General features: G+C 69.1%; 97 protein-coding genes, 1 tRNA gene and 6 pseudogenes (1 of these 104 only partly in view). 75 read left to right on the top strand and 29 right to left on the bottom strand.

The window, feature by feature from the left end:
- Nucleotides 1-179 carry the 5' portion of an AMP-dependent synthetase/ligase gene (locus MTAB308_RS28230; RefSeq protein WP_077104203.1) on the bottom strand. It extends 1,624 nt beyond the left edge of the window, so only the first 179 of its 1,803 coding nucleotides appear in the window; it begins with the start codon at nt 177-179; its stop codon lies beyond the left edge, outside the window.
- 158 nt (nt 180-337) lie between these two features.
- On the opposite strand from MTAB308_RS28230, the gene MTAB308_RS28235 reads away from it, so the two are divergent.
- From MTAB308_RS28235 to MTAB308_RS28255, 5 genes are all read left to right on the top strand, one after another.
- Nucleotides 338-727, top strand: a complete 390-nt coding sequence (locus MTAB308_RS28235; protein WP_077104205.1) for a polyketide cyclase / dehydrase and lipid transport — start codon at nt 338-340, stop codon at nt 725-727.
- A gap of 104 nt (nt 728-831) precedes the next feature.
- Nucleotides 832-1,269 (top strand): SRPBCC family protein, encoded by a 438-nt coding sequence (locus MTAB308_RS28240; RefSeq protein ID WP_077104207.1) that lies wholly within the window; start codon nt 832-834, stop codon nt 1,267-1,269.
- Nucleotides 1,262-2,533 carry an ArsA family ATPase gene (locus MTAB308_RS28245; RefSeq protein ID WP_216823708.1) on the top strand — a complete coding sequence of 424 codons (1,272 nt, stop codon included), beginning with the start codon at nt 1,262-1,264 and terminating at the stop codon, nt 2,531-2,533. Before MTAB308_RS28240 ends, MTAB308_RS28245 begins: the two co-directional genes overlap by 8 nt.
- Complete coding sequence (locus tag MTAB308_RS28250; protein WP_077104211.1) at nt 2,530-2,919, top strand: hypothetical protein; 390 nt, start codon at nt 2,530-2,532, stop codon at nt 2,917-2,919. The genes MTAB308_RS28245 and MTAB308_RS28250 overlap by 4 nt, the downstream gene beginning before the upstream one ends.
- 85 nt (nt 2,920-3,004) lie before the next feature.
- Nucleotides 3,005-3,754 (top strand): lysophospholipid acyltransferase family protein, encoded by a 750-nt coding sequence (locus tag MTAB308_RS28255; protein WP_077104213.1) that lies wholly within the window; start codon nt 3,005-3,007, stop codon nt 3,752-3,754.
- A gap of 51 nt (nt 3,755-3,805) precedes the next feature.
- Here MTAB308_RS28255 and MTAB308_RS28260 read toward each other — a convergent pair whose 3' ends face one another.
- Nucleotides 3,806-5,098: a glycosyltransferase 87 family protein gene (locus tag MTAB308_RS28260; RefSeq protein ID WP_077104215.1), complete on the bottom strand. Its 1,293-nt coding sequence runs from the start codon at nt 5,096-5,098 to the stop codon at nt 3,806-3,808.
- A 90-nt stretch (nt 5,099-5,188) separates the two neighbouring features.
- On the opposite strand from MTAB308_RS28260, the gene MTAB308_RS28265 reads away from it, so the two are divergent.
- From MTAB308_RS28265 to MTAB308_RS28275, 3 genes are read left to right on the top strand one after another with little or no spacing between them, the layout of a single operon-like run.
- Nucleotides 5,189-6,073 (top strand): hypothetical protein, encoded by an 885-nt coding sequence (locus MTAB308_RS28265; RefSeq protein WP_077104218.1) that lies wholly within the window; start codon nt 5,189-5,191, stop codon nt 6,071-6,073.
- Between the two features lie 9 nt (nt 6,074-6,082).
- Complete coding sequence (locus tag MTAB308_RS28270; protein ID WP_077104220.1) at nt 6,083-6,643, top strand: polyadenylate-specific 3'-exoribonuclease AS; 561 nt, start codon at nt 6,083-6,085, stop codon at nt 6,641-6,643.
- A gap of 34 nt (nt 6,644-6,677) precedes the next feature.
- On the top strand, nt 6,678-8,066 hold the full coding sequence (locus tag MTAB308_RS28275) for a class II 3-deoxy-7-phosphoheptulonate synthase (protein ID WP_077104222.1): 1,389 nt from the start codon (nt 6,678-6,680) through the stop codon (nt 8,064-8,066).
- A gap of 82 nt (nt 8,067-8,148) precedes the next feature.
- Here the strand turns inward: MTAB308_RS28275 and MTAB308_RS28280 are convergent, their stop codons facing one another.
- Entirely contained in the window at nt 8,149-9,393 is a 1,245-nt protein-coding gene (locus MTAB308_RS28280; protein WP_173842237.1) for a protein kinase domain-containing protein, read from the bottom strand.
- A gap of 78 nt (nt 9,394-9,471) precedes the next feature.
- On the opposite strand from MTAB308_RS28280, the gene MTAB308_RS28285 reads away from it, so the two are divergent.
- Nucleotides 9,472-9,876, top strand: coding sequence for an Rv2175c family DNA-binding protein (locus MTAB308_RS28285; protein ID WP_077104226.1), 405 nt, complete (start codon nt 9,472-9,474; stop codon nt 9,874-9,876).
- Here the strand turns inward: MTAB308_RS28285 and MTAB308_RS28290 are convergent.
- Nucleotides 9,863-11,389: pseudogene (locus MTAB308_RS28290) on the bottom strand (alpha-(1->6)-mannopyranosyltransferase A); the annotation flags it as partial. The gene MTAB308_RS28285 and the pseudogene MTAB308_RS28290 sit on opposite strands and share 14 nt — an antisense overlap.
- A 12-nt stretch (nt 11,390-11,401) precedes the next feature.
- Nucleotides 11,402-12,461: pseudogene (idsA2, locus tag MTAB308_RS28295) on the bottom strand (bifunctional (2E,6E)-farnesyl/geranyl diphosphate synthase).
- 202 nt (nt 12,462-12,663) lie between these two features.
- Between idsA2 and MTAB308_RS28300 the strand changes: the two are divergent.
- Nucleotides 12,664-13,548, top strand: a complete 885-nt coding sequence (locus tag MTAB308_RS28300; RefSeq protein WP_077104230.1) for a mycobacterial-type methylenetetrahydrofolate reductase — start codon at nt 12,664-12,666, stop codon at nt 13,546-13,548.
- Between the two features lie 70 nt (nt 13,549-13,618).
- On the opposite strand, the gene lppM is transcribed toward MTAB308_RS28300, so the two are convergent.
- Entirely contained in the window at nt 13,619-14,266 is a 648-nt protein-coding gene (gene lppM / locus MTAB308_RS28305; protein WP_077104914.1) for a lipoprotein LppM, read from the bottom strand.
- Between the two features lie 95 nt (nt 14,267-14,361).
- Nucleotides 14,362-14,973, bottom strand: coding sequence for a GNAT family N-acetyltransferase (locus MTAB308_RS28310; protein ID WP_077104232.1), 612 nt, complete (start codon nt 14,971-14,973; stop codon nt 14,362-14,364).
- A 327-nt stretch (nt 14,974-15,300) separates the two neighbouring features.
- On the opposite strand from MTAB308_RS28310, the gene MTAB308_RS28315 reads away from it, so the two are divergent.
- The 20 genes from MTAB308_RS28315 to MTAB308_RS28420 all read left to right on the top strand — a co-directional run bounded on the left by MTAB308_RS28315 (nt 15,301) and on the right by MTAB308_RS28420 (nt 37,804).
- A complete protein-coding gene (locus MTAB308_RS28315; RefSeq protein ID WP_067922035.1) occupies nt 15,301-15,702 on the top strand; it encodes a DUF3040 domain-containing protein in 402 nt (133 codons plus the stop codon).
- Between the two features lie 385 nt (nt 15,703-16,087).
- Nucleotides 16,088-16,519, top strand: coding sequence for a division/cell wall cluster transcriptional repressor MraZ (gene mraZ, locus MTAB308_RS28320; protein ID WP_077104917.1), 432 nt, complete (start codon nt 16,088-16,090; stop codon nt 16,517-16,519).
- Nucleotides 16,494-17,669 carry a 16S rRNA (cytosine(1402)-N(4))-methyltransferase RsmH gene (gene rsmH / locus MTAB308_RS28325; RefSeq protein ID WP_108637425.1) on the top strand — a complete coding sequence of 392 codons (1,176 nt, stop codon included), beginning with the start codon at nt 16,494-16,496 and terminating at the stop codon, nt 17,667-17,669. The genes mraZ and rsmH overlap by 26 nt, the downstream gene beginning before the upstream one ends.
- Nucleotides 17,666-18,868, top strand: a complete 1,203-nt coding sequence (ftsL, locus tag MTAB308_RS28330; protein WP_077104236.1) for a cell division protein FtsL — start codon at nt 17,666-17,668, stop codon at nt 18,866-18,868. The genes rsmH and ftsL overlap by 4 nt, the downstream gene beginning before the upstream one ends.
- Nucleotides 18,865-20,940 carry a peptidoglycan D,D-transpeptidase FtsI family protein gene (locus tag MTAB308_RS28335; RefSeq protein ID WP_077104238.1) on the top strand — a complete coding sequence of 692 codons (2,076 nt, stop codon included), beginning with the start codon at nt 18,865-18,867 and terminating at the stop codon, nt 20,938-20,940. Before ftsL ends, MTAB308_RS28335 begins: the two co-directional genes overlap by 4 nt.
- A 269-nt stretch (nt 20,941-21,209) precedes the next feature.
- A complete protein-coding gene (locus MTAB308_RS28345; RefSeq protein WP_077104919.1) occupies nt 21,210-22,775 on the top strand; it encodes a UDP-N-acetylmuramoyl-L-alanyl-D-glutamate--2,6-diaminopimelate ligase in 1,566 nt (521 codons plus the stop codon).
- Nucleotides 22,772-24,316, top strand: coding sequence for a UDP-N-acetylmuramoyl-tripeptide--D-alanyl-D-alanine ligase (locus MTAB308_RS28350; RefSeq protein ID WP_077104240.1), 1,545 nt, complete (start codon nt 22,772-22,774; stop codon nt 24,314-24,316). Before MTAB308_RS28345 ends, MTAB308_RS28350 begins: the two co-directional genes overlap by 4 nt.
- Nucleotides 24,313-25,392, top strand: coding sequence for a phospho-N-acetylmuramoyl-pentapeptide-transferase (gene mraY, locus MTAB308_RS28355; protein ID WP_077104242.1), 1,080 nt, complete (start codon nt 24,313-24,315; stop codon nt 25,390-25,392). Before MTAB308_RS28350 ends, mraY begins: the two co-directional genes overlap by 4 nt.
- Nucleotide 25,393: 1 nt before the next feature.
- On the top strand, nt 25,394-26,851 hold the full coding sequence (murD, locus tag MTAB308_RS28360; protein ID WP_245831575.1) for a UDP-N-acetylmuramoyl-L-alanine--D-glutamate ligase: 1,458 nt from the start codon (nt 25,394-25,396) through the stop codon (nt 26,849-26,851).
- Between the two features lie 129 nt (nt 26,852-26,980).
- The gene (gene ftsW / locus MTAB308_RS28365) at nt 26,981-28,537 is read left to right on the top strand and encodes a putative lipid II flippase FtsW (protein WP_425436364.1); all 1,557 of its coding nucleotides are present in this window, start codon (nt 26,981-26,983) and stop codon (nt 28,535-28,537) included.
- Nucleotides 28,534-29,763 (top strand): undecaprenyldiphospho-muramoylpentapeptide beta-N-acetylglucosaminyltransferase, encoded by a 1,230-nt coding sequence (gene murG, locus MTAB308_RS28370; protein ID WP_077104244.1) that lies wholly within the window; start codon nt 28,534-28,536, stop codon nt 29,761-29,763. Before ftsW ends, murG begins: the two co-directional genes overlap by 4 nt.
- A 50-nt stretch (nt 29,764-29,813) precedes the next feature.
- Nucleotides 29,814-31,271 (top strand): UDP-N-acetylmuramate--L-alanine ligase, encoded by a 1,458-nt coding sequence (gene murC, locus MTAB308_RS28375; RefSeq protein WP_216823709.1) that lies wholly within the window; start codon nt 29,814-29,816, stop codon nt 31,269-31,271.
- Nucleotides 31,268-32,197: a cell division protein FtsQ gene (gene ftsQ, locus MTAB308_RS28380; protein WP_077104248.1), complete on the top strand. Its 930-nt coding sequence runs from the start codon at nt 31,268-31,270 to the stop codon at nt 32,195-32,197. Before murC ends, ftsQ begins: the two co-directional genes overlap by 4 nt.
- A gap of 237 nt (nt 32,198-32,434) precedes the next feature.
- The gene (gene ftsZ, locus MTAB308_RS28390) at nt 32,435-33,586 is read left to right on the top strand and encodes a cell division protein FtsZ (protein ID WP_077104250.1); all 1,152 of its coding nucleotides are present in this window, start codon (nt 32,435-32,437) and stop codon (nt 33,584-33,586) included.
- Nucleotides 33,587-33,677: 91 nt separating this feature from the next.
- Entirely contained in the window at nt 33,678-34,385 is a 708-nt protein-coding gene (pgeF, locus tag MTAB308_RS28395) for a peptidoglycan editing factor PgeF (RefSeq protein ID WP_077104252.1), read from the top strand.
- A 4-nt stretch (nt 34,386-34,389) separates the two neighbouring features.
- Nucleotides 34,390-35,172 (top strand): YggS family pyridoxal phosphate-dependent enzyme, encoded by a 783-nt coding sequence (locus MTAB308_RS28400; RefSeq protein ID WP_108637427.1) that lies wholly within the window; start codon nt 34,390-34,392, stop codon nt 35,170-35,172.
- Between the two features lie 66 nt (nt 35,173-35,238).
- Nucleotides 35,239-35,883 (top strand): cell division protein SepF, encoded by a 645-nt coding sequence (locus MTAB308_RS28405; RefSeq protein WP_077104257.1) that lies wholly within the window; start codon nt 35,239-35,241, stop codon nt 35,881-35,883.
- Between the two features lie 121 nt (nt 35,884-36,004).
- Complete coding sequence (locus tag MTAB308_RS28410; protein WP_044506515.1) at nt 36,005-36,295, top strand: YggT family protein; 291 nt, start codon at nt 36,005-36,007, stop codon at nt 36,293-36,295.
- 244 nt (nt 36,296-36,539) lie between these two features.
- A complete protein-coding gene (gene wag31, locus MTAB308_RS28415) occupies nt 36,540-37,352 on the top strand; it encodes a DivIVA-like cell division protein Wag31 (RefSeq protein WP_077104259.1) in 813 nt (270 codons plus the stop codon).
- A 95-nt stretch (nt 37,353-37,447) separates the two neighbouring features.
- The gene (locus tag MTAB308_RS28420) at nt 37,448-37,804 is read left to right on the top strand and encodes a hypothetical protein (RefSeq protein ID WP_077104261.1); all 357 of its coding nucleotides are present in this window, start codon (nt 37,448-37,450) and stop codon (nt 37,802-37,804) included.
- Here the strand turns inward: MTAB308_RS28420 and MTAB308_RS28425 are convergent.
- Nucleotides 37,801-38,502 (bottom strand): annotated as a pseudogene (locus MTAB308_RS28425) (phosphoribosyltransferase); the annotation flags it as partial. The gene MTAB308_RS28420 and the pseudogene MTAB308_RS28425 overlap by 4 nt on opposite strands.
- Nucleotides 38,503-38,619: 117 nt before the next feature.
- Here MTAB308_RS28425 and MTAB308_RS28430 point away from each other — a divergent pair.
- Both MTAB308_RS28430 and MTAB308_RS28435 read left to right on the top strand, forming a co-directional pair.
- Nucleotides 38,620-38,946: a PadR family transcriptional regulator gene (locus MTAB308_RS28430; RefSeq protein ID WP_077104265.1), complete on the top strand. Its 327-nt coding sequence runs from the start codon at nt 38,620-38,622 to the stop codon at nt 38,944-38,946.
- Nucleotides 38,943-39,323, top strand: a complete 381-nt coding sequence (locus MTAB308_RS28435; RefSeq protein ID WP_083746683.1) for a hypothetical protein — start codon at nt 38,943-38,945, stop codon at nt 39,321-39,323. The genes MTAB308_RS28430 and MTAB308_RS28435 overlap by 4 nt, the downstream gene beginning before the upstream one ends.
- A gap of 34 nt (nt 39,324-39,357) precedes the next feature.
- Here the strand turns inward: MTAB308_RS28435 and MTAB308_RS28440 are convergent.
- Nucleotides 39,358-39,443, bottom strand: a tRNA-Leu gene (locus tag MTAB308_RS28440).
- Nucleotides 39,444-39,561: 118 nt separating this feature from the next.
- Here MTAB308_RS28440 and MTAB308_RS28445 point away from each other — a divergent pair.
- Both MTAB308_RS28445 and MTAB308_RS28450 read left to right on the top strand, forming a co-directional pair.
- On the top strand, nt 39,562-40,914 hold the full coding sequence (locus tag MTAB308_RS28445; protein WP_077104927.1) for a M20/M25/M40 family metallo-hydrolase: 1,353 nt from the start codon (nt 39,562-39,564) through the stop codon (nt 40,912-40,914).
- A 45-nt stretch (nt 40,915-40,959) separates the two neighbouring features.
- Nucleotides 40,960-41,490, top strand: a complete 531-nt coding sequence (locus MTAB308_RS28450; RefSeq protein ID WP_077104267.1) for a YbhB/YbcL family Raf kinase inhibitor-like protein — start codon at nt 40,960-40,962, stop codon at nt 41,488-41,490.
- A gap of 36 nt (nt 41,491-41,526) precedes the next feature.
- Here the strand turns inward: MTAB308_RS28450 and MTAB308_RS28455 are convergent, their stop codons facing one another.
- From MTAB308_RS28455 to MTAB308_RS28480, 6 genes are all read right to left on the bottom strand, one after another.
- Entirely contained in the window at nt 41,527-42,330 is an 804-nt protein-coding gene (locus MTAB308_RS28455) for a Stf0 family sulfotransferase (RefSeq protein WP_077104269.1), read from the bottom strand.
- Between the two features lie 91 nt (nt 42,331-42,421).
- Entirely contained in the window at nt 42,422-44,080 is a 1,659-nt protein-coding gene (locus tag MTAB308_RS28460; RefSeq protein ID WP_077104271.1) for a PE family protein, read from the bottom strand.
- A gap of 96 nt (nt 44,081-44,176) precedes the next feature.
- Nucleotides 44,177-46,261 (bottom strand): PE family protein, encoded by a 2,085-nt coding sequence (locus tag MTAB308_RS29490; protein ID WP_077104273.1) that lies wholly within the window; start codon nt 46,259-46,261, stop codon nt 44,177-44,179.
- A gap of 182 nt (nt 46,262-46,443) precedes the next feature.
- Nucleotides 46,444-47,553: a quinone-dependent dihydroorotate dehydrogenase gene (locus MTAB308_RS28470; RefSeq protein ID WP_077104275.1), complete on the bottom strand. Its 1,110-nt coding sequence runs from the start codon at nt 47,551-47,553 to the stop codon at nt 46,444-46,446.
- Entirely contained in the window at nt 47,553-47,807 is a 255-nt protein-coding gene (locus tag MTAB308_RS28475) for a DUF5703 family protein (RefSeq protein ID WP_077104277.1), read from the bottom strand. The genes MTAB308_RS28470 and MTAB308_RS28475 overlap by 1 nt, the downstream gene beginning before the upstream one ends.
- The gene (locus MTAB308_RS28480) at nt 47,804-48,835 is read right to left on the bottom strand and encodes an NHL repeat-containing protein (RefSeq protein ID WP_077104279.1); all 1,032 of its coding nucleotides are present in this window, start codon (nt 48,833-48,835) and stop codon (nt 47,804-47,806) included. The genes MTAB308_RS28475 and MTAB308_RS28480 overlap by 4 nt, the downstream gene beginning before the upstream one ends.
- 155 nt (nt 48,836-48,990) lie before the next feature.
- On the opposite strand from MTAB308_RS28480, the gene MTAB308_RS28485 reads away from it, so the two are divergent.
- The 7 genes from MTAB308_RS28485 (at nt 48,991) to MTAB308_RS28515 (ending at nt 54,777) form a co-directional block, all read left to right on the top strand.
- Nucleotides 48,991-49,293 carry a hypothetical protein gene (locus MTAB308_RS28485; RefSeq protein ID WP_077104281.1) on the top strand — a complete coding sequence of 101 codons (303 nt, stop codon included), beginning with the start codon at nt 48,991-48,993 and terminating at the stop codon, nt 49,291-49,293.
- A gap of 194 nt (nt 49,294-49,487) precedes the next feature.
- On the top strand, nt 49,488-50,243 hold the full coding sequence (locus tag MTAB308_RS28490) for a histidine phosphatase family protein (protein ID WP_077104283.1): 756 nt from the start codon (nt 49,488-49,490) through the stop codon (nt 50,241-50,243).
- 73 nt (nt 50,244-50,316) lie between these two features.
- Entirely contained in the window at nt 50,317-50,904 is a 588-nt protein-coding gene (locus MTAB308_RS28495; RefSeq protein ID WP_077104285.1) for a DUF3090 domain-containing protein, read from the top strand.
- The gene (locus MTAB308_RS28500; protein WP_077104287.1) at nt 50,888-51,712 is read left to right on the top strand and encodes an SCO1664 family protein; all 825 of its coding nucleotides are present in this window, start codon (nt 50,888-50,890) and stop codon (nt 51,710-51,712) included. The genes MTAB308_RS28495 and MTAB308_RS28500 overlap by 17 nt, the downstream gene beginning before the upstream one ends.
- An 87-nt stretch (nt 51,713-51,799) precedes the next feature.
- Nucleotides 51,800-52,597 (top strand): 3'(2'),5'-bisphosphate nucleotidase CysQ, encoded by a 798-nt coding sequence (locus MTAB308_RS28505; RefSeq protein ID WP_077104289.1) that lies wholly within the window; start codon nt 51,800-51,802, stop codon nt 52,595-52,597.
- 26 nt (nt 52,598-52,623) lie between these two features.
- Nucleotides 52,624-53,859 (top strand): cysteine--1-D-myo-inosityl 2-amino-2-deoxy-alpha-D-glucopyranoside ligase, encoded by a 1,236-nt coding sequence (gene mshC / locus MTAB308_RS28510; protein WP_077104291.1) that lies wholly within the window; start codon nt 52,624-52,626, stop codon nt 53,857-53,859.
- Nucleotides 53,860-53,877: 18 nt separating this feature from the next.
- On the top strand, nt 53,878-54,777 hold the full coding sequence (locus MTAB308_RS28515) for an SDR family oxidoreductase (RefSeq protein ID WP_077104293.1): 900 nt from the start codon (nt 53,878-53,880) through the stop codon (nt 54,775-54,777).
- A gap of 8 nt (nt 54,778-54,785) precedes the next feature.
- Here the strand turns inward: MTAB308_RS28515 and MTAB308_RS28520 are convergent, their stop codons facing one another.
- Nucleotides 54,786-55,655: a PAC2 family protein gene (locus MTAB308_RS28520; RefSeq protein WP_173842289.1), complete on the bottom strand. Its 870-nt coding sequence runs from the start codon at nt 55,653-55,655 to the stop codon at nt 54,786-54,788.
- A 343-nt stretch (nt 55,656-55,998) separates the two neighbouring features.
- Here MTAB308_RS28520 and metH point away from each other — a divergent pair, with 343 nt between their 5' ends.
- The 5 genes from metH to MTAB308_RS28545 all read left to right on the top strand — a co-directional run bounded on the left by metH (nt 55,999) and on the right by MTAB308_RS28545 (nt 62,996).
- A complete protein-coding gene (metH, locus tag MTAB308_RS28525; RefSeq protein WP_077104295.1) occupies nt 55,999-59,772 on the top strand; it encodes a methionine synthase in 3,774 nt (1,257 codons plus the stop codon).
- Nucleotides 59,773-59,877: 105 nt separating this feature from the next.
- The gene (locus tag MTAB308_RS28530; protein WP_077104297.1) at nt 59,878-60,159 is read left to right on the top strand and encodes a phosphoribosyl-ATP diphosphatase; all 282 of its coding nucleotides are present in this window, start codon (nt 59,878-59,880) and stop codon (nt 60,157-60,159) included.
- Between the two features lie 2 nt (nt 60,160-60,161).
- Nucleotides 60,162-61,019 carry an ATP phosphoribosyltransferase gene (gene hisG, locus MTAB308_RS28535; protein WP_077104299.1) on the top strand — a complete coding sequence of 286 codons (858 nt, stop codon included), beginning with the start codon at nt 60,162-60,164 and terminating at the stop codon, nt 61,017-61,019.
- 97 nt (nt 61,020-61,116) lie between these two features.
- On the top strand, nt 61,117-61,626 hold the full coding sequence (locus MTAB308_RS28540; protein WP_077104301.1) for a DUF4126 domain-containing protein: 510 nt from the start codon (nt 61,117-61,119) through the stop codon (nt 61,624-61,626).
- A complete protein-coding gene (locus tag MTAB308_RS28545) occupies nt 61,623-62,996 on the top strand; it encodes an FAD-containing oxidoreductase (protein WP_077104304.1) in 1,374 nt (457 codons plus the stop codon). Before MTAB308_RS28540 ends, MTAB308_RS28545 begins: the two co-directional genes overlap by 4 nt.
- 159 nt (nt 62,997-63,155) lie before the next feature.
- Here MTAB308_RS28545 and MTAB308_RS30710 read toward each other — a convergent pair.
- Nucleotides 63,156-63,266: pseudogene (locus MTAB308_RS30710) on the bottom strand (thioesterase family protein); the annotation flags it as partial.
- A gap of 26 nt (nt 63,267-63,292) precedes the next feature.
- On the bottom strand, nt 63,293-64,171 hold the full coding sequence (locus tag MTAB308_RS28555; RefSeq protein WP_077104306.1) for a RecB family exonuclease: 879 nt from the start codon (nt 64,169-64,171) through the stop codon (nt 63,293-63,295).
- A 74-nt stretch (nt 64,172-64,245) separates the two neighbouring features.
- Between MTAB308_RS28555 and trmI the strand changes: the two genes are divergently transcribed.
- Nucleotides 64,246-65,088: a tRNA (adenine(58)-N(1))-methyltransferase TrmI gene (gene trmI / locus MTAB308_RS28560; protein WP_077104308.1), complete on the top strand. Its 843-nt coding sequence runs from the start codon at nt 64,246-64,248 to the stop codon at nt 65,086-65,088.
- Nucleotides 65,089-65,172: 84 nt separating this feature from the next.
- Here the strand turns inward: trmI and MTAB308_RS28565 are convergent, their stop codons facing one another.
- Together MTAB308_RS28565 and lppK are read right to left on the bottom strand one after the other, a co-directional pair.
- Nucleotides 65,173-65,466, bottom strand: coding sequence for a DUF503 domain-containing protein (locus MTAB308_RS28565; protein ID WP_077104310.1), 294 nt, complete (start codon nt 65,464-65,466; stop codon nt 65,173-65,175).
- A 123-nt stretch (nt 65,467-65,589) separates the two neighbouring features.
- Nucleotides 65,590-66,039: pseudogene (gene lppK / locus MTAB308_RS28570) on the bottom strand (lipoprotein LppK); the annotation flags it as partial.
- A 280-nt stretch (nt 66,040-66,319) separates the two neighbouring features.
- Between lppK and arc the strand changes: the two are divergent.
- Nucleotides 66,320-68,149 (top strand): proteasome ATPase, encoded by a 1,830-nt coding sequence (gene arc, locus MTAB308_RS28575; RefSeq protein WP_077104313.1) that lies wholly within the window; start codon nt 66,320-66,322, stop codon nt 68,147-68,149.
- A 34-nt stretch (nt 68,150-68,183) separates the two neighbouring features.
- Nucleotides 68,184-69,971 carry a hypothetical protein gene (locus tag MTAB308_RS28580; RefSeq protein WP_077104932.1) on the top strand — a complete coding sequence of 596 codons (1,788 nt, stop codon included), beginning with the start codon at nt 68,184-68,186 and terminating at the stop codon, nt 69,969-69,971.
- A 1-nt stretch (nt 69,972) separates the two neighbouring features.
- Here MTAB308_RS28580 and MTAB308_RS28585 read toward each other — a convergent pair whose 3' ends face one another.
- Complete coding sequence (locus MTAB308_RS28585; RefSeq protein ID WP_077104315.1) at nt 69,973-70,575, bottom strand: hypothetical protein; 603 nt, start codon at nt 70,573-70,575, stop codon at nt 69,973-69,975.
- Nucleotides 70,576-70,585: 10 nt separating this feature from the next.
- Entirely contained in the window at nt 70,586-71,782 is a 1,197-nt protein-coding gene (locus MTAB308_RS28590; RefSeq protein WP_083746684.1) for a hypothetical protein, read from the bottom strand.
- Between the two features lie 114 nt (nt 71,783-71,896).
- On the opposite strand from MTAB308_RS28590, the gene dop reads away from it, so the two are divergent.
- From dop to MTAB308_RS28645, 11 genes are all read left to right on the top strand, one after another.
- Nucleotides 71,897-73,405, top strand: coding sequence for a pup deamidase/depupylase (dop, locus tag MTAB308_RS28595; protein WP_077104319.1), 1,509 nt, complete (start codon nt 71,897-71,899; stop codon nt 73,403-73,405).
- 105 nt (nt 73,406-73,510) lie between these two features.
- Nucleotides 73,511-73,705, top strand: coding sequence for a ubiquitin-like protein Pup (locus tag MTAB308_RS28600; RefSeq protein ID WP_066913345.1), 195 nt, complete (start codon nt 73,511-73,513; stop codon nt 73,703-73,705).
- Nucleotides 73,702-74,589, top strand: a complete 888-nt coding sequence (prcB, locus tag MTAB308_RS28605; RefSeq protein WP_077104321.1) for a proteasome subunit beta — start codon at nt 73,702-73,704, stop codon at nt 74,587-74,589. Before MTAB308_RS28600 ends, prcB begins: the two co-directional genes overlap by 4 nt.
- Nucleotides 74,586-75,359, top strand: a complete 774-nt coding sequence (gene prcA, locus MTAB308_RS28610) for a proteasome subunit alpha (protein ID WP_077104323.1) — start codon at nt 74,586-74,588, stop codon at nt 75,357-75,359. The genes prcB and prcA overlap by 4 nt, the downstream gene beginning before the upstream one ends.
- Nucleotides 75,360-75,516: 157 nt before the next feature.
- Nucleotides 75,517-76,875: a Pup--protein ligase gene (gene pafA / locus MTAB308_RS28615; protein WP_096866143.1), complete on the top strand. Its 1,359-nt coding sequence runs from the start codon at nt 75,517-75,519 to the stop codon at nt 76,873-76,875.
- Between the two features lie 43 nt (nt 76,876-76,918).
- Complete coding sequence (locus MTAB308_RS28620) at nt 76,919-77,911, top strand: helix-turn-helix transcriptional regulator (protein WP_077104324.1); 993 nt, start codon at nt 76,919-76,921, stop codon at nt 77,909-77,911.
- Complete coding sequence (locus MTAB308_RS28625; RefSeq protein WP_077104326.1) at nt 77,908-78,879, top strand: helix-turn-helix transcriptional regulator; 972 nt, start codon at nt 77,908-77,910, stop codon at nt 78,877-78,879. Before MTAB308_RS28620 ends, MTAB308_RS28625 begins: the two co-directional genes overlap by 4 nt.
- 50 nt (nt 78,880-78,929) lie before the next feature.
- Nucleotides 78,930-79,184 carry a Sec-independent protein translocase subunit TatA gene (gene tatA / locus MTAB308_RS28630; protein WP_077104328.1) on the top strand — a complete coding sequence of 85 codons (255 nt, stop codon included), beginning with the start codon at nt 78,930-78,932 and terminating at the stop codon, nt 79,182-79,184.
- A 46-nt stretch (nt 79,185-79,230) separates the two neighbouring features.
- Entirely contained in the window at nt 79,231-80,220 is a 990-nt protein-coding gene (tatC, locus tag MTAB308_RS28635) for a twin-arginine translocase subunit TatC (RefSeq protein ID WP_108637429.1), read from the top strand.
- A gap of 87 nt (nt 80,221-80,307) precedes the next feature.
- Nucleotides 80,308-83,058 (top strand): DEAD/DEAH box helicase, encoded by a 2,751-nt coding sequence (locus MTAB308_RS28640; RefSeq protein ID WP_077104330.1) that lies wholly within the window; start codon nt 80,308-80,310, stop codon nt 83,056-83,058.
- Nucleotides 83,059-83,134: 76 nt separating this feature from the next.
- Complete coding sequence (locus tag MTAB308_RS28645) at nt 83,135-83,914, top strand: DUF4333 domain-containing protein (RefSeq protein WP_077104332.1); 780 nt, start codon at nt 83,135-83,137, stop codon at nt 83,912-83,914.
- A 3-nt stretch (nt 83,915-83,917) separates the two neighbouring features.
- Here the strand turns inward: MTAB308_RS28645 and MTAB308_RS28650 are convergent, their stop codons facing one another.
- Complete coding sequence (locus MTAB308_RS28650; protein ID WP_077104936.1) at nt 83,918-84,880, bottom strand: 5'-3' exonuclease; 963 nt, start codon at nt 84,878-84,880, stop codon at nt 83,918-83,920.
- 101 nt (nt 84,881-84,981) lie between these two features.
- Here MTAB308_RS28650 and MTAB308_RS28655 point away from each other — a divergent pair, with 101 nt between their 5' ends.
- From MTAB308_RS28655 to MTAB308_RS30530, 6 genes are all read left to right on the top strand, one after another.
- A complete protein-coding gene (locus MTAB308_RS28655; RefSeq protein WP_077104334.1) occupies nt 84,982-86,109 on the top strand; it encodes a M24 family metallopeptidase in 1,128 nt (375 codons plus the stop codon).
- Nucleotides 86,110-86,114: 5 nt separating this feature from the next.
- Nucleotides 86,115-88,409, top strand: coding sequence for an alpha/beta hydrolase-fold protein (locus tag MTAB308_RS28660; RefSeq protein WP_425436345.1), 2,295 nt, complete (start codon nt 86,115-86,117; stop codon nt 88,407-88,409).
- A gap of 38 nt (nt 88,410-88,447) precedes the next feature.
- Nucleotides 88,448-89,098, top strand: coding sequence for a hypothetical protein (locus tag MTAB308_RS29495; protein WP_216823699.1), 651 nt, complete (start codon nt 88,448-88,450; stop codon nt 89,096-89,098).
- A complete protein-coding gene (locus MTAB308_RS29150; protein WP_083746685.1) occupies nt 88,999-91,008 on the top strand; it encodes a hypothetical protein in 2,010 nt (669 codons plus the stop codon). The genes MTAB308_RS29495 and MTAB308_RS29150 overlap by 100 nt, the downstream gene beginning before the upstream one ends.
- Before the next feature lie 13 nt (nt 91,009-91,021).
- A complete protein-coding gene (locus tag MTAB308_RS28675; RefSeq protein WP_077104338.1) occupies nt 91,022-91,315 on the top strand; it encodes a hypothetical protein in 294 nt (97 codons plus the stop codon).
- 95 nt (nt 91,316-91,410) lie between these two features.
- Nucleotides 91,411-91,668 carry a hypothetical protein gene (locus MTAB308_RS30530; RefSeq protein WP_077104340.1) on the top strand — a complete coding sequence of 86 codons (258 nt, stop codon included), beginning with the start codon at nt 91,411-91,413 and terminating at the stop codon, nt 91,666-91,668.
- Between the two features lie 76 nt (nt 91,669-91,744).
- On the opposite strand, the gene MTAB308_RS28685 is transcribed toward MTAB308_RS30530, so the two are convergent.
- Nucleotides 91,745-92,155: a F420-dependent biliverdin reductase gene (locus tag MTAB308_RS28685; protein ID WP_066913250.1), complete on the bottom strand. Its 411-nt coding sequence runs from the start codon at nt 92,153-92,155 to the stop codon at nt 91,745-91,747.
- A gap of 35 nt (nt 92,156-92,190) precedes the next feature.
- On the opposite strand from MTAB308_RS28685, the gene dprE2 reads away from it, so the two are divergent.
- The 4 genes from dprE2 to MTAB308_RS28705 are packed head-to-tail and all read left to right on the top strand — an operon-like array spanning nt 92,191 to nt 95,595.
- A complete protein-coding gene (gene dprE2, locus MTAB308_RS28690) occupies nt 92,191-92,940 on the top strand; it encodes a decaprenylphospho-beta-D-erythro-pentofuranosid-2-ulose 2-reductase (RefSeq protein ID WP_077104342.1) in 750 nt (249 codons plus the stop codon).
- On the top strand, nt 92,937-94,109 hold the full coding sequence (gene cbiE, locus MTAB308_RS28695; protein WP_077104940.1) for a precorrin-6y C5,15-methyltransferase (decarboxylating) subunit CbiE: 1,173 nt from the start codon (nt 92,937-92,939) through the stop codon (nt 94,107-94,109). The genes dprE2 and cbiE overlap by 4 nt, the downstream gene beginning before the upstream one ends.
- On the top strand, nt 94,106-94,858 hold the full coding sequence (cobM, locus tag MTAB308_RS28700) for a precorrin-4 C(11)-methyltransferase (RefSeq protein WP_077104344.1): 753 nt from the start codon (nt 94,106-94,108) through the stop codon (nt 94,856-94,858). The genes cbiE and cobM overlap by 4 nt, the downstream gene beginning before the upstream one ends.
- A complete protein-coding gene (locus tag MTAB308_RS28705; protein WP_425436366.1) occupies nt 94,855-95,595 on the top strand; it encodes a cobalt-precorrin-6A reductase in 741 nt (246 codons plus the stop codon). Before cobM ends, MTAB308_RS28705 begins: the two co-directional genes overlap by 4 nt.
- Here MTAB308_RS28705 and sigC read toward each other — a convergent pair.
- Entirely contained in the window at nt 95,592-96,149 is a 558-nt protein-coding gene (sigC, locus tag MTAB308_RS30135) for an RNA polymerase sigma factor SigC (RefSeq protein ID WP_245831579.1), read from the bottom strand. The two genes, MTAB308_RS28705 and sigC, sit on opposite strands and share 4 nt — an antisense overlap.
- Nucleotides 96,150-96,332: 183 nt before the next feature.
- A pseudogene (locus tag MTAB308_RS30410) lies at nt 96,333-96,968 on the bottom strand (DUF2275 domain-containing protein); the annotation flags it as partial.
- A 138-nt stretch (nt 96,969-97,106) separates the two neighbouring features.
- Between MTAB308_RS30410 and MTAB308_RS28715 the strand changes: the two are divergent.
- From MTAB308_RS28715 to MTAB308_RS30415, 3 genes are all read left to right on the top strand, one after another.
- Nucleotides 97,107-98,273, top strand: coding sequence for a PPE family protein (locus MTAB308_RS28715; RefSeq protein WP_245831516.1), 1,167 nt, complete (start codon nt 97,107-97,109; stop codon nt 98,271-98,273).
- Between the two features lie 76 nt (nt 98,274-98,349).
- Entirely contained in the window at nt 98,350-98,628 is a 279-nt protein-coding gene (locus MTAB308_RS30145) for a PPW family C-terminal domain-containing PPE protein (protein WP_245831517.1), read from the top strand.
- A gap of 104 nt (nt 98,629-98,732) precedes the next feature.
- Nucleotides 98,733-99,578 (top strand): PE family protein, encoded by an 846-nt coding sequence (locus MTAB308_RS30415; protein ID WP_083746686.1) that lies wholly within the window; start codon nt 98,733-98,735, stop codon nt 99,576-99,578.
- Nucleotides 99,579-99,580: 2 nt separating this feature from the next.
- Here MTAB308_RS30415 and MTAB308_RS30420 read toward each other — a convergent pair whose 3' ends face one another.
- Both MTAB308_RS30420 and MTAB308_RS29155 read right to left on the bottom strand, forming a co-directional pair.
- Nucleotides 99,581-99,937, bottom strand: coding sequence for a hypothetical protein (locus MTAB308_RS30420; protein WP_077104350.1), 357 nt, complete (start codon nt 99,935-99,937; stop codon nt 99,581-99,583).
- 252 nt (nt 99,938-100,189) lie between these two features.
- Nucleotides 100,190-100,387, bottom strand: coding sequence for a hypothetical protein (locus MTAB308_RS29155; protein WP_157901035.1), 198 nt, complete (start codon nt 100,385-100,387; stop codon nt 100,190-100,192).
- A 257-nt stretch (nt 100,388-100,644) separates the two neighbouring features.
- Here MTAB308_RS29155 and MTAB308_RS28730 point away from each other — a divergent pair, with 257 nt between their 5' ends.
- Nucleotides 100,645-103,086, top strand: coding sequence for a glycosyltransferase (locus MTAB308_RS28730; RefSeq protein WP_245831518.1), 2,442 nt, complete (start codon nt 100,645-100,647; stop codon nt 103,084-103,086).
- 80 nt (nt 103,087-103,166) lie between these two features.
- Complete coding sequence (locus MTAB308_RS28735; protein WP_077104354.1) at nt 103,167-105,395, top strand: glycosyltransferase; 2,229 nt, start codon at nt 103,167-103,169, stop codon at nt 105,393-105,395.
- A 56-nt stretch (nt 105,396-105,451) separates the two neighbouring features.
- Here the strand turns inward: MTAB308_RS28735 and MTAB308_RS28740 are convergent, their stop codons facing one another.
- Nucleotides 105,452-106,540 (bottom strand): hypothetical protein, encoded by a 1,089-nt coding sequence (locus MTAB308_RS28740; RefSeq protein ID WP_077104356.1) that lies wholly within the window; start codon nt 106,538-106,540, stop codon nt 105,452-105,454.
- Nucleotides 106,541-107,314 lie beyond the last annotated feature (774 nt).

The following is a 107,314-nucleotide window of genomic DNA, read 5'->3' on the forward strand; positions in this document are numbered from 1 at the left end:
AGCGCCGCGGAGCGGACGTGGTCGGCCGCCTCAGCGCACGTGACGTCCGTCCACACGCCGTCGACCTGGCGTTGAAAGATGACGAAGCTCGGGTCGTCTCGCTCGTGGCCGAAGACCATGGCCGCGACGTTCTCGTGCTCGCCGACGGTGAAGCGGGCAGGGACACTGTACTCACGCACTGTGATGACCTCGATTGGACTCGTGTCGTTGCCTGGCCCTTGGTCGGGCCGGCTTGCTGTGGCCCAGCCTAATCCGCGCATTCGCGCAGCACGGTCGAGGTCGGCTCGGCCGCCACCGCGCTTGCGGGTTCCGTGCGGCGGTGTGTGAAGCTGGGAAGGTGAACAGCATCCAGATCGCCGACGAGACCTTCGTCGCCGCCGACGGCGCGCGGGTGGGCGCCGCGGTCGCCGATCCGTCGTCCTGGCGGCGGTGGTGGCCCGACCTGCGGCTGCAGGTGGTCGAGGATCGCGCCGAGAAGGGGATCCGCTGGACGGTCACCGGCGCGCTGACCGGCACCATGGAGATCTGGCTGGAACCGTCGCTGGACGGGGTGGTGCTGCACTACTTCCTGCACGCCGAGCCCAGCGGCGTGGCGGCCTGGCAGCTGGCAAAGTTGAACTTGGCGAAGATGACGCACCGCCGTCGGGTGGCGGGTAAGAAAATGGCGTTCGAGGTCAAAAGGACGGCGGAACGGTCGCGTCCGGTCGGCGTTTCTCCGGTAGTTTAGCCGGATCAAGGTGCGGCGGTAGGAGTACCGTTTCGGCCCGGAGGCCGGGGTAGTCCGGCGCATCGCGGGGCCTATCCGCTCGCGGGAGAGAGGGCAGCAGCCAGGTGGCGGAAAAGACGACGCAGACCATCCACATCGAAGCCGATCCGGGCACGGTGCTGGAGGTGATCGCCGATATCGATTCCTACCCGGAATGGATCTCGGAATATAAGGAAGCCGAGGTGCAGGAGAGGGGCGACGACGGCTACCCGAAGGTCGTGCGATTCGTGATGGACGCCGGCGTCATCAAAGACACCATGGTCATGTCCTATCAGTGGCCCAAAGACCGCAAGTCGCTGAGCTGGACCCTGGTCTCCAGCTCGCTGCTGCGTTCGCTCGAAGGATCTTATCGCTTGGAGCCCAAGGGATCTGGTACCGACGTCACCTATGAACTGTCGGTCGACCTTGCCATTCCCATGATCGGAATGCTCAAGCGCAAGGCCGAGCGCAGGCTGACCGACACCGCTTTGAAGGATCTGAAGAAACGAGTCGAGGCTGAGTGAGTCCAGCGACTTCCGGGCACCCACCCCGGCCCGGATCAGTCTTTTCGTCGGGAAGGGCGGGGTAGGAAAGTCAACCCTGGCCTCCGCCACAGCGGTCTGCGACGCGGGTTCGGGCCGGCGGGTTTTGGTCGTGTCCACCGACCAGGCGCACTCGCTCGGCGACGTGCTGGGGGTTCCGGTCCCGCCCAGCGGCGATGGCGAACCGGTTCGGGTGCTCGCCGATGACGCGGAGGCCGGCGGCGGTTTCCTCGACGCGCTGGCGCTGGACACCCTGGCGCTGCTGGAGGCCCGGTGGCAGGGCGTCGTCGACACGCTGGATCGGCGGTTTCCCGATTCGGAGCTGAGTACCATTGCGCCCGAAGAACTTTCGGCGTTGCCGGGTGTCCAGGAGGTGCTGGGGCTGCACGCCGTCGGCGAGCTCGCCGCCTCCGGGCGATGGGATCGCATCGTCGTCGATTGCGCCTCGACCGCGGACGCGTTGCGAATGTTGACCCTGCCGGCCACCTTTGGGCTCTACGTGGAACGCGCATGGCCCCGCCATCGCCGGCTGTCCGTCGCCGGGGACGACGCCCGCTCGGCCGCGATGGTGGAACTGCTGGAGCGCATCAGCGGCAGCGTCGACCGGCTGAGCACGTTGCTGACCGACGGCGAGCTGGTCACCGCGCACCTGGTGATGACGCCCGAGCGGGTGGTGGCCGCCGAGGCGGTGCGCACGCTGGGTTCCCTGTCGCTGATGGGCGTGCGGGTCGAGGAGCTGATCGTCAACCAGGTTCTGGCCGAGGACGAGTCCTACGAGTACCACAACCTGCCCGAGCATCCGGCGTTCTACTGGTACGCCGAACGCATCGCGGAGCAACGCGTCGTGCTCGAGGAGCTCGACGCCACCATCGGCGACGTGGCGCTGGTGCTGACCCCGCACCTGTCCGGCGAGCCGATCGGCCCCAAGGCGCTGGGCGCGCTGCTCGACGGCGCCCGCCGTCGTGGCGGCGCGGCGCCGCCGGGGCCGCTGCGCCCCGTCGTGGACCTCGAATCCGGGTCGGGGCTTGGGTCGATATACCGTATGCGGCTAACGTTGCCCCAGCTCGATCCCCCGGGACTGTCGTTGGGCCGAGTCGACGACGACCTGATCATCAGCGCCGGAGGGTTGCGGCGCCGGGTGCGGTTGGCGTCCGTGCTGCGGCGATGCACGGTGCTCGACGCGCACCTGCGGGGCAGCGAGCTGACAGTTCGCTTTCAACCTGACCCGGAGGTGTGGCCAAAGTGAGTGGGGCTCACCCCGATCTCGGTCCCGAGCTGCGCCGGCTTGCGCAGGTGATCCTCGACGGCATCGACCCCGCGGTGCGGACGGCCGCCGCGCTGACGGCGGGCTCGGGCGGTGAAGGGACCGGCAAATGCCAACAGGTGTGGTGCCCGGTGTGCGCGCTGGCCGCGTTGGCGACCGGCGACCAGCATCCGTTGCTCACCATCGTCGCCGACCACAGCATCGCGCTGCTGGAGGTCATCCGCGGCATCGTCGACGACATCGACCGGTCGGCCAAACCGCCGCCCGATGGGCCGCCCGAGGGCGGCGGCACCGAGCCCGATTCCAGCGCGCCCGCCGGCGATGCCAAGACGCGTTATCAGCCCATCCCCATCACCGTCGAGGAGTAACCCGCCGCGGCGAAGGTGGTCCCTGCCGCCGCGGGTCGGTACAGTTGGCGCAGAACACTGCGGGTGGCGGGCGAGAGGGAGGGCCATGTGGTACTGGCTATTCAAGTACGTCTTGCTGGGCCCGTTGCTCTCCTTGCTTGGTCGACCGAAAGTCGAAGGGCTGGAATACGTTCCGACTTCCGGCCCGGCGATCCTGGCGAGTAATCACCTGGCCGTCATGGACAGCTTCTTTCTGCCGCTGGTCGTCCGGCGCAGGATCACCTTCCTCGCGAAGTCCGAATATTTCACCGGCACCGGGATCAAGGGTTGGTTGAGCCGGTGGTTTTTCACCGCCGTGGGGCAGGTGCCGATCGACCGCAGCGACGCCGACGCCGCCCAGGCGGCCCTCAAAACCGCCGAGCAGGTGCTGGCCCACGGCAAGCTGCTGGGCATGTATCCCGAGGGCACGCGGTCGCCGGACGGCCGGCTGTACAAGGGGAAGACCGGGCTGGCGCGCCTGGCGCTACACACCGGCGTTCCGGTGATCCCGGTGGCGATGGTCGGTACCAACGTGGTCAACCCGCCGGGCACCACGATGCTGCGCTTCGGGCGCGTCACCGTCCGGTTCGGCAAGCCGATGGACTTCTCCCGCTTCGAGGGCATGGCCGGCAACCGCTTCATCGAGCGCGCCGTCACCGACGAGGTGATCTACGAGCTGATGCGCCTCTCCGGCCAGGAGTACGTCGACCTCTACGCCGCCAGCGTCAAGGAGCACGGCGCGGAAGCCGCGGAACTCGAGGCCGCGGGGAAACCGACCGATGAGGCCGCGCGGATCCCCGAGACCGCCGTCGGCTAGTGGCGATCGCGAGCGCGGCGTGGCCGGGCGCTGCGGGTCGCCACCATCGATTCAGCTGCGGGCGCCCACCGGCGTCGCCGTGGCGGTGGCCGGCTCGGACCGGCTTGTGCGCGCGGTGACTGTCAATCCCGCCACGACGATGACCGCCAGCGCCCACCACACGTAGGACGCCCCGGCGAGTTGGCGCCACCAGTTGGCGGTGGTCTCGTGGTGCTTGGGCAGCAGGTCGATCGGCGTCCACCGCATCAGCGCCACCCCGGCGACGCTCAGCACGCCCAGCGCGACGTTGCGGCGCCGCCAGGCGAGCACGCCGGTCACCAGCACCGTCGGCAGCGCCCAGACCCAGTGGTGGGACCACGACACCGGCGAGACGACCAACCCGAACAGCGCGACGCAGATCACCGCGAGGACGGGCTCGCCGGCGCCCAACACCCGCCGCATCGCCCAGATCGTCGCCGCCAGCACCAGCAGGCAGGCGATCACCCACAGCGGGAAGCGTTCGTGCTCGCCCAGCCCCAGCCGGGCCAGGGTGCCCGCGATGTTCTGGTCGGTGTTCAGGGCGGCCTCACCGATGCGGTCGGTGTGGTGGACGGTGTGCGTCCAGTATTCCCACGAGTCGCTCCACGCCAGCGCGAAGCCCAGCAGGGTCATCGCCGCGAACGACGCCAGCGCCGTCAGCGCCGCGCGGTTGTCGCGGCGCAGCAGAAAGTAGAGCAGAAACACCGCGGGCGTGAGCTTGAGCGCCATGCCCAGGCCCAGCAGCACCCCGCGCGGCCACGGCAGGCGGCTCGGCACGCAGTCGGCGATCACCAGGGTCATCAGCACGACGTTGATCTGGCCGAAGGCGAAGTTCGAGGTGATCGGTTCCAGCCAGATCGTCGCCGCGGCCGCGATCAGCACGGCCAACCACAGCCGCCGCAGCCACGCCGGGCCGGGGACCAGGGCCGACGTGGGCCACACGTCCAGGCCGGTCAGCACGATCGCCGTCGAGCCGATCAGCAGCACCAGCGTCAACACCGTGATCGCGACGCTGGCGGCCGGCATGTGCAGCCAGGAGAACGGGCAGAACACGATGGCCGCCAGCGGGGGATACGTGAACGGCAGGTTCAGCCCGATGGGTGTGTGGAACAACACATCGCCGCGGTAGAGCGGACGCCCGTCCAGCCAGGCCTGGCCGCCCATCTGATAGATGTCGATGTCGATGCGGTACGGCGTGTGCCCGAACAACCGGCCGGCCACGTAATACATCGCCGCGGCCGCCACCAGCCAAAGCAGACCCCACACCAACACGCCGGGGCCACGTTTGCCTAGGACGCCCGCGCCGGGGGCCCGCCATCTACTCATGTCGCAGAACAGCGTAATCGGTGCAACCGCGGGCCAGGTGTCGCAGCGCGGCTCCCGCCCTGTCGGCAACTGCAGGCGTAGGTTTCTAACGTGCTCCACTGGTTCGTGTTCGGGGTGGCCCACTGGTTCGCGCACGACATCATCGACCGCGGTCGGCTGCCCTTGCTGTGCTGCCTGATCGCCTTCATCCTGACCTTTTTCGTCACGCGAACGTGCGTGCGGCTTATCCGCCACCGCGCCAAGACCGGTCGGCCCACCCGATGGTGGCAACCGCGCAACGTCCACATCGGGGAAGTGCACATCCACCATGTGGCGTTCGGGGTGGTCCTGGTGATGCTCTCCGGGCTGATGTTGGTGACCCTGTCCATCAGCGGGCAGGAACCCGAATTCACCCTGGCCGCAACCCTTTTTGGCGTCGGAGCCGCGCTGGTCCTGGACGAGTACGCGTTGATCCTGCATCTGTCCGACGTGTACTGGGAAGAGGACGGCCGCACGTCGGTGGACGCCGTGTTCGCCGCGGTGGCGGTGGCCGGGCTTTTGATGATGGGCCTGCACCCGTTGATGTTCTTCCTTCCGTTCTGGCACGGCGCCGACGCGGTGGCGCTACGCGCCGGGGTGGCCGGTGAGCTGGTGTTCACGCTGCCGCTGGCCGTGGTGGTGCTGCTGAAGGGCAAGGTGTGGACCGGATTGCTGGGCATGTTCATCGTCGTGCTGCTGGTCATCGGCGCGGTCCGGCTGTCGCGCCCGCACGCCCCGTGGGCCCGGTGGCGGTACACCACCCAGCCGGACAAGATGCGACGCGCGCTGCAGCGGGAACGCAGGCTGCGCCGCCCGGTGGTTCGCGCCAAGCTGTGGGTGCAGTGCGCGATCGCGGGGACCCCGAGCCTGCCCGACGAGCGCCTTGTCGATGCCCAGCTCGACCACGACGTGCACGCGGCACCGCCGCCGACGGGGCCCATCCTGATCAGCCGATAGGCTGCGCCGGTGCGGTATTTCTATGACACCGAATTCATCGAGGACGGCCGCACCATCGAACTGATCTCGATCGGGGTCGTCGCCGAGGACGGCCGCGAGTACTACGCCGTGTCCACCGAATTCGATCCCGAGCGCGCCGGTAACTGGGTGCGCGCCAACGTGCTGCCCAAGCTGCCGCCGCCGTCGTCGCCGCTGTGGCGCTCGCGCAAGCAGATCCGGCTGGACCTGGAGGAGTTCTTAAACGTGGACGGCGGCGAGCCGATCGAGCTGTGGGCGTGGGTGGGGGCCTATGACCACGTCGCCCTGTGCCAGTTGTGGGGGGCCATGCCGGCGCTGCCGCCGGCGATACCGCGTTTCACCAGGGAATTGCGGCAGTTGTGGGAGGAGCGCGGGTCGCCCCGGATGCCCCCGCGGCCGCGGGACGCCCACGACGCCCTGGTCGACGCCCGCGACCAACTGCGCCGGTTCCGGCTGATCACGTCCGGTGGCGACGCGGGCCGCGAAGCAGCCCGCAGAGGAGGCGGACCAGCACACCCAGCCGGTGAGCGCCCAGAAGGGCGTTCGCCCTGATCAGCCGTTCCCGTACCCCAGTTACCATGGACCGATGAACTGGACCGTCGACATCCCGATCGACCAGCTGCCGCCGCTGCCGCCGCTGTCGACCGACCTGCGCGCGCGATTGGACGCCGCACTGGCCCGGCCGGCCGCCCAACAGCCCAGCTGGGACGGCGAACAGGCCGCGGCGATGCGCACGGTCCTCGAGAGCGTGCCGCCGGTGACGGTGCCGTCGGAGATCGTCCGGCTGCAGGAACAGCTGGCCCAGGTCGCCAGGGGCGAGGCCTTCCTCCTGCAGGGCGGCGACTGCGCGGAGACGTTCGTCGACAACACCGAACCCCACATCCGCGGCAACATTCGCACCTTGCTGCAGATGGCCGTCGTGCTGACCTACGGCTCGAGCATGCCGGTGGTCAAGGTGGCCCGCATCGCCGGCCAGTACGCCAAGCCCCGTTCGGCCGACGTCGACGCGCTGGGCCTGAAGTCCTACCGCGGCGACATGATCAACGGCTTCGCCCCGGACGCCGCGGTGCGCGAGCACGACCCGTCGCGGCTGGTGCGCGCCTACGCCAACGCCAGCGCCGCGATGAACCTGGTGCGGGCGCTGACCTCCTCGGGGCTGGCGTCGCTGCACCTGGTGCACGACTGGAACCGCGAATTCGTCCGGACCTCGCCGGCCGGCGCGCGGTACGAGGCGCTGGCCAACGAGATCGACCGGGGCCTGCGGTTCATGAGCGCCTGCGGGGTCGCCGACCGCAACCTGCAGACCGCCGAAATCTACGCCAGCCACGAGGCTTTGGTGCTCGACTACGAACGCGCCATGCTGCGCCTGTCCGACGTCGAGGGCGGGGAGCCGCAGCTGTACGACCTGTCTGCGCACACCGTGTGGATCGGCGAGCGCACCCGCCAGCTCGACGGCGCGCACGTCGCGTTCGCGGAGGTGATCGCCAACCCGATCGGCGTCAAGATCGGCCCGACGATGACCCCGGAGCTGGCCGTCGAATACGTGGAGCGGCTCGACCCGCACAACAAGCCCGGGCGGCTGACGTTGGTGAGCAGGCTGGGCAACAACAAGGTGCGAGACCTGCTGCCGCCGATCGTCGAGAAGGTACAGGCCGCCGGGCACCAGGTGATCTGGCAGTGCGACCCGATGCACGGCAACACCCACGAGTCGTCCAACGGCTACAAGACCCGGCACTTCGACCGCATCGTCGACGAGGTGCAGGGCTTCTTCGAGGTGCATCGCGCGCTGGGCACCCATCCGGGCGGCATCCACGTCGAGATCACCGGCGAGAACGTCACCGAGTGTTTGGGTGGGGCACAAGACATTTCGGACACCGACCTGGCCGGCCGCTACGAGACGGCCTGCGACCCGCGGCTAAACACCCAGCAGTCGCTGGAGTTGGCCTTCCTGGTCGCGGAGATGCTGCGCGACTAGCCCGCCTCGCCGCGAGCGTGCGTGTTTGTACGGCGACACGCCGCGCGGGCCGTGCAACCGCGCACCCTCGCGGGGAAGGAGCTCACAGCAGGCCGGTGAGGTTGCTCCCGATCGTCCAGGCCGCGGTCGCGACGAACCCGGTCAGTGCGAGCACGATCGCCACCCAGATGAGCACCATCCGCCGGGCGCGCTGACGCTCCCAGACGAACTCGCTCATCGCGATGCCGGCGAATTCGCCTGAGACCGGCTGGTATTGGTCGTCGGGCTCAGGCGCGGGTCCGCGGGCGGGCGGGCGCACCGGCTCGGCCCAGTCCTCGGGCCCGCGGGTCAGCTGCCGGGTCGGGTGGCGGACCGGCGCGGCGGCGGGCGGGCGTGAGGGTTGCGCGGCCGCCAGGCGCTCGCTCATCCGGAGATGGTGCAGCGCGGCGGACCGGTGCTGGGCGGAGTTGCGCGGCGCCGGCACTCGGAAGGCGGGCAGGGCGAGTTCTTCGGCGATGGCCTCCAGGTCCGCGCCCATCTCGACGGCGTCGGCGTATCGGTCGCCGGGGTCGCGGGCCGTCGCCCGTAGCACGAAGTCGTCGAATTGCGGTGGCACGCCGTCGATCGCGGCGCTAGGCGGCGGCACGTCGGCGTCCAAGCGTCGGTAGGCGACCGACAGCGCCGAGTCGCCGGTGAACGGCGCGCGCCCGCTCAGCAGCTCATAGGTGAGGATCCCGGCGGAGTAGACGTCGCTGCGGGGGCCGGCGTTGCCGTCGCGCACCTGCTCGGGCGACAGGTAGGCGGCGGTGCCCAGAATCACGCTGGTGGAAGTGATTCCGGCGGACGCGACGGCGCGGACGAGACCGAAGTCGGCGATTTTGACATCGCCGTCGTCGGAGATCAGGACGTTCTCGGGTTTGACGTCGCGATGCACCAGGCCGGCCCGGTGCGCGGCGGCAAGCCCACCGAGCACAGGGCGCAGCACCGCGGCGACGGCGTGGGGCGGCATCGGCCCGCGCTCGGCCAGCAGCTCGCGCAGGGTTCCGCCCTCGATGAGCTCCATCACCAAGAACGGGTGCCGACCGTCCAGGCCCTGGTCATAGACCGCGACCAGGTCGGGATTTTTCAGCCGGGCGACCGTGCGCGCTTCGAGCTGGAAGCGGGTGAGGAATTGGTCGTCGCCGGCGTAGCGGGCGTCGATCACCTTCACCGCCACCGGGCGGTCGAGGCGCACGTCGAGGCCGCGATACACCGTCGAGGTGCCCCCGCTGGCGATCCTGGACTCGACCCGGTAGCGGCCGTCCAGCAACGCCCCCTCCATCGGGTCCCCCGTCCCAGCTGCGGTCACGGGGCCATAGTAGGTGCGGCCGGGGAATCGGGCCCAGAACGCCCGTCCGACGCGCGAAGCTGGGCCTAGACTGGCGCGATGAGCAGTGTTCCGGCCGGGGACGACGTGCTAGACCCCGACGAACCCATCTACGAATTGCCCCGGGTCGCCGAGTTGCTCGGGGTGTCGGTCAGCAAGGTCCAGCAGCAGCTGCGGGAGGGGCACCTGGCCGCGGTGCGGCGGGGCGGCGGCGTGGTGGTACCCCAGGTGTTTTTCACGAATTCCGGTGAGGTGGTCAAGAGCCTGCCGGGGCTGCTGACGATCCTGCACGACGGCGGTTACCACGAGACCGAGATCATGCGCTGGCTGTTCACCCCCGACCCGTCGCTGACGATCACCCGCGACGGCACCCGGGATGCCATCAGCAACGCCCGTCCCGTCGACGCCCTGCACGCCCATCAGGCGCGAGAAGTCGTGCGGCGCGCGCAGGCTATGGCGTACTGACCGCTCGGGTCTCGGGCTTCCGGTACAGCGCGTACCAGGCGGCCAGCGCGCACGCGGTGGCCAGCGAAAAGTGCAGCCACGAATACATGCCGTGCGATCCGTCGGGCTTGAAGATCACCATGACCCAGGTCGACAGGCCGGCGATCGCGGCGACCGCCCGCCGGGACTGGGCCAGGGGGGCGGCCACCGCCAGCGGCCAGGAGTAGTACCAGGGCAGCGCGGCCGGGACGAACAGCACCACGATCAGCATCGACCATGCGATGCCGGCCAGCGCGGCGCGGTCGTCGCGGCGGAACCGCCACCACAACAACGGCAACGACACCGCGATGATCACGATGCCGATGAAGCGGGTGATGCGCAGCGTGGCATAGAAGTCGACCGCGAAGAACCCGCTGCCGAGGGCGTGAATCAGGTTGGCGACCGCGGTCGGCACCGTCAACCAGTTGATGATCTTCACCGATCCGGCCAGCGCGGTCAGCCACCCCAGCCCGACGCCGGCCACGGCCGACAAGATGGCGAACACGATGGCGAAGGTCAGCACCGATATGGCCGTGGCCGTCAGGAACGCGGGGACGGCGCGGTAACCCCGGCGGTCCCGCAGATGCCGCATCCATACCCACACCAGGAACGGCAACGAGATTCCGGCGGTGGCCTTGACCGCGATCGCCACAGTTATCAACACGACGCCCAGGACGTGACGCCCCTGGAAGCTCAGCGCGATCCCGGCGGCCATCAGACCCACCATCAGCATCTCGTTGTGCACCCCACCCATCAGGTGGATGAGCACCAGCGGGTTCAGGACGCAGATCCACAGCGCCAGTGCGCCGTTGGTGCCCAGGTGGTGCGCCAGTCGCGGGGTGGCCCAGATCAGCAGTGCCAACCCGGGCAACATGCACAGGCGCAGCAGCATGGTCCCGGCGATCACGTGGTTGCCGACCACCATGGTGACCAGCTTCGCGACCAGGATGAACGCGGGCCCATAAGGGGCGGTGGTGATGGTCCAGATAGGACTCACGTTGTCCAGCAACACGTTTGGATTGGCAACCGGGCCTACCGCGTAGGGGTCGAAACCGTCGCGCAGTAGCGCCCCCTGCGCCAGGTACGAGTAGGTGTCGCGGCTGAAGACGGGGACCGACAACAGCAACGGCGCCAACCAGAAGGCGGTGGTCGCTCTCATGGTGAACTCGGTCGCGTTGCCCGCCAGCGTGATCCGGCCCAGCCGCACCCACGCGATCAGCATCAGGCCCACGCCCGTCCACAACACGATCGACGACAGCACCAGCCCGTGGCCGAACCGCAGCCAGGACAGGTGCAGTGCTTCGAGGAGAGGATCGTGTGGCTTGGTGCTGCCGGCGCCCAGCGCGCCCAGCGTGAGTAGCGCCGAGCCCACGAAGCCCAGCTTCGCCGGGCGCGCCTCCGGGGTGGCGGAGAACGCGGCCAGCCGTGAAACATACTGAGCGAGAGACCTTTTGGTCGCCGGCGAATCGTCGGTCGGGGCGGGTGTCGGGGTTGACTCGTCATCGGCTCAGGCGGATCGATTCGTGGCCATCTTGGCCAGCTCGGCCAGCCCGGCCTTCGCGGCCTCGTTGATGGGCGCCGCCGCCCAGCGTGGCCAGCGCCCGTTCGGTCAGCGCGGCGATGCGCTGCTCGGCGGCGGCCAGCGCGCCGACCGACTCGATGACCTCACGCAGTTCGCCCACCTGGGCGTCGGTCAGCCGCGCGCCGATCGAGGTGCGTAACAGGTTGGCCGCCAAGGGATCCGACTTGTCCGCCAGCTCCACCGCCTCGGCCAGCAGCACGGTTCGCTTGCCGGACCTCAAGTCGTCACCGGACGGCTTGCCGGTGACCGCCGGGTCCCCGAACACGCCCAGCACGTCGTCGCGCAGCTGGAACGCCACGCCGAGGTCCGTGCCGAGCTCCGCGAACGCGGCCTGCACCTCGGGTCGGTCCGCGGCGGCGGCCGCGCCGAGCTGCAGCGGCCGCGCCACCGTGTAGCAGGCGGTCTTGTAGGTGTCGACGTTCATCGCCGACGCGATGGACTCGGCGGCGCTGGCCTCGGCGACGATGTCGAGGTATTGCCCACCGAGCACCTCGGTGCGGATGTCGGCCCACACCCGTCGGACGCGCCGCCGGGCGTCCGGCGCCAACTCGAGGCCCAAGACGATGTCGTCGGCCCAGGACAGCGCCAGGTCGCCCAGCAGGATGGCCGCCGACGTCCCGAACCGCTCGGGCGAGCCGCGCCAGTCCCGGTCGCGGTGCAGCGCCGCGAAGCGGACGTGGGTCGTCGGCCTGCCGCGGCGGGTGGATGAGTCGTCGATCACGTCGTCGTGCAGCAGCGCGCACGCGTGCAGCAGCTCCAGCGCGGAAAACAGCAGCAACGCTTCGGGATCGGGATCCCCGGTCGCCACGGCGCGCCAGCCCCAGTAGGCGAAGGCGGGGCGCAGCCGCTTGCCCCCACCCAGCACGAAATCTTCCAGGGCCGCGATCAGGACGTCGAAGTCGGCGCCTTCAGAGCCGATGTAGGCGCTCTGGGCGCGCCGGTCGTGCAGGTACCGCCGAAGTTCCTCGGTGATGGCGCCGGTCAACTCGACGGTTGCCGCCGCGGGTGCGGCTTCTGGGCTCAGCGCGGCGCCCCTTTCTGCTCGGCATGTCTCTAGGGCCGACAGTTTATGTGGCTTGCGCGCCCCCAGTTGCTTCGACTGCCTCACTATCCCGCCCCTATGCTGGCGGGGTGTCCGGGCGCTGCGTGGCGCAGCGCCGCCCCGGCCCGGCGAGGAGAGGAGCCGCGTGAGCCTGAACACCATCGCGCTCGAGTTGGTGCCCCCCAACGTCGAAGACGGCAAGGAGCGGGCGCTCGAGGACGCGACGAAAGTGGTGCGCTACTCGGCCGAATTCGGCCTCGAGGGCCGGATCCGGCACGTGATGATCCCAGGCATGATCGCCGAGGACGACGATCGTCCCGTTCCGATGAAGCCGAAGCTGGACGTGCTGGACTTCTGGTCGATCATCAAGCCGGAGCTGCCGGGGTTGCGCGGGCTGTGCACGCAGGTCACCGCCTTCATGGATGAGGCGTCGCTGCGCCAACGGCTCACCGAGCTGTGCGACGCCGGGATGGAAGGCGTCGTCTTCGTCGGCGTGCCGCGCACGATGAACGACGGAGAGGGCTCCGGGGTCGCGCCGACCGACGCCTTGTCGATCTATCGCGAGCTGCTGAGCAATCGCGGCGTGATCGTGATCCCCACCCGCGACGGCGAACAAGGCCGGCTGAACTTCAAATGCAACCAGGGCGCGACGTACGGCATGACGCAGTTGCTGTACTCCGACGCGATCGTGGGCTTTTTGACCGACTTCGCCAAGAACACCGATCACCGGCCCGAAATCCTGCTGTCCTTCGGCTTCGTGCCAAAGGTGGAGAGCCGCGTCGGCCTGATCAATTGGTTGATCCAGGACCCGGGCAACGCCGCGGTGACCGGCGAGCAGGAATTCGTCAAACGGCTGGCCGCCAGCGAACCCGACAAGAAGCGCCAGCTCATGGTCGACCTGTACAAGCGAGTGATCGACGGCGTCGCCGAACTCGGCTTCCCGTTGAGCATCCATTTCGAGGCGACCTACGGGGTTTCCGGACCCGCTTTCCACACCTTCGCGGAGATGCTGGCCTACTGGTCGCCCTAGGTCTGCGGCCGCCCTAGCTGCCTCCGGGCGACACGCAGCCCCGGCGAAATGCGCCGCGCTTGCGATCGCCCTAGCTGCGCGGTTGGTCGCGCGGCGCGGTGAAGCGCGGCGAACGGTCGCGGCTCATCCAGGCCAGCAGCGCGACGACGCCGGCGGCGGCAAAGGACGCGATGCCCAGCCACACGCCCGCCCCGGTGAAGTTGCGGGTGTTGGGATCGGTGTAGCGGGCGTTGGCCGTCATGGTGCTCACCACGCCCGGCTTGAGCTTCCAGGACACCACGTCGGGCTCGACGCGGTCGCCGTTGGTGGAGGTCACCACGCCGGGAAAGGCGACCGTCAGCTCGACGTCGGCGTCGTTGTCCGTCACCGACGTCAGGTCCGCGCGGCCCTCCAGGATCACCAGGTTGCCGTTGCGGCGCAGCGACAGGTTCACGCCCTGGGCGTCGGAGTTCATGTTCGCCAGCTGTGGCAACTCGGCGAAGGTCAGATCCGAGAACACCGCCTGCGACCCCACGTAGCCGTCGCTGTCGTAGTTCGACACCGCCACCTTCTGGCTGAACGGCAGGTTGTTGGTGTCGAGCTGGGGACCGGAGTCTTTGGGGGTCTTCGGCTTGGCCGCCGCGATGACCTCCCCGGAGACGAGATCGTCCGGCGAGATCGTCAGCGAAGCCCGGACCCGCAGGCAGCCGCTGGCCAGCGGCACGATGAGCAGCAGCATCGCGATCGCCAGCAGGCGGCGCCGTCGGGACGTGAATCCGCGGGCTCGAAGCGGGGGAGGGCTGGCGTGCACGAGGTCATCGTGCCAGATCCGCGTCACTGAAGCGGCAGCGCGCGGCCCAGGATCGCGAACGCGCGTGGGTCCCCGGCGAAGTGGTAGCCGCGGATGACGTCGGTGAAGCCCAATCGCCGATACAGCCGCCACGCGCGGTTGGGTTCGCCGTTGGTCTCCGGCGTGGAGAGCAGCACGTTCTTCTCCTCGCGGGCGGCGAGCAACCGTCGGGCCAGTGCCTCGCCGAGGCCGCGGCCCTGCGCGCGCGGATGAATGTGCAACTCCGTCAGCTCGAAGTAGCTGTCCATCAGCCGGGCGATCTCGGCGGCCGGAGCGCCGCCGCGTTGCAGCCCCAGGACCACCTGCTGCTGCCACCACTGCCCGGGTGCCCCGGGATAGCCGTAGGCAACGCCGAGCAACGGGGCGTTGCTCAGGTCGGCGGCCGGCGGCGGGTGGCCGCCGGGCGCCTCGAGGGCCTCGGCTTCCACCGCTGCGACGCCCTGCCAGCCGCGTCGGCGGATGTGCTCGAGCCACATGGCGGCGCGCTGGTTCTCGGTGCCCCGCGGGTAGCGCATCGCTTCGACATAGACCCTGAGGGCGTCACTGAGACGGCGCTCCATATCGTTCGGCGGCAGATCGATGAGGAATATCGCCAACTCGCGGTGCCCTCCTCATCCGATCGCTTCAGGTATTTGGTTCGGCCAGGTGCCGCTGTCGCCATTATCCGACGCGGTTGTCCGCCGCGCGCCGAGCGGTCACGGCAACGGCCCGAAGGGGCCGATGGACCCGCCGCCGCGGCAAGCGGGTTGCCGCGCACCGTCGTTGTGGGCCGCGCCGGTGTCGGGGTGCGGCCGGGATAGAATCGCTGTCGAACCGGTGGTACAGCGCAGATTGACCTCGTATCATTTGTGTTAGTTGCCTTTACCAAGGGCATCCGCGTGCTATCGATAGTTACGTGCCAAACTGTCGGCAAGGAGGGACGAATGCCACTCTCCGATCATGAACAGCGGATGCTCGATCAGATCGAGAGCGCGCTCTACGCGGAAGACCCCAAATTTGCGTCGAGCGTCCGTGGCGGAGGGTTCCGCGCGCCGACCGCGCGGCGGCGCCTGCAGGGCGCGGCATTGTTCGTCATCGGCCTGGCAATGCTGGTTTCGGGGGTGGCGTTCAAAGCCACGATGATCGGAAGTTTCCCAATTCTGAGCGTGTTTGGCTTCATCGTGATGTTCGGCGGCGTGGTCTACGCGATCACCGGGCCGCGGCTGGCCGGCCGGCCGGACCGCTCCGGGTCGGCGCCCGGATCGGCCCGCCAGCGTCGCAACAAGGGCGGCGGCTCGTTCACCAGCCGCATGGAGGACCGGTTCCGCAGGCGCTTCGACGAGTAGCGAACGCGTACAAGACACGGGGTAGTCGACGCGGCTGCCCCGTTTTTGGTGCTCGGGCCGTCTTGAAGAGCGGGCCGGCGCCGAGTCCTGTCTGACTCTGAATCGATCCCAAATCGAGTCCGGGGCGCTGGATCACGCCCCACCGGGCCCCACCGACGAGCCCCACCGCGCCCCACACGGCCATTGCACGCCTCTGACGTGGGGTTTTCGTGCGTCACGGTCGCGTAGCGGCGGGCCCGCACCGCCCGTCGGGCGGCCGTGTGACGACCGGTGGTGGCGGATAGGCCGGAAAAGTCGGCGGCGACACCCCAACAATGGGGCAAAGTGGGGGACTGTGGGGTATGGTGGCTGAAGTGTTTGGGTGACCGGTGTGGGAGGTGAGCTGGTGTTTCTCGGCACCTACACGCCCAAACTCGACGACAAGGGGCGGCTGACGTTGCCCGCCAAGTTCCGCGACTCGTTGGCAGGGGGGTTGATGGTCACCAAGAGCCAAGACCACAGCCTGGCCGTCTACCCTCGGGCGGAATTCGAGCAGCTGGCGCGGCGGGCGAGCAAGACGTCGCGCAGCAACCCCGAGGCGCGGGCGTTCCTGCGCAACCTCGCCGCCGGCACCGACGAGCAGCATCCCGACGCGCAGGGGCGGATCACGTTGTCGGCCGACCATCGCCGGTACGCGAACCTGTCCAAGGACTGCGTGGTGATCGGAGCGGTCGACTACCTCGAGATCTGGGATGCGCAGGCCTGGCAGCACTACCAGCAGACCCACGAAGAGAACTTCTCCGCGGCCAGCGATGAAGCACTCGGCGACATTATCTGAGGCGCGTGCCCGTGCATCGTGGCCTCTGCCCGAACCGACCCTGGCGTACTTCCCCAACGCCAGGTTCGCGCCTTCGGACAGGGACCCGGGTGCAAGGGCCGGCCGTCAGGTCCTGGGAGGCGTTGCGGTGGAAGATATTTCAGACGACTTCGGCCACGTGCCCGTCCTGCTGGACCGCTGCGTCGAGCTGCTCACCCCCGCTCTGACGCGCCACAACTCGGACGGCTCGGGAGCGGTCCTCATCGACGCCACCCTCGGCGCGGGTGGGCACGCGGAGCGCTTCCTCACCGACTTGCCCGGCCTGCGGCTGCTCGGTCTCGACCGCGACCCCGCCGCGCTGGACATCGCCCGGCAGCGGCTGGCCCCCTTCGCCGACCGAGTCACGCTGGTGCAGACCCGGTATGACGGCCTCGCCGGAGCCCTCGCCGAATCCGGCCACGCCGCAGCCGAATCCGTGGACGGCGTGCTCTTCGACCTCGGCGTCTCCTCCATGCAGCTCGACCGCGCCGAACGCGGCTTCGCGTACGCCCACGACGCCCCGCTGGACATGCGGATGGACCCGGCGTCGCCGCTGACCGCCGCCGACATCGTCAACACCTACGACGAGGCGGCGCTGGCCGATATCCTGCACCGCTACGGTGAGGAGCGCTTTGCGCGCCGCATCGCCGCGCAGATCGTCCGCCAGCGCGCACGGACCCCGTTCACCTCGACCGCGGAGCTGGTAGCCCTGCTCTACCAAGCGATTCCGGCGCCCGCCCGCCGCACCGGCGGGCATCCGGCCAAGCGCACCTTCCAGGCGCTGCGCATCGCCGTGAACGACGAGCTGACCTCGCTCCGCGATGCCCTGCCCGCCGCCCTGGACGCGCTTCGGGTGGGCGGACGCATCGCGGTGCTGGCCTACCAATCGCTGGAAGACCGGATCGTCAAACGCGTGTTCGCCGACGCGGTCGCCTCGCGGACGCCGGTGGACCTTCCGTTCGAACTTCCCGGCCACGAGCCGCTATTCCGGTCGTTGACGCGCGGCGCCGAACGCGCGGACGCGGCCGAGATCGAACGCAATCCTCGCAGCGCGGCCGTGCGATTACGGGCCTTGCAACGGCTGGAGCAGCGGGTGCCATCACAGCAGGTGAGCGGGAAAGGCGACTTATGAAGGTAAAGCGCGAGGCGCCGAAGCGCCGCGGCGGCGGTGACCGCCGCAGCGTGCGCGACGGCTCCACCCGCAAGGGCAGGCGCGCCACCGCCGACGCGGTGTCGCCTCGGCGCACCCGGCCGGCCTCGGCGAGCACCCGCGAGGCCGGAGCGCACAAGTCCGGGCCGCAAACCAGCCCGATCACCCGGCCCACGGAGCGGTCGGGCCGGCCCAAAAGCGCCAGCCAGGCCAAAGCGCGAGCCAAAGCGCGGAAAGCCAAGGCGCCCAAGGCCGTCCGGCCCCGGTTGTCAGAGCGGCTCGCCACCCGCCTCGCGTCGATCGACCTGCGGCCGCGCACGCTGGCGGCCAAGGTCCCGTTTGTCGTCTTGATCATCGGCGCGCTCGGCCTCGGCCTGGGCCTGACGCTGTGGTTGTCCACCGCCTCCGCCGAGCGTTCCTACCAGCTGAGCCACGCGCGCGAGAAGAACCGGATGCTGCAGGAGCAGAAGGAGGCGCTGGAACGCGATGTGCGCGAGGCGGAATCCGCACCGGCGCTCGCCGAGGCGGCCCGCAAGCAGGGCATGATCCCCACCAGGGACACCGCGCATCTGGTTCAGGACCCGTCGGGCAATTGGGTGGTGGTGGGCACCCCGAAGCCGGCCGACGGGGTCCCGCCGCCGCCGCTGAACACCAAGCTCTCCGACGCGCCGCCGCCCCCGCCACCGCCGGCGCTCCCGCCGGAGGTCCCGGTCCGGGTGCAACCTGTGCCCGGGGGCCCGCCCGTGCCGGGCAGGCAGGGTCCGGAGGCGCTGTTACGCGCCCCGGACGGGTCGTCGACGGTGGGCGGCCAGCACCTGCCTTCGCAACCGACCGCGCCGCTGCCGGGGATGCCCGGCGGCCCGGCCACCGGGCATTTTCAGGGCGTCGTGCCGTTGCCGGGATTGCCTGGCCCGGCGGCACCGGCGCCTGCTCCGGGGGCCGCCGAGGTACCGATCCCGTTGGGCGGCTTGCCCGTTGCTCCCGCTCCGGCGCCCGCGCCACTACCCGCGGAGGTGCCGGTTCCGGTGCACCCGGGAACCGCGCCGCCCGCACCCCAGGTGGTGGCCCCCGTCGTCCCCGGCGTGCCGGTGCAGCCCGGTGTGCCGGTGCAGCCCGGCGTGCCGGCTAACGGCGGACAGTTCGGCCCCCTGGCCGCCGCGACGCCGGGTGCCGCCCGGTGAGCCGCGGCGACGCTGGGCGCACGAGCCGGTCGCAGTCAGCCCGTCCGACCCGCGGTCCCCGTAAACCCCAGGAGCCCAAGGGCGTCCGGCAACCCAAGCGGCCCCGTAATCCTAAGCAGGTCCAGCAGTCGTCGGACCCGCGCGGGCCGAAGAGATTCCGGAAACCCAAGGAGGCCAAGCCAACCCGCGCGGATGCGCGGCCCGACGCCGTGGGCGTTGGTCACTCGGCGCGGCAGCGGCGCACCCGCCAGATCGTGGAAGTGGGGTCGCGCGGCGCGTCGTTCGTCTTTCGGCACCGGGCCGGCAACGCCGTCATCCTGGTGCTGATGCTGGTGGCCGGGGCCCAGCTGTTCATGTTGCAGGTCAAGGACGCCCCTAAGCTGCGGGCCCAGGCGGCCGGCCAGCTCAAGGTCACCGACGTCGAGAAGGCGGTGCGCGGCAGCATCGTCGACCGCAACAACCAACAACTGGCGTTCACCATCGAGTCGCGGGCATTGACGTTCCAGCCGAAAAGGATTCGCCAGCAGCTCGATGAGGCGAAACGGAAGAATCCGGCCGCCCCCGACCCGCAGGAGCGGCTGCGGGACATCGCCAAGGAGGTCTCCACCCGGCTGAACAACAAGCCCGACTACCAGACGGTGCTGAAGAAGCTGCAGGGCAACGACAATTTCGTCTATCTGGCGCGCGCCGTCGACCCCGCGGTGGCCAGCGCGATCTCGGAGAAGTATCCCGAGGTCGGCTCCGAGCGGCAGGATCTGCGCCAGTACCCCGGCGGATCGCTGGCGGCCAACATCGTCGGCGGCATCGACTGGGACGGCCACGGGCTGCTGGGGCTGGAGGATTCCCTGGACTCCGTGCTGTCGGGGACCGACGGCTCGGTCACCTACGACCGCGGGTCCGACGGCGTCGTCATCCCCGGTAGCTACCGCAACCGGCACCGGGCGGTCAACGGGTCGACGGTCCAGCTGACCCTCGACGACGACATCCAGTTCTACGTGCAGCAGCAGGTCCAGCAGGCCAAGAATCTGTCCGGGGCGCACAACGTTTCGGCCGTGGTGCTCGACTCCAAGACCGGCGAGGTGCTGGCCATGGCCAACGACAACACCTTCGACCCCTCCCAGGACATCGGGCGCCAGGGCGACAGGCAGCTGGGCAACCTGGCGGTGTCATCGCCCTTCGAGCCCGGGTCGGTGAACAAGGTGATCACCGCATCGTCGGTCATCGAATACGGGCTGACTAACCCCGACGAGGTGTTGCACGTGCCCGGCTCAATCCAGATGGGCGGGGTATCGATCCACGACGCGTGGGACCACGGCGTAATGCCCTACACCACCACCGGCGTGTTCGGGAAGTCGTCGAACGTCGGCACCCTGATGCTGGCGCAGCGCGTCGGCCCGGAGCGCTTCTACGACATGGTCCGCAAGTTCGGGCTGGGACAGCGCACCAATGTCGGGCTGCCCGGTGAGAGCGCGGGGCTGGTCCCGCCCATCGACCAATGGTCGGGCAGCACCTTCTCCAACCTGCCTATCGGTCAAGGCCTTTCGATGACCTTGCTGCAGATGACCGACATGTACCAGACCATCGCCAACGACGGCCTGCGGGTGCCGCCGCGGATCATCAAGGCCACCATCGCACCCGACGGCACCCGGACCGAGGAACCGCACCCCGAAGGTGTGCGGGTGGTCTCGCCGCAGACCGCGCAGACCGTGCGGGGCATGCTGCGCGCCGTCGTGCAGCGCGACCCGATGGGCTACCAGCAGGGCACCGGGCCGGCGGCCGCGGTGTCCGGTTACCAGATGGCCGGCAAGACGGGCACCGCCCAGCAGATCAACCCCGGCTGCGGTTGTTACTTCGATGACGTCTACTGGATCACCTTCGCCGGCATGGCCACCGTCGACAATCCCCGCTACGTCATCGGCATCATGATGGACAACCCGCAGCGCAACGCCGACGGCTCGCCGGGGCATTCGGCGGCCCCGCTGTTCCACAACATCGCCGGCTGGCTGATGCAGCGTGAAAACGTGCCGCTGTCACCGGATCCGGGGCCGCCGCTGACGTTGCAGGCCACCTAGCGGCGATCGCGAGGGCGGCGTAGCCGGGCGAAGCGGGTCGGCGCCCGTGGGATCTAGCGGCGATCGCGAGGGCGGCGTAGCCAGGCGAAGCGGGTCGCCGCGCTTGCTCCGGAGGCTTCGATTGTGCGATGACGGCGTCGGCTGTGCACTCTGGGCGGTATCTGGACGGTTTTCACGCCCACAGCGCACACCGAAAGCCCTCGCCGCACACTCGGTGGACGAGCCAACCTGGTTCGCCGGTGTGTCTAGGTAGGGTGTCATGGCTGATCATGGCGATCGCGCGACGTTGGACGGAGGTGGTATCGGTGCCCGCTGAGCTGCGCCCCACCTCCTGTTCGGGTTCCCGGTTGCCGGCCCTGGCGGCCCAGGTCGGCGCGGTGATGGCCGACGGCGTGGCCGCCCCGGACCTCACGGTCACCGGCGTGACGCTGCGCGCCCAGGACGTGCGGCCCGGCGACCTGTTCGCCGCCCTGCCCGGCTCGACCACGCACGGCGCCCGGTTTGCCGGCGACGCCATCGAACGCGGTGCCGCCGCGGTGCTCACCGACGCCGCCGGCGTCGCGGAGATGGGCTCCCTGGCCGGCGTGGCGCCCACGCTGGTGCACCCGGCGCCCCGGCGCGTGCTCGGCGGCCTGGCCGCCGTGGTGTACGGCAACCCGTCGGAGAAGGTCACGGTCATCGGGATCACCGGGACGTCGGGCAAGACCACGACGACCTATCTGGTCGAGTCCGGGCTGCGCGCCGGCGGGCGCACGGCCGGGCTGATCGGCACGATCGGCATCCGCATCGACGGCGCCGACATCGCGAGCGCGTTGACCACCCCGGAGGCCCCCGACCTGCAGGCGATGCTCGCGGCGATGGCCGAGCGCGGGGTCGACACCGTGGTCATGGAGGCCTCCAGTCACGCGCTGACCCTGGGCCGGGTGGACGGCACCACGTTCGCGGTGGGCGCTTTCACCAATCTCTCGCGCGACCACCTCGACTTCCATCCCACGATGGCCGACTACTTCGAGGCCAAGGCCGTCCTGTTCGACCCCGGCTCGCCGCTGCGCGCCCGCACCGCCGTGGTGTGCATCGACGACGACGCCGGGCGCGCGATGGCCGAGCGCGCCGGAGACGCGATCACCGTCAGCGCCACCGGGCGCGCCGCCCACTGGCGCGCCGCGGACGTGGCGCCGATGGGTGCGGGGGGACAGGAGTTCACCGTCGTGGACCCCGCCGGGGTGCACCACCGCGTCGGCGTCCGAATGCCGGGCCATTACAACGTCGCCAATTGCCTTGTCGCGCTGGCGATCCTCGATGCGGTGGGGGTGTCCCCGGAGCAGGCGGCGCCAGGCTTGCTGCAGACCCGGGTGCCCGGGCGCCTGGAGGAGATCGACCGCGGCCAGCAATTCCTCGCGCTCGTCGACTACGCCCACAAGCCGGGCGCGTTGCGGGCGGTGCTGACGGCGCTGGCGCGGCCCGATCGCCGGCTGGCGGTGGTGTTCGGCGCGGGCGGCGAACGCGACCCGGGCAAGCGGTCGCCGATGGGCGAAATCGCCGCCGAGCTGGCCGATCTGGTGGTCGTCACCGACGACAACCCACGGGGCGAGGACCCCGCGGCGATCCGCCGCGAGATCCTGGCAGGGGCCGCCGCCGGCGCCGCCGAGGTCGTCGAGATCGCCGACCGCCGCGCGGCGATCGACCACGCGGTGGCCTGGGCCGGCCCCGGCGACGTGGTCGTGGTCGCCGGCAAGGGCCACGAAACCGGGCAGCGAGCGGCGGGGCAGACGCGCCCGTTCGACGACCGCGTGGAACTCGCCAAAGCGCTGGAGGCCCTGAGGGCTCGCCCGTGATCGACCTGACCGTCGCCCAGATCGCCGAAATCGTCGGCGGCACACTGGCTGACATCTCGCCGGAGGCCGCCGCGGACCTGCACGTCACCGGGACCGTCGAATTCGACTCCCGGGCCGTCGGCCCGGGCGGGCTGTTTCTGGCGCTGCCCGGAGCGCGCTCCGACGGGCATGACCACGCGGCCTCGGCGGTCGCGGGGGGTGCGGTCGCCGTGCTGGCGGCCCGGCCCGTCGGGGTGCCCGCCATCGTGGTCGAACCCCAGCCTCGCGCGAGCGGCGGCGGGCTGGCCGGGGTCCTCGAGCACGACGCCGACGGTTCCGGCGCGGCGGTGCTGGCCGCCCTGGCCAAGTTGGCCAGGGCGGTGGCTACCGAACTGGTCGCGGGCGGCCTGACCATCATCGGGATCACCGGGTCGTCGGGAAAGACCTCGACCAAGGACCTGGTGGCCGCCGTGCTCGAGCCGTTGGGCGAGGTGATCGCCCCGCCCGGGTCGTTCAACAACGAACTCGGCCATCCCTGGACGGTGTTGCGGGCGACCCGAAGTACGGATTACCTGGTTCTCGAGATGTCGGCGCGGCATCCCGGCAACATCGCCGCGCTGGCCGACATCGCCCCGCCGTCGATCGGGGTGGTCCTCAACGTCGGTACCGCCCATCTCGGCGAGTTCGGCTCCCGGGAAGCCATCGCGCGCACCAAAGCCGAACTGCCGCAAGCGGTTCCGCCGTCCGGCGTCGTCATCCTCAACGTCGACGACCCGGTCGTTGCCGCGATGGCCCGGGTCACCGCGGCCCGGGTGGTCCGGGTCAGCCGCGCGGCCCGCACCGATTCGGGTCCCAGCGACGTGTGGGCCGAGGGAGTGTCGCTCGACGAATTGGCCAGGCCGCGCTTTACCCTGCACGCGATGGACAGCGCAGTCGACGTGCGGCTCGGCGTGTTCGGCGACCATCAGGTCACCAACGCGCTGTGCGCCGGCGCGGTCGCGCTGCAATGCGGCGCCGGCGTCGAGCAGGTGGCCGCCGCGCTGCAAGGCGCGGGCCCGGTGTCGCGGCATCGCATGCAGGTGACCACCCGCGGCGACGGCGTCACGGTGATCGACGACGCGTACAACGCCAACCCCGACTCGATGCGGGCCGGGCTGCAGGCGCTGGCCTGGATCGCCCACGGCCCCGGGAACGGCCCCGCCGACAAGCGCAGGAGCTGGGCGGTGCTGGGCGAGATGGCCGAGCTCGGTGAGGACGCGATTGCGGAGCACGATCGCATCGGCCGGCTCGCGGTGCGCTTAGATGTGTCTCGACTCGTTGTCGTGGGAACCGGGAGGTCGATGAGCGCCATGCACGACGGCGCGATCTTGGAAGGGGCAGTGGGTTCCTGGGGCGATAGGGGGGCCGTCAGCGTGCCCGACGCCGACGCCGCCCTGGCGTTGCTGCGGGCCGAGTTGCAACCCGGCGACGTGGTCCTGATCAAGGCGTCCAACGCCGCGGGCCTGGGCGCGCTGGCGGAGGCGCTGTCCTCGGATGACGCCGACGGCGGGACCCGCCCGTGAGACAGATCCTGATTGCGGTCGCCATCGCGCTGACCGTTTCGATCCTGTTGACGCCCGCGCTGATCCGGCTGTTCACCAAGCAGGGGTTCGGCCACCAGATCCGCGAGGACGGGCCGCCGACCCACCACGCCAAGCGCGGCACGCCGTCGATGGGCGGCGTGGCGATCCTGGCCGGGATCTGGGCGGGTTACCTGGGCACCCACCTCGCGGGGCTGGCGTTCGACGGCGAGGGCATCTCGGCGTCGGGGCTGCTGGTGCTGGGCCTGGCCACCGTGCTGGGCGGCGTCGGGTTCCTCGACGACCTGATCAAGATCCGCCGGTCGCGCAACCTCGGGCTGAACAAGACGGCCAAGACGGTCGGCCAGATCGTCGCCGCGGTGCTGTTCGGCGTGCTGGTCCTGCAGTTTCGCAACGCCAGCGGCCTGACCCCGGCCAGCGCCAACCTGTCCTACGTCCGCGAAGTCGCCACCGTCACACTGGCTCCCGGCCTGTTCGTACTGTTCTGCGTGGTGATCGTCAGCGCCTGGTCCAACGCGGTCAACTTCACCGACGGCCTGGACGGCCTGGCCGCGGGCTGCATGGCCATGGTCACCGCCGCCTACGTGCTGATCACCTTCTGGCAGTACCGCAACGCGTGCGTCACCGCGCCGGGCCTGGGTTGCTACAACGTGCGCGATCCGCTGGACCTGGCGCTCATCGCGGCCGCCACCGCCGGCGCCTGCATCGGCTTTTTGTGGTGGAACGCCGCCCCGGCCAAGATCTTCATGGGCGACACCGGCTCCCTGGCGCTGGGCGGGATCATCGCCGGCCTGTCGGTCACCAGCCGCACCGAGATCCTCGCGGTCGTGCTGGGGTCGCTGTTCGTCGCCGAGGTCACGTCCGTGGTGCTGCAGATCCTGGCCTTCCGCACCACCGGGCGCCGGGTGTTCCGGATGGCGCCCTTCCACCACCATTTCGAGTTGGCCGGCTGGGCCGAGACGACGGTGATCATCCGCTTCTGGCTGCTCACCGCGATCGCCTGCGGCCTGGGGGTGGCCCTCTTCTACGGTGAATGGCTGGGCGCGATCGGTGCCTGACGTGCCCGGGCTCGACCCCCTGGCGCCGGGCGCGCCGGTGCTGGTGGCCGGCGGCGGCGTGACGGGCCGGGCGGTGCTGGCCGCCCTGACGCGGTTCGGCGCCGCGCCGACGCTGTGCGACGACGACTCGGCCACGCTGCGCCAGTACTCCGAAACCGGCGTGGCCACCGTGCCGACGTCGACCGCGACGCGGCAGGTCTCGCGATACGCCCTGGTGGTGACCAGCCCCGGCTTCTCCCCGGCCACGCCGCTGCTGGCCGCCGCGGCGACCGCCGGCGTGCCCATCTGGGGCGACGTCGAGTTGGCCTGGCGGCTCGACGCCGCCGGCCACTACGGGCCGCCGCGCCGCTGGCTGGTCGTGACCGGGACGAACGGCAAGACCACCACGACGTCGATGCTGCACGCCATGCTGACCGCCGGGGGCCGAAACAGCGTGCTGTGCGGCAACATCGGCGATCCGGTGCTGGACGTGCTCGACCAGCCCGCCGACTTGCTGGCCGTCGAGCTGTCCAGCTTCCAGCTGCACTGGGCGCCCTCGCTGCGGCCCGAGGCCGGCGTGGTCCTCAACATCGCCGAGGACCACCTTGACTGGCATTCCACGATGGCCGACTACACCGCGGCGAAGGCCCGGGTCCTGGGCGGCCGGGTGGCCGTGGTCGGGCTGGACGACGCCCGGGCCGCCGCGCTGCTGGGCACCGCCGCCGCGCCGGTGCGCGCCGGCTTCCGGCTCGGTGAGCCCGGCGCGGGCGAACTCGGCGTGCGCGACGGCCAACTGATCGACCGCGCCTTCGCCGAGGACCTGGCGCTCCTGGCGGCCGACTCGATACCGGTGCCGGGTCCGGTCGGCGTGCTCGACGCCCTGGGCGCGGCGGCGCTGGCGCGCAGCGTCGGGGTGCCCGCGGAAGCAATCGCGGCGGCCATCGCGTCCTTCCGGGTGGGCCGGCACCGGGCCGAGGTGGTCGCCGTCGCCGACGGGATCACCTACGTCGACGACTCCAAGGCCACCAACCCGCACGCCGCCGAGGCGTCGCTGCTGGCCTACCCGCGCGTGGTGTGGGTGGCCGGCGGTTTGCTGAAGGGCGCGTCGGTGGACGCCGAGGTCGCCAGGATCGCGTCGCGGCTGGTGGGTGCGGTGCTCATCGGCCGAGATCGCGCGCAGGTTGCAGAGGCGTTATCGCGACACGCGCCGGATGTCCCCGTCGTCCAGGTTGTGACAGGCGAGGATGCTGATATGAATGCGACTGCTGTGGTTTCTGATACACATGTGACAGAAGTGAGACCTTCGGGCGGGGACCTCGGCGCTCGCGTCATGACCGCGGCCGTGGCCGCCGCCCGGCAGCTTGCCCAGCCCGGCGACACGGTGCTGCTCGCGCCGGCCGGCGCGTCGTTCGACCAGTTCGCAGGCTACGCAGCCCGGGGCGACGCGTTCGCCGCCGCCGTGCGCGCGGCGACCCGGTAGGTGGGCGTGGCGAACGCGCTGACCCGGCGGCTGCGCCGGGGCAAGAAGATCAAGGGCGACCCGGCCGAGCCGGGGGCGCCGGACGTCGAACACGCCGCCGAGGCCTCAGACGCCCCGGACGCCTCGGATGTGGAAGCCCCGACGGACGTCATCGAAACCGCCGACCCGGCCGATGCCGGCGCCGGGGCCGGGGCCAGGCTGGCCGCGATCCCGGGCGGTCTGCGCAGCCGGTTCGGCGCGTGGCTGGGTCGTCCGATGACGTCGTTTCACCTGATCATCGCGGTCACCGGGTTGCTGACGACGCTCGGGCTGATCATGGTGCTGTCCGCCTCGGGCGTGCGCTCCTACGGCGCCGACGGGTCGGCCTGGGTGATCTTCGCCAAGCAGGTCCTGTGGACGGTCATCGGGCTCGTCGCGGCCTACATCGCGATGCGCGTGTCGGTGCGGTTCATCCGGCGGGTGGCCTTCACCGGCTACCTCATCACCATCATTTTGCTGGTGCTGGTGCTGGTTCCCGGGATCGGCAACCTGGCCAACGGCTCGCGCAAGTGGTTCGTGATCGCGGGCTTCTCGATGCAGCCCTCCGAGCTGGCCAAGATCGCGTTCGCGATCTGGGGTGCGCACCTGCTGGCGGCGCGACGCATGGAACGGGCCTCGCTGCGGGAGATGCTGATCCCGCTGGTCCCGGCGGCGGTCATCGCGCTGGCGCTGATCGTCGCCCAGCCCGACCTGGGCCAGACGGTGTCGCTGGGCATCATCCTGCTGGCCCTGCTCTGGTATGCCGGGCTGCCGCTGCGCGTCTTCGTCACCTCGCTGGTGGCCGTCTTCATGGCCGGCGCGGTCCTGGCGATGTCGGCGGGGTACCGCTCGGACCGGGTGCGGTCCTGGATCAACCCCGAGAACGACCCGCAGGACACCGGCTACCAGGCCCGGCAGGCCAAGTTCGCGCTGGCCCACGGCGGCGTCTTCGGGGACGGCCTCGGCCAGGGCGTCGCCAAGTGGAACTACCTGCCCAACGCCCACAACGACTTCATCTTCGCCATCATCGGCGAGGAACTGGGCTTCATCGGTGCGTTCGGGTTGCTGGCTCTCTTCGGTCTGTTCGCCTACACCGGGATGCGGATCGCGCGCCGGTCCGCCGACCCGTTCCTGCGGTTGGTGACCGCCACCACGACCATGTGGATCCTCGGTCAGGCGTTCATCAACATCGGCTATGTCATCGGCGTGCTGCCGGTCACCGGCCTGCAGCTGCCACTCATCTCCGCGGGCGGAACATCAACGGCCGCAACGCTATTCATGATCGGCATCATGGCCAATGCGGCGCGACACGAACCGGAGGCGGTGGCCGCGCTGCGGGCCGGCCGCGACGACAAGGTGAACCAGCTGCTGCGCCTGCCGCTGCCCCGGCCCTACGCGCCGAGCCGCATCGAGGCCTTCCGGGACCGCAAGCGAGATGGCGCACCGGCGTCCCGGAAGGCACCCAAAGCGCCCAAGGCGCCCGCCGGGAAGGCATCGCGCGGCGCCGACAAGCCGCTGCGCAAGGCGTCCGGCCGAACGGCCGGCCGGCCGGCGCGCCAGTCTGGGGGCGCCGCGCGGGTGCGGGGAGGGCATCATGGATCAAGCCAGCGGTACGGTCAGCGTCCGACACGGCGAGCACGCGCATTGGAAGGTCAGCGTTACGGGTGAACGGCACGATCAATCAGCCGGCCGGCGGGTTGGGGGGAAACCCCTCGCCCGCCGGTGCCGCATCATCGGTCGATGCGGCGGTTGATTCCGCCCTGTCGGTCGTGCTGGCCGGCGGCGGCACGGCCGGCCACGTCGAGCCCGCGATGGCCGTCGCCGACGCGCTCACCGCGCTCGATCCCCGGGTCCGCATCACCGCGCTGGGCACCCGGCGCGGACTCGAGACCCGGTTGGTGCCGGAGCGGGGCTACCACCTCGAGCTGATCACGCCGGTGCCGCTGCCCCGGAAACCCAGCGGTGACCTGGCGCGGCTGCCACCGAGGGTGTGGCGTGCCGTCCGGGAGGCCCGCGCCGTGCTCGACGCCGTCGACGCCGACGTGGTGATCGGTTTCGGCGGCTACGTGGCCGTTCCGGCGTACCTGGCCGCGCGCGGCGGGCTCGGCCGCAGGCGCCGCGTCCCGGTGCTGATCCACGAGGCCAACGCCCGCGCCGGGCTGGCCAACCGCGTCGGCGCCCGCAGCGCCGTCCGGGTGCTCTCGGCGGTGCCGGATTGCGGCCTGCCGCGCGCCGAGGTGGTCGGCGTGCCGATCCGGGCGACGCTCACCGCGCTCGACCGCGCGGCGTTGCGCGCCGAGGCGCGCCGGCACTTCGGTTTCGCCGACGACGCGCGGGTGCTGCTGGTGTTCGGCGGCTCGCAGGGCGCCGTCTCGCTCAACCGGGCCGTTTCCGGGGCGGCCGCCGACCTGGCCGCCGCGGGTGTCAGCGTGCTGCATGCGCACGGCCCCAAGAACACCCTCGACCTGCGCGAACCCGCACCCCACGACCCGCCCTACGTGGCGGTGCCCTACCTGGACCGGATGGACCTGGCCTACGCCGCCGCCGACCTGGCGATCTGCCGGTCCGGGGCGATGACGGTCGCCGAAGTCTCGGCCGTCGGCCTACCGGCCATCTACGTGCCGCTGCCGATCGGCAACGGCGAGCAGCGGCTCAACGCGCTGCCGGTGGTCAACGCCGGTGGCGGGATGGTCGTGTCCGATGCCGCCCTGACCCCGGCGCTGGTCGCCCGCGAGGTGGCCGGCCTGCTCACCGACCCCCCGCGGCTGGCCGCGATGACGGCGGCCGCCGCGCGGGTCGGCCACCCCGACGCGGCGCGGCAGGTGGCCCAGGCGGCGCTGGACATCGCGCGACGGGCGCGGGTCGGCCGCGCGCCGGCCGGGAGAAGCACGTGAACGCCGAGCAGGCGCCGGCCGAGCTGCCCCCCGAGCTGCAAAGGGTGCACATGGTCGGCATCGGGGGAGCCGGGATGTCGGGCATCGCCCGCATCCTGCTGGACCGGGGCGGGCTGGTGTCGGGGTCCGACGCCAAGGAGTCGCGGGGCCTGCACGCCTTGCGGGCCCGGGGCGCGCTGATCCGCATCGGCCATGACGCGTCGTCGCTGGATCAGTTGCCCGGCGGCGTCACCGCGGTCATCACCACCCACGCCGCCATCCCGAAGACCAACCCCGAGCTGGTCGAGGCGCGCCAGCGCGGCATTCCGGTAATCCTGCGACCCGCCGTGCTGGCCAAGCTGATGGCCGGGCGCACCACGCTGATGGTCACCGGCACGCACGGCAAGACGACGACGACGTCGATGCTGATCGTGGCCCTGCAGCACTGCGGGCGGGACCCGTCGTTCGCCGTCGGCGGCGACCTGGGCGAGGCCGGCACCAACGCCCACCACGGCAGCGGCGACTGCTTCGTCGCCGAGGCTGACGAGAGCGACGGCTCGCTGCTGGTGTACACCCCCGACGTCGCGGTGGTCACCAACATCGAGACCGATCACCTGGACTTCTACGGCAGCGCCGACGCGTACGTCGAGGTGTTCGACTCCTTCGTGGAGCGCCTCGCCCCCGGCGGCGCGCTCGTCGTCTGCACCGACGACCCGGGGGCGGCTGCGCTGGCCGAACGCACCGCCGCGCTGGGCATCCGCGTGCTGCGCTACGGCTCGGGCGGTGAAGGCTCCCCCGCGAGCGGGCGGTACCCCCAGGCCGCCACGCTGTTGTCGTGGGACCAGCAGGGCACCGGGGCGGTCGCACACATCCAGCTGGCCGGCGAACCCCACCCGCGCGTGATGCGGCTGTCGGTGCCCGGCCGGCACATGGCGCTCAACGCGCTGGGCGCGTTGCTGGCGGCGATCGAGATCGGCGCCTCGGCCGATGAGGTGCTCGACGGGCTGGCCGGATTCGAGGGCGTGCGCCGCCGATTCGAACTGGTCGGCAGCTCCGGAACCGGCCAGGCCTCGGTGCGGGTGTTCGACGACTACGCCCATCACCCCACCGAGATCAGCGCCACGCTCGCGGCGGTTCGTGCGCTGCTCGGGCAGGGCGACGGCGGCACCGATGGCCGCTGCATCGTGGTGTTTCAGCCGCATTTGTATTCGCGCACAAAGGCTTTCGCGGCCGAGTTCGGTCGCGCGCTGGACGCCGCCGACGAGGTCTTCGTCCTCGACGTCTACGGAGCCCGCGAACAGCCGCTCACCGGTGTCAGCGGGGCCAGCGTCGCCGAGCACGTCAGCGTGCCGGTGCGTTACCTCCCGGACTTCTCGGCGGTCGCCGAGGAGGTCGCCGCCGCGGCGGGCCCCGGCGACGTCGTCGTCACGATGGGCGCCGGCGACGTGACCCTGCTGGGCCCCGAGATCGTCACCGCGCTGCGGGTGCGGGCCAACCGCAGCGCGCCGGGCCGGGGGGTCCTGCGATGACCGAGCCGGACGAGCCCACCCCGGCCGGCTCCGAGCACGCCGACGGGGTGATCACCGAACCGATCGCGACGGGCGCGGGCGACGAGGCGCCGCAGGCCGCGGAGGCCGACTTCGAGGGGCCACGCCGGCGTGCGCGCCGCGAGCGGGCCGAGCGCCGCGCCGCGCAGGAGCGCGCCCGAGCCATCGAGGAGGCTCGCCGCGAGGCCAAGCGCCGGGCCAGCGGGCGCATCGTCAACCAGCCCAAACCCGCCGCGCGGGGCGTCGTGCGGGGCCTGAAAATGCTGCTCGCCAGCGTGATCGTGGCCGTCGTCGGGGTCGGCCTCGGACTCATCCTCTATTTCACGCCGGCGATGTCGGCGCGCAACATCGTCGTCACCGGGATCGGAACGGTGACGCGCGAGGAGGTGCTCGACGCGGCGCGGGTGCGGCCCGGCACGCCGCTGCTGCAGATCAACACCAACCAGGTCGCCGAGCGCGTCGCCGCGATCCGGCGGGTGGCCAGCGCCCGGGTGCAGCGCCAGTACCCGTCGGCGCTGCGCATCACCATCGTCGAGCGAGTCCCGTTGGTGGTCAAGGACTTTCCGGACGGCCCGCACCTCTTCGACCGCGACGGCGTCGACTTCGCGACCGGCCCGCCGCCACCGGCGCTGCCCTACATCGATGTGGCCAATCCGGGGCCGAACGACCCCACCACCAAGGCCGCGCTGCAGGTGCTGATCGCGCTGCGCCCCGAGGTGGCGGGCCAGGTGGGCCGCATCGCGGCCCCGTCGGTGGCCTCGATCACCCTGACGCTCAACGACGGGCGGGTGGTGATCTGGGGGACCACCGACCGCACCGACGAGAAGGCCGAAAAGCTGGCCGCGCTGTTGACGCAGCCCGGCAAGACCTACGACGTGTCCAGCCCCGACCTGCCGACCGTCAAGTAGGCAGCGCGCGCGACGGTGCGGCTGGCCGGACACTCGGCTCCGAATGTGCGGCGAGCCGCACCCTCGGCATCAGGAAAAATTTGCGTGCCGCGCCTCGGCGCGCCTGCGGGATATGCGCGCGTACTACCCATACCGTTCTGTTTGCGCGGAACTACTTGACATAACTCTAACTCTATGGTTGAGGTTGAGGGTTTGCCAGGCCGACACACCGAGTCCCACCAGGGAGGAAGACGAATGATGACCCCCCCGCACAATTACTTGGCCGTTATCAAGGTTGTGGGTATCGGTGGCGGCGGCGTCAACGCCGTCAACCGGATGATCGAACAGGGCCTCAAGGGCGTGGAGTTCATCGCGATCAACACCGATGCGCAGGCGCTGTTGATGAGCGACGCCGACGTCAAGCTCGACGTCGGCCGCGACTCCACCCGCGGGCTGGGCGCCGGAGCGGACCCCGAGGTCGGGCGGCGGGCCGCCGAGGACGCCAAGGACGAGATCGAAGAGCTGCTGCGCGGGGCCGACATGGTGTTCGTCACCGCCGGCGAGGGCGGCGGCACCGGCACCGGCGGGGCCCCCGTCGTCGCCAGCATCGCGCGCAAGCTGGGCGCGCTGACCGTCGGCGTGGTCACCCGGCCGTTCTCGTTCGAGGGCAAACGGCGCGGCAATCAGGCCGAAACCGGCATCGCCGCGCTGCGGGAGAGCTGCGACACGCTCATCGTGATCCCCAACGACCGGCTGCTGCAGATGGGCGACGCCGCGGTGTCGCTGATGGACGCCTTCCGCAGCGCCGACGAGGTGTTGCTCAACGGCGTGCAGGGCATCACCGACCTGATCACCACGCCGGGCCTGATCAACGTCGACTTCGCCGACGTCAAGGGCATCATGTCCGGCGCCGGCACCGCGCTGATGGGCATCGGGTCGGCGCGCGGCGAAGGCCGGTCGCTCAAGGCCGCCGAGATCGCCATCAACTCGCCGCTGCTGGAGGCGTCGATGGAGGGCGCGCAGGGCGTGCTGATGTCGATCGCCGGCGGCAGCGACCTGGGCCTGTTCGAGATCAACGAGGCGGCCTCGCTGGTGCAGGACGCCGCCCATCAGGACGCCAACATCATCTTCGGCACCGTGATCGACGACTCGCTGGGCGACGAGGTGCGCGTCACCGTCATCGCCGCGGGCTTCGAAGCCGCCGGACCGGGGCGCAAGCCGGTCACCGGCGCCAGCGCCGACGACAAGGGCGGCGCCCACCGCATCGAGGCGGCGAAGGCCGGCAAGCTCAGCTCCACGCTGTTCGAGCCGGTCGACGCGGTCAGCGTTCCCGTGCACACCAACGGTTCGACGCTGAATATCGGCGGCGACGACGACGATGTCGACGTGCCGCCCTTCATGCGCCGCTGAGGGTCTCAATTTGCTTGCCAGTGCGCGACAAACCGGCCGCGGCCGGACGGCGTTGCCCGCTGGCGGGTGGGGGGCTTCGGATACTGGTCACGTGAGCGTTCGCATCCGGCGGGTGACGACGACCCGCGCGGGCGGGGTCTCGGCGCCGCCGTTCGACACCTTCAACCTCGGCGACCACGTCGGCGACGACCCGGCCGCGGTGGCCGCGAACCGGAAGCGGCTCGCGGCCGCCGTGGGCCTGGGCGCCCACCGGATCGTGTGGATGAACCAGGTCCATGGTGATCGGGTCGAGGCGGTCGACGGCCCGCGGAGCGCCGCCGTGGACGAGACCGACGCATTGGTGACCGGAACGGCGCGCCTGGCGCTGGCGGTGGTCACCGCCGACTGCGTGCCGGTGTTGCTGGCCGACGCGCGTGCCGGCGTGATCGCCGCGGTGCACGCCGGCCGCGTCGGCGCGCAGCGCGGGGTGGTGGCGCGCGCGGTCGAGGCGATGGAAGCGCGCGGCGCGCAGGCCGGCGACATCTCGGCCCTGCTCGGCCCGGCGGTCAGCGGTCGCAACTACGAAGTGCCCGCCGCGATGGCCGACGAGGTCGAGGCGGCGTTGCCGGGCAGCCGCACCACCACCGCGGCCGGCACCCCCGGACTTGACCTGCGCGCCGGAATCGCTTGCCAGCTGCGCGATTTGGGCGTGACGGCGATCGACATAGATCCGCGCTGCACGGTGGAGGACCCGGCCTTGTTCAGTCATCGCCGGGACGCTCCGACCGGGCGGCTGGCTTCGCTGATCTGGATGGAGTGACGGCGTGGCGGGGGACATGCCGGCCCACGAGTTGGGTGACCGCGAATCCGAATTGACGCACGCGTTGGCCGCGGTGCGATCGCGACTTGCGGCGGCCGCGGAAGCGGCGGGTCGCAATGTCAGCGAAATTGAACTTCTCCCTATTACCAAATTCTTTCCAGCAACCGACGTTGCGATTTTGTCTCGATTGGGTTGTCGGTGCGTTGGCGAATCTCGCGATCAGGAAGCCACGGCGAAGGTCGCCGAAGTCGCCCGGTTGGCCGGCAGTTCCGGGCGAGACGACTTGCGGAATATGCACTGGCACATGGTGGGCCGGATTCAGCGGAACAAGGCGCGGTCACTGGCGCAATGGGCGCACACCGCCCACTCGGTCGACAGCGCGCGCCTGGTCGCCGCGCTCGACCGGGCGGCGTCGGCGGCGCTGGCCGACGGGCGCCGGCAGGAGCCGCTGCGCGTCTACGTCGAGATCAGCCTGGACGGCGACGTGTCGCGCGGCGGCGTCGACGTCACCACGACCGGCGCCGTCGACGAGGTGTGCGCGCAGGTCGAGGACTCACCAAGCCTGGAACTGCTGGGGCTGATGGGCATCCCGCCGCTGGACTGGGACCCCGCGCGCGCCTTCGACCTGCTGCGATCCGAGCACCGCCGGGTGCTGGAATCGCACCCGCACGCGCGGGGACTGTCCGCCGGCATGTCCAACGACTTCGAAATAGCCGTCAAACATGGTTCGACATGTGTGCGTGTCGGTACCGCGCTATTGGGTCCGAGGCGGCTACCGTCACCGTGAGTAGTCACTGTAGTCACATCTTCATCACAGACACCAATATTCCCAGGGGCTAGAAGGGTTTACGCGATGAGCACACTGCACAAAGTCAAGGCCTACTTCGGTATGGCTCCGATGGAGGACTACGACGACGAGTACTACGACGACCGGGCTCCCTCCCGCGGCTTCCCGCGCCCCCGGTTCGACGACGGCTACGGCCGCTATGACGGGCGCGACTACGACGACCCGCGGGGCGAGCCGGCCGACTACCCGCCGACCGGCGGCTACCGCGGCGGCTACGCCGACGAGGGGCGCTACGGCCCCGTTCATCCGCGCGAATTCGAGCGGCCCGAGATGAGCCGCCCGCGCCTCGGTTCGTGGTTGCGCAATTCCACCCGCGGTGCGCTGGCGATGGACCCGCGTCGGATGGCGATGCTGTTCGAAGAGGGCAGCCCGCTGTCGAAGATCACGACGCTGCGGCCCAAGGACTACAGCGAGGCGCGCACCATCGGCGAACGGTTCCGCGACGGCACCCCGGTGATCATGGACCTGGTGTCGATGGACAACGCCGACGCCAAGCGGCTGGTCGACTTCGCCGCCGGCCTGGCCTTCGCGTTGCGCGGGTCGTTCGACAAGGTCGCGACCAAGGTGTTCCTGCTGTCGCCCCCCGACGTCGACGTCTCACCGGAGGAGCGTCGCCGGATCGCCGAAACCGGCTTCTACGCCTACCAGTAGACGCACCCGTTCCCGCGGCTTAGCGGGTCAGCGCACGTGAGATGTGTGCCCGCTCCCGAGAATCGGTACGCTGGCGCCTGACATTCGGGTCATCTCATCGCTAAGGTCGGGGCTTGTAGAGTTGGTGCTGTTTTTTCAGATCCTTGGGTTTGCGCTGTTCATCTTCTGGCTGCTGCTCATCGCCCGGGTCGTCGTCGAGTTCATCCGCTCGTTCAGCCGCGACTGGCATCCCACCGGCCTCACCGTGGTGATCCTGGAGATCATCATGTCGATCACCGATCCGCCGGTGAAGCTGCTGCGGCGCCTGATCCCACAGCTCACCATCGGAGCGGTGCGTTTCGACCTGTCGATCATGGTGCTGCTGCTGGTCGCGTTCATCGGCATGCAGCTGGCGTTCGGCGCCGCGGCGTGAGCGATGCCGCGGCCGGTGGCCTGGAGACGGTTCGGCCACGTTTTAGTGTCGGTTCGGGCGCCGCAATTTAAAAATTTTAAGGGTTTGGATTTTATTGGTCTTAGTGTGTGAAATTGGATCTTAATTATCGGGCTAATCGGCTACCGCCGAGTCTGGTGTGACAGGATGGACGGCAGTTGCACGACGGCAACCACTCCGTTCTACACTTTCCAGATCGTTTGACAGGAACTCGAGGGGACGAACAATGCCGCTTACACCAGCCGACGTCCACAATGTGGCGTTCAGTAAGCCGCCGATCGGCAAGCGCGGTTACAACGAAGACGAGGTCGACGCCTTTCTCGACCTGGTGGAAAACGAGCTGACGCGGCTCATCGAGGAGAACTCCGATCTGCGTCAACGGATTGAGGAGCTGGACCGCGAGCTGGCCGCGGGTGGGGGCGGCGGCGCCGCACAGCCCACCCAGGCGATCCCGGCCTTCGAGCCCGAGCCCGAGCCCGTCAAACCCGCGCCGGTCGTCGCGCCCCCGGCGCCCCCGGCGCCCGCGGCGTCGCAGGGAACCAACGAGGAACAGGCACTGAAGGCCGCGCGGGTGCTGAGCCTGGCCCAGGACACCGCCGACCGGCTGACCAGCACCGCCAAGGCCGAATCGGACAAGATGCTGGCCGACGCCCGCGCCAACGCGGAGCAGATCGTCAGCGAGGCCCGTCAGACCGCCGAGACCACGGTCACCGAGGCCCGGCAGCGCGCGGACGCGATGCTGGCCGACGCCCAGACCCGCTCGGAGACCCAGTTGCGCCAGGCCCAGGAGAAGGCCGACGCCCTGCAGGCCGACGCCGAACGCAAGCACTCCGAAATCATGGGAACCATCAACCAGCAGCGCACCGTGCTGGAAGGCCGCCTCGAGCAGCTGCGCACCTTCGAACGCGAATACCGCACCCGGCTCAAGACCTACCTGGAATCCCAGCTGGAGGAACTCGGCCAGCGTGGATCGGCGGCGCCCGTCGACTCCAGCGCCGACGCCGGCGGGTTCGACCAATTCAATCGGGGTAATAACTAGCCGGGCGGCGTGCCGGGGTGCTCGCCAGGGTTCAAGCGCGGCACACTAGCCTGCAGTAGACCTGGCAGTCTCCCTTGTCGGCTGGAGGATGACCGATGCTGATCATTGCGCTGGTACTCGCCCTGATTGGGCTCGTCGCGTTGGTGTTCGCGGTGGTCACCAGCAACGAGCTGGTCGCGTGGGTGTGCATCGGAGCCAGCGTCATCGGGGTGGTGCTGCTGATCATCGACGCGTTGCGGGAACGCCAGCGTCGCGACGCCGTCGGCGAAGTGCACGACGTGGATGAAGCCGGCGACGCCGAGGAAGCCCCGGTCGACTACCCCGAAGGGGTTCCCGACGAGGGCCAGCAGCCGGGCGCCGAGGGCGCTGTCGACGAGTCGGCGCAGGGCCCGGAGACCAGCGACGAGCCGGCGGTGCCCGCCGAGGGCCGCGGGGACGACCGGGCGACCTAGCCGGTCGGCGTACTGAGCAGCTCGCGCACCTCATCGTCACTGACCTGGCGAAAGTCGGCGTATACCTGCCCGACGGCCTCGAACCCGGGCGGCATGGTGGCGCACACCACGTCGTCGGCTTCCCGCCCGATCTCGCGGCAGGTGGACGCGGGTCCGACGGGCACCGCCACGACGATTGACCGCGGCCCCGCGGCCCGCAGGGCGCGGACGGCGGCCAGCATGCTCGCGCCGGTGGCGATGCCGTCGTCGACCAGGATCACCGTCTTGCCGCGCGGGTCGGACAGGGGCCGCTCGCCTCGGTAGGCCTGCTCGCGCCGGTTGAGTTCGGCCGTCTCGCTGGCGATCACCTCGCGCACCTGGTCGTCGGTGATGCGCAGGTTGGCGACGACGTTGTCGTTCATCACGACGCCGCCGCCGCTGGCCAGCGCGCCCATCGCCAGCTCCGACCAGCGCGGGACCCCGAGCTTGCGCACCAGAAACACGTCCAGCGGGGCGTGCAGCGCCGCGGCGACTTCCCAGGCCACGGGCACCCCGCCGCGCGCCAGCCCGAAGACCAGGACGCCGTCTTTGTCGCGGTAGGACGCCAACTCCTCGGCCAGCACGCGCCCGGCCTCACGACGGTCGCGGAACGTGCGCGTCGCCGTTCGCCGGAGGAAGCCGCTGGGTGGGTTCATGGGTCGCATTCGGGGCCGGTGGCCCTTCCCAGGCTAGTCGTGCCGAGCCGCGTCCGTCAGGACCGTTGCGAAGTCTGTTGCGCGGCAGGCTGATTCCCGACGTCATTGCCGTACTACGTCACACGTACTAGCTTGAACGATGTGGCGAGGCCCAACGATCCCGGCGTGCTGATCCTGACCAGCCTGGCGTCCGGGCCCAAGCACGGGTATGCGCTGGCGCGCGACATCGAGGCGTTCTCCGGCGCGGCGCTGGGTCCGGGGACCCTCTACGGGGCGATCACCCGCCTGGAAGAGCGGGGCCTCATCGAGCCCCTGCAACAGGACCAACGGCGGCGGCCGTATCGGCTGACCGCGGCGGGGCGGGCCGAGCTCTCCGCGGCGGTGCGCGAGTTGGGCGCGATCGTCGACGAGGGCGCCCGAAGGTTGGGCCTTCCGCTGGGCACCCCGCGGCCGGGCTGGTCGGTATGAACGCCGACGATGCGCGGCGGGCGCTGCGCTGGTATCCGCGGGCCTGGCGCCGCCGCTACGGCGACGAGCTGGTGGCCTTGCTGGAGGACATGTTCGGCGATGAGCCGCTGTCCCGTCGCTGCCGGATATCGCTGATGTGGTCAGGCACGACCGAAAGGATGTACGAGATGAGTCGGCGCTTTCGCAAAACGTATGCGGGCTACAGCGTTGCCTGCGCGGTGGTATGGGCCGTGATCCTGGCCACGGTGTCGTCGACGGCGGACAGCTCCACCCGGCACACGCTCATGCTGGTTTTCGGGGGCTGGTGGATCGGGTGGCTGTCGGCGACGATCGCCAGGGCCGTCTATCCGCCGCCGAAACGGCGTGTCGGTCCCTGACAAAGGCCCAGCGGGAGCCCTCGACAGGAAAGTGTGTCCGAGGGGGGACTTGAACCCCCACGCCCATTAGTAGGGCACTAGCACCTCAAGCTAGCGCGTCTGCCATTCCGCCACTCGGACAAGACCCAACGAGAGTTGGCAGCTAAGGCTATCGGATCGGGCCGCACAGACCCAACCCAGCTCACCGGCCGCGGCGGGCCCGAGCCCGGCGGGCCGCGCAGTGGTAGGAAAGGTGGTTGTGACCATCGATACTGGGGCCGTCGACCCTGCCGATCCCCGCGACGATGTGGTCCAGGTGGTCAGCCGATTGATCCGGTTCGATACCACCAATACCGGCGAACCCGAGACCACGCAAGGCGAGGCCGAGTGCGCGCAGTGGGTCGCCGAGCAGCTCCAAGAGGTCGGCTATTTGCCGCAATACGTCGAATCCGGTGCACCGGGGCGCGGCAACGTCATCGTCCGCCTCAGCGGCGCGGACAGCTCGCGCGGCGCCCTGCTGATCCATGGGCATCTCGACGTGGTGCCGGCCGAGCCGGCGGATTGGACCGTGCACCCGTTTTCGGGCGCGGTCCGGGACGGCTACGTGTGGGGCCGCGGCGCGGTCGACATGAAGGACATGGTCGGCATGATGATCGTGGTCGCCCGGCAGCTGAAGCGCGCCGGCATCGTGCCGCCCCGTGACCTGGTGTTCGCGTTCCTTGCCGACGAGGAGCACGGCGGCCACTACGGGGCCCAATGGCTGGTCGACCACCGGCCCGAGCTGTTCGCCGGCGTCACCGAGGCGATCGGCGAAGTGGGTGGGTTCTCGCTGACCGTGCCGCGCCGCGACGGGGGCGAACGCCGGCTGTATCTGATCGAGACGGCCGAGAAAGGGCTGTCGTGGATGCGGCTGACCGCCCGGGGCCCGGCCGGGCACGGGTCGATGGTGCACGACCACAACGCCGTCACGGCCGTCGCCGAGGCGGTCGCCCGCCTGGGACGGCACCAGTTTCCGCTCGTGGTGACCGATACCGTCGCGCAGTTCCTGGCCGTCGTCAGCGAGGAGACCGGGCTGACGTTCGACCTCGAGTCGGACGACCTGGCGGGAACCATCGAAAAGCTTGGCCCGACGGCCCGCATGCTCAAGGCCGTGCTGCACGACACCGCGAATCCCACCATGCTGAAGGCCGGGTACAAGGCCAACGTCATCCCCGGCTCGGCCGAGGCGGTGGTGGACTGCCGCATCCTTCCGGGCCGCAAGGCCGCGTTCGAGGCCGAGGTCGACGAGTTGATCGGCCCCAACGTGACCCGGGAATGGATCAGGGACTTCTCGTCGTACGAGACCACCTTCGACGGCGATCTGGTCGACGCCATGAACGCCGCGGTGTTGGCGCTCGACCCGGACGGGCGCACGGTGCCCTACATGATGTCCGGTGGTACCGACGCGAAAGCTTTCGCGCGCTTGGGTATTCGCTGCTTTGGCTTCAGCCCGCTGCGGTTGCCGCCGGATCTGGATTTCAGCGCGCTGTTCCACGGCGTCGACGAACGGGTACCCATCGATGCGCTGAGGTTCGGCACCGAGGTGCTGGCGCACTTCCTGACACACTGCTAGTCGGAAAAGAAGGCTAGTTGAATCGACGATTAGAGAGGACCGCCCATGAGCCTGCCGGCCGACCCGTATGACGCGCTGCCCAAGCTGCCGCTGTTCAGCCTGAACTCGAACTCGATCACCAACGGTCAGCCGCTGGCGACTCCGCAGATCAGCGGGATCATGGGCGCCGGGGGAGAGGATGTCAGCCCGCAGTTGAGCTGGTCGGGATTTCCGGAGGAGACCCGCAGCTTCGCGGTCACCGTCTACGACCCGGACGCGCCGACGTTGTCCGGCTTCTGGCACTGGGCGGTGGCCAACCTGCCGGCCGAGGTCACCGAGCTGCCCGACAACGCCGGTGACGGCAGCGAGCTGCCGGGCGGCGCCCTGACCCTGGTCAACGACGCCGGCATGCGCCGGTACGTCGGCGCCGCGCCGCCGCCGGGCCACGGTCCGCATCGTTACTACGTCGCCGTGCACGCCGTCGATGTCGACAAACTCGACCTGCTCGAGGACGCGAGTCCAGCTTTCCTCGGATTCAACCTGTTCCAGCACGCGATTGCCCGCGCGTACATTTACGGCACGTACGAACAGAAATAGCCTCGATCACCCGCAAAGGTGCAACCACCGACGGCTTCACTCGGGAAGCGTGTCGGCAGTTGCGCTTTCGCGGCCCGCACGGCCCCGGTCGATGAGCCGCCGCCAGTGTTCGTTGATGTGGTCGGACTGACGCTCGAGCGGGGGCTCGGGGACGCGAGCGGCGTGCGCGGGATCGGCGCCGAGGAACCGCAACACGCGCGCGATCTCGCCGCGGTAGTTCGCGTCCAGATCCTCGTACCGGACCGTCAGGGTCGTGCGAGACCGGGCGCGGAAGTAGGTGGTCCACGCCGCCTGTTCGGCATCGAGGCTGCGTTCCATCCCGACTATCTGCTCGTATGTCGGCGCGACGGCGCTGAGATCGACATCGGTGCGGCCCGCCGTGGGCCGGGTGAGGTAGAGCCCCAACGGGCGAACCCGCGTCGACGGGCGGGCGGGACGAAACCACTCGCCCGTCGCTTCGGCGCGAAACAGCGAGATGGCCTGCGCGAGCCGATCGGCGCGAACGATGTTGACGAAAACCGCTGTGGGAAACAGCTTCTCGAGAACCAGGCCCGGATCGTCACGAAAACCGAGGGCTCCCGCCAGCGCGACGACATCGCGCCAGTGAATTTTGACGCCACGAACCCCGTTATCCGTCGCTGCGTAGGCCATGACCTTCGCCAGATACTCGGGCCAAGAGCAGTCCGGCGGTAGCCCCAAATCCTCCTTGTACGCCCCCAGGTGCTCGGTCGCGAAGTACTCTTCGGGCCGCCCCACAACTCCAGTGCCGACGAGGCCGGCGGCGAGGAACGAACTACCCGAGCGAGGAGTGGAAGCGATGACGTAGGTGGCGTGTCTCATGACCTTCCTTGGTTCGGACAGGAGGTTAATCCGCGGAATCGGTCACCGCACGCCGAGATCACGGTCGGTCATTCGCGGCCACCCCAACCGCCTACGGCGCGATAGCCTCGGCGACCTGCCGCGGCATGAAGTTCACCAGTTCGGGGATCAGGCCGCCGAACTCCGTCCCGCCGAGGCTAATTGTGACGAGTTGGGGCTGCAGCGGCGTCCCTGTTTCGACTTCCAGCGTCGCCGAGATCGGTTGCGGCGGAGTCAGAATCCCATCGAAGGGCATGTGCACCACGATCGGTGTGTTGGCGGGGACGACGGTGATGCCCGGGAGGAGGGGCGGGATGGCGCCGATAGTCACCGTCTCGGTCACCGGGATTGTCAGGTCGATGACGGTTTGGCCGTTGAGGAAGCCGTTCAGGGTGTAGGCGGGCAGGTCGGCGAGCGCGCCGACCGCGGCCACTCCGTTTCCGGTCTGAAGCGCCGCCCCGAATACCGTGGCGCCCGTTGCCAGTCCGTCCAGTGCGGCGATCGGCGGACCGATGATCGCGAAGCCCAACGGAAGGGTGGACGTGTTGAGCGCACTGACGAAGTGCTGCGCCATCTGCGCCGGGATCGAGCCCGGGGGCAGCAGATTGACGAGGGACTGTTGCTGCGCGGCCGAAATGGAGGCCAGGGGGAGAAGGTCTCCTGCGGGGCCCTCCACCGCGTACGAAGGCGCATTGAGGAGCAAAGGATTGCTGGGGTCGACTCCGATGACCTTGATGTCGACGCCGCTGAGGAAGAGGTTTAAAAACGCGCGCGGGACGTCCTGCACCGCACCGTGGTAATCACCCGTCACGAGCGATTGGCCGGCCATGCCCATGTCGTACTCGAAAACCGGGAAGGTCTTCTGCAGGTCCGCGCCGAACTGCTGCAGGCCGGCGTTGGTCTCTTGGTTGTACGTGTTCTGCTGGTTGATGAACGCCTGCATCGTGGGCGCGAAGGTCGACGTTCCCTGGATGCCGATCTGGATGTTCGCCGGAATGTTGGCCAGCGTGGCGGGAAAGTTCTGTAGCTCGGTGGCCAGCCCCGTCCCGATAATGTTCGCGTACATGTTCTGGTTGCTGATGACTTGGCGCAGAACGGGGAACGGGTCGGACGTCCAGTCGGCGAAGATGGTTTGCAGGTTGGCACCGGTAGTGGCGAAGAGAGTCTGCCACGGGTCGCCGGCGGCGGAAATGGTCGTGCCGCTGGCGAACAACGCTGGCAGCAGCCTGATCTCGATCCCGTCCCACTGGGCGGTCAAAAAGGAACCGAATTGCTGGCCGACTCCGCTGAAGCTAGAACCCAAGGGGCTTCCGCCGAGCAGCCCGCCGGGGGGACTCCCGCCGAGCAGGCCGCCCAGAACCCCGCCGCCGCCTCCACCGCCGAGGATCGGGCCCAGGCTACCGAGAATCGGATTCGTGGCCGCGGCGGGCGCGCCCATCGCGGTGGCCGCGTTGGCGATCTCGGTGCTGAGGTACGCCGCCGCCCCGCCGTTCAACAGCTTCGAAAATTCGTGGTGAAACGTCGCCGCCTGGGCGCTCAAAGCCTGGAATTGCCGACCGTACAAGCCGAATAGTTGTGAGATCGCCGTCGACACGTCGTCGGCGCCCGCCGCAGCGACGCTAGTGGTGGAGCCCGCCGCGGCCGAGGTCGCCTCGTTCAGGGTCGAGCCGATCCCCACCAAACTCCCGGCCGCCGCTGACATCATGTCCGGCGTAGCGACTAGAAAGGACATACCTTCCCCTTCGGCTTACGCCCTCGCGCATACGTGACCATGCTCGCAAATGCGGGGCCTGCACGCACCCGGAATGCCGGGTTTTGATGTCGATCGCTAGCTGGTGGTCATCGACGCGGCTATCGCTTCCGGAATGGTGTTGAACAGCGTCGGGAAGAGGCCGCCGAATTCCGTGCCGCCGAGGGTAGAGGTGATCGGAACGGTGATGCCCGCGACGCCGGCGGGGATTGTGACCGTCAACGGTTCGGGCGGCGTCAGAAGCCCGTCGAACGGGACGTGGGCGACGGCCGGTATGACGAAAGTGCCCAGCAGCGGCGTCGACACGGCGATCGGCAGCGGCAGGTCGACGAGGAGCTGGCCATTGAGGAAGCCGTTCATCGCGTAGGCGGGCATGTCGCCGATCGCGTTCAGCATTCCCAGGACGTTGCCGGTCTGCGCCGCGGCCCCGAAGGCCGTTGCCCCCTGGGCGATTCCGTTCGCCATGGCGAACGGTGGGCCCAGTATCGCGAAGCCCAGCTGCAGCGGCAGCCCGAAGATGGCGGTGCCAGCTAGAGTCGCACCGACGCCTATGGGGTTCAGGGTCGCGCCGACGTTCACTGCGAAGTTCGCTGTGACATTTGCGTTGACGAGGGTGTCGATCGCGTTTGCGAAGTTGCCCAACATCATGCCGGGGATTGAGCCGTGGGGGGCCAGGCTGGCCAGGCCCACCGGCTGTTGCCCGAGGGCGGTCAGGATGGGGAGCAACTCGGCGGCCGGGCCCTCCAACCCGACCGGACCCGCGATGGTGAGCTGGAAGTCGGGAGGTATCACAGTGACGACATTGCTTCCGATCGCCAAGTGGCTGGTGTCGAATCCCGTGATGAAGAGATCGATGGGGGCATGTGCGGCGTCCTGCACCGCGCCGTAGTAGTCGCCCGCCTGTATCGCTTGGCCGGCCATGGCCATGTCGTTGCTGGCGGTGGGAATCGTCAGCTGGAGATCCGAGCCCATCTTGTTCAGCGACGACCCGACCGTCCCCCAGAAGCCGGTGGTGCCGTTGACGAAGTCCTGTCCGATGGCAGCCGGGTTGAAGGTGGAAGCGCCCTGGAAGGCGAGTTGAATGTTCGCCGGCACGTTCGCGGGGAAGCCCTGCAGGTCGGACGCGACCCCGCTGGCGACAATCTGCGCGTAGTGATTCTGGTTGATGACAATCTGATTCAGGATCGGGAACGGATGGCTGGCGAACTGCGCGCCCATCAGGTTCAGGTCGTACACCGTCGTGTCGCCCAGGACGGTGTACGGATTGGGGTAGGGAACCGCGCCCGGCGACGATGCCGGCCCGAAAAGCCCTGGTAGCAAGGAGTTCAGCAGAGGCTGAAGACCCTGGAGTAGGGGCACGTCCTGGACGAGGCCGGGGACGATCCCGAAAACGTTGGACAGCGTAATTCCGTTGGCCAGTTCGTTGGAGAAGAAATTGCCGACGTCCAGTCCGACGCCGTTGAGGGTCGGGCCCAACAGGGCGCCGAGGGGTCCCGAGGTGAGGCTCAAGCCCGGGGTCAAGTTGCCGAGGTTTATCGGCCCGGTGAGGTCGCTCAGGGTCGGGAAGGCGTTGAGGATCGCGGGGTTGAAGAATATCGAGCCGAAGCCGTTGGCGAATTGCGTCCCGATGCTGTTGAAGCCGCCCAGGAGCTGGTTCAACCCGCTGCCCAATCCGCCGAGCAGCCCGCCCCCTCCGGTGCCCAGTCCGAGCAGTCCGTCCAGTCCACCGAGCAGCCCGCCTCCGCCCGAACCGCCGCCGAGCAAGCCACCGAGCACACCGCCGCCGCCGCTCGAGCCGCCCAAGCCGAGAAGCCCGCCGAGGATCGGCGTGGACGCGGCTTGGCCGCTGGGGGCGAAGCCGCCGATCATGGCCTGCTGGGCATTGGCGATCTCGGTGCTGAGGTAGGCCGCCGCTCCGCCGTTCAATACGTTCACAAACTCGTTGTGAAATGCCGCCGCCTGAGCGCTCATCTGCTGGAACTGCTGCCCGTAGGTGCCGAACAAGTCCGAGATGGCGAGCGAAACATCGTCGGCGGCAGCGGAGGTGATTACGGTCGTCTGGCCCGCTGCAGCCGCGGTGGCCTCCCGCAGTGTGGAACCGATGCCCGCCAAGTCGCCGGCGACCGTCCCCATCGTGTCCGGAGCAGCAAGTACAAACGACATCGTGGTCTCCCCTCGAAGACAATCCCCATCAGGCAACTACGTCATACGGTCACAAGGTCGAAAAAAATTGTGACAAAGAAAACGGCCGTTCTCCTTTTCTAACAGGTTGTTCGACAGATGCACAACCTTGTATTTGCAAGGCAATCAACCGAATTAAATCGACACATGCGCAATAAGAAGGTCTACCCGGACTCCCCAAGCTGGCCTGATCTACCCGTTGGTCCGTCCGGGCCGACGGCCTCGGATCCCACCGCCTCGCTAAGCGAGGCGAACCCGCCGTCGTGCAAGCGGCGGGCGATGCCGGCGTGAATGCGCTTGGGCCACGAGCCTCCTCCGTAGATGAAGCCCGTGTAGCCCTGCAGCAGTGAGGCGCCCGCGGTGATCCGCTCCCACGCGTCGTCGGCCGTCTCGATGCCGCCCACGCTGATCAAGACCAAGCGGTCGCCGACCCGGGCGTAGAGCCGGCGCAGCACCTCGAGGGCCCGGTGCGCCACCGGCGGCCCCGAGACGCCGCCGGGGCCGAGCCGTTCAACGCCGGGTGTGCTCAGGCCGTCGCGCGACACGGTGGTGTTGGTGGCGACGATGCCGGCCAGGCCCAATTCGACGGCCAGGTCCGCGATGTCGTCGACGTCGGAATCCGAGACGTCGGGCGCGATCTTGACCAGGACCGGTGTGGAGGTTTCGGCAAGGACGCCTTCCAGGATGGGCCGCAGCGCCTCGACGGCCTGCAGGTCCCGCAGGCCGGGCGTGTTGGGCGAGCTGACGTTGACCACCAGGTACGACGCCAGGGGGCCGACCAGCCGGGCGCTGGCCCGGTAGTCGCCGACGGCATCGGCGGCCGCGGTGGTCTTCGTCTTGCCGATGTTGACGCCGATCGGCACCTCGGGCCGATGGCGCGCGAGCTGGAGGGCAAGCGCGCCCGCACCACGATTGTTGAAACCCATCCGGTTCAGCAGCGCTCGGTCCGCGGGCAGCCGGAACAGGCGGGGGCCGGGGTTGCCGGGCTGGGGCTGCGCGGTGACCGTGCCGACCTCGGCGTACCCGAAACCCAGCGCTCCCCAGGTGAGCAGGCCCAGGCCGTCCTTGTCGAAGCCGGCGGCCAGGCCGAGCGGTGCCGGAAAGCGCACGCCGAACACCGTGCTGGCCAGCACCGGATCGGTGGGGCCGATCAGTCGGTGCAGCAGCCGGCGCCCCGCGGCCGCGGCCGTGACGCCGCGCAGGATCGCGAAGACCAGCGTGTGGATGCGCTCGGGTGGGACCAGAAAAAACAGCCGGCGGGTGAGCCGGTACATCACAATTCCGGTTGCTCGGGTCGCCGGCTTTCGAGACGAGACTTTTTGCGGCGCAACAAAACCCGCCTGCTGCCGTCGGTGTAGAGGCGCACCCGCGTCAGCTCCCAACCGCGATACTCGGCCTCGATGGACAGCCGGATCGACGCGCTGAGCCGGGTCACTTCCGGCGGCAGGCGCAGCGGTATCCACTCGTAGTCGTCCGACATCTCCGCCGCCCACCCCGCGGGCAGCCGGCTCCACCGCGGCGCCGTCACGGCGCACCCGCCGCGTGCTCGATGACCTGGACACCCGCACCCGATCCCGACACCACGTACAAGGTGCCCGACGCTTCGTCAAAAGCCAGCGAGTTCGGCTGCTGCACGGTGGGGTATCGCACCCTTTCGACGGGAATTCCGGTTGACAGATCGTAACCAATGACGACGTTGGAAGCGGTCTGGGACACCCAGGCGAGCCCGCGCGAACCGGCCAGCCCGTACGGGGACTGCCGCACCGGGTAGGCCTGGCGCAGGATCAGCGGGTCGACGCCGTACACCAGCAGTTGCCCGCCGCGGGTGTCGGCCACGAGCACCCGGCCCAGCGGGTCGGCGGCCAGGGTGGTCGCGCCCTCGCCGGCCCGCAGCGCCTGCTCGACATGACCGCCGGCGCCGATCGCGGTCACCGAGGTCTGGCCCCGGTCCAGCACCACCGTGGTGTTCCCTTGTGCGGCAAGGGCATCCACGCGCGCGAAGATCTTGTTCCGGCTTGCGATGGTGGCCGTCTTGACCGAGTCCGGCGTCCGGGAGGCAAAGGTGTAGACCGCCCCGTCGGCGGTGCCCAGCACGAGCGTGCCGTCGGCGCGCTGGGCGATCGCGGTGAAATCGGTCTGCGGAGCGTTGGCGACGGGCACCTGGGTGGCGTGGGCCGCGGCCAGGTCGACGACGAGATAACCGCCGCGGCCGGCCAGGTAGGCGGTGCCGTGGCCGTCGCCGGTCAGCGCGCTCGCCGGACCCGGCAGGCCGATCACCCGCGGCGGCACGCGCGGATCGCCGAACTCGGTCACGGTGGCGGGTCCGGCCGGGTCGGCGCCCGGCGCCAGGACGGCCAGTTGCCGCGTGGCGCCGTCGAAGATCGCCGCCGCGGCGTGACCGCCCAGCGGGAGCACCGCACCGGCCGGGGTCTGGGACGCGGGCGGCGACGCCGCGGGCTGGGCCGGTTCGATGGTCGGTGGCGCGCTGTGGAACTGACTCGCGGAGCAACCGGCGCTTCCCGTCGTCACCGCCAGCAAAATCGCCACCCCGACCAAACGGTGCTGAACTGGATGTCTCGTCCACCTATGCCGTTGCAGCAATTATTTTCCTTCGCGTCACCTGCGGGAACGTTAAATTTTAAGGAACGGTTTCGCACCCAATATGGCCATGTTGCCTGCATCGGGTCGGACTGGAGAGGTATCGTCGCGTCATGACCGTCATTGTGGACCGGCATACCGCGGAGAATGAGTTTGCTGTCGAAGAGATCTCCGCGGGAATCTTCGCCAGCGGCTACGGCCAAGTCGGTGATGGGCGCAGTTTTTCCTTCCACATAGAGCACCGATCCCTCGTCGTAGAAATTTACCGGCCGCGCCTTGCGGGCCCCGTTCCGCAGGCCGAAGACGTGGTGGCCAGGGCGGTCCGCGGCCTGGTCGACATCGACCTCACCGACGAGCGCAGCCTGACGGCCGCGGTGCGCGATTCCGTCGCGCACGCGGTACCGGTAAGCCGCTAGCGCCGACCGCAAGCGCGGCGTAGCCGGGCGCGGCGGGTCGCCGCCATCGGGCTAGCGCCGACCGCAAGCGCGGCGTAGCCGGGCGCGGCGGGTCGCCGCCATCGGGCTAGCGCCGACCGCAAGCGCGGCGTAGCCGGGCGCGGCGGGTCGCCGCCATCGGGCCCCTCATCTCCCTTCCCTGTACGGTCGTCGTCGTGACCGTCATCCTGTTACGGCACGGCCGCTCGACCTCAAACACCGCCGGCGTACTGGCCGGCCGTTCCGAGGGCGTCGACCTGGACGACAAGGGTCGCGAGCAGGCCGCCGGGCTGATCGACCGCATCGGCGACCTGCCGATCCGGGCTCTCGTCAGCTCGCCGTTGCTGCGGTGCCGGCGCACCGTCGAGCCGCTCGCCGAGGCGCTGTGCCTCGAGCCGGTGATCGACGACCGACTCGCCGAGGTGGACTACGGGGACTGGACCGGCCGCAAGATCGGCGAGCTGACCAAGGAGCCCTTGTGGGCGGTGGTCCAGGCCCATCCGAGCGCCGCGGTGTTTCCGGGCGGCGAGGGCCTGGCGCAGGTTCAGGCGCGTGCCGTCGCGGCAATCCGCGAGCATGACCGGCGGTTGGCCGGCGACCACGGCGGCGACGCGCTCTGGGTCGCGTGCACCCACGGTGACGTCATCAAGTCCGTCGTCGCCGACGCCTACGGTATGCACCTCGACGGATTCCAGCGCGTCACCGCCGACCCCGGGTCGGTGACCGTGATCCGCTACACCCCGTTGCGGCCGTTCGTGTTGCACGTCAACCACACCGGCGCGCGGCTGTCCGCCGCGTTGCGGGCCGGGCCGCCACCGAAGGGCGAATCCAAGGGCGATGAGGCTCAGGGTGATCCGAAGGGCGAGGCGCAAACTGGGCCGAACGGCGCCGTACCGACGAGCGACGCGGTGGTCGGCGGATCCGCGGACTAATCACGCTTAATTCCGCTCTGGCGGGGCAATCGAATCGCACGGCAGCGGCAACAGCCGGTATTTTGGAGGTGCCATGGCCCGCGCAATCCACGTCTTCCGCACGCCCGACCGCTTCGTGGCCGGGACCGTCGGTCAGCCCGGAAACCGCACCTTCTACATCCAGGCGGTGGGCGATTCGCGGGTGGTGTCGGTGATCTTGGAGAAGCAACAGGTGGCGGTGCTCGCCGAGCGCATCGGTGCGTTGCTGCTCGAGGTGAATCGCAGGTTCGGCACGCCGGTGCCCCCGGAGCCCGCCGAGATCGAGGACCTCAACCCGTTGATCACGCCCGTCGACGCGGAGTTTCGGGTCGGGACCATGGGACTCGGCTGGGATTCGGAAGCGCAGACGGTGGTGGTCGAGTTGCTGGCCGTCACCGACGCCGAGTTCGACGCCTCCGTGGTGCTCGACGACACCGAGGAGGGGCCCGACGCGGTGCGGGTGTTCTTGACGCCGGAGTCGGCACGCCAGTTCGCCACCCGGTCCAATCGCGTGATCTCCGCCGGGCGCCCGCCATGCCCCCTGTGCGACGAACCGCTGGACCCTGAGGGCCACATCTGCGCGCGCACCAACGGCTATAAGCGGAGCGCGCTTCTCGGGCCCGACGATGACCCCGAGGAATAGCGGGGCCGTCGAGCGGGAGGTGCTGCGGGACGGCGAGCTGACGGTCCTCGGGCGCATCCGCTCAGCCAGCAACGCCACCTTTCTGTGCGAATCGACGCTGGGCGAATCCAGCGTGCACTGCGTCTACAAGCCGGTCTCGGGCGAGGCGCCGCTGTGGGACTTCCCGGACGGAACCCTGGCCGGCCGCGAACTCGCCGCGTACCGGATCGCGACGCAATTGGGGTGGAACATCGTGCCCCACACCATCATTCGCCACGGGCCGGCGGGTCCGGGCATGCTGCAGCTGTGGGTGGAGCAGGCCGGCGACGCGGCCGACTCCGACCCGCCGCCGGGGCCGGACCTGGTCGATCTGTTTCCCGCCAACAAAGTGCGGCCGGGCTATCTGCCGGTGCTGCGGGCCTACGACTACGCCGGCGACGAGGTCGTCCTGGTGCACGCCGACGACATTCGGTTGTGGCGCATGGCGGTGTTCGACGTCCTGATCAACAATGCCGACCGCAAGGGCGGCCACGTCCTGCGCGACCTGGAGGGCCACATCTACGGCGTCGACCACGGAGTGTCCCTGCATGTGGAGAACAAGCTGCGCACGGTCCTGTGGGGCTGGGCGGGCAAGCCGATCGACGACGACACGTGCGAGGCGATCGCCGGGCTCGCCGAGGCCCTCACCGGCCCGCTCTGCGACGAACTGGCCGGGCACATCACGCGGGCGGAAGTCGCGGCGCTGCGCGGGCGCGCGCTCGCGCTGCTGGACAACCCGATCATGCCCACGCCCAACCGCCACCGCCCGATTCCGTGGCCGGCCTTTTAGCGCGGGTCGTCGCCATCGGGCGGCGCGGGGATCGCAGGCGCCCCGCCATCGGTCCACGCGGGGATCGTCGTCGGCGATACTGAACCGGTGACCAACGGCGCGGAGGACCCGTCCGATCTGACGGACGCCGCGCTGGCCGCCGAACTCGCCGCCGACGCGGGGGAGCTGTTGCTGAAGGTGCGCGAGGAGGTCGGATTCGGCCATCCCTGGGTGCTCGGCGACGCGGGTGACAGCCTGGCGAACGCGCTGATCCTGCGCCGGCTGCGGGCCGAACGGCCCGGCGACGCCGTGCTCAGCGAGGAGGCCTACGACGATCTGTCCCGGGTGAATCACGACCGGGTATGGATCGTCGACCCACTCGACGGCACCCGCGAGTTCTCCACGCCCGGCCGCGACGACTGGGCGGTCCACATCGCGCTGTGGCAGCGCCCCACCGACGGGCAGCGCGAGATCACCGACGCGGCGGTCGCGTTGCCCGCCCGCGGAAACACGGTGTACCGCAGCGACACCGTGACCGCCGACGCCGCGCGCACCGGCATCCCGGGAACCATCCGGATCGCCGTCAGTGCCACGCGGCCGCCCGCGGTGCTGTACCGCATGCGCCAGACGCTGCACATCCAGCCCGTCGCGATCGGCTCGGCGGGCGCCAAGGCGATGGCCGTCATCGACGGCGACGTCGACGCCTACGTGCACGCGGGCGGCCAGTGGGAATGGGACTCGGCGGCCCCGGCCGGGGTGCTGATGGCCGCCGGCATGCACGCCTCGCGGCTGGACGGCTCGCCGCTGCGCTACAACCAGCTCGACCCGTACCTGCCGGACTTCGTCATGTGCCGCGCGGAGCTGGCGCCGATCCTGCTCGGCGCCATCCGCCAGGAATTTCACTGACCGCGCCCGCGTTTAGAGTCGACGTTATGCAGGCGTGGTCTTCCGCACAGGTCCCGGTGGTCCCGGGGCGCGGTCCCGAGTTGCGGCTGTATGACACCTCCGACCGGCAGGTGCGCCCGGTGGCGGCCGGGTCGAAGGCCACCATGTACGTCTGCGGGATCACCCCCTACGACGCCACACACCTGGGCCACGCGGCCACCTACCTGGCCTTCGACCTGGTGCAAAGGCAATGGCTGGACCTCGGTCACGACGTGCACTACGTGCAGAACGTCACCGACATCGACGACCCCCTGCTGGAGCGCGCCGAGCGCGACGGTGTCGACTGGCGCGAGCTGGGCGACCGCGAGGTCGCCCTGTTTCGCGAGGACATGACGGCGCTGCGGATCCTGCCGCCGCGGGAGTACGTCGGGGCGACCGAGGCGATCGCCGAGGTGGTCGAACTCGTCGAGAAAATGCTCGCGTCCGGTGCCGCTTACGTCCTCGACGGCGAATACCCCGACATTTACTACCGCGCGGACGCCACCCCGCAGTTCGGCTACGAATCGGGCTACGACCGCGACACCATGCTGCAGCTGTTCGCCGAGCGTGGCGGCGACCCCCGCCGTCCCGGCAAGACCGACGAGCTCGACGCCCTGCTGTGGCGCGCCGCGCGGCCGGGCGAGCCGAGCTGGCCCTCACCGTTCGGCGCCGGCCGGCCCGGCTGGCACGTCGAGTGCGCGGCGATCGCGCTCAGCCGCATCGGCAGCGGCCTGGACATCCAGGGCGGGGGCAGCGACCTGATCTTCCCGCACCACGAATTCACCGCCGCCCACGCCGAATGTGTCCGCGGGGAACGGCGATTCGCCCGGCACTATGTGCACGCCGGGATGATCGGCTGGGAGGGGCACAAGATGTCCAAGAGCCGCGGCAACCTGGTGCTGGTGTCGAATCTGCGCGCGAAAGGCATTGAGCCGGTTGCCATCCGGCTGGGCCTGCTGGCCGGGCACTACCGCGCGGACCGGTTCTGGAGCTCCGAAGTGCTCGACGACGCGACCGCTCGGCTGGGGCGCTGGCGTGCGGCGACCGCCCTGCCGGCCGCCCCGGACGCCACCGACGTCATCGGCCGGGTCCGCCGCTATTTGGCCGACGACCTCGACACCCCGAAAGCCCTTGCCGCGCTGGATGGTTGGGCCACCGACGCGCTGGAGTACGGGGGTCACGACGCCGCGGCGCCGAAGCTGGTGACGACGGCGGTCGACGCCCTGCTGGGAGTGCAGTTGTAAAGAGGGTACGTTTCGCCCATGATGTCGCTGCACGGCAAAGTCGTCTTCATCACCGGCGGTGCGCGGGGGATCGGCGCCGAGGTCGCCCGCCGCCTGCGCAACAAGGGCGCCAGGCTGGTGCTGACCGATCTGGACCAGGCCGAACTGGCGGCGGTCGCCGCCGAACTCGGCGAGGACCGGGTGCTCACCGCGGTCGCCGACGTGCGCGACCTGCCCGCCATGCAGGCCGTGGCCGCCAAGGCCGTCGAACGCTTCGGCGGCATCGACGTCGTCGTGGCCAACGCCGGCATCGCCAGCTACGGGTCGGTGCTGCACGTCGACCCGGCGGCGTTCAAACGGGTGCTGGACGTCAACGTCCTCGGCGTGTTTCACACCGTGCGGGCCACGCTGCCGTCGGTGATCGACCGCCGCGGGTATGTGCTGATCGTCTCGTCGCTGGCCGCGTACGCGGCGGCCCCGGGCCTGGCGCCGTACAACGCCTCCAAGGCCGGCATCGAGATCTTCGCCAACGCGCTGCGGCTGGAGGTCGGCTACCGCGACGTCAGCGTCGGCTCGGCGCACATGTCCTGGATCGACACCGCGCTGGTCCGCGACAGCAAGGCCGACATCCCCGCCTTCGGCGAAATGATCGCGAGGCTGCCGTGGCCGCTCAACAAGACCACCACCGTCGACGAGTGCGCGGACGCGCTCGTCAAGGGCATCGAGGGCCGCCGGAGCAGGATCTACTGCCCGCAATGGGTCGGCCTGGTCCGCTGGCTGAAGCCGGTGCTGTCCACCCCGATCGGCGAGTTTCCCATCCGGCGGATCACCGCCGAGTTGTTACCCCGGATGGACGCCGAGGTCGCCGCGCTCGGCCGGTCCATGTCCGCGTTCAACGTGGAGTCGTTGCGCGAAAATCAGGGTTCAACGCCCGGCTAGTCGCGGGTTTATTTGCGCCGGCGGCGCAAGTAGCGCTCGAACTCCGCCGCCAGCGCGTCGCCGTCGATCTTGCCCAGGGCCTCGTTCATGTCGACCTCGGCGTCGCCGCGCTGCTCCAGCGACGACACGTACTCGGCCAGGTCCTCGTCCTCGGCTGCCATCTCGGTGATCGCCTGCTCCCACTCCTCGGCCTGCGCCGGCAGGTCGCCCAGCGGCACCTCGATGTCCAGCACGTCCTCGACGCGGCGCAGCAGCGCCACCGTCGCCTTCGGGTTCGGCGGGTTGGACACGTAGTGCGGCACGGCCGCCCAGAACGTCACGGCGGGGATCCCGGCGGCCACGCAGGCATCCTGGAACACCCCGGCGATCCCGGTCGGGCCCTCGTAGCGGGTTTCCTCGAGGCCGAACCGCTTCGCCGACTCGGGGGAGTAGGCCGCGCCCGAAACCGGCACCGGCCGGGTATGCGGGGTGTCGGCCAGCAGCGCCCCGAGGATGACGACCGTGTCGACGTTGAGCTTGTCGGCGATGGCCAGCAACTCGGCGCAGAACGTGCGCCAGCGCATGTTGGGCTCGACGCCGTGCATCAATACGACGTCGCGGTCGCTGCCCGGGGGCCGGCAGTGGGTGATCCGCATCGCCGGCCACACCAGCTCCCGGGTCACCCCGTCGATTTGCCGGATGACCGGGCGATTCACCTGATAGTCGTAGTAGGCCTCGTCGTCGATCTCGACGATCGGGTCGGCCTCCCAGATGGCATCCAGGTGCTCGAGCGCGTCACTGGCCGCGTCGCCGGCGTCGTTCCAGCCTTCGAACGCCGCCACGACGACGGTGTTGTGCAGTTCGGGCAGCGCAGAGGCTTCCGGGGCACGATCCGGCAGGGTCACAGAATCAGCGTACGGCCTGCCGCAAACCGTCTGCGCCGTTCCGCGCGGCTTGCCTGGCAAAGACCTGTAAGCCTCTGGCCGATTGCATAGGACGACTATCCTTGTGGCGTGACTGCGGCCAACGAACATCGCTCAGAAATACGTCCGGCTGCAGACTGGTTAACCTTGGTAACTATCACATCGCCGACAGGATCCGTGAGTTGTCCATCGCGGCGATGAGTTGGGCGTCCAGACGTGGGGGGACCACGTAGACTTTTCTGGTCGAGAGGCGTTGCAACGGTTCTCCGGCCCCGGCCGGTAGCCGCCACGCTCGGCAGAGTCAAGGACGCCTTCCGCTATGGAAGGGACGTACGTGAACGCCGTTGAATCAGAGGCCTTCGTGCCGAACATCCGCCCCGACTGCACCGACGAACTGACGACTGCTCTGCGCCGGCGGATCATGGTGATCGACGGGGCGATGGGCACGGCGATCCAGCGCGACCGGCCGGACGAGGCCGGCTACCGCGGCGACCGGTTCACGGAATGGCCGACCGCTCTGCAGGGCAACAACGACCTGCTCAACCTGACGCAGCCGCAGATCATCGCCGGGATCCACCGCGAGTATCTCGAGGCGGGCGCCGACATCCTGGAGACCAACACGTTCAACGCGAACGCGATCTCGCTCTCCGATTACGACATGTCGGACCTGAGCTACGAGTTGAACTACGCCGGCGCAGCGTTGGCCCGCAAGGCCGCCGACGAATTCAGCACCCCGGAGAAGCCCCGTTACGTGGCCGGCGCAATCGGGCCGACGACGCGGACCGCGTCGATCTCGCCGGACGTCAACGACCCCGGGGCCCGCAACGTCTCCTACGACCAGCTGGTGGCCGCCTACCTCGAGGCCGCCAACGGCCTGGTCGACGGCGGTGCCGACCTGCTGATCATCGAGACGATCTTCGACTCGCTGAACGCCAAGGCGGCGGTGTTCGCCGTCGAGACGCTGTTCGAGGAGCGCGGGCGCCGCTGGCCGGTGATCATCTCGGGCACCATCACCGACGCTTCCGGGCGGACGTTGTCCGGTCAGGTCACCGAGGCGTTCTGGAACTCGATCAGGCACGCCAAGCCGCTCGCGGTGGGCCTCAACTGCGCGCTGGGCGCGCCGGAGATGAGGCCCTACATCGCCGAGGTGTCGCGGATCGCGGACACCTTCGTCTCTTGCTACCCGAACGCCGGCCTGCCCAACGCCTTCGGCGAATACGACGAGTCCCCCGAGCGCCAGGCGGGCTACATCGCCGACTTCGCCGAGGCCGGCCTGGTCAACCTGGTCGGTGGGTGTTGCGGGACGGCGCCGCCGCACATCGCAGAGATCGCCAAGGTCGTCGAGGGCAAGCCGCCGCGCGAGGTGCCGGAGATTCCGGTGGCCACCCGGCTGTCGGGACTGGAGCCGCTCAACATCACCGACGATTCCCTGTTCGTCAACATCGGTGAGCGCACCAACATCACCGGTTCGGCCCGGTTCCGCAACCTGATCAAGGCCGAGGACTATGACACCGCCCTGTCGGTCGCGCTGCAGCAGGTCGAGGTCGGTGCGCAGGTCATCGACATCAACATGGACGAGGGCATGATCGACGGCGTCGCCGCGATGGACCGGTTCACCAAGCTGATCGCGGCCGAGCCGGACATCAGCCGGGTTCCGGTGATGATCGACTCCTCCAAGTGGGAGGTCATCGAGGCGGGCCTGAAGAACGTGCAGGGCAAGCCGATCGTCAACTCGATCTCCATGAAGGAGGGCGAGGAGAAGTTCATCCGCGAGGCACGGCTGTGCCGCAAGTACGGCGCCGCGGTGGTCGTGATGGCCTTTGACGAACAGGGGCAGGCCGACAACCTGGAGCGCCGCAAGGAGATCTGCGGGCGCGCCTACCGGATCCTGACCGAAGAGGTCGGCTTCCCGGCCGAGGACATCATCTTCGACCCGAACTGCTTCGCGCTGGCGACCGGTATCGAGGAGCACGCGACCTACGGGATCGACTTCATCGAGGCCTGCGCCTGGATCAAGGAGAACCTTCCCGGGGTGCACCTCTCCGGTGGTATCTCGAACGTGTCGTTCTCGTTCCGGGGCAACAACCCCGTCCGCGAGGCGATCCATTCGGTGTTCCTGTTCCACGCCATCAAGGCGGGCCTGGACATGGGCATCGTCAACGCCGGTGCGCTGGTGCCCTACGACTCGATCGACCCCGAGCTGCGGGACCGGATCGAGGACGTCGTCCTGAACCGTCGCGAGGATGCGGCCGAACGGCTCCTGGAGATCGCCGAACGGTTCAACAGCTCGGAGAAGTCCGAGGACCCTGCGGCGGCCGAGTGGCGCAGCCTGCCGGTCCGCGAGCGGATCACGCATGCCCTGGTCAAGGGCATCGACGCCCACGTCGATGCCGACACCGAGGAATTGCGGGCAGAGATCGCCGCGGCGGGTGGCCGCCCGATCGAGGTGATCGAGGGCCCGCTGATGGACGGCATGAACGTCGTCGGTGACCTCTTCGGCTCCGGCAAGATGTTCCTGCCCCAGGTCGTGAAGTCGGCCCGCGTGATGAAGAAGGCCGTCGCGTACCTGCTGCCGTACATCGAGGCGGAGAAGGAAGAATCCGGCGCGGGTGGTGTTTCTGGGGGGAAGGACACCAACGGCACGATCATCATGGCGACGGTCAAGGGCGACGTCCACGACATCGGCAAGAACATCGTCGGGGTCGTCCTGCAGTGCAACAACTTTGAAGTCATCGACCTCGGGGTGATGGTGCCCGCGCAGAAGATCCTGGACGCGGCGAGGGAGCACAACGCCGACATCATCGGGCTGTCCGGCCTGATCACCCCGTCGCTGGACGAGATGGTCAACTTCGCGGTCGAGATGGAACGCGAGGGGCTTCAGATGCCGCTTCTCATCGGTGGCGCGACCACCTCGCGCGCCCATACCGCGGTGAAGGTGTCGCCGCGCCGTAGCGGTCCGGTGGTCTGGGTCAAGGACGCGTCCCGCTCGGTGCCGGTTGCCGCGGCGCTCCTCGACGACAAGCAGCGCCCGGCGCTGCTGGAGGCCACCGAGAAGGACTACGCATCGCTTCGCGAACGGCACTCTCAGAAGAACGAGCGGCCGATGCTGACGCTGGAGAAGGCCCGCGCGAACCGGACGCCGATCGACTGGGACGGCTACACGCCGCCGGTGCCCGCCCAGGGCCTGGGCGTGCGCGAATTTCCTGACTACGACCTCGCCGAGTTGCGCGAGTACATCGACTGGCAGCCGTTCTTCAACGCCTGGGAGATGAAGGGCCGCTTCCCCGACATCCTCAACAACCCGGTCTCGGGCGAGGCGGCCCGCAAGCTGTACGACGACGCCCAGGAGATGCTCGACACCCTGATCAAGGAGAAGTGGCTGACCGCCAACGGGGTGATCGGGTTCTTCCCGGCGAACGCGGTCGGCGACGACATCGAGGTGTACACCGACGACACCCGTACCGAGGTGCTGACCACGCTGCACAACCTGCGCCAGCAGGGCGAGCACCGGGACGGCATCCCGAACCGGTGCCTCGGCGACTACATCGCGCCCAAGGACACCGGGCTGGCCGACTACGTCGGTGCCTTCGCCGTTACCGCGGGGCTCGGCAGCCAGGAAAAGATCGCGGAGTTCAAGGCCGCCGTCGACGACTACAGCGCGATCCTGCTGGAGTCGATCGCCGACCGGCTGGCCGAGGCTTTCGCCGAACGGATGCACCAACGGGTCCGCAAGGAGTTCTGGGGATTCCAGCCGGACGAGCAGCTGGACAACGAGGCACTCATCGGCGAGAAGTACAGGGGCATCCGCCCCGCCCCCGGCTACCCGGCCTGCCCGGAGCACACCGAGAAGGTCACGCTGTGGAAGTTGATGGACGTCAAGGAGCGGACGGGCATCGAGCTGACGGAGTCGATGGCGATGTGGCCCGGCGCCGCCGTCAGCGGCTGGTACTTCTCGCACCCGCAATCGCAGTACTTCGTGGTCGGTCGGATGGGCCAGGACCAGGTCGCCGACTACGCGAGGCGTAAGGGCTGGACCCTGAAGGAAGCCGAGCGCTGGCTCGCCCCCAACCTCGGCTACAACCCGGAGGACTGAGCCTTCGTGGTCGCGAGCGTGCGCGTCTGTACGACGACACGCCGCTGATACTGGCGATCTGCGCACGCTCGCGGGTGAAACCCGAGTGACTTTGCCGGTCGGCACATGGAACAATCGCTGGCCGTGAAGACCTTCGAGGATCTGTTCGCCGAACTCGGCGAGCGTGCCCGCACCCGGCCGTCCGGCAGCGGCACGGTCGCCGCGCTGGACGGGGGCGTGCACGGGCTGGGCAAGAAGATTCTGGAGGAGGCCGGCGAGGTGTGGCTGGCCGCCGAGCACGAAACCGACGACGCGCTGGCCGAGGAGATCAGCCAGTTGCTGTACTGGACGCAGGTGCTGATGATCGCGCGCGGACTGTCCCTCGACGACGTCTATCGGAAGTTGTGAGCATGCTGCGCGTTGCGGTTCCCAACAAAGGCACGCTCAGCGAGCCGGCCAGCGAGATCCTCGCGGAGGCCGGTTACCGGCGCCGCACCGATTCCAAGGACCTCACCGTCATCGACCCGGTCAACCAGGTCGAGTTCTTTTTCTTACGGCCCAAGGACATTGCCATCTACGTGGGTTCAGGGGAGCTGGATTTCGGCATCACCGGACGCGACCTGGTGCTCGACTCGGATGCGCCGGTGCGCGAACGCCTGGCGCTGGGTTTCGGGTCGTCGAGCTTTCGGTACGCCGGCCCAGCGGGGCGCGACTGGACGTCGGCCGACCTGGCCGGCAAAAGGATCGCCACCGCGTACCCGAATCTGGTGCGAAAGGATCTGGCCGACAAGGGGATTGAGGCCACGGTCATCAGGCTCGACGGCGCCGTGGAGATCTCGGTGCAGCTGGGCGTGGCCGACGCCATCGCCGACGTGGTGGGCTCCGGGCGCACCCTGAGCCTGCATGACCTGGTGGCCTTCGGGGAGCCGCTGTGCGATTCGGAAGCGGTGCTGATCGAGCGCACCGATCACGACGGCGACGACGCGGCCAGAGCCGCTCGCGATCAATTGATCGCGAGGGTCCAAGGCGTGGTGTTCGGCCAGCAGTACCTGATGCTCGATTACGACTGCCCGCGTTCGGTGTTGGATCGCGCCACGTCGATCACCCCCGGACTGGAGTCACCGACCATCGCCCCCCTCGCCGATCCGGACTGGGTGGCGATTCGCGCCCTGGTGCCGCGTCGCGGCGTCAACGAGATCATGGACGAGCTCGCCGCCATCGGGGCCAAGGCGATCCTGGCGTCCGACATCAGGTTCTGCCGGTTCTAGACCAACGGGTGGTTGGGTCGCGGCTGTGTTAGCGTCCGCCTAGGGCTGCTGAAAGGTGGACGCCCCCGTCATTGTCTAGTCCCCCGGGAGGGTCTTCATGACACACGCGCTTATTCTGCTGCTGGCTTTACTGATCGGTGTCGTCGCCGGGTTGCGTTCGCTGACGGCCCCCGCCGTGGTCGCCTGGGGCGCCTACCTAGGTTGGATTGACGTGCACGGCACGTGGGCGTCCTGGATGGCCAGCATCATCACGGTCATCGTCTTCACTGTTCTAGCCGTCGGCGAGCTGGTCAACGACAAGCTGCCCAAGACGCCGGCGCGCACGGCGCCACCGATCTTCGCCGCCCGGATCATCACGGGCGGGTTGGCCGGCGCGGTATTGGGCGCGTGGCCGCACTGGACCGTCTCCGCGCTCGGCGCGGGCGTCATCGGGGCGGTTCTCGGCACCCTCGGTGGCTATCAGGCGCGCAAACGGCTGGCCGCCGTGGCCGGTAGGGACCTGCCGATCGCGCTGCTCGAGGACGCGGTCGCGGTCCTCGGCGCGTTCGCCATCGTTGCGGTGACGGGTCACGTGCTGACGGAGTACCTGCTGACGGCGGTTAAGTGACAACGCATTTCGATGCGATCATCATCGGTGCCGGGCAGGCCGGCCCTCCCTTGGCGGGACGGCTGACCGCGGCCGGGCAGCGCGTCGCGGTCATCGAGCGCAAACTCATCGGCGGCACCTGCGTCAACACCGGATGCATCCCGACCAAGACCCTGGTGGCCAGCGCGCACGCGGCGCACCTGGCCCGGCGCGGAGCGGAATACGGCGTGGGGACAGGCCCCGTCCGCGTGGACATGGCGAAAGTCAAGGCGCGCAAGGACGACATCATGCTCGCCGACCGCAAGGGCATCGAGAGCTGGTTGGACGGCATGGCGGGCTGCACCGTCTTTCGCGGTCACGCCCGGTTTGACGACCCGCACACCGTCAGCGTGAACGGCGACCAGCTGCACGCCGACCGCATCTTTCTCAACGTCGGCGGCCGCGCGGTGGTGCCGGACGTTCCGGGGCTGTCCGACGTCGAGTTCCTCACCAACGTGTCGATCCTCGAACTCGACACGCTGCCAGACCATCTCGTCGTCCTCGGCGGCAGCTACATCGCGCTGGAGTTCGCGCAGATGTACCGGCGCTTCGGGGCGCGGGTGACGGTGGTCGAGCGGGGCCCGCGGCTGGCGTCCCGCGAGGACGAGGACGTTTCGGCCACCGTCAGGGAGATCCTGGAGGCCGAGGGGATCGACGTCGTCGTCGGCGCCGATGACGTGCGAATCGCCAAGACCCACAAGGGGTTTGAACTCACCCCCGGAGCCCGCGCCGCCCCCATCGCCGGGACCCATCTGCTGGTGGCGGTCGGGCGACAACCCAACACCGACGACCTCGGCCTGGAGGCGGCCGGCGTGCAGACCGACGCCCGCGGCTACGTCGTGGTCGACGACCAGCTCAAGACCAGCGTCGATCACATCTGGGCGATGGGCGACTGCAACGGCAAGGGCGCCTTCACCCACACCTCGTACAACGACTTCGAGATCGTCGCCGCCAACCTGCTCGACGACGACCCGCGCCGGGTCAGCGACCGCATCACCACCTACGCGCTCTACATCGACCCGCCATTGGGGCGCGCCGGGATGAGCGTGAGCCAGGTCCGCGCGTCCGGCCGCAAGGCGTTGGTCGGCAAGCGCCCGATGACGCGGGTCGGCAGGGCGGTGGAAAAGGGTGAGACGCAAGGCTTTATGAAGGTGGTGGTGGACGCCGAGACCGACGAGATCTTGGGCGCGGCGATCCTCGGGGTCGGCGGCGACGAGGCGATTCACGCCATCCTGGACGTCATGTCGGCCAAGGCGCCGTACACCACGCTGGCGCGCACCATGCACATCCACCCCACCGTCAGCGAGTTGATCCCCACCCTGCTGCAGGAGATGTCGCCGCTGACCGACTAGCGGCGATCGCAAGCGCGGCGGAGCCGGGCGCGGCGGGTCGCGGCCATCGGACTCGCGGCGATCGCAAGCGCGGCGGAGCCGGGCGCGGCGGGTCGCCGCCATCGGACTCGCGGCGATCGCAAGCGCGGCGGAGCCGGGCGCGGCGGGTCGCCGCCATCGGACTCGCGTACCCGGACGCGCCACCCATGCCCGGGCGCGCAGCGGTTTCACCGGAATTTCCCCGCGGGTGTCCAGGCTGAGTCGGCCGATGCGAAGACCGGAGCCCGCCGACGGCAGGCGACGGCAAAAGCATCCGATCATGCCGCCGGTTCGGTGGGGTGCGAAATACCTTGCGCACCGGCGAGATCCGGCCAACCGGGGTAGGGCGGTGGCGTTCCGCGGAACGTCGGGCAGTGCTGCTGGTGGGGGCACCAGTCGCACAACCTCGACGGGCTGGGCCGGAAATCGCCCGTCGGCGCCGCGAATTGGATGGCGCGCCAGATCGCCATCAGCGTCTTCTCGAAGCGCAGCAGTTCCTCGTGCTCCGGCGCGTAATCCAGAACCTGGCCGTCGGCCAGATAGATGATGCGCAGCCGGGTGGGCAGCACACCGCGGGAACGCAACAGCGCCACCGCGTAGAACTTCATCTGAAACATCGCCTTGAACTCGGCCAGCGCCCGCGCGGCGGGCGGCGCCTTGCCGGTCTTGTAGTCGACCACCCGGACCTCACCGGTGGCCGCGACGTCGATCCGGTCGATGAAGCCGCGCAGCAGCGTGCCGTCGGCGAGCTCGACCTCGACGCGCTCCTCGCAGCATTGCGGGTCGAACCGGGTCGGGTCCTCCAGCCGGTAATAGCCGGCGAGCAGCGCACGCGCGTCCGCCAGCAACTGAGCGCGCTGGTCGGGATCGACGTCGCCGGCCAGGTCGGGTTCGGCGGCGATCACCCGCTCCCAGGCGGGCTCGACCAGCGCGCCCGCGGTGTCCGGCCCGCGCTCCGCGGCGGGCAGTCCGTAGAGCTGCTCGAGGGCCGCGTGCACCACCGACCCGCGCAGCTGCGCCGTCGACGGCACCTCGGGCAACCGGTCGATCGCGCGGAACCGGTACAGCAACGGGCACTGCTTGAAGTCGGCCGCGCGCGACGGCGACAGCGCCGGTTTCGAGGCTGGGCGCCCGCGTCCGTCCGGCTGGTCCGTCATGAGCGCAGCCTAGGACCGGCCGCCGACAACCCCCAAGCACCCGCCGCGGCGAGTCGGCTGGCACGCTAGACGGCGTGTCCGCAACCGGCCCGTTTACCGCTGGCGAGCGGGTTCAACTCACCGACGCCAAGGGCCGGCACTACACGATGTGCCTCACTCCCGGCGCCGAGTTCCACACCCACCGCGGATCCATCGCACACGACGCGCTGATCGGGCTCGAGCAGGGCAGCGTCGTCAAATCCAGCAGCGGCGCGCAGTTTTTGGTGCTGCGCCCCCTGCTGATCGACTACGTGATGTCGATGCCCCGCGGCCCGCAGGTGATCTACCCCAAGGACGCCGCCCAGATCGTGCACGAGGGCGACATCTTTCCCGGCGCGCGGGTGCTGGAGGCCGGCGCCGGTTCCGGGGCGCTGACGTGCTCGCTGCTGCGGGCCGTCGGACCCGAGGGGCGGGTCGTCTCCTACGAGCAGCGCGCCGACCACGCCGAGCATGCCCGTCGCAACGTCACGGTGTTCTTCGACGGGGCGCCCGCCAACTGGGAGCTGCTCGTCAGCGACCTCGCGGACTCGGAGTTGCCCGACGGCTCCTTCGACCGCGCCGTGCTCGACATGCTCGCGCCGTGGGAGGTGCTCGGCGCGGCGGCGCGGCTGCTGATCCCCGGCGGGGTCCTGATGATCTACGTGGCCACCGTCACCCAGCTCTCGCGGACCGTCGAGGCACTGCGGGAACAGCAGTGCTGGACCGAGCCGCGCTCGTGGGAGACGCTGCAACGCGGCTGGAACGTCGTCGGCCTGGCGGTTCGCCCGCAGCATTCGATGCGCGGGCACACCGCGTTCCTGATATTCGCGCGGCGGCTCGCCCCCGGTGTCGTCGCGCCGGCGCCGCTGGGCCGCAAACGCGAGGGCCGCGACGGCTAGCGGCGATCGCAAGCGCGGCGGAGCCGGGCGCTGGGGGTACCCCCGCGGAGCTGGGGGACGGGTCGCCACCATCGGGCCAGCCGCTTAATCGTCGCTGTGGCGCAGGCCCCGCCGCACCGATAGCAGCTCGAACTCGGGATGCGCCGCCACGAGGCGTTCGGCGGCGTCGAGCACATCGACCGCGTGGCCGCGGTCGCCGGACACGACGCCGACGCCGATCCCGGCACGCCGATGCAGATCCTGCCCACCGGTCTCGGCGGCCGACACGCTGAACTTGCGCTGCAACTCGGCCACGACCGGGCGAATCACCGATCGCTTCTGCTTGAGTGACCGCACGTCGCCCAGCAACACGTCGAACTCGAGCCAGCCGATCCACACCGGAGTCAGCCCGGGGGAGTCGGCGACGGAACATCGGCCGGGGCGCGGCGGGGGCCCCGCGGCCGAGTTGCCCAGCGCCAGCAGCATTTCGGCCGTTCGGCGGGACAACTGCCAACCTCCCTGGAACGGCGTGAACTCCATGGGAAACGTGAATTTGCCGCTGTTCGCCTGGGCGGTGCTGACCGTGACGGTGGCCCGCACGTGGGACGGATTCTTGTCCGACCAGGCGATGTCGGTCGCCGCGAACGTCATCGGGAGGTAGCCGTTGTCCCGCAACGCGTTGGTGAAGTTGTCCAGGGTGGCCGCGCTCTCGGCGGTCGCGCCCTCGACCAGGCTCACCTTGTTGCCGCCCGGCACGTTGGGGTCGGCGAGCCGGTTCAGCACGTCGACCAGCGCGTCGGCCGCCGGCAGCGGAGCGGTCGGGGGGGACGCGACGACGAGCGGGGTCGACGTGGCCGGGCCGCGGGAGGACGGCGAGGACACGACCTTCGGGCCGCTGTGCGAGCATCCGGCGAGCCCGATCGCCGCCACCGCGGCGGCGGCGCTCAGCGCAACGGACAGGCCTGCCTGCATGTGGTTCGTTCGGGTCAGGCGCCCGCGGCCGCCGTCGGGCCAACGGGTGCAATGGATGTCACAGCGGGGGCCGCCGCGCCGGGGAGACGGCGCCGGCGGAGCCCGTGGCGAGGGCTTTTGGGGCCACGGTCGTCCTTTCGCTCGGCGCGATTCGTGGCAGAGATTACCAGTGGAACCAAAGTCTTAACTTTTCGTGAGCATTTGACTGCGCACATCAACCGGCAATCGCCGGTAGCTTTGAAGTACCACCGCGAATCTCGGGGCGGGAAAGGAGCGCAACATGGGTGACTCAGAGCGTTCTGACGCATTCGGCAACGCCGGTGACACGGGCATGTCCAGCAGCGACGCTGCCGAATTGGAACAGTTACGCCGTGAGGCAGCGGTGCTGCGCGAACAACTCGAGCACGCGGTTGGGGCGCCCGGTGGCGCTCGGTCTGCCCGCGACGTGCATCAGCTCGAAGCCCGGATCGACTCGCTGGCTGCGCGGAATTCCAAGTTGATGGACACCCTCAAGGAGGCGCGTCAGCAACTGTTGGCGCTGCGTGAAGAGGTCGACCGGCTCGGTCAGCCGCCCAGCGGCTACGGCGTCCTGTTGGCGGCGCACGAGGACGACACCGTCGACGTCTTCACCTCCGGGCGCAAGATGCGCCTGACGTGCTCGCCCAACATCGAGGTGGGAGCGCTCCGGAAGGGGCAGACGGTCCGCCTCAACGAGGCCCTGACCGTTGTCGAGGCCGGCACGTTCGAATCGGTCGGCGAGATCTCCACCTTGCGGGAGGTGCTCAACGACGGGCACCGGGCGCTCGTCGTCGGACACGCCGACGAGGAACGCATCGTTTGGCTGGCCGAGCCGCTGGTCGCCGAGGACCTGCCGGACGGCGTTCCCGACGCCCTCAACGACGACACCAAGCCCCGCAAGCTGCGACCGGGCGACTCGCTTCTGGTCGACACCAAGGCCGGCTACGCCTTCGAGCGCATCCCCAAGGCCGAGGTCGAAGACCTGGTGCTGGAAGAGGTGCCCGACGTCAGCTACCAGGACATCGGTGGCCTGACCCGCCAGATCGAGCAGATCCGCGACGCCGTCGAGCTGCCGTTCCTGCACAAGGAGCTCTACCGCGAGTACGCGCTGCGCCCGCCCAAAGGTGTGCTGCTCTACGGCCCGCCCGGCTGCGGTAAGACCCTGATCGCCAAAGCGGTCGCGAACTCGTTGGCCAAGAAGATGGCCGAGGTGCGCGGCGACGACGCCCGCGAGGCGAAGTCGTACTTCCTCAACATCAAGGGCCCGGAGCTGCTGAACAAGTTCGTCGGCGAGACCGAGCGCCACATTCGGTTGATCTTCCAGCGCGCCCGCGAGAAGGCGTCGGAAGGCACGCCGGTGATCGTGTTCTTCGACGAGATGGATTCGATCTTCCGCACCCGCGGCACCGGGGTCTCCTCCGACGTGGAGACGACGGTGGTCCCGCAGCTGCTCAGCGAGATCGACGGCGTGGAGGGCCTGGAGAACGTCATCGTGATCGGCGCGTCCAACCGCGAGGACATGATCGACCCGGCGATCCTGCGGCCAGGGCGCCTCGACGTCAAGATCAAGATCGAGCGTCCCGACGCCGAGGCGGCGCAGGACATCTTCTCGAAGTACCTGATCGAGTCGCTGCCGCTGCACGCCGACGACCTCGCCGAGTTCGACGGCGACCGCACTGCATGCATCAAGGCGATGATCGAAAAGGTCGTCGAGCGGATGTACGCCGAGATCGACGACAACCGGTTCCTGGAGGTCACCTACGCCAACGGTGACAAAGAGGTCATGTACTTCAAGGACTTCAACTCCGGGGCGATGATCCAGAACGTCGTCGACCGGGCGAAGAAGAACGCCATCAAGTCGGTGCTGGAGACCGGTCAACCCGGCCTGCGCATCCAGCACCTGCTCGACTCGATCGTCGACGAGTTCGCCGAGAACGAGGACCTGCCCAACACCACCAACCCCGATGACTGGGCGCGGATTTCGGGCAAGAAGGGCGAGCGGATCGTCTACATCCGCACGCTGGTCACCGGCAAGTCGTCGAGCGCGTCGCGTGCCATCGACACCGAGTCCAACCTGGGTCAGTACCTGTAAACATTTGTCGGTCACACCGACTAACGTCGCCCAGGTGCGGCTACGTTTCGATCCCGGTGACGACGACGCGTACCTCGAGTTGCGCGACGCGCTGCTCGACGAACTCCACGCCTGGCTGGGTGAGTCCGAGTCCGAACGGGACGAGGTGGTCGCCGATGTTGCCTTCTTCCTGGACTGGCGGTACCGGGAATCGACCGGCGTCCTCGACGAGTTCACGCCCGGCGAGCTGGCGGAGTTTCTGGTCGACTGGTGTCCGCGCCGGTTGACCGGGCGCGCCGACGCGGCGGTGGGTTTGTGCTACGCGGTCGGTGCCTACGTCGACTTCATGGCGGCCACCGAACGTCTCGTTGGCGGGGTCGAGCGGGCGGCCCGGTTGCGAAGAATGGTCGACGATCTCGCCCCGACCGTGCTCGCGGAAACGCGCGACCCCACCCCGGCAGGGGAGCCGTCCGACGAAGAACCTGAGCTCTTCGAGTTGCCGTTCGCTTGCGCCTCGCCGCCGATGCGGGACGTCCAGGCGGCCGCGGGCGCAGCGCCATTGCTGACGAAAGTTGCTGCCCTGCGCGACTATCTGGGCCCCGACGGCAAGCAGCTGACGGACACGGGGAACCTGCACGTGGCCGACGGCCGGGCGCTGGTTGAATTGCTCGAGACCGGCGACGAGATGGATCTCCAGCTCGGCGACGAGACCTTGAAGCTCACCACGACCGCGAGTTTGAGGTGCTTGAACTTCATCCTTGACGTCGCTATCGAGGCTGGCGCGGTCCGCGTGCGCCACCGTCACGTCGTTCCGGCGCGGGAGTGGGAGGCGCGCCCGGCCGTTGCTCGGGCGGAGGCGCTTTTCGCGGCGATCATCGATGTGGGCCCGCTGCGCTCGCAATGCTCGGGCGGCCTGTGGCCTTCCGACGAACCGCTCGGATTGTTCGACGACGGGATCGTGCACTGGCTGGTTCCGCTGCTCGCACCCAACGCCCCCGAGCAGCCTTTCGAGTCCCTCGTGGGCTGGGCCGAATTGACGATTTCCCCGCAGACGCAGCGGTACTGGCCCGACGAATCGGACGCGGTGGAGGGCTTCATCGACGAGGGCGTCGGCCGCATCGTGCAGGTCCTCGAGGACGCCGGTGTCGTGCGCTGGACTGACCGCGTCGAGTCACCACAACCGGTCGGGCCCAGCTATTGGACCGGCGGCACGGTGTCACTGACCGCCCTCGGCCGCCACGTCCTGCCCGGTCGCCTCGAACGTGCCGGATACGCGCTGCGTCGCGATCCCGCCGCCGAGGGCGACGGCGCTGAGTTGATCGACGCGATGCTCTCGGCCGCCGACACCCAGCACGAGTCTTTGGTGGCCCGGTGGCAGGCCGACCGTCCCGTCGTCGAGCGGGTGCGCATGCTCATCGAGGCCATTGCCGAGGCGTCCAGCGCCGCGAGTCGGATGATGGGCTTTGTCGCACTGGACATGTTCGACATCGAGGTGGCCGAACCCCTGGTGCGACAGCTGTTGGACACCCCCGCCGCCGGGCATGCGGCGCTGTGGTTGATAGGGCGCGACCCCGCCGACGCCGCGGTGCTCGGCAGCTTCGTCGACGTGGGGGTGCTCATCGACGTGCTCTCGCGCGACGTGGACGATCCCGATGAGCTTTGCGGCCTGTTCGCCGGGATGTCCGAACCGGTGCAGCTGCTCGAAAGCATGTGGCGACACCCGGCGCCCGAGACGGCGCAGGTCCTCGAAGCGCTCGGTCGCCACCTGCCGGACCGGACGCTCGCCAAGGCCGCGCGCAAGGCCGCGGTACGTCACCGCAGCTGGATCGCGAATCGCCCCTAGCTCACGTCTCGAGGGAGTAGCTGTTGGTCAGGTTGTCCTGCAGCACCTGGGCGGCCTCGGTTCTGGTGTCCACCCGCAACTCGTCGGTGAGGACCCGCGGCTGGTAGCTCCACCCGTCCGGCAGCTCCAGCCGGCTGGCCAGCCCCGGCAGGTCTTCGCGCGTCAGGTTCGGGTCGGCGACCTGGCTCCACGTCTGCATGACCCAGCGCTTTCCGTGGGGATCGATGAGCTCGTAGACCTCTTGGCCGGCGTTGAAGACGAACACCGTGTGCCGGCTCACCTTGTTGACGGTGAAGGGCGACGGGTTCATCGAGGACAGCAGGACGGTGGCCTGCAGGATCATTTCGATTCCCCCGAAGGTCTTCGTCACCTGCGGGCCCTGCTGTTCCTTTTCGATGGAGTTCATCAGCCAATAGCGGGGGCCGTTGAGGAGCGCTGCGGCAGCGCCGTTTTCGGCGGCAATCGCGTGCGGGTCCAATGCCGACCACAGCGCGTCGGGACAGTCATTGAGCGGGAAGCTGTTGTAGACCGCGGCCTGCGGGCCCGCCTCGCCGGGGGTCACGAGAAGCACTTCGCCGTAACGTTTTCCAGCCAGGTCCGTCATCCGTGTGAAATTAATCACTGGCGCTGGTGGCGTCAACTTCACACGCCGTCGCCCCGACGGCGCCGCGGTAGCGGTTCCGTGCGATCAGCGTCGCGTGCAGGTCCTCGATCAGCGGATCGAGGAACGTGGAGCGATATTCGGCGTCGCCGGCCGCGCGGGCGCTGATGTACATGAACGTCAACGCGCCGAGGAACAAGGTCATGTGGATCAGCGAATCGGGAACCGGCAGCGTGAATCCCAGCACCGTCGCGGTGCTGGCGTAGGTGTGGGTCCATTCGTTCAGCAGCGACGGCGTCAGCACGATCAGCCCCAGAATCAAGTAGATGCTGGCGGTCACCACCGCGACCACGAGGATTTGCGCCATTTGCGACGCGGCCAGCACGAAGACGACGTTGAGGCGTTCGGCCCGGGTCAGCGGCGCGCAGTCGGAGGCATCGGGCATGTCCGCGAAAGGCGTGTCGGCAAGCTGTTCACTGTCTTTGGGCAGGACCGCCAGCGTGGGCCGCAGCGCCGGCTTGGCCCGCTCCCACGTCGCGGAGACGACGAAGGCCACGGCGATCGAGAGCAGAAAGGCGATCGCCAGCCCCAGCCGTTGCCCGCTGATGGTCTTGGCCATGATCCATACATAGGTGTTGAAGAACACCAAGGCGGTCAGCAGCACGACCGGCAGGGCGCGGACCACCAAGGCCCCCACGGTGGCAAGGTGCGACAGCATCATGCGTACCGCCCACCCGACGATGGATCCGACGCCGCAGCCGGTCAGGATCAGCACCGCGGCCACGACGATGGCCTCCTGCACCAGTTCCCCTGGTCCGCCCACGGTGATCCCGACGCATGCCACGACGAGCACCGCGAGGGTCGCCACCGCCGCGCGGGTCCTGCCGCGTCGCGACCGCGACACCACCCAGCCGACGACGGCCATCAGCGGAAGCGCGAGCCCCAGGATCCCTAGCATGACCAATTGCGGGGTCGTCGGGTCACCGGTGATCTCGACGTCGTGGCCGCCGGTGATCAGGTAGATCGGCAGGATGCAGGCCTGCAACGTTCCGTAGGCGGCCAGCATGGGGGCCGACCGCGGCCACAGCCGCCGCCACCGGGACCGCCTGGTCAGCACCGAGGGCAAACCGCGCTCGAGGAACCAGCTTTCGGCCCGATACCCCGGAGCAGCGCCGGCCGTCCCCGGCGCCCGGCGCAGAGAAGGGCTCATGCGGGCTCACCCTAGTGGCGATCGGCACGCACGATGGTCGTTACCGCGCCGAATTCGGACGCCCAGATCACCCCGCCGGGCAGCCTCCCTCATTGCCGGGCCTATCTTGAAGTAATGCAAAGGATTATCGGGACGGAGGTCGAGTACGGCATCTCGTCGCCGTCGGACCCGACCGCCAACCCGATCCTCACCTCGACTCAGGCGGTGCTGGCCTACGCGGCCGCCGCCGGAATCCAGCGCGCCAAGCGGACCCGTTGGGACTACGAGGTGGAATCGCCGCTGCGTGACGCCCGGGGTTTCGACCTGAGCCGCTCGGCCGGTCCGCCCCCGGTGGTCGACGCCGACGAGGTCGGCGCCGCCAACATGATCCTGACCAACGGGGCGCGGCTCTATGTCGACCACGCGCACCCGGAATACTCCGCGCCCGAGTGCACCGACCCGCTGGACGCGGTGATCTGGGACAAGGCGGGCGAGCGCGTGATGGAGGCCGCCGCGCGGCACGTCGCCAGCGTGCCGGGGGCCGCCAAGCTGCAGCTTTACAAGAACAACGTCGACGGCAAGGGCGCGTCCTACGGGTCGCACGAGAACTACCTGATGTCGCGCCAGACGCCCTTCTCGGCGATCATCGCCGGGCTGACCCCGTTCCTGGTGTCCCGCCAGGTGGTCACCGGCTCGGGCCGGGTCGGCATCGGGCCGGCCGGTGACGAGCCGGGTTTCCAGCTGTCGCAGCGCTCGGACTACATCGAGGTCGAGGTCGGGCTGGAGACCACCCTCAAGCGCGGCATCATCAACACCCGCGACGAACCCCACGCCGACGCCGACCGGTACCGCCGGCTGCACGTGATCATCGGCGACGCCAACCTCGCCGAGACCTCGACGTACCTGAAGCTGGGCACCACCGCGCTGGTGCTCGATTTGATCGAAGAGGGCCCCGCGCACGGGATCGACCTGAGCGACCTGGCGTTGGCGCGCCCGGTGCACGCCGTCCACGCGATCAGCCGCGATCCGTCGCTGCGGGTCGCGGTCGCCCTGGCCGACGGCCGCGAGCTGACCGCCCTTGCGCTGCAACGGATTTACCTCGACCGGGTGGCCAAGCTGGTCGACGGGCGGGATCCCGATCCGCGCGCGGCCGACATCGTCGAGACCTGGGCGGACGTGCTCGACAAGCTCGAGCGCGACCCGATGGACTGCGCCGAGTTGCTGGACTGGCCGGCCAAGCTGCGGTTGCTCGAGGGTTTCCGGCAGCGCGAAAACCTGAACTGGTCGGCGCCGCGGCTGCACCTGGTCGATCTGCAATACTCCGACGTCCGGTTGGACAAGGGCCTGTACAACCGGCTGGTCGCGCGGGGTTCGATGAAGCGCCTCGTCACCGAGCACCAGGTGCTCGAGGCCGTCGACAACCCGCCGACGGACACGCGCGCCTACTTCCGCGGCGAATGCCTGCGCCGGTTCGGCGCCGACATCGCCGCGGCCAGCTGGGACTCGGTGATTTTCGACCTCGGTGGGGATTCGCTGGTACGCATCCCCACGCTCGAGCCGCTGCGCGGCAGCAAGGCCCACGTCGGGGCGTTATTGGACTCGGTGCACAGCGCGGTGGAGCTGGTGGAACAACTGACCAGCTAAGGGGCGTTAGACCGGGAAACGTCGGCGTTGACCGGTACTGTAGAGAGGACCAGGCGGGCGTGTGACTTGGCGTTACACCTGCCGATGATCAAGCAGGAGGCGGCGATGGCTCAGGAGCAGACCAAGCGCGGTGGTGGCGGCGGCGACGAAGACGACTTCGCCGACGGCACGGCCGCGGGCCAGGAGCGTCGCGAAAAGTTGGCCGAAGACACCGACGACCTGCTCGACGAGATCGACGACGTCCTTGAGGAAAACGCCGAGGATTTTGTCCGCGCGTATGTCCAAAAGGGCGGACAGTGACCTGGCCTTTTACCGATCGCCTGCCCACTAACTCCCCACTTCCCGGGAACCCGGCCATAGACCTCTCGTCGTTCGCCGACTTCCTGCGCCGCCAGGCGCCGGAGTTGCTGCCCGCAAGTCTCAGCGGTGCCGCGCAGGCCGCCAACGCGGCGGGACAACTGCCGCACGGGACGACCATCGTCGCGTTGAAGTACCCCGGTGGCGTGGTCATCGCGGGTGACCGGCGCTCCACGCAGGGCAACATGATCGCCGGGCGTGACGTCAAGAAGGTGTACATCACCGACGACTACACCGCGACCGGCATCGCCGGCACCGCCGCGATCGCCGTCGAGTTCGCCCGCCTTTACGCGGTGGAGCTCGAGCACTACGAGAAGCTCGAAGGCGTGCCGCTCACCTTCGCCGGCAAGGTCAACCGGCTGGCGATCATGGTGCGTGGCAACCTGGCCGCGGCGATGCAGGGCCTGGTGGCGCTGCCGCTGCTGGCGGGGTACGACATCCACGCGCCGGACCCCGAGAGCGCGGGCCGCATCGTCTCGTTCGACGCCGCGGGCGGCTGGAACATCGAGGAAGAGGGCTACCAGGCGGTGGGGTCGGGCTCGATCTTCGCCAAGTCGTCGATCAAGAAGCTGTACTCCCAAGTCACCGACCTCAATTCGGCAGTTCGGGTGGCCGTGGAGTCGCTGTACGACGCCGCCGACGACGACTCCGCCACCGGCGGGCCGGATCTGGTCCGGGGCATCTACCCGACGGCGGTCACCATCGGCGCCGACGGTGCGGCCGAGGTGCCGGAGAGCCGCATCGCCGAACTGGCCCGCGAAGTGATCGAAAGCCGTTCGCGCGCAGATACTTTCGGTCCGGACGCCGAACCGCGGGGGGATAAGTGAGCTTCCCTTATTTCATCTCGCCCGAACAGGCGATGCGCGAGCGCAGCGAGCTCGCGCGCAAGGGCATCGCGCGGGGCCGCAGCGTGGTGGCGCTGGCCTACGCCGATGGCGTGTTGTTCGTCGCGGAGAACCCGTCGCGGTCGTTGCAGAAGATCAGCGAGCTCTACGATCGCGTGGGTTTCGCGGCCGCGGGCAAGTTCAACGAGTTCGACAACTTGCGCAGGGGCGGAATCCAATTCGCCGACACCCGCGGCTACGCGTATGACCGCCGCGATGTGACCGGCAGGCAGCTGGCCAACGTCTATGCGCAGACACTGGGCACCATCTTCACCGAGCAGGCCAAGCCCTACGAGGTCGAGTTGTGCGTCGCCGAGGTCGCCCACTACGGCGAGACGAAACCGCCTGAGCTGTACCGGATTCTGTACGACGGGTCGATTGCCGACGAGCCACACTTCGTGGTGATGGGCGGGACCACCGAGCCGATCGCCACCGCGCTCAAGGAGTCGTACGCCGAAAACGCCGACCTTCGCCAGGCTCTGGGCATCGCCGTTGCGGCGCTACGCAAGGGCAGCGCGGAGGCGTCGAACGGTGACCAGCCATCCATCGACTTCAGCAGCCTGGAGGTCGCCGTCCTGGACGCCAACCGGCCGCGGCGGGCGTTCCGGCGGATCACCCGGCCCGCCCTGGAAACCATGCTGGCGGAGCTCGATTCCAAGGGCTCGAAGTCCAAGCGCAAAGCCCCGGATTCGGGCGAGAAATCCGAAGACTAGACGGCAGCGCCCGGTCCCGGGTGCGCTGGGGCTGATGGTGCCCGTGGGACCGGTGGGCTTCGCCGTCGACCCCGCCGGCGGGATCGAATCCGGCCAATAACAGCCGTGGGCGCGGCTTGCTCACCTTCGCGGTCGCACAACCAGTACCCTCGATTACGTGCAGCGGCGAATCATGGGCATCGAGACCGAGTTCGGTGTCACCTGCACGTTCCACGGCCATCGTCGCCTGTCCCCGGACGAAGTCGCGCGTTACCTGTTCCGGCGGGTGGTGTCGTGGGGCCGCAGTTCCAACGTTTTCTTGCGCAACGGTGCCCGGCTCTACCTCGACGTCGGCAGCCATCCCGAGTACGCCACGGCCGAATGCGACAGCCTGGTGCAGCTGGTCACCCACGACCGGGCCGGCGAGTGGGTGCTCGAAGACCTGCTCGTCGACGCCGAGCAGCGCCTCGCCGACGAGGGCATCGGCGGCGACATCTACCTGTTCAAGAACAACACCGACTCGGCGGGCAACTCCTACGGCTGCCACGAGAACTACCTGATCGTGCGGGCCGGCGAGTTCTCCCGGATCTCCGATGTGCTGCTGCCGTTCCTGGTCACCCGCCAGCTGATCTGCGGGGCGGGCAAGGTGTTGCAGACCCCCAAGGCCGCGACGTTCTGCCTCTCCCAACGCGCCGAGCACATCTGGGAGGGTGTCTCCTCGGCCACCACGCGCAGTCGCCCGATCATCAACACCCGCGACGAGCCGCACGCCGACGCGGAGAAATACCGCCGGCTGCACGTCATCGTCGGCGACTCCAACATGTGCGAGACGACCACCATGCTCAAGGTCGGCACGGCCGCGCTGGTCTTGGAGATGATCGAGGCCGGCGTTCCGTTCCGCGACTTCTCGCTGGACAACCCCATCCGCGCCATCCGCGAGGTCAGCCACGACGTCACCGGCCGCCGGCCGGTCCGGCTGGCGGGCGGGCGCCAGGCCAGCGCCCTGGACATCCAGCGCGAGTACTACAGCCGCGCCGTCGAGCACCTGCAGACCCGGGAGCCCAACGCCCAGATCGAACAGGTCGTCGACCTATGGGGCCGCCAGCTGGATGCCGTCGAGAGCCAGGATTTCGCCAAGGTGGACACCGAGATCGACTGGGTGATCAAGCGCAAGCTGTTCCAGCGCTACCAGGACCGCTACAACATGGAGCTGTCCGATCCGAAGATCGCCCAGCTCGACCTGGCCTACCACGACATCAAGCGCGGCCGCGGCGTCTTCGACCTGCTGCAGCGCAAGGGCCTGGCCGCGCGGGTCACCACCGACGAGGACATCGCCGAGGCCGTCGACCATCCGCCGCAGACCACCCGCGCCCGGCTGCGTGGGGAGTTCATCAGCGCCGCGCAGGCCGCGGGACGCGACTTCACCGTCGACTGGGTGCACCTCAAGCTCAACGACCAGGCGCAGCGCACGGTGCTGTGCAAGGACCCGTTCCGGGCCGTCGACGAGCGGGTCAAGCGGCTGATCGCCAGCATGTAAGGCCGCGAGTGCTCGGCCGACCAACCGATCTAGGCTAAGGGAAATGGCGACCTCGAAAGTCGAGCGGTTGGTCAACCTCGTGATCGCTCTGCTGTCCACCCGTGGCTACATCACCGCCGAAAAGATCAGGTCCAGCGTCGCCGGCTACTCCGACAGCCCCAGCGCCGAGGCGTTCTCGCGGATGTTCGAGCGCGACAAGAACGAATTGCGTGACCTCGGCATCCCCCTCGAGGTCGGCCGCGTGTCGGCCACGGACCCCGCCGAGGGCTACCGGATCAACCGCGACGCCTACGCGCTGCCGCCGGTGGGGCTGACCCCGGACGAGGCCGCCGCGGTGGCCGTCGCCACGCAGCTGTGGGAGTCGCCGGAATTGATCACCGCCACCCAGGGCGCGTTGCTCAAGCTGCGCGCCGCCGGGGTGGAGGTCGATCCCGATGCGCCGGTCGCCTTCGCGTCCCCGGCCGGGGTTCCGGGCCTGCGCGGGTCGGAGGATGTCCTCGGGATCCTGTTGTCCGCCATCGACTCCCGCCAGGCGGTGCAGTTCCCGCATCGGCCGTCGCGGGCCGAGCCGTACACCACGCGCACCGTCGAGCCGTGGGGCGTCGTCACGGAGAAGGGTCGCTGGTATCTGGTCGGCCACGACCGCGACCGCGAGGCCACCCGCACCTTCCGGCTGTCGCGGATCGGCGCGGATGTCACGCCGATCGGGCCGCCCGGCGCGGTCACCGTGCCCGACGGCGTCGACCTGCGCAAGATCGTGGCCCAGACGGTCACCGAGTGGCCGGGCGGGGGACAGGCCCGGGTCTGGGTCGCCGACGGGCGGGCCACCGCGCTGCGGCGCGCCGGACGGTCGATCGGGGCGCGGGAGCTGGCCGGCCGCAGCGGCGAGGTGATCGAACTCGACATCGCCTCCGCCGACCAGCTGGCGCGCGACATCGCCGGCTATGGGCCCGACGCCGTCGCACTCGAGCCGCAATCCCTGCGTGACGACGTCGTGGCGCGGCTGCGGTCGCACGTGGAGGCGGGGCGCTCATGACTCCCGTGTCGACCCGGTTGATCCGGCTGCTCAACATGGTGCCGTATTTCCAGGCCAACCCGAAGGTCACCCGGGCGAAGGCGGCTGCCGATCTGGGGGTGTCCGCCAAGCAGCTGGAGGAGGACCTCAACCAGCTCTGGATGTGCGGCCTGCCCGGCTACTACCCGGGTGACCTCATCGATTTCGAGTTCTCCGGCGACACCATCGAGGTGACGTTCTCGGCGGGCATCGACCGGCCGCTCAAGCTCACCTCGCCGGAGGCCACCGGGCTGCTGGTGGCGCTGCGGGCGCTGGCCGACATTCCGGGGGTGGTCGATCCGGAAGCGGCGCGCAGCGCGATCGCGAAGATCGAGGCGGCCGCCGGCGCCGTCGGGCAGGACATCGCAGCGGCGGCCGTCGACGAGCCCGCCCCCGTCGAAAGCCGCGCCGCGACCGCGGTGCGCACCGCGGTGCAGTACAAGCACGCGCTGGCCATCGATTACTACTCCGCCTCGCACGACACCCTGACCAGCAGGATCGTCGATCCGATTCGCGTGCTGCTGATCGGCGGCCACAGCTACCTGGAGGCCTGGTCGCGCGAGGCCGAAGGCGTTCGGCTGTTCCGTTTCGACCGGATCGTCGATGCCACCGAGCTGGGCGAGCCGGCCGCCGCGCCCGAACCGGCGCGGCACGCGCCGCCGGACACGTCGTTGTTCGACGGCGATCCGGCGCTGCCGTCGGCGCGGCTGTCGGTGGCGCCGGCGGCCTCGTGGATGTTCGAGTACTACCCGATGCGGGAGGTGCTCGAGCTGGCCGACGGATCGTGTGAGGCCGTGATGACGTATGCGTCCGAGGACTGGATGACGCGTCTGGTGCTGGGCTTCGGCTCGGCCGTGCGGGTGCTTGAACCCGAGTCGCTGGCCCAGCGTGTACGGGATGCGGCCGCCGCGGGCCTGGAGTCGTACCAGGTGGCGGCGCGGCCGCACTAGCTGCGGCCGCCGCTGCGGTAGCATCGGGTGGACGTCTGGAGGTAATCAAAGTGGGCAGTCTTAGTCCGTGGCACTGGGCGATCCTCGCTGTCGTAGTGATCCTGCTGTTCGGTGCCAAGAAGCTCCCCGATGCGGCGCGCTCGTTGGGCAAGTCGATGCGCATCTTCAAGTCCGAGATGCGTGAAATGCAGACCGAAGGCAAGTCCGAAGCTCCCTCGATCGAGACCGCTGCGCCCGTGCAGTCGCAGCGGGTCGACCCGCCGGCCGCCACCGAGCAGGGACACACCGAAGCACGCCCGGCGTAGCGGCGTCGCCGCGGTGCCCGAGCGCCACTGACCGACCGCTAACCCCGTGAAAGGTTTCAAGGTTTCAGCGCGCACGGCCGGGTTGCTGAAACGGCTCAATCCCCGCAACAGGCGCAGTCGCACCAATCCCGACGCGACGATGTCGCTGGTCGATCACCTGACCGAGCTGCGCACCCGCCTGCTGATCTCGCTGGCCGCGATCCTGCTCACGACGATCTTCGGCTTCGTCTGGTACTCGCACTCGATCTTCGGGCTGGAAAGCCTCGGGGAGTGGCTGCGCCACCCGTACTGTTCGCTGCCGCAGTCGGCGCGGGCGAGCATCAGCGCCGACGGGCAGTGCCGACTGCTGGCCACCGCGCCGTTCGATCAGTTCATGCTGCGGCTCAAGGTCGGCATGACGGCCGGGATCGTGCTGGCCTGCCCCGTGTGGTTCTACGAGCTATGGGCGTTCATCACGCCCGGGCTCTACCAGAAGGAGCGCCGTTTCGCGATCGCGTTCGTGGTGCCCGCGGCGGTGTTGTTCGTCGTCGGGGCGGTGCTGGCCTACTTCGTGCTGTCCAAGGCGCTGGGCTTCTTGCTGACGGTCGGCAGCGACGTGCAGGTGACCGCGCTGTCCGGGGACCGCTATTTCGGCTTCCTGATCAACCTGCTGGTGGTGTTCGGGGTCAGCTTCGAGTTCCCGCTGCTGATCGTCATGCTCAACCAGACGGGCATGCTGACCTACCAGAAGCTCAAGTCGTGGCGGCGCGGGCTGATCTTCGGCATGTTCGCGTTCGCGGCGGTGTTCACGCCAGGATCCGACCCGTTCTCGATGACGGCGCTCGGGGTGGCGCTGTCGGTGCTCCTCGAGTTCGCCATTCAGATCGCGCGGCTGCACGACCGGCGCAAGGCCAAGCGCGAAGCGCAGGTCACGATTCCCGACGACGAAGCATCGGTCATCGAGCCGCCGTCACCGATCACCGAGCCGCCGTCACCGATCACCGAGCCGGTGCCGGAGCCCTCGTTCACCGCCGGTCAGCATGACGATGTCACCTAGCGTTTCTTTCCGCGAGCGTGCGTGTCTGCACGCCGACACGCCGTATTTCACGCACATCCGCGCACCCTCGCGCAATTGGGCGGCGGCGTGACCGAACCGGCCGAGCTGGTTCGGTTCACCGCGGAACTGCCCTTCACGCTCGACGACTTTCAGCGGCGGGCGTGCGCGGCGCTGGAAAGCGGCCACGGGGTGCTGGTGTGCGCGCCGACGGGGGCCGGCAAGACGGTGGTCGGCGAGTTCGCGGTGCACCTGGCGCTGGCCTCCGGCGGCAAATGCTTTTACACCACGCCGCTGAAGGCCCTGAGCAACCAGAAGCACACCGACCTGACCGAGCGCTACGGCCGCGACCGCATCGGCCTGCTGACCGGCGACATGTCGGTGAACGGTGACGCGCCCGTCGTGGTGATGACCACCGAGGTGCTCCGCAACATGCTCTACGCGGATTCGCCTGCGCTGCAAGGGCTTTCGTACGTGGTGATGGACGAGGTGCATTTTCTGGCCGACCGGATGCGGGGGCCGGTGTGGGAGGAGGTGATCCTGCACCTGCCCGACGAGGTGCGGTTGGTCAGCCTGTCGGCGACGGTGAGCAACGCCGAGGAGTTCGGCGGCTGGATCCAGACCGTCCGCGGCGACACCACCGTCGTCGTCGACGAGCACCGGCCCGTTCCGTTGTGGCAACACGTCCTGGTGGGCAAGCGCCTGTTCGATCTGTTCGACTACGACAACGAGGCCGACAAATCGCGCGTCGACCCCGACCTGGTGCGCCACATCGCCCATCGCCGCGAGGCGGACCGGATATCGGACTGGCAGCCGCGCAGAAGGGGCGCGGGGCGCGCCGGGGCCGGACGGCCCCGCTTCTACCGGCCGCCCGCGCGACCGGACGTGCTCGCGCTCCTCGACTCGCAGGGCCTGCTGCCGGCGATCACGTTCGTGTTCTCGCGGGCCGGATGTGACGCCGCGGTGCAGCAGTGCCTGCGGTCGCCGCTGCGGCTGACCACCGAGGAGGAGCGCGCCCAGATCGCCGAGGTGATCGACCATCGCTGCGGCGATCTGGCCGATGCCGACCTGGCCGTGCTCGGCTATTACGAATGGCGCGAGGGGCTGCTGCGGGGTCTCGCGGCGCACCACGCCGGGATGCTGCCGGCGTTCCGGCACACGGTCGAGGAGCTGTTCACCGCCGGCCTGGTCAAGGCGGTGTTCGCCACCGAAACCCTGGCGCTGGGCATCAACATGCCCGCGCGCACCGTGGTGCTCGAGCGGCTGGTCAAGTTCAACGGCGAGCAGCACCTGCCGCTGACGCCGGGGGAGTACACGCAGCTCACCGGCCGCGCCGGGCGGCGCGGCATCGACGTCGAGGGCCACGCGGTGGTGCTCTGGAATCCCAGCGAAGAAACCACCGAACCCTCCGCGGTGGCCGGGCTCGCATCCACCCGCACCTTCCCGCTGCGCAGTTCGTTCGCGCCGTCGTACAACATGACCATCAACCTGGTCCAGCACATGGGCCCCGAGCAGGCCCATCAGCTGCTCGAGCAGTCGTTCGCCCAGTACCAGGCCGACCGCTCCGTCGTCGGCCTGGTCCGCGGCATCGAGCGCGGCCAGCGGATGCTCGACGAGATCGCCGCCGAGCTCGGCGGGCCGGACGCGCCGATCTTCGAATACGCCCGGCTGCGCGCGCGGATTTCGGAGCTGGAACGCGCGCAGTCCCGCGCGTCGCGGCTGCAACGCCGGCAGGCCGCCACCGATGCGCTGGCCGCGCTGCGGCGCGGCGACATCATCACGATCACCCACGGCCGGCGCGGCGGGCTGGCGGTGGTGCTGGAGTCGGCGCGCGACGGCGACGACCCGCGCCCCCTCGTACTGACCGAGAACCGTTGGGCGGGGCGGATTTCGTCCGCGGACTACTCGGGTGCGACGGCGCCCGTCGGCTCGATGTCGTTGCCCAAGCGCGTCGAACACCGCCAGCCGCGGGTCCGGCGCGATCTCGCGTCGGCGCTGCTGTCGGCCGCCGCCGGGCTGGAGGTTCCGGCCCCGCGTCGCAGCGGCCGCGGGGACGGGGACGGCGCGCTGCACGACCCCGAGCTGGCATCGCTGCGGGCGGAGCTGCGCCGGCATCCCGCCCACAACAGCGCGGGGCTCGAGTCCCGGATGCGGGAGGCCGAGCGCTACCTGCGCATCGAACGCGACAACGCGCAACTGGAGAAAAGGGTGGGCGCCGCCACCAACTCGCTGGCCCGCACGTTCGACCGGATTGTCGGGCTGCTCACCGAGCGCGGCTTCATCCGGGGTCCGGTCACCGATCCGCGCGTCACCGACGACGGCCGGCTGCTGGCCCGCATCTACAGCGAGAGCGACCTGTTGGTCGCCGAATGTCTGCGCACCGGCGCGTGGTCGGGTTTGAAACCGGCCGAGCTGGCGGCGGTGGTCTCGGCGGTGCTCTACGAGTCCCGCGGCGGTGACGGCGCCGGTGGTGCGCTGGCGGCCGAGGTGCCCACGCAGCGGTTGCGGCAGGCGCTGCAGCAAACGTCGCGGTTGTCGACCGCGCTGCGCGCCGACGAGCAGGCGCACCGGATCGCCCCGAGCCGCGAACCCGACGACGGCTTCGTCAACGTCATCTACCGGTGGGCCCGCACCGGGGATCTCACCGCCGCGCTGGCCGTCGCCGACATCCAGGGGCTCGGCTCGCCCTTGTCGGCGGGGGACTTCGTGCGATGGTGCCGCCAGGTGCTAGACCTGTTGGACCAGGTGCGCAACGCCGCGCCGGATCCAGAGCTGCGCGCCGCCGCCAAACGGGCCATCAACGACGTTCGGCGCGGCGTCGTCGCAGTTGACGCCGGGTAGGCTGGGCGCGAGCTACCGTTACAGAGCGCTGACAGCTCGCTAATAGCGCGAGACACAAGGGAACTGAGGAGACACGATGAGCGGACCGCAGGGATCGGAGCCGGGCCACGAATGGCAACCGCCCGGTCAGACCGGCGATCAGTCCTCGGAGCCTACCCAGGTCGGATCGCCCTGGCAGCAGCCGCAGCCGGGCCAGGACGCGACGTGGCAGGCGCCGGCCTACACGCCGGCCACGCCGCCCGCCGAGTACCCGCAGTACCAACCGCCGACCGAGCAGGCGTACCCGCAGCAGTACCCCTCGCAGCAGCCCGGTTACGGCCAAGCCGGGCAGTACGGGGCGCAGCCGCCCCAGTACGCCCCGCCCGGCCAATACGGTCAGCCCGGCCAGTACCCGCCGCCGGGCCAGTACGGTCAGCCCGGCCAGTACCCGCCGCCGGGCCAGTACGGTCAGCCGGGCCAGTACGGCCAGCCCGGTCAGTACCCGCAGCAATACGCGCCCTATCAGCAGCCTGCGAAGAAGCGCTCGACGGCGCTGATCGGCGGCGTGGCCGGCGCGATCGCCTTGCTGGTCGTCGCGGTCGTGCTGGTGCTCGGCTTCTGGGAGCCGGGGTTTTTCGTCACCACCAAGCTGGACGTCAACAAGGCCCAGGCCGGCGTGCAGCAGATCCTCTCCGACGAGACCAACGGCTACGGCGCCAAGAACGTCAAAGACGTCTCCTGCAACCACGGCCAGGACCCGGTCGTCAAGAAGGGCGGAACCTTCGACTGCGACGTCAGCATCGATGGGGCCAAGAAGCACGTGACGGTGACCTTCCAGGACAACAAGGGCACCTACGAGGTCGGCCGGCCGCAGTAGCGGTCAGCCGGGCAGCGCGTCGAGCGCCTTCTGCAGGCGGGCGATCGGGGAGCCGACACCCAGCTCGGTAGCCAGCTTGGCGGTGCGTTTCGGGTGGACGGCCGCCAGCGGTAGGGCGTCAGTGGGCGTCGAGAGCCTGATCGGGGCGTCGGTGGCCACCCGCACCACTCGTTCGGCGGCCTCGATGTAGTCCGTTGCGCCCAGCAGTTTGTGCCGTAAACCCTTGGGCATCTTGGACTTTGGATCCTGCGCGGCGGCCAGGATCTGTTCCAGCGAACCGTGCTGGGCCAACAGGGTGGCCGCCGTCTTCTCGCCGACGCCGGGCACCCCGGGCAGCCCGTCGGACGGGTCGCCGCGCAACAGCGCGAGTTCGGCGTAGGCCGCGCCGGCCCGCTCTTCGGGCACGCCATAGGTGTCGGCCACCTCGGCCGGCCCGAACAGTGTCGCCTTGGTCAGCCCGCGGCCCAGGTAGAGCACCCGCACGGGGACGGGGTCGTCGGCCACCACCTGCAGCAGGTCGCGGTCGCCGCTGACCACCACCACCGGGTCGGTGCGCTCTTGCGCCGCCAGCGTGCCCAGCACGTCGTCGGCCTCGAAGCCTTCCGCACCCGCCGTCGGGATCCCGAACGCCTCCAGCAGCTGCATGATCATGTCGATCTGGGGCGTCAGATCGTCGGGCACTTCCTCGATGTCGGGTTCGCCTTCGGGCTCGGGTTCGGCGACCCGGTGCGCCTTGTAGGAGGGGATGAGGTCCACGCGGAACTGAGGTCGCCAATCGAGGTCCAGGCACACCACCAGCCGGCCGGGCCGCTGCTGGGTGATCACGACGGCCATCGCGTCGAGGAACCCGCGCACGGCGTTGACGGGCCGGCCGTCGGGTGCGGTGATCGACGAAGGCACCCCGAAATACGAGCGGAACCACATGCTGGCGCCGTCGAGCAGCAGTAGTGGCGATCGCGAGGGCATGCCGGCCATCTTGTCATGGGGCCCAGCGTCGAGTTGTTGTCGACTCTCCGCGGAAATAGCGCAACAAGTCGACGTTCGGCTCAGCGGTTAGCCTGGCTGCCATGGATTCCCACCGATTCGACGCGGGCGTGTACGCGCGCCGGCTGGCCGCGGCGGCAGCGGCGACCGCCGACGCCGGACTGGCCGGCCTGGTGATCACCCCGGGCTACGACCTGCGGTACCTGCTCGGCTCCCGCGCCCAGACCCTCGAGCGGTTCACCGCGCTGGTGCTGCCGGCCTCCGGTGATCCAACGGTGGTGGTGCCCCGGCTGGAGCTGGCCTCCCTCAAGGGATCGGCCGTCGCGGAACTGGGCCTGGCCGTGCGAGATTGGGTCGACGGCGACGACCCCTACCGCCTGGTCGGCGCGGCCTTGGGCGGCGGGCGCGCCGCGACGGCCGTCACCGATTCCATCCCCGCCCTGCACCTGCTGCCGCTGGCCGATGTGCTCGGCGTGCTGCCGGTGCTGGCCACCGACGTGCTGCGCGAGCTGCGGATGGTCAAGGAGGAATGCGAGATCGACGCGCTGCGCAAGGCCGGCGCGGCCATCGACCGGGTGCACGCCCGCGTCCCGGAGTTTCTGCGCCCCGGCCGCACCGAGGCCGACGTCGCCGCCGACATCGCCGAAGCGATTGTCGCCGAAGGGCATTCGGAGGTGGCGTTCATCATCGTCGGCTCCGGACCGCACGCCGCCGACCCGCATCACGGCTACTCGGATCGGGAACTGCAGGCAGGCGATGTCGTGGTCGTCGACATCGGCGGCGCCTACGAGCCCGGCTACCACTCCGACTCCACGCGCACCTACAGCATTGGCGAGCCCACACCTGCTGTGGCGCAACAGTATTCGGTGCTGCAACGGGCCCAGCGCGCGGCATTGGGCGCGGTCCGTCCCGGGGTGACCGCCGAGCAGGTCGACGCCGCGGCCCGCGACGTGCTGGCCGAGGCCGGGCTGGCGGAGTTTTTCGTGCACCGCACCGGGCACGGCATCGGGCTGTCGGTGCACGAGGAGCCGTACATCGTCGCCGGCAACGACCTGCCGTTGGCCGCGGGCATGGCGTTTTCCGTCGAGCCCGGCATCTACTTCCCGGGCCGGTGGGGTGCCCGGATCGAGGACATCGTCGTCGTCACCGACGACGGCGCCCTGGCCGTCAACAATCGGCCGCACGAACTGATCGTGGTGCCCGCGTCCTAGCAGGGATGACGGCCCCGCCGCGTACGTTGGGCCACGTGTCGATCCTGGACCTCACGCTGCTGCCACTGCGCATCGCGCGCCACGTCGCCGACGCGGTGCTGCACCCCGCTGCGCCCGCGCACGCGCCGCCCGCCGAGCTCGTCGTCGTCGACGGGATGCCCGAGGGCGTGCCGCCGGCGGCGCGGCGCCCCGAACCGAGGCTGCCGGTGCCGTCGAATTGGCCGTTCGGCGAGGAGTTCCCGCGCACCTGCGGCACCGGCCGGCTGGCCGGGGGCGCGCTGTTCTGGACCGACTTCCTCTACGACGACCACGGCGCGACCGGCGTCCCCGTCGGCGACCTGAAGATTCAGGCGCCCCCGCGCGGCACCTACGTCTATCCCGACGGGCCCGCCGCGGGCAACGGCGCCGACCTCTTCCGCGTCGCCATCGGGCTCACCGAGACCGACACGTGGTGGCGCATCGACTGGAACACGCTGGTGGACCCCTCGGTGCCGATCGCGCTGTTCACCTTCGACACCGATCCCTCCCGGGCGGGCACCGCGGACTGGCCCGTCGGGGCCGGCGTGCGCTCGGAGGGCATCGACATGGCCTTGCTGGTGTCGGGGCGCGGGGCCACGCTGATCGACCTGACCACCCGGGCCACCACGCCGATGGAGCACAGCGTCGACACGCAATCGCGGTCCTTCCTGGCACGGATCCCGCGGTCCGTGCTGGAGCCGACCGGAAGCTGGACGGTCCGGCTGGCCGCCGGGCTGGCCAACGCGGCCGGCGACGGGTTCGCCGACGTGCCCGCCGAGCGCGGGGCGCTGCCTGGGCAGCCCAACGTCTACAACGTCGCCTTCCGCACCAACGCGCAGGAGCCGCCGCACCTGAACTTCTGGTCGGATTCTGCCCAGGCCGAGGCCCTTGGCCACGGCGACGTGTCCGCGTTCGCGGCGACGGTGCCGTGGGCGCGGCTTGCCGCGCGCGACACCGAGCCCGAGCCGGTGATCACCGGCCCGTCGACCCGCTGGTACGTGTCCTCGGTCGAGCTCGGCCAGGGCGTGGCGGGAGGGCTGGCCGCCTACGACATCCTGAGCACCAAGCCGCAGTTCCTCGGACGCGTCCAGCCCTATTCGATCTGCCTGCCGTCCAGCTATGCGCCGGGCGGGGCGCTGCCGCTGACGCTGTTGCTGCACTCACTTTCGCTGGGCCAAAGCCAGTTCGCCGCGATCGACCCACGCCTGTTGCACGAGGTCTGCGAGGGCCGCGACTCGGTGGTGGTCACGCCGCTGGCCCGGGGCCCGTCGAGCTGGTACTTCGACACCGGGGAGCTCGACGTGTGGGAGGTGTGGGCCCGCGTCGCCGAACAGCTCGGCACCGACCCCAATCGCACCGTCATCTCGGGTTATTCGATGGGCGGGTATGCGGCCTACAAGCTGGGATTGAGCTACCCGCAGGTCTTCTCGCAGGCAGTGGTGCTGGCCGGGCCGCCGGCGTGCGGCGTGCGGCTGCTGCCCGACGTGGACATCCCGGCCGACCTCGACCCGGACTCGCCATGCGCCCGCGAGGGTGACACGTGGAAGCTGCTGGTCAACGCCCGCTGGCTGCCGTACGTCATCGCCCACGGGCTGGTCGACGAGTTGGTGCCATTCGCCTCGGCCGCCGAGCAGGTGCTCGAGCTCGACCGGCTGGGCTACCGCCACCGGTTCACGGTCTATCCGCTCGAGGACCACATCGCCTGGGTGCTGCAGGACAAGTTCGAGGATCCGATCTCGCACATGGAAACGGCTCTGCGCCAAGCCGATCCGGGGCACATCACGTTCGCGTGGTATCCGCAATTGGTGCGCGCCGATCTGGGCATCGGGCCGCACCAGGTGTGGTGGCTCTCGGAACTGACCGCCGATCCGTCGGTGACGGCGCGGCGCGGGGCGGTGGCCGAAGTCGACGCGCGCTCCTACGCCCGGCCCGATCCCACGCACACCATTCGGCACCACCGCGGCGTCATCCCGCACTTCGACCCGACGCCGGGTCTGTACAGCGAGCTGGACTGGCAAGTTGGACGGCCCGTCGCCCCGTTGCCGTACCTGACGCTGCGCCTCACCGGGGTCGCCAGCCTCGCGGTGGACGTTGCTCGTGCCGGGCTGGCCGCGCTGCCGTCGTCGACGATCACGGTGGCCACCGATGTCGCCGCCCGGATCACGCTGGCCGGGCTGCCCGCCGGGGCCTCCGTGCAGCTCGACGGTCAACCGGCCGGTGCGACCGTGGCCGTGCCGGCCGGACGGCACCGCATCACGTTGGCTCGGCGCGCCGCTGGGTGAATAGCGGCCCGGGACTGGGTCGGCGAGAATTTCGCGCGATGGTTCCGTTGGTCGTCGATCCTCAGGCGCTGTTCGCCGTGGGCAGCGCCGTGATCGCCGCCGGCGAGGGCCTGGCGGCGAACCTGACGGTGTTGACGGCGGGTTTTGCGGCGCACACGGGCCTGGATGCGGCCGGCGCGGTGTTCGGCCTGGCCTACCAGGACGCGGGCGAGTCGGTGCTGCAAGCCGCGACGGCCGCCGTCAACGCGTGCCGGCAGAGCGGGGCCCTGATCCAGCAGGGCGCGGCGAACTATTCGCAGGCCGAAGCGGCCTCCACGCTGGGTGGCGGGGCCGGCGCCTTGCAGGCGGCACCCGCCCAGGCCAAAATGTCGGCGCCCGGGCCGCCAGGGACATGGGGTAAAGGGGAGCCGCCACCGCTGCTGTGGGCGGTGGTGGAGTCTTTCGTCGACGACGTGTGGCCCGACGGCGACGTGGCCGGGTTGCATGCGGCCGCGGCTCGGTGGCGGGGGCCGCCAAGGCGCTGCTGGACGCCCACCAGATCCCCGAAGGCGAGAAGATCGATGACGCGTTGTCGCAAATCGGCGACTGCATGGGCAAGATCGGCGAGGCAGCCGGGAAAATCGCCACCGCCCTCGACAATTTCGCCAACGAGGTGGACGGCGCCCAGCACCACATCCGGGATCTGCTGAACCGGCTGGGTTCGCTGACCGACCTCGGGCACGACGTGATGTTGATCATCGAGGGCGACGCGCTCGATGAGATCAAGAAGATCGCCGGGGACATCAACGACGTGCTGCACGACTTGGGGCGGGAGGCCCGGGCCGCCGAGCAGGGCGTCAAGGCGGGTTTAGGGGTCATCGACGGCCTGGTCGTCAAGCTGGAAAAGTACGTTCGCGGCGAGCTTAAGCAGTTTCTGGGTGATGCGGTCGGCAACCAGGTGGCCACCGTTTTCGACGTTTTCGCCAACGCGAACGAGGGCGCCTTAAAGGGTGCCGTTGGGATGGCGCTAGCCGTCGGGGATCTCGACCCGCGGTGGTTCCTCGTCGATCCCCACGGCGCCGCCGAGACGTGGACTGGCATGGCGAAAGGCTTGTGGAAGGGAAGCCTGGTCAACGGCGTCCTCAACCCGCAAGAGTTTGTCGAGGCGAACTGGCAGCAGCTCAAATCGCTGCTGCACCTTGACGATTGGAGTACCGCGCGACCGGGGTTGGGTTTCGGCGAGAACGCCTTCGACGTCGCGATGTTCTTCATTCCCGGGGCCGGCGAAGCCGGCGCGGCGACGGAAGCCGGTGGGGCGGCCCTGCAAGGCGCCGAGGCCGCGGAAGCCGCGGGCGCGGCAGGGCGAGCGGGCGCGGAGGCGGCCGGTGGGCTCGCCGGTGCCCGCGGTGCCCTGGCTGACATCGCCGGGGCAGGTGGTGATCTGACCAAGAACCTTGAGGGCGTTACCGGGAAGCTGCCCAAGATCGAGCCGCCGCCCGTCGGCGGCCGCCCGGTGGGAGTGCCGGCGCCCAAGCCGCTGGAGGCGCCCGTCGAGTCGGTGCCGCGCCCGCCCGACGCGGCGCCCGGAGTGCCTGACGCGCCTGGGGCTTTAGACCCGGTGCCGCCGGGGCGTGCTGTGCACGAACCGCCTCCTGAACCGTCGGCCGCTGCGCCTGCGCCGGCTGCGGGTTATCCCCATGATCCGGTGCCGGCGCCGGTTGATTCGCATCCGCCATCCGTACCCGCGGCCGACCGCGTTCCGTCGGCGATGCCGCAATCGGTTGATCATTCGCGGCTTCGGGAGCCCATATCGCCGAGCGGATCTCCCCTCGACTCTGCGCCTGCGCAGGCATCGCAGCCGGCGCCGTCCTTCACCTCCGTGGCGCCGCATTCGATGTCCGCAGCAGGTCGACCGCCCGAACTGCCGACACCCGGCGGCGGTGGCTGGCATGGGCATGGCGACGGCGGCCCTCCGGGCATCGATCGCCACGGGCAGCCACCGCATGGGCCGGATAATGCTGGTCTTACCCACGGTGGCCCAACCGGACCGCCGGGCGATGGGGCGCGCCACAAGCTCCGCGATCGCACTTCGGGTGAACCCGGTCGAGCTGAAACTGACCCACCGACGGAGGATGGAAATGAGCATGGGCACGACGGCACTAGCGGCGACACACTTCCAGAAAACGACATGGTGGGTCCGTACCCGCTCCCGTCCCCGGAGCTCCTTACCCCGCCACCGAACGGTGCCTTCTTCTGGTCGGGAAGAACTTCCGACGGCTTCGGGATCGGTCCCACCTCGGCCGGTGGTAACGGCGCCGCGGATTTGTTCGCAGGGTCGCATGGCGGAACCACGCTGGAAGGGTTGCTGGCGCGGAACGGCGTAACACCTCCAAAGTGGAGCTTTGACGACGCGGTTGCACAAGAATGGTGGTCAGTGGTTTCTGGAACATATGCTGACAACGTCCGAGGTGAAGTTCACGCAGTCATTGGGCCAAATCTCCGTCCAGGCAACGTGTGGGATACCGTCGAACTCCCAAGGCTTACGGCTAACCCGAACGTAACTAAAATCGTGATAATCGATCCCGAGACCGGTTCTGAGACAACGGTCTTCGAACGTTAAGGAGTTTGGACAGGTGGATTCGGAGATGCTGAATGCAGCGATTGTCGCGGCTATCAAAGATACCGCTGTTCCACATATCGATAAAGAAAAGCTCTCCGAAATTTTCGGCGCAGCTCAGGCTGAGGCACTCAATAAGAATATTTCCGGTCTAGTCCGCGAGGCCGTCAGCACGCCTATCGAATGGGGCGACATGACGCTGGAGGAGGGGGTTAATGACATTCTCCGAAGGTTCCACATGATGCATCCGGAATTATCGGAGGCAGCGTTGCACGAGATAGGGCGATGTGTCGGGTGGAACCTTCGATGAGCGGTCGGGTGGCGGCATGTACGCAGGCAAACATCCGAAAGACCACAGTACAACTCACCATGTACTTCAGGTTTTCCAAAGAATCAAGGTTATAAATGAGAAATGATTATTTTTTCCAAGAAGAACGATATTCGATCGGCGTTGAGTCGACGTCGGGCCGGTACTATGCGTCGATCCCCGTAAGCAACGGCATAGTGGACTATGAAGAGTACTACGAGCTTACCCGAGACCAATATCGCGACTTCCTGGGCGATAGAGGAGCTGCGGTTGCATTCGTGGAAGCCTGTCGTAGGCGAGAACACGATGATCTGCTCATACAAAGACCGGGCAGTAACCGCGGAACCCCTGTGTGAGCACTATTCGCTGCATATGGATTGCGCGCGTTCAAGGGTATGGAACTGTTGCCTAGCTGACGTCAGCTAGGCGAATCTATTCGCCCCGGTCCAGCAAATCCGACGACCCGAGCACCCGCTCCACCTGGACCTCGATGACCACCCGCCGCGGGTTGGGGCGCGGCGTGCGGTAGCGCTGGGCGTACCGCAACTCGGCATCCCGCACGGCGTCGGCGTCGCTGTTCACCTTGGACCGGCCCTCGAGCGACAGCCACCGGGCGCCATCGACCTGACTGAGCACGGCCACCCCGGCACGGTCGGCGTTGACGGCCTTCTGCGAGCCGCCGGTGGTGATCACCCGGGCGATATGAGTCTTGGGATCGAAGGTGAAACCCACCGCCACCACATGCGGGGAATTGTCGGCCCGCAGCGTGGTCAGCATGGCCAGGTGACGTTCGGACAGGAAAGCCAGCGCATCGTCGGTCAGCCGCGTAGTGGTATTCGCCATCACCGCCCACGCTAGCGCAGGTGATAATCGCAGCCGTGGACGACACGGGCGCGGGTCCGGTACTAATCCTGGGCGGCCGCAGCGAAATCGGCGTGGAGCTAGCACGCCGCCTGGCTTCCGGGGCGACGGTGGTGCTGGCCGCCCGCAGGGCGGACCAGCTCGACGACGAGGTCGCGGCGGTCAAGGCCGCCGGGGCGACGGCGGTGCACACCCGGGAATTCGACGCCGACGATTTGGCCTCGCACGGCCCGCTGGTCGCCTCGGTCGTAGCCGAACACGGACCCATCGGCACCGCGGTGCTGGCCTTCGGCATCCTCGGCGACCAGGCCCGCGCCGAGGTCGACGCCGCGCATGCGGTGTCGATCGTTCAGACCGACTACGTCGACCAGGTCAGCGTGCTCACCCACCTGGCCGCGGCCATGCGCGCCGCGGGCCGCGGCTCGCTGGTGGTGTTCTCCTCGGTGGCCGGGGTCCGGGTGCGCCGCGCCAACTACGTCTACGGCTCGGCGAAGGCCGGCCTGGACGGCTTCGCCAGCGGGCTGGCCGACGCGCTGCACGGCACCGGTGTCAGCCTGCTCATCGCGCGCCCGGGCTTCGTCATCGGGCGGATGACCGACGGGATGCGGCCGGCGCCGCTGTCCAGCACCCCGGAGCAGGTTGCCGCGGCGACCGCGCGTGCGCTGGCCAAGGGCCGGCGCACCGTGTGGATCCCGTGGTTGTTGCGGCCGATGTTCTTCGTTATGCGCCTGTTGCCGCAGTTCGTGTGGCGCAGGATGCCACGATGATCGTCGTCGTCGGCATCGGCGCCGACGGCATGGCGGGGCTCGCTGAAGCCTCGCGCGCCGAATTAAGAGGGGCCACAGTCGTTTACGGGTCCAAGCGCCAGCTCGACCTGCTCGACGATACGGTGCCCGCGCCCCGTCGCGAATGGCCGTCGCCGATGCTGCCGGCGCTGCAACGCCTGCCCGTGGACTCCGCGGCCGACGTCCACGTGGTGGCCAGCGGCGACCCACTGTTGCACGGCATCGGCGGCACGCTGATCCGGCTATACGGCGCCCACAACGTCAGGGTGCTGCCGCACGTGTCCTCGGTGACGCTCGCGCGCGCGCGGATGGGGTGGAACGCCCACGACACCGAGGTGATCAGCCTGGTCACCGCGCGGCCGCACACCGCGATGCGCCGCGGCGGCCAAGCGATCATCCTGTCGAAAGGCGCTTCCACCCCAACGGAACTGGCCGCGCTGCTCTGCGCACACGGCCGGGGGGACTCCGAGTACAGCGTGCTCGAAAACCTCGGCGGCCCAACCGAACGCCGCCGCGACGCCACCGCGCGCCAGTGGGCGGACGACCCGCCCCAAGACGTCGACGACCTCAACCTCCTGGCAGTGCGCTACCTGCCCGACGCACGCATGTCGCCGTATCCCGATGACGCATTCGCCCACGATGGGCAGATCACCAAACACGGGGTGCGCGCGGTGACACTGGCGGCGCTGGCGCCGCGACCGGGGGAGCGGCTGTGGGACGTCGGCGCGGGCTCGGGCAGCGTGAGCGTCGAATGGTGTCTGAGCTGGCCGGGTTGCGGCGCGGTGGCATTCGAACGCGACGAGGCGCGCCGCCTCAATATCGAATCCAACGCCGCGGCCTTCGGCGTCGCGATCGACGTCCGGGGCGGGGCGCCGGAGGCGTTCGCCGGGGCCGAAGCGCCGTCGGCGATCTTCATCGGCGGGGGGCTGACCCAACCGGGGCTGCTCGACGCGTGCCTGGACCACCTGCCTCCAGGGGGGCGACTGGTGGCCAACGCGGTCACCGCGGAATCGGAAGCGCTTCTTACGCAGTCATATTCGCGCCACGGCGGCCAGTTGCGGCGTCTCCAGCACTACCACGGCGAGCCACTGGGTGGCTTCACCGGATGGCGCCCGCAGATGCCGGTCACCCAGTGGGCGGTGACGATATGACGGTTTATTTCATCGGCGCGGGGCCCGGCGCGGCCGACCTCATCACGGTCCGCGGTCAAAGGCTCCTCCAAGCGTGTGCAACCTGCCTCTACGCGGGTTCGATCATGCCCGATGATCTGCTGGAGCTGTGCCCGCCGGGCGCGAATGTCGTTGATACCGGCCCGTTGACGCTCGAGCAGATCCTCGCCGAAATCGCCGATGCGCATGCCGCCGGCCACGACGTCGCGCGGCTGCACTCGGGCGACCCGTCGCTGTACAGCGCGCTCGCGGAGCAGTGCCGCCGACTCGACGCGCTGGGCATCGACTACGAAATCGTGCCCGGCGTGCCGGCTTTCGCCGCCGCGGCCGCCGCGCTGAAACGCGAACTCACCGTCCCAGGCGTAGCGCAGACGGTGACGCTGACGCGGGTGGCCACCCTGTCGACACCCATGCCGTCCGGCGAGGAGCTGACGACGCTGGCGCTGTCCGGGGCCACCCTGGTGCTGTACCTGGCCGCCGCCCAGATCGACGCCATCATCCCGCAACTACTCCATAGCTACCGTTCCGAAACACCGGTTGCTGTCGTGGCTTTCGCGAGCTGGCCACAGCAGACCGTACTGCGCGGCACGCTGGCCGACATCGCCGGCCAGATGCACGACGCCGACATCACCAAGACCGCGGTGATCATCGTTGGCGACGTGCTGGCCGCCGAGGGATTCCCCGACAGCTACCTTTATTCGCCCGGGCGGACCCGGGGGAGCCGGCACTGATGCGGGTGCTATTGCTCGGCGGCACATCGGAGGCCCGCGCGCTGGCGCAAACCCTGCACCCGACGGTCGACATCGTCAGCTCGCTGGCCGGCCGCGTCCCCGATCCCGCCCTGCCGGTCGGTCCGGTGCGCATCGGCGGCTTCGGCGGCGTCGACGGGCTGCGGCGCTGGCTGCGCGACGAACGCATCGACGCCGTCGTCGACGCCACCCACCCGTTCGCGGCGACGATGACGGCCCACGCCGCCGACGTGTGCACCGAACTCGGCATCCCGCACTTGGTGTTGGCGCGCCCGGCGTGGGCGCCCGGCGACGCTATCGTCGTCGCATCGGACGTCGAAGCGGCGGAAACGGTTGCCAAGCAACATTACTCGCGGGTCTTCCTCACCACCGGACGTTCGGGCGTGACTGCCTTCGCCGGCAGCGACGCGTGGTTTCTGATCCGCGCGGTCACCGCGCCGGACCCTGCCCTGCTCCCGCGTCACCACCGGCTAGTGCTGTCGCGCGGCCCCTATCGCTACGACAGCGAGCTATCGCTGCTCCGCAGGCATCGCATCGACGTGTTGGTCACCAAGAACAGCGGTGGCGCCATGACCCGGCCCAAGCTGGATGCCGCTGCCGCGCAGGGCATTCCGGTGGTCATGGTGGCGAGGCCGCCCCTTCCGCCCGGGGTGACGGCGGTGGGCACGGTCGACGAGGCCGCGAATTGGGTTGCCGCGCTTGCGATCGCCATTGGCTAGCCGGTCAGGTCTTCACGGTCCATGTCGGCCGCCAGCAGCGCATCGCGGGCGCGGGCGACGCGAGAGCGGATGGTGCCCACCGGGCAACCGCAGACCGCGGCGGCGTCGGCGTACGGCAGCCCCAGCAGCTGGGTGAGCAACAGTGCTTCGCGCTGCTCGGTGGTGAGGTTGGCGATCAGCGCCGTCACCTCGACCAGGTCTTCGAATCCGCGGGCGTGGCGATCACCGCTGAGGAAGTGATCGGGATCGGCGCCGGCGGCGGTGCGCGGCCGTGACTGGGCGTGGCGGATGTGATCGGCCACCACCCGGCGCGCGATGGCCAGCAACCAGGTTCGCGCGCTGGACCGTCCGGAGAACCGTTCGATCGCGCCGATCGCCCGTAGGAAGGTTTCCTGCGTCAGGTCGTCGGCGGTACCCGCGTCGGACAGATAGGTGACGAATCGCCAGACGTCTTGCTGGGTGGCTTTGATGAAGGCCTCGAGCGCTCGCTCGTTCCCGCGCGCGGCCGCCAACGCGAGCTCGGTAACGGCCTCGTCGTCGCTTGACGCGGTCATGGCCAACCACCTTCGTTGTGCGGGCGTCGTCAGTCTACGACCGGTTGTCGTAGAAGTTGCGGTGGGGTGTGGGGCCGTGCGATTGATGGGCCAGAGATGCCGGTGTCGCCGACCGCCGGGCGCCTCCGAGGGCCCGCCGGGGTAGTCGGCGTCCGTGCCGGAGGTGCGCGGCCGCCGGGTCCGCACATGTTCGCGCGCCACCAGTAACGCGAACACGAGCCCCAACAGCAGCGGCATGTGGCTGGCGACGCGTGTCGCGGTCACCTCGCCGGCGAAGGCGTCGACGACCACGTAGCTCAACAGCGCGACGGAATACACACCGGTGATAGCGGCAACGCCAATCGCGGTGGCGGGCCAAACGCCCGCGGCGATCATGGCCAGGCCCAACGCCAGCAACCATGCGGTGGACTCGTGCATCAGGTGCTCGCCCGACATCGCGCCGTGCATGTGGCTCGACACCATGCCGAAATCGACGCCGCTGATCTGTGCGGCCGCGATCGCCACCTGGAACACCCCGACAGCGATCAGTCCCCAGCGCCGGTAGCGCGACCGCAGCCAGCGCACCGAGCGGTGATACGCGGGGGACTGCTGCTCGAGGCTCGCCATGATCTTGTCGACCAGGTCCGGTCCCTCGCCGGGCTCGAGGGAGGACAGCCGGCGCGACTGCACCGCCGCGCCGATCAGCCAGGTGCGGCAACCGCGGCACGATTCCAGGTGGGCATCGACCTGTTGCGCGAGCACGTGCGGACGCTCGCCATCCAGCCGCGCAGAAAGCGCCTCACGCGCAACGTCACACCGCATCCCTGCATCGTTGCGCATGCTCGGTCGGGGCGCAAAGGCGTCGAAAAGCCGGGGATGGGAACCAAACCGTCCGGCAAACCGACCACTGAAGGCAAGCCCGCCCGCGACGACGTCCACCGAAGAGGTATTCGTGCTCCTGCCCGACGGTCCCCGACGATGACCGCCCCGATTTGGATCGCCTTCCCGCCCGAGGTGCACTCCACATTGCTCAGCAGCGGCCCGGGCTCCGGGCCGCTGCTCGCCGCTGCGGAGGAGTGGTCGTCGATGGGCGCCGAATATGCCGCCGCGGCAGACGAACTCATCGGGATGCTCGGCGCGGCGCAGGGTGCATGGGATGGTCCGAGCGCCGAACGCTACGTGGCCGCCCACGCGCCGTATCTGAACTGGTTACTCGAGAGCGCGTCGGCCAGCGTGCTCACGGCGTCATCGCACCGAACTGCCGCGGCCGCCTACGCCACCGCGCTGGCCACCATGCCGACGCTTGCCGAGCTCGCCGCAAACCACGCCACTCACGCGGCGCTGCTGGCGACCAACTTCTTCGGCATCAACACGATCCCCATCGCGGTCAACGAAGCCGACTACGTGCGCATGTGGTTGCAGGCCGCCGAAACCATGACCACCTACCAAGCCGTCACCGACTCGGCCATGGCGGCCGTCCCGACGGCCACGCCCGCACCGCAGATCGTCGCGACCCCCGGAGAGGCCAGCAGCGCGGCCGCGGCCGACAGCACCGTGTTGTGGCAGGACCAGCTCGCGGCGCTCCTGCAGCAGTACACCAAGAACTTCGCGTGGCCGGTGTCGAAGGACCTCAACCCGGCCGGGTGGCCCATTCCCGCGGTCCCGTTCGCCAACGGCCTCACCTCGGCGCTGATGCAGATCCCCGGGATGTCGCCGGCCCTGGCCAGCGCGCTCGCCTGGGCCACCTTCCACACGTTGATGATCTTCTGGCCCTTCGGGCAGCAGGCGATCCAGCTGGCCATCTCGCTCGCCCCCGCCCTGGCCGCGGTGCCCGCCGCCGGCGCCGCGGGGGTGGCGGCGGGTGCCGCCGTCGCAACCGGCGTCGCGGTCCCGGTGTCGGTGGCGACGTCCGTGCCGGCGGCCGTGGCAGCGCCGGCGCCGCTGGGCGCCATGCCCGCTCCCGCGACCGCCGCCGCCCCGGCTAGCGCGAGCAGTGCCGCCACCGTGCCCGGTCCCACCGCGCCGAGCCTGTCCTCTGCCATCGGCGGGGGACGGGTTCGGTCCGTCGGCGGCAACGGGCATCGGCGCGGGCCTCTCCGACGCCCTCTACGCCGTCGGCCTGTCCGGATTGTCGGCACGTGGTAGCGCGACCGCTCGCGCGCGTCGTCGCTCGGAGGAAACGGCAACCGAGGGCGCCGAAGAGGCGGCGGCAGCCGCGGCCATGGCCAACGGCCGAACGCGGGGGCGCCGCCGTCGGCGCGCGACGATCGAGGATCGCGCACATCGCCACGAGTTCATGGACCTCGACGACGACGGGGGCTCGCGTCCGGAGGCGTCGGGCCACGGGGGCGGGCCACTCGGATTCGTCGGTGCCACCGTCACGCCCGCCGCCGCCGCCGGCCGTCCGGCCGGGCTGATCACATTGGCCGACGACGGATGCAACGGTGCCCCGGCCATCCCGCTGCTGCCCAACAGTAGGGACGGCTCCGCGCCCGAATAGCGCTGCGCGACAACCTGGTTCGTCCCGCCGGGTCATTCGCCGAGTTCGGCAACGAGGTCGTTGACGACACCGACTGGCCGGTCGTTGAAGAGGCCGACGGCGCGTTGCAGCTGTTTACCATGCCTGCTTTCACGACTTATGCCGCCAGCAATGACTCTGTGGGGACGTCAAATCTGACCGAATCCAATTTATTATTCCGACCGAATCCAGTTTGCATTTCCGACCGAATCCAGATTACTAATACGATCGAATCCAGTTCATATTTCCGACCGGATCCAGTTCCTAGATACGACCATTTCCAGTGTTACCGAATCTATTTCAATGACCGACTCGCTTGCGGTACGTTTCGACTCGGTTGCTCGAATGCAGTCTCGCATTATGCCCTTCCGCAGGGCCTGGCGATGAAAAAGAGGTGGAATGCCATGAGCTCTCCTTTTTTCATTGACCCCGCCGTCGTCCAATGGGTGACTGAGAATCTAGACAGCATCGGCACGAACCTGGCCAGCGCCAGTGCGGCGGCGGCTGGTCCGACGACCGGGGTGGCGGGCGCGGCGGCCGATGAGGTGTCGACGGCGGTCGCTTCGCTGTTCTCCGAATATGGGGACGAGTATCAGGCGCTGCTCGCAAAGGCAGCGGCTTTCCATGACCAGTTCACCCAAAACCTGGCGACCGGCGGGGCTGCGTATGTAGGCACCGAGGCTGCCAATGCGGCGCAAATGATGGAAGCTGCGATACGCGCGCCGGGTGCTGCGATCAATGGGACATTCGCGGCGGCGACGGGGCGACCGTTAATCGGTAACGGCGCGAATGGGACGTCTGGGGTGCAGGGAACGGCCGGCGGGGCAGGCGGCTGGTTGTTGGGCAACGGCGGCTCCGGTGGTAATAGCACGGGAGCGGGCAATGCCTGTTCGGTGTCGGCGGTGCCGGCGGTGCCGGTGGATCCGCCATAACCCTAGGTACGACTGGTGGTGCCGGTGGTATCGGTGGCGCCGGCGGATTCTTCATGGGCCATGGCGGTCCCGGTGGTCCCGGTGGCGCTGGCGCCCAGGGTATTGCAGGCTCTGGCCCTGGTGTTGCCGGTAGCGCCGGTGGTGCCGGTGGCGCCGGTGGTGCCGGTGGTGCCGGTGGACTCTTCGCGGGCACTGGCGGTGACGGTGGTGGCGGCGGGCAGGGCGGCCTCGGCGGTAGCGGCGGTCTTAACGCTCCCGGCGGTTCCGGCGGCATCGGCGGTCCAGGCGGTTCCGGCGGTCCCGGCGGCATCTTGGGTGCACAGGGGGCTCAGGGCGCACAGGGCGCACAGGGTGCTCACGGCGCGACCGGGTAGCTATTCACCCGGTGCGGGTGTGACTGAGTGGCTGATATGGACCGTATCGACTTGAGTTGTCGTCGTGGTCTGGGATCTCGTTGCGGTGGACGCCGATCCAAGTCCGCCCTCTAAATAGCGTGCCGACTCGTCCGGCGCAGGCGGATCGGATTGTGCAGCTGGTGGAAACCGTTGCGCGCAAGCGAATCTGATCGCGGGCTGCAGCGCCGCGGCTGCGGGCGGATTCACAGAGAAGCTCTAAACCGCCGTCTGCCGCACGCCGACACCAGCCGTCACACACCCGGTCAGGGCGAGCCCGCGCAACACGCCAAAACCGGCATGCGACACCACGCTATGGCCGCCCCGAGATGCTTTGAGCTGACAAACCGCTGCGCTACTTTTCATCCAGGAAGTGCCCTCCCGCTCGGAATAGTGGATGTTGAGCAGGCTCATCATGCCTTGCAGGACAAGCGCGTTCGCTAACTTAGCGTCCTGTCACGCCGAGTCGCGTTCGGGCTAACGGCGGTTCTCAAGGCCGAAGCACCGCGGGCAGGTGGTGCTGTCATCACGGCGACACGCTCGACGAAACCGTGGCGGATCGCCGCCTTGACCCGGCGCGGTGCTCGCCGAACAGCGCGACCAATGATCCACAGCCTCCGCTATTTCGCGTGCAACCCGATCCGCGACACGCGATTGCTAGTAAACTCTGAGCGGTGTCCAAGCCAGTGACAGCGCGCGCCGCGATCTGCCTGAACATGATCGTGAAAAACGAGGCCGACGTCGTCGCCGAGACGCTGGATTCGGTTGCGCCCTACATCAGCTCGTGGGTGATCGTCGACACCGGCTCCGCCGACGGGACCCAGGACGCGATCCGCAAACGCATGGCCCGCCTGGGCATCCCAGGCGAGCTTCACGAACGACCATGGCGCAATTTCGGTCACAACCGCACCGAGGCACTGAACCTCGCCCAAGGCCACGGCGACTACATCTGGGTCATCGACGCCGACGACATCGTCGTGGGCACACCCGAGTTCACCGAACTAAGCGCCGACATCTACCGCATGCGCCTCGGAGATGCCTCCTTCACCTACTGGCGCCCGCAGTTGTTCCGCGACGGGGTGCGCGTGCGCTATGAAGGTGTCGTCCACGAGACCGCCGTGTGGGAGTCTGACTGCGTCGTTGGGCGCCTCGAAGGCGACTACTACGTCGAATCTCGTCGCCTCGGTGCCCGCAGTCAGGATCCGCAGAAGTATGCGCGTGACCGCGACCTGTTGCTGGCGGAGGTCGAACGCAACCCCGAGAATGCGCGGTCGGTGTTCTATCTGGCCCAGAGCTATTTCGATCTTGGTGATTTCGCCAACGCTCGTAAGTGGTATGAGCGGCGGGTCGAGATGGGTGGCTCGGACGAGGAGGTCTACTACTCGATGCTCCGGCTCGCGGAGTCGATGGCGGGACTCGATTGGCCGTGGCTGGTTGTTCAGGACGTCTACCTTCAGGCTTGGGAGTTTCGACCGACCCGCGCCGAGGCGCTCTATGCCATCGCTCGGCGGTACCGCGAACAGCAGCGCTACCTGCCCGGTCACTTGTTTGCCCAGCGCGCCGCCCAAATCCCTTTTCCCGAAAAGGATCTCTTGTTTGTCGGCGCGGACATCTATGCCTGGCGCGCGGTCGATGAGCAGGCGGTGTGCGCCTCCCAGCTCGGCAAGCATGCGGAGGCGTTTATGCTGTGCCGGCGCTTGCTGGCCCTCTCCGACATCCCCGATGGCGATCGGCAACGGATCGCGGTCAACCGCGACGTCAGCGTGCCGGTCATGCTCGAGGCGGCGGCCTCGTATCCCGACGCGCTGGTGCAGCGCCTAGTCCCCGGCTCGGGCGCCAAGGTTGTCGTGAGTCTGATCGCCGGACCGGACCGCGAGACCACCGAGCAGGCCATTAACTCGTTTCTGAACTGCTGCCTCGATCTGTCAATTTGGTTCGGGCGCTTACTCGTGGTCGATGCCGGCCTGTCAGCCCTCGACCGCGCGCTGCTGCGTGAGCGCTACGGGTTCCTCGAGTTTGTCGATTGCGGCCCCGGCGACTCGCCCGCTACACAGCTCGCGCAACTCCGCGCTCAGATCCTGGGTCGGTTCTGGCTACACCTGGGCCAGGGCTGGCAGTTCTTTGCGCCCGAGAATTTCATCACCCGCCTGATCGCGGTGCTCGAATCCGAACCACAGGTATTCCAGGTGGGAATAAACTTCGCCGATGCGGTCAAGCTGACCGGCGTCTGCGCGGCCGAGCAGGAGGTGCGCCGGGAAAACTATGGCGGCCGTTACGTCCTAACCGATGCGGTGGCCAGCGGCCCGGCGTTGTTCGACACCGCACGCCTAGATCGGGCCGGCGGCATAGGGGGCAGCGACCCAGATCCCATCGCCGAACTCGGTTGGCGGGCGGCCGCTGTCGGACTACAGACCGCGACCCTCGACGAGGTGCTCTGCATCGCCGCAGCCCGCCCGGTGCGGCAGCCCAAGGCCCCGGCGCGGGTGGCGAAGAAGGCGGCGGTCCGATCAGCACAGCGACCCAAAGCGCCGGCGCGGGTGGCGAAGAAGGCGGGGGCCCGATCGGTCCAGCAGCCCAAGGCGCCGGCGCGGGTGGCGAAGAAGGCCGCGGGCCGATCGGTGCAGCAGCCCAAAGCGCCGGTGCGCGCCGCGAAAAAGGGCACAGCCCGACCCGTGCAGCCATCCAAAGCCCCGGCGCGGGTGGCGAAGAAGGCCGCGGGCCGATCGGTGCAGCAGCCCAAAGCGCCGGTGCGCGCCGCGAAAAAGGGCACAGCCCGACCCGTGCAGCCATCCAAAGCCCCGGCACGGGTTGCGAAAAAGGCCGCGGCTCGACCAGTGCGGCAGCCCAAGGCCGCGCGGGTGGCGAAAAAGGCCGCGGCCCGACCAGTGCGGCAGCCCAAAGCGCCGGTGCGGGTGGCGAAGAAGGCTGCGGGCCGTCCGGTGCGGCAGCCCAAAGCGCCGGCACGCGCCGCGAAAAAGGGCACAGCCCGACCCGTGCAGCCATCCAAAGCGCCGGCACGGGTGGCGAAGAAGACCGCAGCCCGACCGGTGCAGCAGCCCAAAGCTGCGGCACCGGTGGCGAAGAAGGGACGTCGGGGGAAAATACCTCCTCAGTGACCGGATCGAGGCTCCGTAATCTTCGATAGCTAATTAACTAAACGGGGTCAAGCGCAATCCTCTTGCTGTACTTTGCACCCATGCGTGTCGCGGTCGCGATCGTGTCACCTCCCTCCCACCAAGACATCAGCGGCGGAGCTTTTAACGAGGTGGCCGAGGCGTTGCACCATGGTCTTTTGGCGCTTGGCCATGACTCGGTGCTGACCAACCGTCTCAACCTCGACGAGCGCCGCACCATCGTGCTTGGCGGAAACCTCCTCGTCCAGTACGCATTAGAGCCGCCCAAAAACCCCATCTTCTACAACCTCGAGCAACTGGGCGACGACTTGCCGTGGATGACGATGCCTGAATTCGTCGACCTTTTCCGGCGGTACCCGACTTGGGACTACAGTCAAGCCAACGTCGAATACCTCGCCGCCCTGGGATTGCCCCGCCCCACCTACGTTCCGATCGGATACGTCCCCGAGCTGACACGGATCGCTCCAGCCCCCGAGGACATCGACGTACTTTTCTACGGCGCGCTCAACGGACGCCGATATGCCGTCCTCAGGGACCTGCACGACCGAGGTCTTCGTGTCAAATGGCTATCGGCCATCTACGGCCCGATCCGCGATGCCTGGATCGCACGCTCGAAGATCGTCCTCAACATCCACTACTGGGAAGCGAAAATCTTCGAAATCACGCGTGTTTCCTATCTGCTCGCCAACAAACGCGCGGTGGTCTCCGAGACTGGTGCCGATTCGACATTGGAGCGTGACCTGCAGTCTGGCATCGCGTTTGCGGACTACGACGGACTGGTCGATCGCTGCGTGGAGCTAGTCAACGACGAGCGCGCGCGACACGAGCTCGCCGAGCGGGGCTACCAGGCTTTCTCAGCTCGTGACCAAGCCGCCATCCTGCAGCGTGCGCTGGCGGAAGGCCTTGAGGATGTCACCCACCAGACCGCTGCGCGGGACGACCCTTGCATCGATGTGCGCCTCGAAGGCAAAGGCGGCAGCGCAAATGATCAGCTCCGCGATCGCCAACTGTTCACCTACAGCCTGTTCAAGCACAAGGCCGCGCAAGAGCGTGATTGGTTGCTGGCCAAGATCCACGGCAATCCCGAGGATGCGCGGTCGGTCTTTTTTCTAGCCGAGACCTCCTTCCGTATGGAGGATTTCGTCAACGCACGCCGGTGGTGTGAGCGGCGGGTCCAGATGGGCGGCTGCGACGAGGAGGTCTACTGGGCGATGTACCGGCTCGCGGAGTCGATGTCGAACCTCGGTGAGCCATGGCCGGATGTTGAGGAAGCCTATCTGAAGGCGTGGGAGTTTCGACCGACCCGCGCCGAGGCGTTGCATGCCATCGCTTTTCGGCATCGCGTCGAGCAGCGCTACGAGATGGGTTACCTGTTTGCCAAGCGCGCCGCCGAAATCCCCTTTCCTGAAGATGACCTTTTTGTCCCCAGATTCGCAGACGTCTACGCGTGGCGCGCAACCGATGAGCAGGCGGTGTGCGCATCGTGGATCGGTAGGCACGCTGAGGCGTTCACGCTGTGTCGGGGCCTGTTGGCCCGTCCCGATCTCCCCGAGCCTGATCGGCAACGGATTGCGACCAACCGCGATTTTTCGGCGCCTGCCATGCTCGAGGCGGCTCTGCCGTACCCCGAAGCCCTGGTTCACTCCCGGGCCGCAGGTCCCGGTGAGGGGGCCGAGGTCACCGTCAGCCTGATCGCCGGACCAGACCGCGAGACCACCGAGTGGACCATCAACTCGTTTCTGAACTGCTGCCTCGATGTGTCGCGGGTCGCGCGCTTTTTGGTGCTCGATGCCGGCCTGTCCGCCCCCGACCGCGCCAAGCTGCGGAAACGTTACGGTTTTCTCGAGTTCGCCCGGCGCCGATCCGGCGACAAACCCGCTCCCCAGCTGGCGCAGTTGCGCGCTCAGATCGACGGACGGTTCTGGCTGCATCTGGGTGCGGGCTGGCGGTTTTTCGCCCCCGAGAACTTCATCACCCGCCTGATCGCGGTGCTCGACGCCGAACCGCAGGTGTTTCAAGTGGGAATCAACTTCGAAGATGCGGTCAAGCTGACCGGCGCCAGCGCCGCAGAGCAGGCGGTGCGCCGGGCACCGGACGCCGGCCGCTACCTACTCACCGATGTGATGGCCAGCGGCCCAGCGATGCTCGACACTGCCCGGCTGGATCGAGCCCGCAGTGTGCAAAACAGCGACCCCGATCCGCCCGCCCAACGTGGCCGACCGGCCACCGACGCCGGGCCGCGCACCGCCACTCTCGACGAAGTGCTCTGCATCTCAGGTCTGCACCTCTAGATCTACCGGGGCGGTTCAAGGCGCGGACAGCCCGAGGCGTGGTGCCGCCACCTGGATCACGATCCGCCGTCCTGGAGCACGATCCTGGCGTTCCTCATCGACCAGCCCAGCTCGGCCGGACCACTGTCGTGCTGGACCTCCGCGTTCAGGTGAAACATGGTCAGCCGGTAGTCGGCCGGATCTTGTGAAGCGTTTGCATTCGGATACCGGTCCCTGACCCGGTCGAGGGCGAAGCTGAAGGCGCGCCCCGTGATGGCATAGGAGAACGTGCGCCAGCCGCGCCAGGGCGTTCCGGTGAAGCGATCCGACCCGGGCGCCCGCAGCAGGGTGGGACTGCCGTCGTCGTCCGGCGCGTTGACCATGATGCTCCGGGACTCCGCGTCGTAGGCGATGTCCATGCTCGTCGACTGCGGGTATCCGTTGAAGAACAGCTTTGAGCCGTAGCTCAGCTTCGTCCCCGATACCCGGTCCGTGAACTCCAGGTCGGCCACGATGTAGGCAAGGCTTCCGGGGCGGTGCGCGTCGGAAGCCGTGGGCACCTGCAGCTCGAGGGACACCAAAAGCGCCTGGCCGAGTTCGGAAAACGGGCGGGCCGCGGATTCATCGCTCCAGCGGAACTCCGGGGTGATCATCAGCTTGCCGAAGTCGGTTGCGGGCGAAACCTCCTGGGCGTTCAGGTAGGCACCGACGACTCCGCCCTGGGCCTGGACCGTGGTCGTTCCGTTGCGGTCCTCGAAGCCAAGCTGATGTTCCAGCGGCGGCGCGGGGTAAAAGCCGGTTTTGTCGCCCGCGGTCCAGGACGTGGGAACCAGTGTCCCGTCAGATCGTTTCGGATTGGGTTGCCAAAGAACCAGGACCATCCGGTCCGTCGGCTGCGGTTTGGGGTGCAGCGGGTCCGCCAGCGGAACCAGAAAGGTCCGCACCAGGTCGTCGACGGCGGCCTGCTCGAACAGCACTTTCGGCGCCTGCGCGCCCGCCTCCGCATTGCCGGCGCGCATCAAGATGGCGATGAGCATGAGAACGGCCCCGACCCGGCTCGCGCAGGTGATCCGACGCAAGCGCGGGCTCGCGCCCTGAACGGCGCGCACCGGCAATGAGCGCAGGATTGCCCGCCCGGCCGCGACGGCATCCGCGCGAAACGGCATCGTGCGTCCTCCTGGTGCGACCGCGTCAGGCCGGGACACGGTCCGCCGCCGGCGGGGCGGCTGTCGGCGGTGCGGGGCTGCGCCCCTCAAAGGACCCGTAGCCGATGAAATCGTGCGAGGTGGCAATGACCCGGCATTTCACGGCGGTGGCGCCATCGGGATAGCACCGGCAGCACCAGGCCTCGTCGAACGGCAGGGGCGGAATGAAGGAGCGCAGAACGTCGTGAACGCCTCACGGCTGACCGTGTCGGGCAGGCCGCGCTCCCAGGGTGCCACCCGTACGCTCGACCACCGCGGCCCAGGGAGGGGCGGAGAGACGAGGAGCCTGCACCGCCTGCCTGGGCCGCTCGAGCCGGTGCAGATACGGGTCCGACGCCTCGCCCTTCTAGTGCGCATTGCGGTCAGTGTATTCGGTGACATCGAACACCGGCAGCGGATTGTGTTGCCCGCGGCGCGATGGCCGGCATAGTGGCGCAGCGGGCTGACGCCGGGACCGAGCCGGACCGATCAGGCAGCACCTTGCTGATGAGGATGCTCGCGGAGCACCCGGACATTATTGGCCTCAAGCGTTTTCCCTACAGCGGCGCTTCTGCAGCTACTGAATGCATTTCATAAGGGTGCTAGCCACACACGTGGACACTCGCAGGTGTCGGCGGACACGGAAAAATCCCCACTGACGGCCAGCTGATCTCCCCGCTGGCGGTCATGAATTCTCCCCACTGACGGCCACGGATTTCCCCATTGCGGTCGTGTCGCTGCCGGTTGTCGGCGGCG

Origin of the sequence: Mycobacterium terramassiliense (genome assembly GCF_900157385.1) — a bacterium.
GTDB classification, from domain to species: Bacteria; Actinomycetota; Actinomycetes; order Mycobacteriales; family Mycobacteriaceae; genus Mycobacterium; species Mycobacterium terramassiliense.

Bases quoted from the DNA above. Each gene is read 5' to 3' on its own strand.
- MTAB308_RS28405 (WP_077104257.1), top strand. From the start codon at position 35,239: ATGAGCACACTGCACAAAGTCAAGGCCTACTTCGGTATGGCTCCGATG.
- MTAB308_RS28470 (WP_077104275.1), bottom strand. From the start codon at position 47,553: ATGTACCGGCTCACCCGCCGGCTGTTTTTTCTGGTCCCACCCGAGCGC.
- MTAB308_RS28285 (WP_077104226.1), top strand. From the start codon at position 9,472: ATGAGCAGTGTTCCGGCCGGGGACGACGTGCTAGACCCCGACGAACCC.
- MTAB308_RS28555 (WP_077104306.1), bottom strand. From the start codon at position 64,171: ATGACGGACCAGCCGGACGGACGCGGGCGCCCAGCCTCGAAACCGGCG.
- MTAB308_RS28435 (WP_083746683.1), top strand. From the start codon at position 38,943: ATGAACGCCGACGATGCGCGGCGGGCGCTGCGCTGGTATCCGCGGGCC.
- MTAB308_RS28275 (WP_077104222.1), top strand. From the start codon at position 6,678: ATGAACTGGACCGTCGACATCCCGATCGACCAGCTGCCGCCGCTGCCG.
- ftsQ (WP_077104248.1), top strand. From the start codon at position 31,268: ATGACCGAGCCGGACGAGCCCACCCCGGCCGGCTCCGAGCACGCCGAC.
- MTAB308_RS28540 (WP_077104301.1), top strand. From the start codon at position 61,117: ATGACACACGCGCTTATTCTGCTGCTGGCTTTACTGATCGGTGTCGTC.
- ftsL (WP_077104236.1), top strand. From the start codon at position 17,666: ATGAAGGTAAAGCGCGAGGCGCCGAAGCGCCGCGGCGGCGGTGACCGC.
- MTAB308_RS28260 (WP_077104215.1), bottom strand. From the start codon at position 5,098: ATGAGTAGATGGCGGGCCCCCGGCGCGGGCGTCCTAGGCAAACGTGGC.
- MTAB308_RS28660 (WP_425436345.1), top strand. From the start codon at position 86,115: ATGACGGCCCCGCCGCGTACGTTGGGCCACGTGTCGATCCTGGACCTC.
- MTAB308_RS28600 (WP_066913345.1), top strand. From the start codon at position 73,511: ATGGCTCAGGAGCAGACCAAGCGCGGTGGTGGCGGCGGCGACGAAGAC.
- MTAB308_RS28715 (WP_245831516.1), top strand. From the start codon at position 97,107: ATGACCGCCCCGATTTGGATCGCCTTCCCGCCCGAGGTGCACTCCACA.
- MTAB308_RS28650 (WP_077104936.1), bottom strand. From the start codon at position 84,880: ATGCCCTCGCGATCGCCACTACTGCTGCTCGACGGCGCCAGCATGTGG.
- MTAB308_RS28345 (WP_077104919.1), top strand. From the start codon at position 21,210: ATGGCGATCGCGCGACGTTGGACGGAGGTGGTATCGGTGCCCGCTGAG.
- murC (WP_216823709.1), top strand. From the start codon at position 29,814: ATGGTCGGCATCGGGGGAGCCGGGATGTCGGGCATCGCCCGCATCCTG.
- MTAB308_RS28495 (WP_077104285.1), top strand. From the start codon at position 50,317: ATGGCCCGCGCAATCCACGTCTTCCGCACGCCCGACCGCTTCGTGGCC.
- sigC (WP_245831579.1), bottom strand. From the start codon at position 96,149: ATGACCGCGTCAAGCGACGACGAGGCCGTTACCGAGCTCGCGTTGGCG.
- MTAB308_RS28735 (WP_077104354.1), top strand. From the start codon at position 103,167: ATGCGTGTCGCGGTCGCGATCGTGTCACCTCCCTCCCACCAAGACATC.
- MTAB308_RS28590 (WP_083746684.1), bottom strand. From the start codon at position 71,782: ATGAGCCCTTCTCTGCGCCGGGCGCCGGGGACGGCCGGCGCTGCTCCG.
- MTAB308_RS28620 (WP_077104324.1), top strand. From the start codon at position 76,919: ATGGCGACCTCGAAAGTCGAGCGGTTGGTCAACCTCGTGATCGCTCTG.
- arc (WP_077104313.1), top strand. From the start codon at position 66,320: ATGGGTGACTCAGAGCGTTCTGACGCATTCGGCAACGCCGGTGACACG.
- MTAB308_RS28485 (WP_077104281.1), top strand. From the start codon at position 48,991: ATGACCGTCATTGTGGACCGGCATACCGCGGAGAATGAGTTTGCTGTC.
- rsmH (WP_108637425.1), top strand. From the start codon at position 16,494: ATGAAGCACTCGGCGACATTATCTGAGGCGCGTGCCCGTGCATCGTGG.
- mshC (WP_077104291.1), top strand. From the start codon at position 52,624: ATGCAGGCGTGGTCTTCCGCACAGGTCCCGGTGGTCCCGGGGCGCGGT.
- MTAB308_RS29155 (WP_157901035.1), bottom strand. From the start codon at position 100,387: ATGATGAGCCTGCTCAACATCCACTATTCCGAGCGGGAGGGCACTTCC.
- MTAB308_RS29495 (WP_216823699.1), top strand. From the start codon at position 88,448: ATGGTTCCGTTGGTCGTCGATCCTCAGGCGCTGTTCGCCGTGGGCAGC.
- MTAB308_RS28420 (WP_077104261.1), top strand. From the start codon at position 37,448: ATGCTGATCATTGCGCTGGTACTCGCCCTGATTGGGCTCGTCGCGTTG.
- wag31 (WP_077104259.1), top strand. From the start codon at position 36,540: ATGCCGCTTACACCAGCCGACGTCCACAATGTGGCGTTCAGTAAGCCG.
- MTAB308_RS29150 (WP_083746685.1), top strand. From the start codon at position 88,999: ATGGGCAAGATCGGCGAGGCAGCCGGGAAAATCGCCACCGCCCTCGAC.
- MTAB308_RS28460 (WP_077104271.1), bottom strand. From the start codon at position 44,080: ATGTCCTTTCTAGTCGCTACGCCGGACATGATGTCAGCGGCGGCCGGG.
- MTAB308_RS28515 (WP_077104293.1), top strand. From the start codon at position 53,878: ATGATGTCGCTGCACGGCAAAGTCGTCTTCATCACCGGCGGTGCGCGG.
- hisG (WP_077104299.1), top strand. From the start codon at position 60,162: ATGCTGCGCGTTGCGGTTCCCAACAAAGGCACGCTCAGCGAGCCGGCC.
- MTAB308_RS28625 (WP_077104326.1), top strand. From the start codon at position 77,908: ATGACTCCCGTGTCGACCCGGTTGATCCGGCTGCTCAACATGGTGCCG.
- MTAB308_RS28585 (WP_077104315.1), bottom strand. From the start codon at position 70,575: ATGACGGACCTGGCTGGAAAACGTTACGGCGAAGTGCTTCTCGTGACC.
- MTAB308_RS28530 (WP_077104297.1), top strand. From the start codon at position 59,878: ATGGAACAATCGCTGGCCGTGAAGACCTTCGAGGATCTGTTCGCCGAA.
- metH (WP_077104295.1), top strand. From the start codon at position 55,999: ATGGAAGGGACGTACGTGAACGCCGTTGAATCAGAGGCCTTCGTGCCG.
- dop (WP_077104319.1), top strand. From the start codon at position 71,897: ATGCAAAGGATTATCGGGACGGAGGTCGAGTACGGCATCTCGTCGCCG.
- MTAB308_RS28740 (WP_077104356.1), bottom strand. From the start codon at position 106,540: ATGCCGTTTCGCGCGGATGCCGTCGCGGCCGGGCGGGCAATCCTGCGC.
- MTAB308_RS28685 (WP_066913250.1), bottom strand. From the start codon at position 92,155: ATGGCGAATACCACTACGCGGCTGACCGACGATGCGCTGGCTTTCCTG.
- MTAB308_RS28655 (WP_077104334.1), top strand. From the start codon at position 84,982: ATGGATTCCCACCGATTCGACGCGGGCGTGTACGCGCGCCGGCTGGCC.
- MTAB308_RS28255 (WP_077104213.1), top strand. From the start codon at position 3,005: ATGTGGTACTGGCTATTCAAGTACGTCTTGCTGGGCCCGTTGCTCTCC.
- MTAB308_RS30530 (WP_077104340.1), top strand. From the start codon at position 91,411: ATGAGAAATGATTATTTTTTCCAAGAAGAACGATATTCGATCGGCGTT.
- MTAB308_RS28645 (WP_077104332.1), top strand. From the start codon at position 83,135: ATGAGCGGACCGCAGGGATCGGAGCCGGGCCACGAATGGCAACCGCCC.
- lppM (WP_077104914.1), bottom strand. From the start codon at position 14,266: ATGCTGCTGCTCATCGTGCCGCTGGCCAGCGGCTGCCTGCGGGTCCGG.
- ftsZ (WP_077104250.1), top strand. From the start codon at position 32,435: ATGACCCCCCCGCACAATTACTTGGCCGTTATCAAGGTTGTGGGTATC.
- MTAB308_RS28315 (WP_067922035.1), top strand. From the start codon at position 15,301: ATGCCACTCTCCGATCATGAACAGCGGATGCTCGATCAGATCGAGAGC.
- cbiE (WP_077104940.1), top strand. From the start codon at position 92,937: ATGATCGTCGTCGTCGGCATCGGCGCCGACGGCATGGCGGGGCTCGCT.
- MTAB308_RS30145 (WP_245831517.1), top strand. From the start codon at position 98,350: ATGGCCAACGGCCGAACGCGGGGGCGCCGCCGTCGGCGCGCGACGATC.
- MTAB308_RS28450 (WP_077104267.1), top strand. From the start codon at position 40,960: ATGAGCCTGCCGGCCGACCCGTATGACGCGCTGCCCAAGCTGCCGCTG.
- MTAB308_RS29490 (WP_077104273.1), bottom strand. From the start codon at position 46,261: ATGTCGTTTGTACTTGCTGCTCCGGACACGATGGGGACGGTCGCCGGC.
- MTAB308_RS28455 (WP_077104269.1), bottom strand. From the start codon at position 42,330: ATGAGACACGCCACCTACGTCATCGCTTCCACTCCTCGCTCGGGTAGT.
- MTAB308_RS28500 (WP_077104287.1), top strand. From the start codon at position 50,888: ATGACCCCGAGGAATAGCGGGGCCGTCGAGCGGGAGGTGCTGCGGGAC.
- cobM (WP_077104344.1), top strand. From the start codon at position 94,106: ATGACGGTTTATTTCATCGGCGCGGGGCCCGGCGCGGCCGACCTCATC.